The organism is Kitasatospora sp. HPM-01-4, assembly GCF_051374625.1.
Lineage (GTDB): Bacteria > Actinomycetota > Actinomycetes > Streptomycetales > Streptomycetaceae > Kitasatospora.
On record NZ_JBPQGP010000005.1, the window covers coordinates 6,799,946 to 6,912,627 of the forward strand.

Annotated in this window: 102 protein-coding genes, 1 tRNA gene and 1 pseudogene (2 of these 104 running past the window's edge); 66 read left to right on the plus strand and 38 right to left on the minus strand. The window is 72.5% G+C overall.

The genetic code is table 11. The features are described from left to right. The 6 genes from ACSMTC_RS29775 to ACSMTC_RS29800 form a co-directional block, all read right to left on the minus strand. A protein-coding gene (locus tag ACSMTC_RS29775) for an ABC transporter substrate-binding protein (RefSeq protein ID WP_436562815.1) crosses the window boundary here: on the minus strand, nt 1-725 show its 5' portion. 193 nt of this gene lie to the left of the window's left edge; 725 of the gene's 918 nt are visible here — the first part of the coding sequence; its start codon is at nt 723-725; the stop codon falls past the left edge of the window. 80 nt (nt 726-805) lie between these two features. Then, nucleotides 806-1,504, minus strand: coding sequence for an ABC transporter permease (locus ACSMTC_RS29780; protein WP_436562816.1), 699 nt, complete (start codon nt 1,502-1,504; stop codon nt 806-808). Then, a complete protein-coding gene (locus ACSMTC_RS29785) occupies nt 1,501-2,166 on the minus strand; it encodes an ABC transporter permease (RefSeq protein WP_436562817.1) in 666 nt (221 codons plus the stop codon). The genes ACSMTC_RS29780 and ACSMTC_RS29785 overlap by 4 nt, the downstream gene beginning before the upstream one ends. Continuing rightward, nucleotides 2,156-3,220 carry an ABC transporter ATP-binding protein gene (locus ACSMTC_RS29790; RefSeq protein WP_436562818.1) on the minus strand — a complete coding sequence of 355 codons (1,065 nt, stop codon included), beginning with the start codon at nt 3,218-3,220 and terminating at the stop codon, nt 2,156-2,158. The genes ACSMTC_RS29785 and ACSMTC_RS29790 overlap by 11 nt, the downstream gene beginning before the upstream one ends. Nucleotides 3,221-3,365: 145 nt before the next feature. Further along, nucleotides 3,366-3,806, minus strand: coding sequence for a rhodanese-like domain-containing protein (locus ACSMTC_RS29795; protein ID WP_436562819.1), 441 nt, complete (start codon nt 3,804-3,806; stop codon nt 3,366-3,368). After that, a complete protein-coding gene (locus ACSMTC_RS29800; RefSeq protein ID WP_436562820.1) occupies nt 3,800-4,426 on the minus strand; it encodes a cysteine dioxygenase in 627 nt (208 codons plus the stop codon). The genes ACSMTC_RS29795 and ACSMTC_RS29800 overlap by 7 nt, the downstream gene beginning before the upstream one ends. Before the next feature lie 602 nt (nt 4,427-5,028). On the opposite strand from ACSMTC_RS29800, the gene ACSMTC_RS29805 reads away from it, so the two are divergent. Then, entirely contained in the window at nt 5,029-5,295 is a 267-nt protein-coding gene (locus ACSMTC_RS29805) for a GlsB/YeaQ/YmgE family stress response membrane protein (RefSeq protein ID WP_436562821.1), read from the plus strand. A 181-nt stretch (nt 5,296-5,476) separates the two neighbouring features. Here the strand turns inward: ACSMTC_RS29805 and ACSMTC_RS29810 are convergent, their stop codons facing one another. The 3 genes from ACSMTC_RS29810 to ACSMTC_RS29820 form a co-directional block, all read right to left on the minus strand. After that, nucleotides 5,477-6,382: an ADP-ribosylglycohydrolase family protein gene (locus ACSMTC_RS29810; RefSeq protein WP_436562822.1), complete on the minus strand. Its 906-nt coding sequence runs from the start codon at nt 6,380-6,382 to the stop codon at nt 5,477-5,479. Between the two features lie 130 nt (nt 6,383-6,512). Beyond that, the gene (locus ACSMTC_RS29815; protein WP_436562823.1) at nt 6,513-7,100 is read right to left on the minus strand and encodes a TetR/AcrR family transcriptional regulator; all 588 of its coding nucleotides are present in this window, start codon (nt 7,098-7,100) and stop codon (nt 6,513-6,515) included. Nucleotides 7,101-7,180: 80 nt separating this feature from the next. Beyond that, the gene (locus ACSMTC_RS29820; RefSeq protein WP_436564846.1) at nt 7,181-8,116 is read right to left on the minus strand and encodes an aldo/keto reductase; all 936 of its coding nucleotides are present in this window, start codon (nt 8,114-8,116) and stop codon (nt 7,181-7,183) included. 1,593 nt (nt 8,117-9,709) lie between these two features. Here ACSMTC_RS29820 and ACSMTC_RS29825 point away from each other — a divergent pair. Further along, nucleotides 9,710-10,873: a M20 family metallopeptidase gene (locus tag ACSMTC_RS29825; protein ID WP_436562824.1), complete on the plus strand. Its 1,164-nt coding sequence runs from the start codon at nt 9,710-9,712 to the stop codon at nt 10,871-10,873. 364 nt (nt 10,874-11,237) lie between these two features. Here ACSMTC_RS29825 and ACSMTC_RS29830 read toward each other — a convergent pair whose 3' ends face one another. After that, entirely contained in the window at nt 11,238-11,825 is a 588-nt protein-coding gene (locus ACSMTC_RS29830) for a hypothetical protein (protein ID WP_436562825.1), read from the minus strand. Between the two features lie 317 nt (nt 11,826-12,142). On the opposite strand from ACSMTC_RS29830, the gene paaA reads away from it, so the two are divergent. From paaA to ACSMTC_RS29860, 6 genes are all read left to right on the plus strand, one after another. After that, nucleotides 12,143-13,150, plus strand: coding sequence for a 1,2-phenylacetyl-CoA epoxidase subunit PaaA (gene paaA, locus ACSMTC_RS29835; protein ID WP_436562826.1), 1,008 nt, complete (start codon nt 12,143-12,145; stop codon nt 13,148-13,150). Continuing rightward, nucleotides 13,147-13,440, plus strand: a complete 294-nt coding sequence (paaB, locus tag ACSMTC_RS29840; RefSeq protein WP_436562827.1) for a 1,2-phenylacetyl-CoA epoxidase subunit PaaB — start codon at nt 13,147-13,149, stop codon at nt 13,438-13,440. Before paaA ends, paaB begins: the two co-directional genes overlap by 4 nt. A gap of 13 nt (nt 13,441-13,453) precedes the next feature. After that, nucleotides 13,454-14,359, plus strand: a complete 906-nt coding sequence (gene paaC / locus ACSMTC_RS29845) for a 1,2-phenylacetyl-CoA epoxidase subunit PaaC (RefSeq protein ID WP_436562828.1) — start codon at nt 13,454-13,456, stop codon at nt 14,357-14,359. Then, the gene (gene paaD, locus ACSMTC_RS29850; protein ID WP_436562829.1) at nt 14,359-14,994 is read left to right on the plus strand and encodes a 1,2-phenylacetyl-CoA epoxidase subunit PaaD; all 636 of its coding nucleotides are present in this window, start codon (nt 14,359-14,361) and stop codon (nt 14,992-14,994) included. Before paaC ends, paaD begins: the two co-directional genes overlap by 1 nt. Continuing rightward, nucleotides 14,995-16,065, plus strand: coding sequence for a 1,2-phenylacetyl-CoA epoxidase subunit PaaE (paaE, locus tag ACSMTC_RS29855; protein WP_436562830.1), 1,071 nt, complete (start codon nt 14,995-14,997; stop codon nt 16,063-16,065). It abuts the gene before it with no gap. A 103-nt stretch (nt 16,066-16,168) separates the two neighbouring features. Next, nucleotides 16,169-16,972: a hypothetical protein gene (locus tag ACSMTC_RS29860; RefSeq protein ID WP_436562831.1), complete on the plus strand. Its 804-nt coding sequence runs from the start codon at nt 16,169-16,171 to the stop codon at nt 16,970-16,972. 333 nt (nt 16,973-17,305) lie between these two features. Here the strand turns inward: ACSMTC_RS29860 and ACSMTC_RS29865 are convergent, their stop codons facing one another. Continuing rightward, complete coding sequence (locus ACSMTC_RS29865) at nt 17,306-17,677, minus strand: YbjQ family protein (RefSeq protein WP_436562832.1); 372 nt, start codon at nt 17,675-17,677, stop codon at nt 17,306-17,308. Between the two features lie 113 nt (nt 17,678-17,790). Here ACSMTC_RS29865 and ACSMTC_RS29870 point away from each other — a divergent pair, with 113 nt between their 5' ends. Next, nucleotides 17,791-18,717: a hypothetical protein gene (locus ACSMTC_RS29870; RefSeq protein WP_436562833.1), complete on the plus strand. Its 927-nt coding sequence runs from the start codon at nt 17,791-17,793 to the stop codon at nt 18,715-18,717. Between the two features lie 159 nt (nt 18,718-18,876). Then, nucleotides 18,877-19,734 carry a peptidyl-tRNA hydrolase gene (locus ACSMTC_RS29875; RefSeq protein WP_436562834.1) on the plus strand — a complete coding sequence of 286 codons (858 nt, stop codon included), beginning with the start codon at nt 18,877-18,879 and terminating at the stop codon, nt 19,732-19,734. Between the two features lie 292 nt (nt 19,735-20,026). Here the strand turns inward: ACSMTC_RS29875 and ACSMTC_RS29880 are convergent, their stop codons facing one another. Next, complete coding sequence (locus tag ACSMTC_RS29880; protein WP_436562835.1) at nt 20,027-20,536, minus strand: PaaI family thioesterase; 510 nt, start codon at nt 20,534-20,536, stop codon at nt 20,027-20,029. An 87-nt stretch (nt 20,537-20,623) separates the two neighbouring features. Between ACSMTC_RS29880 and ACSMTC_RS29885 the strand changes: the two genes are divergently transcribed. Then, nucleotides 20,624-21,325, plus strand: a complete 702-nt coding sequence (locus tag ACSMTC_RS29885; RefSeq protein ID WP_436562836.1) for a winged helix-turn-helix transcriptional regulator — start codon at nt 20,624-20,626, stop codon at nt 21,323-21,325. Between the two features lie 252 nt (nt 21,326-21,577). Here ACSMTC_RS29885 and ACSMTC_RS29890 read toward each other — a convergent pair whose 3' ends face one another. Beyond that, nucleotides 21,578-22,267: a MerR family transcriptional regulator gene (locus ACSMTC_RS29890; RefSeq protein ID WP_436562837.1), complete on the minus strand. Its 690-nt coding sequence runs from the start codon at nt 22,265-22,267 to the stop codon at nt 21,578-21,580. 198 nt (nt 22,268-22,465) lie between these two features. Here ACSMTC_RS29890 and ACSMTC_RS29895 point away from each other — a divergent pair, with 198 nt between their 5' ends. The 5 genes and pseudogenes from ACSMTC_RS29895 to ACSMTC_RS29915 all read left to right on the plus strand — a co-directional run bounded on the left by ACSMTC_RS29895 (nt 22,466) and on the right by ACSMTC_RS29915 (nt 26,187). After that, nucleotides 22,466-23,815, plus strand: a complete 1,350-nt coding sequence (locus ACSMTC_RS29895; protein ID WP_436562838.1) for a DUF3533 domain-containing protein — start codon at nt 22,466-22,468, stop codon at nt 23,813-23,815. A gap of 188 nt (nt 23,816-24,003) precedes the next feature. Further along, nucleotides 24,004-24,573, plus strand: a complete 570-nt coding sequence (locus ACSMTC_RS29900; protein WP_436562839.1) for a MarR family winged helix-turn-helix transcriptional regulator — start codon at nt 24,004-24,006, stop codon at nt 24,571-24,573. 30 nt (nt 24,574-24,603) lie between these two features. Then, a pseudogene (locus tag ACSMTC_RS29905) lies at nt 24,604-24,738 on the plus strand (phosphotyrosine protein phosphatase); the annotation flags it as partial. A 43-nt stretch (nt 24,739-24,781) separates the two neighbouring features. Further along, nucleotides 24,782-25,006 carry a hypothetical protein gene (locus ACSMTC_RS29910; RefSeq protein ID WP_436564847.1) on the plus strand — a complete coding sequence of 75 codons (225 nt, stop codon included), beginning with the start codon at nt 24,782-24,784 and terminating at the stop codon, nt 25,004-25,006. 599 nt (nt 25,007-25,605) lie between these two features. Beyond that, complete coding sequence (locus tag ACSMTC_RS29915; RefSeq protein ID WP_436562840.1) at nt 25,606-26,187, plus strand: AMIN-like domain-containing (lipo)protein; 582 nt, start codon at nt 25,606-25,608, stop codon at nt 26,185-26,187. Nucleotides 26,188-26,311: 124 nt separating this feature from the next. Here ACSMTC_RS29915 and ACSMTC_RS29920 read toward each other — a convergent pair whose 3' ends face one another. Both ACSMTC_RS29920 and ACSMTC_RS29925 read right to left on the minus strand, forming a co-directional pair. Further along, complete coding sequence (locus ACSMTC_RS29920) at nt 26,312-27,097, minus strand: ABC transporter permease (protein WP_436562841.1); 786 nt, start codon at nt 27,095-27,097, stop codon at nt 26,312-26,314. Continuing rightward, nucleotides 27,094-28,002 (minus strand): ABC transporter ATP-binding protein, encoded by a 909-nt coding sequence (locus ACSMTC_RS29925; protein ID WP_436562842.1) that lies wholly within the window; start codon nt 28,000-28,002, stop codon nt 27,094-27,096. The genes ACSMTC_RS29920 and ACSMTC_RS29925 overlap by 4 nt, the downstream gene beginning before the upstream one ends. Before the next feature lie 178 nt (nt 28,003-28,180). On the opposite strand from ACSMTC_RS29925, the gene ACSMTC_RS29930 reads away from it, so the two are divergent. Together ACSMTC_RS29930 and ACSMTC_RS29935 are read left to right on the plus strand one after the other, a co-directional pair. Further along, a complete protein-coding gene (locus ACSMTC_RS29930) occupies nt 28,181-29,353 on the plus strand; it encodes a sensor histidine kinase (protein ID WP_436562843.1) in 1,173 nt (390 codons plus the stop codon). Next, nucleotides 29,353-30,012, plus strand: coding sequence for a response regulator (locus tag ACSMTC_RS29935; protein WP_436562844.1), 660 nt, complete (start codon nt 29,353-29,355; stop codon nt 30,010-30,012). The genes ACSMTC_RS29930 and ACSMTC_RS29935 overlap by 1 nt, the downstream gene beginning before the upstream one ends. Nucleotides 30,013-30,115: 103 nt before the next feature. On the opposite strand, the gene ACSMTC_RS29940 is transcribed toward ACSMTC_RS29935, so the two are convergent. The 3 genes from ACSMTC_RS29940 to modA are packed head-to-tail and all read right to left on the minus strand — an operon-like array spanning nt 30,116 to nt 32,898. Beyond that, nucleotides 30,116-31,180: an ABC transporter ATP-binding protein gene (locus ACSMTC_RS29940; RefSeq protein ID WP_436562845.1), complete on the minus strand. Its 1,065-nt coding sequence runs from the start codon at nt 31,178-31,180 to the stop codon at nt 30,116-30,118. A 51-nt stretch (nt 31,181-31,231) separates the two neighbouring features. Next, the gene (locus ACSMTC_RS29945; protein ID WP_436562846.1) at nt 31,232-32,083 is read right to left on the minus strand and encodes an ABC transporter permease; all 852 of its coding nucleotides are present in this window, start codon (nt 32,081-32,083) and stop codon (nt 31,232-31,234) included. Next, a complete protein-coding gene (gene modA, locus ACSMTC_RS29950; protein WP_436562847.1) occupies nt 32,080-32,898 on the minus strand; it encodes a molybdate ABC transporter substrate-binding protein in 819 nt (272 codons plus the stop codon). Before modA ends, ACSMTC_RS29945 begins: the two co-directional genes overlap by 4 nt. Before the next feature lie 310 nt (nt 32,899-33,208). Here modA and ACSMTC_RS29955 point away from each other — a divergent pair, with 310 nt between their 5' ends. After that, nucleotides 33,209-34,279, plus strand: coding sequence for an RNA ligase (ATP) (locus ACSMTC_RS29955; RefSeq protein WP_436562848.1), 1,071 nt, complete (start codon nt 33,209-33,211; stop codon nt 34,277-34,279). Nucleotides 34,280-34,412: 133 nt separating this feature from the next. After that, nucleotides 34,413-35,783 carry a cytochrome P450 gene (locus ACSMTC_RS29960; RefSeq protein WP_436562849.1) on the plus strand — a complete coding sequence of 457 codons (1,371 nt, stop codon included), beginning with the start codon at nt 34,413-34,415 and terminating at the stop codon, nt 35,781-35,783. A 46-nt stretch (nt 35,784-35,829) separates the two neighbouring features. Here ACSMTC_RS29960 and ACSMTC_RS29965 read toward each other — a convergent pair whose 3' ends face one another. Then, a complete protein-coding gene (locus ACSMTC_RS29965) occupies nt 35,830-36,915 on the minus strand; it encodes an ADP-ribosylglycohydrolase family protein (RefSeq protein ID WP_436562850.1) in 1,086 nt (361 codons plus the stop codon). A 264-nt stretch (nt 36,916-37,179) separates the two neighbouring features. On the opposite strand from ACSMTC_RS29965, the gene ACSMTC_RS29970 reads away from it, so the two are divergent. The 7 genes from ACSMTC_RS29970 (at nt 37,180) to ACSMTC_RS30000 (ending at nt 45,237) form a co-directional block, all read left to right on the plus strand. Beyond that, nucleotides 37,180-37,977: an MHYT domain-containing protein gene (locus ACSMTC_RS29970; protein ID WP_436562851.1), complete on the plus strand. Its 798-nt coding sequence runs from the start codon at nt 37,180-37,182 to the stop codon at nt 37,975-37,977. 95 nt (nt 37,978-38,072) lie between these two features. Next, nucleotides 38,073-40,877 (plus strand): sensor histidine kinase, encoded by a 2,805-nt coding sequence (locus ACSMTC_RS29975; protein WP_436562852.1) that lies wholly within the window; start codon nt 38,073-38,075, stop codon nt 40,875-40,877. Then, entirely contained in the window at nt 40,874-41,284 is a 411-nt protein-coding gene (locus tag ACSMTC_RS29980; RefSeq protein ID WP_436562853.1) for a roadblock/LC7 domain-containing protein, read from the plus strand. The genes ACSMTC_RS29975 and ACSMTC_RS29980 overlap by 4 nt, the downstream gene beginning before the upstream one ends. 200 nt (nt 41,285-41,484) lie before the next feature. After that, nucleotides 41,485-41,814: a DUF742 domain-containing protein gene (locus ACSMTC_RS29985; protein WP_436564848.1), complete on the plus strand. Its 330-nt coding sequence runs from the start codon at nt 41,485-41,487 to the stop codon at nt 41,812-41,814. Next, nucleotides 41,795-42,400 (plus strand): GTP-binding protein, encoded by a 606-nt coding sequence (locus tag ACSMTC_RS29990; RefSeq protein WP_436562854.1) that lies wholly within the window; start codon nt 41,795-41,797, stop codon nt 42,398-42,400. The genes ACSMTC_RS29985 and ACSMTC_RS29990 overlap by 20 nt, the downstream gene beginning before the upstream one ends. Before the next feature lie 189 nt (nt 42,401-42,589). Beyond that, complete coding sequence (locus ACSMTC_RS29995; RefSeq protein WP_436562855.1) at nt 42,590-43,918, plus strand: ABC transporter substrate-binding protein; 1,329 nt, start codon at nt 42,590-42,592, stop codon at nt 43,916-43,918. 122 nt (nt 43,919-44,040) lie between these two features. Beyond that, a complete protein-coding gene (locus ACSMTC_RS30000; RefSeq protein WP_436562856.1) occupies nt 44,041-45,237 on the plus strand; it encodes a hypothetical protein in 1,197 nt (398 codons plus the stop codon). A gap of 122 nt (nt 45,238-45,359) precedes the next feature. Here ACSMTC_RS30000 and ACSMTC_RS30005 read toward each other — a convergent pair whose 3' ends face one another. Continuing rightward, complete coding sequence (locus tag ACSMTC_RS30005) at nt 45,360-46,712, minus strand: cation:dicarboxylate symporter family transporter (protein WP_436562857.1); 1,353 nt, start codon at nt 46,710-46,712, stop codon at nt 45,360-45,362. Between the two features lie 172 nt (nt 46,713-46,884). On the opposite strand from ACSMTC_RS30005, the gene ACSMTC_RS30010 reads away from it, so the two are divergent. Further along, complete coding sequence (locus ACSMTC_RS30010) at nt 46,885-48,624, plus strand: sensor histidine kinase (RefSeq protein ID WP_436562858.1); 1,740 nt, start codon at nt 46,885-46,887, stop codon at nt 48,622-48,624. Nucleotides 48,625-48,632: 8 nt separating this feature from the next. Continuing rightward, the gene (locus ACSMTC_RS30015) at nt 48,633-49,340 is read left to right on the plus strand and encodes a response regulator (RefSeq protein WP_436564849.1); all 708 of its coding nucleotides are present in this window, start codon (nt 48,633-48,635) and stop codon (nt 49,338-49,340) included. A gap of 80 nt (nt 49,341-49,420) precedes the next feature. Here the strand turns inward: ACSMTC_RS30015 and ACSMTC_RS30020 are convergent, their stop codons facing one another. From ACSMTC_RS30020 to ACSMTC_RS30035, 4 genes are all read right to left on the minus strand, one after another. Beyond that, entirely contained in the window at nt 49,421-50,605 is a 1,185-nt protein-coding gene (locus ACSMTC_RS30020) for an alpha/beta hydrolase family protein (RefSeq protein WP_436562859.1), read from the minus strand. A gap of 255 nt (nt 50,606-50,860) precedes the next feature. Then, nucleotides 50,861-52,042, minus strand: a complete 1,182-nt coding sequence (locus ACSMTC_RS30025; protein WP_436562860.1) for an alpha/beta hydrolase family protein — start codon at nt 52,040-52,042, stop codon at nt 50,861-50,863. A gap of 249 nt (nt 52,043-52,291) precedes the next feature. Continuing rightward, nucleotides 52,292-52,516, minus strand: coding sequence for a DUF397 domain-containing protein (locus ACSMTC_RS30030; protein ID WP_436562861.1), 225 nt, complete (start codon nt 52,514-52,516; stop codon nt 52,292-52,294). Continuing rightward, nucleotides 52,498-53,379 carry a helix-turn-helix domain-containing protein gene (locus tag ACSMTC_RS30035; protein ID WP_436562862.1) on the minus strand — a complete coding sequence of 294 codons (882 nt, stop codon included), beginning with the start codon at nt 53,377-53,379 and terminating at the stop codon, nt 52,498-52,500. Before ACSMTC_RS30035 ends, ACSMTC_RS30030 begins: the two co-directional genes overlap by 19 nt. A gap of 138 nt (nt 53,380-53,517) precedes the next feature. On the opposite strand from ACSMTC_RS30035, the gene ACSMTC_RS30040 reads away from it, so the two are divergent. Then, on the plus strand, nt 53,518-54,000 hold the full coding sequence (locus ACSMTC_RS30040) for an ATP-binding protein (RefSeq protein WP_436562863.1): 483 nt from the start codon (nt 53,518-53,520) through the stop codon (nt 53,998-54,000). Beyond that, nucleotides 53,997-54,650, plus strand: a complete 654-nt coding sequence (locus ACSMTC_RS30045; RefSeq protein ID WP_436562864.1) for a hypothetical protein — start codon at nt 53,997-53,999, stop codon at nt 54,648-54,650. The genes ACSMTC_RS30040 and ACSMTC_RS30045 overlap by 4 nt, the downstream gene beginning before the upstream one ends. 439 nt (nt 54,651-55,089) lie before the next feature. Here the strand turns inward: ACSMTC_RS30045 and ACSMTC_RS30050 are convergent, their stop codons facing one another. Continuing rightward, a complete protein-coding gene (locus ACSMTC_RS30050) occupies nt 55,090-57,552 on the minus strand; it encodes a helix-turn-helix domain-containing protein (protein WP_436562865.1) in 2,463 nt (820 codons plus the stop codon). Nucleotides 57,553-57,936: 384 nt separating this feature from the next. On the opposite strand from ACSMTC_RS30050, the gene ACSMTC_RS30055 reads away from it, so the two are divergent. The 4 genes from ACSMTC_RS30055 (at nt 57,937) to ACSMTC_RS30070 (ending at nt 62,805) form a co-directional block, all read left to right on the plus strand. Then, a complete protein-coding gene (locus ACSMTC_RS30055; protein ID WP_436562866.1) occupies nt 57,937-59,379 on the plus strand; it encodes a C40 family peptidase in 1,443 nt (480 codons plus the stop codon). 97 nt (nt 59,380-59,476) lie between these two features. After that, nucleotides 59,477-60,664: an FG-GAP-like repeat-containing protein gene (locus tag ACSMTC_RS30060; RefSeq protein ID WP_436562867.1), complete on the plus strand. Its 1,188-nt coding sequence runs from the start codon at nt 59,477-59,479 to the stop codon at nt 60,662-60,664. Nucleotides 60,665-60,697: 33 nt separating this feature from the next. Continuing rightward, nucleotides 60,698-62,239, plus strand: coding sequence for an FG-GAP-like repeat-containing protein (locus ACSMTC_RS30065; protein ID WP_436562868.1), 1,542 nt, complete (start codon nt 60,698-60,700; stop codon nt 62,237-62,239). Nucleotides 62,240-62,403: 164 nt separating this feature from the next. After that, entirely contained in the window at nt 62,404-62,805 is a 402-nt protein-coding gene (locus tag ACSMTC_RS30070) for a WYL domain-containing protein (protein WP_436564850.1), read from the plus strand. On the opposite strand, the gene ACSMTC_RS30075 is transcribed toward ACSMTC_RS30070, so the two are convergent. After that, nucleotides 62,708-63,613, minus strand: a complete 906-nt coding sequence (locus ACSMTC_RS30075) for a helix-turn-helix domain-containing protein (RefSeq protein ID WP_436562869.1) — start codon at nt 63,611-63,613, stop codon at nt 62,708-62,710. The genes ACSMTC_RS30070 and ACSMTC_RS30075 overlap by 98 nt on opposite strands. Nucleotides 63,614-63,841: 228 nt before the next feature. On the opposite strand from ACSMTC_RS30075, the gene ACSMTC_RS30080 reads away from it, so the two are divergent. The 3 genes from ACSMTC_RS30080 to ACSMTC_RS30090 all read left to right on the plus strand — a co-directional run bounded on the left by ACSMTC_RS30080 (nt 63,842) and on the right by ACSMTC_RS30090 (nt 65,914). Next, nucleotides 63,842-64,600: an SDR family NAD(P)-dependent oxidoreductase gene (locus ACSMTC_RS30080; protein ID WP_436562870.1), complete on the plus strand. Its 759-nt coding sequence runs from the start codon at nt 63,842-63,844 to the stop codon at nt 64,598-64,600. A gap of 56 nt (nt 64,601-64,656) precedes the next feature. Continuing rightward, a complete protein-coding gene (locus tag ACSMTC_RS30085; protein WP_436562871.1) occupies nt 64,657-65,211 on the plus strand; it encodes an ester cyclase in 555 nt (184 codons plus the stop codon). Between the two features lie 358 nt (nt 65,212-65,569). Then, complete coding sequence (locus tag ACSMTC_RS30090) at nt 65,570-65,914, plus strand: hypothetical protein (protein ID WP_436562872.1); 345 nt, start codon at nt 65,570-65,572, stop codon at nt 65,912-65,914. A gap of 190 nt (nt 65,915-66,104) precedes the next feature. Here the strand turns inward: ACSMTC_RS30090 and ACSMTC_RS30095 are convergent, their stop codons facing one another. Then, entirely contained in the window at nt 66,105-66,482 is a 378-nt protein-coding gene (locus ACSMTC_RS30095; protein WP_436562873.1) for a VOC family protein, read from the minus strand. Nucleotides 66,483-66,820: 338 nt separating this feature from the next. Here ACSMTC_RS30095 and ACSMTC_RS30100 point away from each other — a divergent pair, with 338 nt between their 5' ends. Next, nucleotides 66,821-67,126: a chaplin gene (locus ACSMTC_RS30100; protein WP_436562874.1), complete on the plus strand. Its 306-nt coding sequence runs from the start codon at nt 66,821-66,823 to the stop codon at nt 67,124-67,126. A 325-nt stretch (nt 67,127-67,451) separates the two neighbouring features. On the opposite strand, the gene ACSMTC_RS30105 is transcribed toward ACSMTC_RS30100, so the two are convergent. Then, nucleotides 67,452-68,213, minus strand: a complete 762-nt coding sequence (locus ACSMTC_RS30105) for an alpha/beta hydrolase family protein (protein WP_436562875.1) — start codon at nt 68,211-68,213, stop codon at nt 67,452-67,454. Between the two features lie 220 nt (nt 68,214-68,433). Continuing rightward, entirely contained in the window at nt 68,434-69,342 is a 909-nt protein-coding gene (locus tag ACSMTC_RS30110) for an NAD(P)-dependent oxidoreductase (RefSeq protein ID WP_436562876.1), read from the minus strand. Nucleotides 69,343-69,426: 84 nt separating this feature from the next. On the opposite strand from ACSMTC_RS30110, the gene ACSMTC_RS30115 reads away from it, so the two are divergent. Then, nucleotides 69,427-69,798, plus strand: coding sequence for a winged helix-turn-helix transcriptional regulator (locus ACSMTC_RS30115; protein WP_436562877.1), 372 nt, complete (start codon nt 69,427-69,429; stop codon nt 69,796-69,798). Between the two features lie 226 nt (nt 69,799-70,024). Then, a complete protein-coding gene (locus ACSMTC_RS30120; protein ID WP_436562878.1) occupies nt 70,025-70,786 on the plus strand; it encodes a MerR family transcriptional regulator in 762 nt (253 codons plus the stop codon). Between the two features lie 148 nt (nt 70,787-70,934). Here ACSMTC_RS30120 and ACSMTC_RS30125 read toward each other — a convergent pair whose 3' ends face one another. Further along, complete coding sequence (locus tag ACSMTC_RS30125) at nt 70,935-71,675, minus strand: class I SAM-dependent methyltransferase (RefSeq protein ID WP_436562879.1); 741 nt, start codon at nt 71,673-71,675, stop codon at nt 70,935-70,937. A gap of 187 nt (nt 71,676-71,862) precedes the next feature. On the opposite strand from ACSMTC_RS30125, the gene ACSMTC_RS30130 reads away from it, so the two are divergent. Both ACSMTC_RS30130 and ACSMTC_RS30135 read left to right on the plus strand, forming a co-directional pair. Then, entirely contained in the window at nt 71,863-73,293 is a 1,431-nt protein-coding gene (locus ACSMTC_RS30130) for a diaminobutyrate--2-oxoglutarate transaminase family protein (RefSeq protein ID WP_436562880.1), read from the plus strand. Continuing rightward, nucleotides 73,290-74,783, plus strand: a complete 1,494-nt coding sequence (locus ACSMTC_RS30135; RefSeq protein ID WP_436562881.1) for a pyridoxal phosphate-dependent decarboxylase family protein — start codon at nt 73,290-73,292, stop codon at nt 74,781-74,783. Before ACSMTC_RS30130 ends, ACSMTC_RS30135 begins: the two co-directional genes overlap by 4 nt. A gap of 202 nt (nt 74,784-74,985) precedes the next feature. Here the strand turns inward: ACSMTC_RS30135 and ACSMTC_RS30140 are convergent, their stop codons facing one another. Both ACSMTC_RS30140 and ACSMTC_RS30145 read right to left on the minus strand, forming a co-directional pair. Next, nucleotides 74,986-75,783 carry an inositol monophosphatase family protein gene (locus ACSMTC_RS30140; protein ID WP_436564851.1) on the minus strand — a complete coding sequence of 266 codons (798 nt, stop codon included), beginning with the start codon at nt 75,781-75,783 and terminating at the stop codon, nt 74,986-74,988. A gap of 220 nt (nt 75,784-76,003) precedes the next feature. Beyond that, entirely contained in the window at nt 76,004-76,798 is a 795-nt protein-coding gene (locus ACSMTC_RS30145) for a MerR family transcriptional regulator (RefSeq protein WP_436562882.1), read from the minus strand. Between the two features lie 213 nt (nt 76,799-77,011). Between ACSMTC_RS30145 and ACSMTC_RS30150 the strand changes: the two genes are divergently transcribed. From ACSMTC_RS30150 to ACSMTC_RS30170, 5 genes are all read left to right on the plus strand, one after another. Continuing rightward, nucleotides 77,012-78,556, plus strand: a complete 1,545-nt coding sequence (locus ACSMTC_RS30150; protein WP_436562883.1) for a flavin-containing monooxygenase — start codon at nt 77,012-77,014, stop codon at nt 78,554-78,556. A 44-nt stretch (nt 78,557-78,600) separates the two neighbouring features. Then, nucleotides 78,601-79,521, plus strand: a complete 921-nt coding sequence (locus tag ACSMTC_RS30155; protein ID WP_436564852.1) for an alpha/beta fold hydrolase — start codon at nt 78,601-78,603, stop codon at nt 79,519-79,521. Then, a complete protein-coding gene (locus ACSMTC_RS30160; RefSeq protein ID WP_436562884.1) occupies nt 79,518-80,414 on the plus strand; it encodes an SDR family oxidoreductase in 897 nt (298 codons plus the stop codon). Before ACSMTC_RS30155 ends, ACSMTC_RS30160 begins: the two co-directional genes overlap by 4 nt. Before the next feature lie 84 nt (nt 80,415-80,498). Further along, nucleotides 80,499-81,272, plus strand: coding sequence for an SDR family NAD(P)-dependent oxidoreductase (locus ACSMTC_RS30165; RefSeq protein WP_436562885.1), 774 nt, complete (start codon nt 80,499-80,501; stop codon nt 81,270-81,272). A 120-nt stretch (nt 81,273-81,392) separates the two neighbouring features. After that, nucleotides 81,393-83,405 carry an ABC transporter ATP-binding protein gene (locus tag ACSMTC_RS30170; protein ID WP_436562886.1) on the plus strand — a complete coding sequence of 671 codons (2,013 nt, stop codon included), beginning with the start codon at nt 81,393-81,395 and terminating at the stop codon, nt 83,403-83,405. Here ACSMTC_RS30170 and ACSMTC_RS30175 read toward each other — a convergent pair. Then, nucleotides 83,375-84,049 (minus strand): lysophospholipid acyltransferase family protein, encoded by a 675-nt coding sequence (locus ACSMTC_RS30175; RefSeq protein WP_436562887.1) that lies wholly within the window; start codon nt 84,047-84,049, stop codon nt 83,375-83,377. The two genes, ACSMTC_RS30170 and ACSMTC_RS30175, sit on opposite strands and share 31 nt — an antisense overlap. A 274-nt stretch (nt 84,050-84,323) precedes the next feature. Between ACSMTC_RS30175 and ACSMTC_RS30180 the strand changes: the two genes are divergently transcribed. Further along, on the plus strand, nt 84,324-85,925 hold the full coding sequence (locus ACSMTC_RS30180; protein ID WP_436562888.1) for a Na+/H+ antiporter: 1,602 nt from the start codon (nt 84,324-84,326) through the stop codon (nt 85,923-85,925). 76 nt (nt 85,926-86,001) lie between these two features. Here the strand turns inward: ACSMTC_RS30180 and ACSMTC_RS30185 are convergent, their stop codons facing one another. Beyond that, nucleotides 86,002-88,314: a bifunctional glycosyltransferase/CDP-glycerol:glycerophosphate glycerophosphotransferase gene (locus ACSMTC_RS30185; protein ID WP_436562889.1), complete on the minus strand. Its 2,313-nt coding sequence runs from the start codon at nt 88,312-88,314 to the stop codon at nt 86,002-86,004. A gap of 715 nt (nt 88,315-89,029) precedes the next feature. Here ACSMTC_RS30185 and ACSMTC_RS30190 point away from each other — a divergent pair. The 4 genes from ACSMTC_RS30190 (at nt 89,030) to ACSMTC_RS30205 (ending at nt 91,686) form a co-directional block, all read left to right on the plus strand. After that, nucleotides 89,030-89,971 (plus strand): hypothetical protein, encoded by a 942-nt coding sequence (locus ACSMTC_RS30190; protein WP_436562890.1) that lies wholly within the window; start codon nt 89,030-89,032, stop codon nt 89,969-89,971. 208 nt (nt 89,972-90,179) lie between these two features. After that, nucleotides 90,180-90,446: a hypothetical protein gene (locus ACSMTC_RS30195; protein ID WP_436562891.1), complete on the plus strand. Its 267-nt coding sequence runs from the start codon at nt 90,180-90,182 to the stop codon at nt 90,444-90,446. 307 nt (nt 90,447-90,753) lie between these two features. After that, nucleotides 90,754-91,176, plus strand: a complete 423-nt coding sequence (locus ACSMTC_RS30200; RefSeq protein ID WP_436562892.1) for a YjbQ family protein — start codon at nt 90,754-90,756, stop codon at nt 91,174-91,176. Between the two features lie 306 nt (nt 91,177-91,482). Continuing rightward, nucleotides 91,483-91,686, plus strand: a complete 204-nt coding sequence (locus tag ACSMTC_RS30205) for a hypothetical protein (protein ID WP_436562893.1) — start codon at nt 91,483-91,485, stop codon at nt 91,684-91,686. 21 nt (nt 91,687-91,707) lie between these two features. Here ACSMTC_RS30205 and ACSMTC_RS30210 read toward each other — a convergent pair whose 3' ends face one another. After that, nucleotides 91,708-94,860: an AAA family ATPase gene (locus ACSMTC_RS30210; protein WP_436562894.1), complete on the minus strand. Its 3,153-nt coding sequence runs from the start codon at nt 94,858-94,860 to the stop codon at nt 91,708-91,710. Continuing rightward, the gene (locus tag ACSMTC_RS30215) at nt 94,857-96,026 is read right to left on the minus strand and encodes an exonuclease SbcCD subunit D (RefSeq protein ID WP_436562895.1); all 1,170 of its coding nucleotides are present in this window, start codon (nt 96,024-96,026) and stop codon (nt 94,857-94,859) included. Before ACSMTC_RS30215 ends, ACSMTC_RS30210 begins: the two co-directional genes overlap by 4 nt. A gap of 295 nt (nt 96,027-96,321) precedes the next feature. Between ACSMTC_RS30215 and ACSMTC_RS30220 the strand changes: the two genes are divergently transcribed. The 5 genes from ACSMTC_RS30220 (at nt 96,322) to ACSMTC_RS30240 (ending at nt 100,120) form a co-directional block, all read left to right on the plus strand. After that, a tRNA-Ile gene (locus ACSMTC_RS30220) sits at nt 96,322-96,395 on the plus strand. A gap of 496 nt (nt 96,396-96,891) precedes the next feature. Continuing rightward, on the plus strand, nt 96,892-97,770 hold the full coding sequence (locus ACSMTC_RS30225; RefSeq protein WP_436562896.1) for a hypothetical protein: 879 nt from the start codon (nt 96,892-96,894) through the stop codon (nt 97,768-97,770). A 270-nt stretch (nt 97,771-98,040) separates the two neighbouring features. Next, nucleotides 98,041-98,640 (plus strand): NUDIX domain-containing protein, encoded by a 600-nt coding sequence (locus ACSMTC_RS30230; RefSeq protein ID WP_436562897.1) that lies wholly within the window; start codon nt 98,041-98,043, stop codon nt 98,638-98,640. A gap of 190 nt (nt 98,641-98,830) precedes the next feature. Further along, nucleotides 98,831-99,172: a VOC family protein gene (locus ACSMTC_RS30235; protein ID WP_436562898.1), complete on the plus strand. Its 342-nt coding sequence runs from the start codon at nt 98,831-98,833 to the stop codon at nt 99,170-99,172. A 150-nt stretch (nt 99,173-99,322) separates the two neighbouring features. Further along, nucleotides 99,323-100,120 (plus strand): SGNH/GDSL hydrolase family protein, encoded by a 798-nt coding sequence (locus ACSMTC_RS30240; protein WP_436562899.1) that lies wholly within the window; start codon nt 99,323-99,325, stop codon nt 100,118-100,120. A gap of 167 nt (nt 100,121-100,287) precedes the next feature. Here the strand turns inward: ACSMTC_RS30240 and ACSMTC_RS30245 are convergent, their stop codons facing one another. After that, nucleotides 100,288-102,120, minus strand: coding sequence for an AMP-dependent synthetase/ligase (locus ACSMTC_RS30245; RefSeq protein WP_436562900.1), 1,833 nt, complete (start codon nt 102,118-102,120; stop codon nt 100,288-100,290). A gap of 466 nt (nt 102,121-102,586) precedes the next feature. On the opposite strand from ACSMTC_RS30245, the gene ACSMTC_RS30250 reads away from it, so the two are divergent. The 5 genes from ACSMTC_RS30250 to ACSMTC_RS30270 all read left to right on the plus strand — a co-directional run bounded on the left by ACSMTC_RS30250 (nt 102,587) and on the right by ACSMTC_RS30270 (nt 109,004). After that, nucleotides 102,587-105,898 carry a sensor histidine kinase gene (locus tag ACSMTC_RS30250; RefSeq protein ID WP_436562901.1) on the plus strand — a complete coding sequence of 1,104 codons (3,312 nt, stop codon included), beginning with the start codon at nt 102,587-102,589 and terminating at the stop codon, nt 105,896-105,898. Then, nucleotides 105,895-106,314, plus strand: a complete 420-nt coding sequence (locus ACSMTC_RS30255; protein ID WP_436562902.1) for a roadblock/LC7 domain-containing protein — start codon at nt 105,895-105,897, stop codon at nt 106,312-106,314. Before ACSMTC_RS30250 ends, ACSMTC_RS30255 begins: the two co-directional genes overlap by 4 nt. Before the next feature lie 9 nt (nt 106,315-106,323). Next, nucleotides 106,324-106,776, plus strand: coding sequence for a DUF742 domain-containing protein (locus ACSMTC_RS30260; RefSeq protein WP_436562903.1), 453 nt, complete (start codon nt 106,324-106,326; stop codon nt 106,774-106,776). Next, nucleotides 106,757-107,344 carry a GTP-binding protein gene (locus tag ACSMTC_RS30265; protein ID WP_436562904.1) on the plus strand — a complete coding sequence of 196 codons (588 nt, stop codon included), beginning with the start codon at nt 106,757-106,759 and terminating at the stop codon, nt 107,342-107,344. The genes ACSMTC_RS30260 and ACSMTC_RS30265 overlap by 20 nt, the downstream gene beginning before the upstream one ends. A 913-nt stretch (nt 107,345-108,257) precedes the next feature. After that, complete coding sequence (locus ACSMTC_RS30270) at nt 108,258-109,004, plus strand: winged helix-turn-helix domain-containing protein (RefSeq protein ID WP_436562905.1); 747 nt, start codon at nt 108,258-108,260, stop codon at nt 109,002-109,004. 97 nt (nt 109,005-109,101) lie between these two features. Here ACSMTC_RS30270 and ACSMTC_RS30275 read toward each other — a convergent pair whose 3' ends face one another. Then, nucleotides 109,102-110,094 carry an aldo/keto reductase gene (locus ACSMTC_RS30275; protein ID WP_436562906.1) on the minus strand — a complete coding sequence of 331 codons (993 nt, stop codon included), beginning with the start codon at nt 110,092-110,094 and terminating at the stop codon, nt 109,102-109,104. 382 nt (nt 110,095-110,476) lie between these two features. Here ACSMTC_RS30275 and ACSMTC_RS30280 point away from each other — a divergent pair, with 382 nt between their 5' ends. The 3 genes from ACSMTC_RS30280 to ACSMTC_RS30290 form a co-directional block, all read left to right on the plus strand. Further along, nucleotides 110,477-111,496: an LLM class flavin-dependent oxidoreductase gene (locus ACSMTC_RS30280; RefSeq protein ID WP_436562907.1), complete on the plus strand. Its 1,020-nt coding sequence runs from the start codon at nt 110,477-110,479 to the stop codon at nt 111,494-111,496. 74 nt (nt 111,497-111,570) lie between these two features. Further along, nucleotides 111,571-112,128 (plus strand): TetR/AcrR family transcriptional regulator, encoded by a 558-nt coding sequence (locus ACSMTC_RS30285; RefSeq protein ID WP_436562908.1) that lies wholly within the window; start codon nt 111,571-111,573, stop codon nt 112,126-112,128. Between the two features lie 165 nt (nt 112,129-112,293). Continuing rightward, nucleotides 112,294-112,682: the 5' portion of a DUF4865 family protein gene (locus tag ACSMTC_RS30290; protein ID WP_436562909.1), read on the plus strand. Its footprint extends 199 nt past the window's final position; 389 of the gene's 588 nt are visible here — the first part of the coding sequence; its start codon is at nt 112,294-112,296; its stop codon lies off the right edge, out of view.

The following is a 112,682-nucleotide window of genomic DNA, read 5'->3' on the forward strand; positions in this document are numbered from 1 at the left end:
AGGTTCTTCGGGTCGGTCAGCGAGACCAGCTTGAACTGGACGATCTTCGGGTCGGTGGTGAAGACGTTGCCGACCTGGATCGAGCCGTCCTTGAGGGCGTTGGCGGTGGTGTCCCCGGTGGGCTTCCACTCCTTGAAGGTGAGCCCGTAGATGTCCTTGAACTGCTGCTCACGGCGGGACTTGAACTCCGGCGGGCCGCCGATGGTGAACTCGCCGGCCTTGCCGGCCAGATCGGCGATGCTCTTCAGCTGGTACTTGTCGGCGGTCTCCTGGGTGACGCTCAGCGAGTCCTTGTCCTCGGCCGGGGCCGAGTCCAGGATTCCCAGCGAGCCGGGCAGCTCCTTCTGCAGCGCGGCGTTGACCTCCGCCGTGCCGGTGGCGGTGTTCTTGGCGTCCAGATAGCCGAGGAGCGCGCCGTTGTACTCGGGCAGTACGGTCAGGCTGCCGTTCTTCAGCTGGCCGTAGAGCACCTCGCGGCTGCCGATGTTGAACTTCTCCTCGACCTTGACGCCCTTGGCCTTGAGCGCCTGCGAGTAGATCGAGGCCAGCAGCACGTTCTCCGGGAAGTTCGCCGAGCCGACCACCACGGTCTTCCCGCCGCCACCTGATGACCCCGATGGATTGGACGAGGTGTCCAGCGGGTTGCCGCTGCCGGAGGAGGAGCAGGCCGCCGCACCGAGCAGCAGGCCAACGGCGGTGACGGTCCTGAGCAGACGGGTGGTCATGGGTTCCCTTTCGTGGTCCCGCGGCCGGGAGCGGTGCGGGAGGAGGTCCGGTGGATTCAAGCGCCGGGGAGCCGGCACCTTCACGAGCTGCGGGCGGCCTCGGCACCGGCCGCCCGCTGGGCGCGCACGCCACGCGGCAGCGCGTACCGGATGAGCCCGGCGAACAGCAGCTGGGTGGCGACGGCGAGCAGCACCACCAGCAGTGCGCCGCCCAGCGTGGCCGGGAAGTCGCGGGTGGCCAGGCCGTCGATGACGTACCGGCCGAGTCCGCCGAGGCCGACGTAGGCGGCGACGGTGGCGGTGGCGATCACCTGGACGGCCGCCGTGCGCAGTCCGGCGAGGATGGTGGTCAGTGCGTTCGGCAGGCAGACCTGCCAGAGGACTTGACGGTGCGTCAGGCCGATGCCGAGGGCGGCGTCCCGTAGTTCGGGGTCGGTGCCCCGGATGCCCTCGACCGTCGCCACCAGCAGCGGGGGCGCGGCCAGCGCGACCAGCGGCAGCAGGATGGCGGTGTCGCCGACCCCGCCGACCAGCACGGCGAGGGTGACCAGACCCAGGGTGGGCAGTGCGCGGGCGACTCCGGAGAACGCGGTCACCGCGACCGCGCCGCGCCCGGTGTAGCCGATCAGCAGACCGAGCGGGATCGCCAGCAGCGCCGAGTACAGCAGGGCCTCGCCGGAGAAGGCGAGGTGCTCCGCGACCCGGTGGGTGATCGCGTCGGGCCCGCTCTGCCGGTCGGGGGCGGTGAAGAAGGTGTGCAGCCAGCCGAGCCAGTTCATCGGGCGCCCCCGGTGCGGACGGCCCAGGGGGCGAGCAGGCGCCGGGCCAGGATCAGCAGCAGATCCGTGACCAGGGCGAGCGCGGCGATCAGCACGATGCCGGCCACGATCGGGGTCGGGAAGGTCCGCTGGAACCCGTCGATGAACAGATAGCCGAGGCCGCCCCGGCCGATCAGCGCGCCGACCGCCGCCAGCGAGATGCTGGACACCGCGGCGACCCGCAGCCCGGCCACCAGGTACGGCACCGCGGCCGGGAGTTCGACGGCCCAGAGCCGGTGCCAGGGGCCGTACCCCATCGCGGTCGCCGCCTGCCGTACGGACTCCGGCACCGAGCGCAGCCCGTCGACGGCGGTGGGCAGCAGCACGGCGAGGGCGTAGAAGGTGAGCGGCACCATCACGGTGGCGCAGGTGGCCAGCCCGGTGTACGGGATCAGCACCACGAAGACCGCGAGTGAGGGCAGCGCGTACACCACGTTGAAGACGGCGGAGAGCGGCTGGTAGAGGCGGGGGAAGCGGGCGCAGGCGAGGCTCAGCGGAATGGCGACCGCCAGGGCGATCGCCACCGGGACCAGCGCGATCACCGCATGGTCGAGGGTGAGGTCGCGCAGATAGGCGAGGTGGTCCCCGATCCAGTACCAGCGGACCAGCGGCTCACCGTCCATCGCCGCTCACCGCCCTCGGGGCGGGCTCGGCGAGTGCCGCGAGGATCGCCTCCCGGTCGGCGGTGCCGATCGCCCTGCCGTCCGCGTCGACCGCGACGACCACACCGGTGGGGGAGAGGACGGCCGCGTCCAGCGCGCTGCGCAGGGTGTCGGTCGCGGGGTGGAAGACCGGGGCGGGGTGCGGGTCCTCGCCCGGCCGGCCGGGGTCGGCCCAGCCGATCGGCCGTCCGGCGTCGTCCAGGCGGAGTTCCCGGCCGTCCCGCCCGGAGCTCTGGTCGAGGGGGCGGACGGCGACCGCGCGGGCAGGGAGGAGCCCGAGACCGCGCAGCCCGCGGTCGCGGCCCAGGAAGGCGGCCACGCCCTCGTCGGCCGGTTCGGTCAACAGGGTGTGCGGGTCGGCGAGTTGGGCGATCCGGCCCCTCTCGCGCAGTACCGCGACCTGGTCGCCGAGCCGGACGGCCTCCTCGATGTCATGGGTGACGAACAGTACTGTCTTGTTCAACTCGCCCTGCAGGCGGATCAGTTCGTCCTGCAGTCCGGTGCGGACCACCGGGTCGACCGCGCTGAACGGCTCGTCCATCAGCAGTACCGGCGGGTCGGCCGCCAGGGCCCGGGCCACCCCCACCCGCTGCTGCTGGCCGCCGGACAGCTGGAAGGGGTAGCGCTTGGCCAGTTCGGGTGCCAGGCCGACGAGTTCGAGCAGCTCGGCGGCGCGGGCGCGGGCCTTCCTGCGGTCCCAGCCCAGCAGATAGGGGACGGTGGCGATGTTGTCGATGACGCGGCGGTGCGGAAAGAGCCCGGCCTGCTGGATCACGTAGCCGATGCCCCGGCGCAGCTTGGCGGCGGGCAGCTGGGCGACGTCGGTGCCGTCCAGCAGCACCCGGCCCGCGGTCGGTTCGACCATGCGGTTGACCATCCGCAGGATCGTGGTCTTGCCGCAGCCGGACGGTCCGACCAGCACGGTGGTGCGCCCGGCAGGTATGTCCAGGTCGAGGCCCTCGACGGCGATCGTGCCGTCGGGGTGGCGCTTGGCGGCGCCGTCGAATCTGATCACGAAAAGGATCCTAGCTTCGGCGCCTCGGCGCCGTTCGGTTCTTCGGACGGATGTCGGGATGCGACGAAGCGCACATGTGACTCGAACTTACATTCGGATCAGGGTGGCCTTCCCGGTCCCGCGAAGGTGCAAACCTTCCGCCGCGTTATGAATTCCCGCTGGTCCGGCCCAGTGGAGCACTCCGGTGCTCGGGGCCCTCGGCGGTCCCGGCCACGGTCGGCAGACCCGCCGCCGCCCACGCGGCGAAGCCGCCGTCCAGATCCGTCGCCCGGTGCAGCCCCAGCTCGCGCAGGCCGGCCGCCGCCAGGCTGGAGGCGTACCCCTCCGAGCAGACCACGATCACGGTCAGCCCGTACCCGGTCGCCTCCGGAATGCGGTGACTGCCCGTCGGATCGAGCCGCCACTCCAGTACGTTGCGCTCGATCACCAGGGCGCCGGGAATGCCGCCCTCGCGCGAGCGCTGCGCCGCCGGCCGGATGTCCACCAGCAGCGCCCCCTCGGCCGCCGCCCGGTGCGCTTCCGCCGGTCCGGGCCGGTGCACCCCGGCCCGCGCGCGCTCGACCAGTTCGTCGACTGTGGTCACCACTGCTCCGGCCCCTCCTGCGCGGTGCGCACCAGGCCGTCGGCGCGCAGCTCGTAACGGGACATCGACGCCAGCGGCGGCGAGTACGCGTGGAGGGTCACCGCCGGTCCGCCGCCCGTGTTCCGGACGTCATGCAGGTACTCGGGGCCGAAGGCCCGGACGGTGCCCGAGGCCAGCCGCCGCACCAGCAGTCCCTGCCCGGGACCGCCCAGCGACAACTCCTCCAGTTCGCCCAGCGCCACCGAGAAGGCGCCGCGCGAACCGCCGTGGTCGTGGAAGCCGGTGGACTGGCCCGGCAGCCAGCTGATCAGCCAGACCTCGTGGTCCCCGGTGAGCTCCAGCCGCTCGTACCAGCGGTCCTCGGCGGCGAGCCGGACCCGGGGCAGCCAGCGGTCGGGCTGCTCGGCGAACTCGCGCACGATCCTGCGCAGGGCGTTCGGCGAGAGCGGGGCGGACGGGGCGGGTGCGGGGTCCGGTCCGGAGCGCGCGGTGGGGCCGGAGGGCGTGGTGGGTGCGGAGGTTGCGGTGGTCGCGGAGGTTGCGGTGGTCGCGGAGGTTGCGGTGGTCGCGGTGGGAGCGGCGGCGATGGCGGGTGCGGAGGCAGGGGCGAGGTCAAGGCTCACGGGGCATCCTCGGGGTAGGCCGAAGGAGGCTGCCGGACACGGGTGCACAGGTGTGGACACGCACGGCAGACGGGACGGGGAGGAGTGGTGGTACGACGACTCAGACCCTGGCGGACGTCACAGGGCGGGGTGAACCGTCAGCGGGCACACATGTCGCTCGCCTGGCGTCGCAGATCGACGTGCAGGCGGCAGACCAGGGTGGTGCCGGTGTCCATGGGTTGATCGTTGCGGAGCCGGGCCCGGCGAGTCAAGCGGGGTCCGGCAGTCGGGCACCCTGCCGACGCTCGGGACCGCCCGGGCAGCCGAGTGCCCGACCGCCCGATCGGTCGAGCCCGTTGCCGGCCCTCGGGCCTGCGGCCGGTGGCCGGGCCTGCGGCTGGCCCTCGGGCTCGCGGCCGGTGGTTGGGGCGGGAAGGGGGCCGGGTAGGGAAGGGGCGGGCCGCAGGCGGAGAGCAGCGCGGCCGTGCCGAGCGTCGGCGCGTCCAACAGGGTGGCAGCGGATCAGGGTCCGGTTACCGCTGGGAACCGATCCGGCCGCCGGACGCGTCCTCGCAGACAGTTCGGCTGCGCCTGAGCGGCGCGGCGAAGGGTTGGAGAGACGTATGGGAATCATCAGCTGGATCATCCTCGGCCTGCTGGCCGGAGCGATCGCGAAAATCCTGCTGCCCGGACGCGACCCGGGCGGCCTCATCGGCACCACCCTGATCGGTATCGCCGGTTCCTTCGTGGGCGGCTGGCTCTCGGCGACCTTCCTGCACAGGTCGGTGGCCAGGCACTTCTACGACCCGGCCACCTGGGGCGCGGCGATCGTGGGCTCGCTGGCGCTCCTGATCGCCTACCGGCTGCTCTTCGGTAACTCCCGTGACTGACCAGGGCGGTGGGCTCGCCATGAGGCGGAGGGCCCACCGCCTTCGGCAACTTCCCTGACCGGCAGGGATGGTGGGCCCGCCATGCGGTGGCGGGCCCACTGTCCTACTCAACTCCCTTGAGTGGCCGAGGCGATGGGATCGCCGGTAGGCGGATCGACCACCCCGCAGGGCGGCCGTGGGATCACGCCACCGGTACCCAGTCGGGCAGTTCTTCCTGGGCGGCCGTCCAGTTCGGCGGCACCTCGGCGCAGCCGGTGCGGGCGGCGACCACGCCGGCCGCGATGGCGCAGGTGGTGTCCATGTCGCCCCAGCCGCCGAGGGTGTCCCAGAGCGCCTCGGGCAGTGAGTCCAACTGGCCTGCCGCGCACCAGAGTGCGAACGGCACGGTGTCCGGCGCGGAGATCTGCGATCCGGATCCGAGGACGCCGGCCGCGTGCCGGATGGACGTACCCGCCGGGAACCGGGCCGCGATCCGCAGGCCCGAGCGCACATCGGAGTCCGGCAGCAACTCGGCTACTCGGCTGAGCAGTTCGACACGGTCGGGTGCCGACCCGCCCCGGCTGCGAGACGCGAACGCCGCGGCGAGCGCGACCGCCACCGCCCCCGCGACCGCCTCGGGGTGGAAGTGCGTGATGAGCGCGGAGAGCCGGGCCTGCTCGGCGACCCGGTCCAGGTCATCGGCGAACCACGCACCCAGCGGCGCGACCCGCATCGCCGCGCCGTTCCCGTGCGAACCCTGGCCGTCGAACATCCCCGAGGTGATGGACCGCCAGTCACCGCCCTCGTTGATCTGGCGCAGCACCTGGTGCATTGACGGGCCGTAACCACGCGCCGGATCGGCCGTGTAGGCCTCGGCGAACGCCAGCGCGAGCTCCGACTGCCTCACCTCGCCGTGCTGGAGCAGGTGCCGGAAGAGGACCAGGGCCATCGCGGTGTCGTCCGTCCAGTGCCAGGGGGCCTCGTGCACGGTACGGGCGGCGAGGCGGGCCTCGGCTTCGCCGTTGTCCACGCTGAACCAGCGGTCGCCGAAGGCGTCGCCGAGGGCCAGGCCCCGCAGACTGTCGAGGGCCGGCAGGGGAGCGGGCACGTCATCCTCCAAGTGAGATCAACCGAGTGGGGGATATCGTGCCCGCTTGGGGCGGCCGGACGCGACCGGATTCCGGGCGGACGCCGATCCTGGGAGGACGCCGAGCCCGGGAGGACCGTGCGCCGGGGAGTCAGCGCGAGCGGAGGCCGGTGAGGAGCAGGTTCCAGAGGGCCTCGAAGTCGGCCTCGCACTTCGGGTCGGCCCACTCGCCCGCGTGCACCGGATCGTGGAAGTGGGCGGTGGCCTGGAAGACGGCACGGGCGGCCGTGGTCACATGGGTCGGGCGGAACTCGCCCTGGTGGATGCCGTCCTGGATGATCGTGGCGATCTGGGCGGTCAGTGTCTCGATGTGCGCGTCGACGGTGGCCGAGAGCTCGTTGACCAGCGTCAGGTAGGTCGCGAACAGCTCGGGGTCGTCGAGCGCCTTCTTGCGCTTGGCGGCGAACAGCGTCGCCAGCCAGCGGTGCAGCCGGTCCACAGCGGGGCCGCGCTCCCCGGTGATCGCGGCCAGGTCGTGGTGCGCCTGGTCGAGCCATCGCTGGGTGACCGCCTCGCGGAGCGCGGCCTTGCTGGGGAAGTGGCGGTAGACGCTGCCGTGGCTGACGCCGAGCGAGCGGGCGATGTCCACCACGGTGGCCTTGGCCGGCCCGAACCGCCGCAGGACGTCCTCCGCCGCGCTCAGGATCTGCTCGGGGGTGAGTGTGCTGTCCGTGGTCACGGCGGGGTACGTCCTTCAGTGCGGTTGCGGGCCGGCGGCCGGGTCGGTGGTGGCTCCTCGTGCTGTGGGCCTGACCGGTGTCAGTGCTCGCTGTCGAGGGTGTCCATCTGTGCGGCAGCGTACCTGTCACCCGCGGCGGCGCCGGCCGGTACCGCCGCCTCGATGGCCGCGAGGTCATCCGGGGTGAGCGCGACGTCCAGCGCGCCGAGGGCCTCGTCCAGGCGGTCCCGGCGGCGGGCGCCGACCAGCGGAACGATGTCCGAGCCGCGCGAGGCGACCCAGGCGATCGCGACCTGGGCGACGGTGGCGCCCTTGGCCTCGGCGATCGCCCGCAGCGCCTCCACCAGCCGGAGGTTGTGGGCGAGGTTCTCGCCCTGGAAGCGCGGGCTGTGGGCGCGGAAGTCGGCCGTGCCCACCTCGCGGTCGCCGGTCCAGTGGCCGCTCAGCAGGCCGCGGGAGAGCACGCCGTACGCGGTGACGCCGATGTTCAGGGCGCGCGCGGTGGGCAGCACCTCGGCCTCCAGGCCGCGGGAGAGCAGCGAGTACTCGATCTGCAGGTCGCTGATGGGGTGGACCGCGGCGGCTCGGCGCAGGGTCTGCGCGCCGACCTCGGAGAGGCCGATGTGGCGGACGTAGCCGGCCTTGACCATCTCGGCGATGGCGCCGATGGTCTCCTCGATCGGGACGTCCGGGTCCAGTCGGGCCGGACGGTAGACGTCGATGTGATCGGTGCCCAGGCGGCGCAGCGTGTACGCCAGGGCGGTCTTGGTGGCGGCGGGGCTGGTGTTGTAGCCCAGCCAGTTGCCGTCCGGGCTGCGCTGGGCGCCGAACTTGACGCTGATCTCGACGTCCTCGCGGTTGCGGCCGCGCAGCGCCTCGCGGATCAGCAGCTCGTTGTGGCCCATGCCGTAGAAGTCGCCGGTGTCCAGCAGGGTGATCCCGGCATCCAGGGCGGCGTGGATGGTGGCGATGCTCTCGGCCTCGTCGGCGGGGCCGTAGAAGTCTGACATGCCCATGGTTCCCAGGCCGAGGGCAGAGGTGGTGAAAGCGCTGGCGCCGAGGGTGGCGCGGGCGGGGGTGGTGCTCACGGTCTGTGCTCCTGGAGTGCGGAGGGATGGGTGTGGGGTGGTCGGTAGGTGGGACTGTCCTTGCGGTATCGACTATGGCATGTCGGATGACAGATTTCAATATCTGTCATCCGACATCCGACATCCGACATCCGACATCTGCCATCTGCCACCCGCCATCCGCCATCCGTTGTCCGGGATCTGCGATCGGTCATCGGTCATCGGGCAGCGGTCGTCGGGCAGCGGCCATCGGCTCTCCGGGATCTGCGGTCGGCCACTGGTCATCGGCTATCGGCTATCGCTCGGCGGTTCTCGTCACCGTGGCTCTCGTCGGCGGCTCACGGCCAGGGCTTGAGGGCCAGCGGTCAGTAGTCCTCGGGTCGAGGGCGGCCATTCGTCGGCTGGCGGTCACCGTTCGTGGTCGTCGGCCATCAAGCAATGACTTTCGGTAGCCAGTTGGTCGCCTCCGCTGCCGTTCGGTCACGCCGGGCTCGAAGCCCCGAAGCGGCATGAGGCGGTGTGCGCCGGTCGTCCCTCCCCGATCGCCGATCTGGTACCAAACGCTGAGTGCTCATCACTCATCGGACGTGGATCGGCCGGGCGTTGCGGCCCCGCTGTGCAGTGATGCCGATGGAGGTCCATGGTGGAAGTGGGCGCGATCCCGCGACCGCGCTCGTGCATCGGCGCAGGCCCGGGCTCCGTGCCGACCGGGAATCGGCCCGGTGGTCCCCCGCCCCCGCCCGGTCGTCGATGCGACGTATTAATCGGGCCACCTCGCAAGGGAACGAACGAATCTTCTAGGCTCACTTCTCGGCTTTCCCCGCGCCCGGTGGCCCGAGTGCACCGATGGATCAGGGGACTGCCGTCCATGGGCCCCGGGTCCAGCGGGGCTGCCGGACCGAGCGAGGAGGACGCAGTGTTGCCCAGCCCGAGGTCGCACCAACTGGCGTTGCCCGACCGAGTCTGCGGTCGTCGGTGCCGGAGTACCGGCGTCGGCCGGGGAGGCGTCCAATGAGTTCGAGCACCGGTTCAAGTCCGAGTCCTGGCTCAGGTGCCGGCGCCGCTCCCGGCGCCGCTCTCGGGCCGGGGCAGCGCACGAGTGCCGGCGGAGGGTCCGGTCCGGGTGCGAAGCCCGGCCCCGGCGCCAGCACCGCTTCCCGGTCGGGCAGTTCCCGTCCGGTCGGCCTGCAGAACGTGAGCGGCTACGTCGCGCACGCCCGTACCGTCGGTGCCCGTAGCGGCCGTGGCGGCGGCGCCGAGGCCGGCGGTGCGCGCGCCGCGGCCCCGCAGTCCGCGAGTTCGAGCGCGATAGCGTCCCGTGCCGCTGTGGCCGCGACCTCGGCGGCGGTGGCCTCGGCGTCGTCCGCTCGCGCCGCAGCCGTGCGGTCGCCGTTGTCCGGGGCCCCAGTTGGGACCGGGGCCCCGAAGGTGACCGGGAAGGCGGCCGGGAAAGAGGCGGGGAAGGCGACCGGAAGGGGGGCGGGGGTCACGGTCGAACCGGGTGGCACCGCCGAGGCCGGTGAGCCGGCAGGCGCGGCCGCGTTGCCCGGGCTGCCGCAGGCGCTGAACGCCCGCGCCCGTACGCTGGCCGGCGCCGTCCGCCAGCGCTGCGTCGGCCTGGTCGGGATGGAGTCGCCGTCCGGGGACGCGCCCCGCCTGGACGCCCTGGCCGAGGAGTTGGCCGACGGATTCCGAGCCACCGGCGCCGAGGTCCACCGCGAGCCGGGACCTGCCGGAGACCATCTGCTGCTCAGCTGGGCCGGCCGGGACGAGAGCCTCCCGCACCTGCTGGTGGTGGGCCACCATGACACGGTCTGGCCGGTCGGGACCCTTCAGGACTGGCCGGTACGGGAGCAGGACGGGCTGCTCAGCGGCCCCGGAGTGCTGGACATGAAGGCCGGTCTGGCGCTGATCGAGGGCGCGTTCGCACTGCTCGCGGACCTCGGCGAGCGGCCGCACCGGCCGGTCCGGCTGGTGGTGGTCTCGGACGAGGAGATCGGCAGCCCGGACGGCCGGAGGCTGGTCGAGCGCCAACTGCCCGGTGCGGCAGCCGTCCTGGGCCTGGAGCCGCCGCACCCGGACGGCCGGCTCAAGACCGCGCGGCGCGGTAGCACCAGGGTGCGGCTGACCGTCACCGGCCGCGAGGCGCACGCGGGCAACCACGCAGCGCAGGGCGTTTCAGCCGTAGACGAACTGGTCGACCAGCTGGTCGCCGTACGCAGCCTGGCCCGGCTTCCCGACACCGAGCTCAACGCCGGTCGGATCACCGGTGGCACCAGGGCGAACGTGGTCGCCGGCCGGGCCGAGGCCGAACTCGGCCTGCGCTTCGCCACGGCGGAGGCCGAGCGGAGCACCCTCGACACCATTGCCCACCTCACCGCCCTGCGCCCCGGTGCTCGGGTCAGGACCGAGGTGCTCTCCAGTCGTCCCGCCTGGCCGGAGCGTTCGGGTAATCCGCTGCTGCGGCACGTGCGGTCGCTGGCCGCGGTCCTCGGCCAGAAGCTGGACGGTGCCCCGGCGGGCGGCGCGGGCGACACCAACCTGGCGGGTGCGCGCGGCCTGCCCACGCTGGACGGTCTGGGAGCGGTCGGGGTCGGCCCGCACGCCCGGGAAGAGCACATCCAGGTTGATCAACTCGCTCCGCGCATCGCCCTCCTGGCGTCTCTGCTCGCCGTTCCGCTGCCCCGGCTGCGCGAGCGGCCGTAGCCGCCACCGCTGTCGGGGCGGCAGGTCTGTTGGGGGTGGCAGGTCTGTCGGGGGTGGCAGGTCGGCTCGGCCGCGGCGGAGCTGGTCGGACACGGTCGGGTGCGCTGGGACGGATCGGCGCGGCTGTGACCGGGGCAGGCTGAGGCCGTCCGTTCGGCCGCGGCGGAGGCGGAGCGCGGTTTCGGAGTGTGGCTCTGCTCGATCGGCGGCGGTGCGCCAGCGTGGTGGTGGGCTGCCGCGCACGCCGTTGATCAGGCGGAGCCGTACTCCCGGTAGGGCGACCAGGGTCGCCGTTCGGTACGGCCCCGCCGCCTGGTACGGCCCCGCCGCCCGGTACGACCCCGCCCCCCGATCGAGGCGGGGCTCAGCCGAGAGCGGCCTGCCAGACCCAGGCGGTCCGCCGGGGGAGCCCGGGGAGGTCGGCGCGGCCGGTGCACCAGAGCAGCATCCGCGCCGGGTCGCCGGAGGGCGCCTGCGGGAACAGGCGGCCGAGTACCGCGTCACAGAGCCGGGCGGGCGGGGACCACGGCACGCCGAGCCCGACGGTGATGTCGTGGGTGTGCAGCAGCGTCTCGGCGATCCCCATCGCGGCGAAGCCGCTCGGGTCGCACGGTCCGTAGTGCCAGGCCCTGGTCTCGGGACCGGCGGTGGCGAGAGCGCTGCCGAGCAGTCCGCCGCAGACCCTGATCACCTGGAGCACCTCGGCCGGGGCGGCGGAAGGCGAGACCGTCAGGTCGAACGGCAGGTAGCGGTCGCCGGGGAGCGCGGCGACCTGGCCCGCGTAGGCCAGCAGGTCGTGGGCGATGTGGGCGGCGGTCTCCAGGCAGGTCCACTCCATCGGCCGCTCCGGTGGACCGGCCGGTGCCCGCCAGTCCCGCGCGGTGAGCGCGCCGAGGGCGTGTAGGGCCTCGGTCACCGCCTCACCGAGATCCCGTTCATCGACGTTGCGCATGATCGGACCCTGGCAGTACCGCGAGCCGTTGACAAGAGGGTCGGCCAGGTCCGGCGGCCGGTCCGGACTGCGCCCGGAACCGTGGACTGCCGCCGACCACGGCGAAGGCGACGGCCGGCGGAAGACGGCGCAGTGCGGCGGAACACGGCGCAGTGCGGCGGAACACGGCGCAGTGCGGCGGAACACGGCGGAACACGGCAGAAAGGTCGAGGGGCCGCAGCCGGTGATCGCGGTCTCTTGTCATTCCTCCTCTCGCCACACAGAATGGTACCGACCGAACGGTCAGTCGGGAGGTGGGTGCAGTGTCGGCACCGCAGATGGTCGATCAGCCCCTGGAGGGGCACTTCGAGACGGTGGTGGCCGCCGAACAGCGGATCGAGCCACGGGACTGGATGCCGGACGCCTACCGGGCGACGCTCGTCCGGCAGATCGCGCAGCACGCGCACTCCGAGATCATCGGGATGCAGCCGGAGGGCAACTGGCTGACCCGGGCCCCCTCGCTGCGCCGCAAGGCGATCCTGCTGGCCAAGGCGCAGGACGAGGCGGGCCACGGGCTCTACCTCTACGCCGCCGCGGAGACCCTGGGCGTCGACCGGGCGGAGCTCACCGAGAAGCTGATCTCCGGCCGGCAGAAGTACTCGTCCATCTTCAACTACCCGACCCTCACCTTCGCCGACGTCGGTGTGATCGGCTGGCTGGTGGACGGCGCGGCGATCTGCAACCAGGTGCCGCTCTGCCGTTGCAGCTACGGGCCGTACGCCCGCGCGATGGTGCGGATCTGCAAGGAGGAGTCCTTCCACCAGCGGCAGGGCTACGAGCTGCTGATGACGCTGATGCGCGGTACCGACGCCCAGCGCCGGATGGTGCAGGACGCGGTGGACCGCTGGTGGTGGCCGTCGCTGATGATGTTCGGCCCGCCGGACGACGACTCGCCGAACACCGCCCGGTCGATGGCCTGGCGGATCAAGCGGCACACCAACGACGAGCTGCGGCAGCGATTTGTCGACATGACCGTTCCGCAGGCGCAGCACCTCGGTGTCACCCTCCCCGACCCGGCCCTGAACTGGAACGAGGAGCGCGGCAGCTGGGACTTCGGCGAGCCCGACTGGTCCGAGCTCAAGCAGGTGATCAAGGGCAACGGCCCGTGTAACACCCAGCGCGTCGAGCGCCGCCGTGCCGCCCACGAGGACGGCGCCTGGGTGCGGGAGGCGGCCGTCGCGTACGCGGCCAAGCGCAGAGCAGAGTCCCAGGCAGCCGCTGCGGCCGGCGTGGCCGGCGAGGGCGGGGACGAGCACAAGGACGAGCACAAGGGGGCAGGACGATGACCGGGACCAAGGCCGACTGGCCGCTTTACGAGGTGTTCGTGCGCCCCAGGCGCGGCCTCAACCACGTGCACGTCGGCTCGCTGCACGCCCCCGACGACCGGATGGCGCTGCTCGCCGCCCGCGACCTCTACACCCGCCGGAACGAGGGCGTCAGCCTCTGGGTGGTCCGCTCGGACGCCATCACCGCCTCCGCCCCGGACGAGCAGGACCCGTTCTTCGCACCGAGCGGCGACAAGGTCTACCGCCACCCGACCTTCTACGACATCCCCGAGGATGTCCCGCACATCTGACGGGGAGCACACCATGACCGACCGAACCAGCACGGCAGCCGACGACGACCACGTCTACCTGACCCTCTCCGACGCGGCCCCCGGTCCGGAGGGCGAGGCCCGCTGGGCGTACGGGACGGGCTTCGCCGACCCGCTGCTCGGGGTGGACACCGCCCTGCCGTCGGGGATCGACGGCGCCGATCTGGGCGCCTACTGCCTGATGCTCGGGGACGACGCCCTGATCCTGGCCCAGCGGCTGACCGAGTGGTGCACCCGGGCGCCGGAGCTGGAGGAGGAGGTCGCGCTCGCCAACCTCGGCCTCGACCTGCTCGGCCAGGCCCGCCAGCTGCTCACCCGGGCCGGCCAGGCGGACGGCACCGGGCGCACCGAGGACGAGTACGCGTACTGGCGCGAGGAGCACGAGTTCCGCAACGTCCGCCTGGTCGAGACCCCGAACGGTGACTTCGCGCACTGCGTCGCCCGCCTGCTGCTCTTCGCCACCGCCCGCCACGAGCTCTACCGGCTGCTCGCCGACCACACCGACCCGGTGCTGGCGGCGATCGCGGCGCGAGGCGTCAAGGAGCTCGCGTACCACCGTGAGTACGCCACCGCCTGGACGCTGCGGCTCGGCGACGGCACCGAGCACTCGGCGCAGCGGATGCAGGCGGCGCTGGAGGCGGTGTGGCCCCTGCTGGATGAGCTGTTCACCCCGCACGCCGTCGAACTCCGGCTCGGCGTGGACCCGGCCCGGCTGCGTGAGCCGGTGCTGCGGGAGCTCGGCGCGGTGATCGCCGAGGCCGGGCTGGACGTACCGCAGACCGCGCCGCTCGCGTACGTCGGCGGACGGGCCGGCCGTGACGGCGTACACACCGAGGCACTCGGTCCGCTGCTCGCCGAACTGCAGGTGGTGGCCCGCGCGCACCCGGGGGCGACCTGGTGATGGCCACGACCTCGCACCCCGAGCCGGCGCGCCCCGGCGCCGCCCGCCCGCACACCGCGCCCGCAGGCCGCGCGCGCCGGTCCCCGGCGCCCACGGGCGGCACGCTCCCGCGCGCCGAGTCCGCCGGGACCGCACCCGCCGGCAGCACGTGCGCGGGTACCCCCTGGGAGATCGCGGCGGCCGTGCCCGACCCGGAGCTGCCGATGCTCACACTGGCCGACCTCGGTGTGCTGGCCGGCGTCGAGGAGGACGGCGGCACCGTCACGGCCTGGCTCACCCCGACCTACTCGGGCTGCCCGGCGGTCGCGGAGATGGCGGCCGACGTGGACGCCAGGCTGCGCGCCGCGGGGTACGCCGAGGTCCGGGTACGGCTGCGCCTCGACCCGCCGTGGTCCACCGACCTGATCACCGAGGCCGGCCGCCGCAAGCTGGCCGAGGCGGGTATCGCCCCGCCGCGGCCGGGAGGCGCCCGCCCGGGTGTGCTGGTCCTCGGGCCGACCCGGCGGGCCGTGCCCTGCCCGCAGTGCGGTTCCACCGACACCGAGGAGCTGTCCCGCTTCGGCTCCACCGCCTGCAAGGCGCTCTGGCGCTGCCGCAGCTGCCGCGAGCCCTTCGACCGGATCAAGGAGATCTGAATGTCCGTCCGCCGACCGGCCTTTCACGAGCTGTCCATCGGGGCGGTGGAGCCGCTCTGCGAGGACGCGGTCGCGGTCACCTTCGAGGTACCGCCGGAGCTGGCCGCCGAGTTCGAGTTCCGCCCGGGCCAGACGCTGACGCTCCGCCGGATCGTGGACGGCGCGGACGAGCGCCGCTCGTACTCGATCTGCTCGCCGGTCGGCGAGCCGCTGCGGATCGCCGTCCGGGAGGTGCCCGGCGGACTGTTCTCGCACTGGCTGGTGCGCGAGGCGGCGGTGGGCGACCGGGTCGAGGTGCTGCCGCCGTCCGGCCTGTTCAGCCCCGAACTGGGCGTCCCCGCACGGCATGTGCTGCTCGCCGCCGGTTCGGGCATCACCCCGATGGTGTCGATCGCGGGCTCGGTGCTGGCCGCCGACGAGGGCTCGGAGGTCACCCTGCTGTACGGGAACCGGCGCAGCGACACGGTGATGTTCGCCGACGAGCTCGCCGATCTCAAGGACCGCCACCTGGGCCGGTTCCAGCTGCTCCATGTGCTCTCCCGGGAGACCCGCGACGCCGAGCTGCTCAGCGGGCGGCTCGATCCGGAGCGGGTCAAGGCCCTGATCGAGGCCCTGGTGGACATCGAGCACACCGATCACTGGTGGCTCTGCGGCCCGTACGGCATGGTCGCGGGGGCCAAGGAGCTGCTGGCCGGACTGGGCGTGCCCGCCGCGCGGGTGCACCAGGAGCTGTTCCACGCGGAGGACGAGCCGGTCGCCGAGCGGAGCGACCAGGACGGCGCGGTGGACGGTGCGTCGAGTGAGGTCACCGTGGTCCTGGACGGCCGCTCGGGCACCCTCGCCCTCCCACGTGACCGTTCGATCCTGGACGGAGCCCAGCGGTCCAGGCCCGACCTGCCGTTCGCCTGCAAGGGCGGAGTCTGCGGCACCTGCCGGGCGCTGGTCACCGAGGGCGAGGTCGCCATGCGCCGCAACTTCGCCCTGGAGGACAAGGAGGTGGCCGCCGGCTACGTCCTGACCTGCCAGGCCCGCCCGGTCTCCGACCGCGTCACCGTCGACTACGACCGCTGAGCGGCTCCGCCCGCGAAGCAGCCGCCCGCACCGCCCGCACCCGGCCCGCGCTCTCCGTCAGGTACGGCTTTCCAACGGCCCTGACGATCATTAGGGTGCGGCCGTGACCGAACGTGAGAGCGGGGACGAACTGTGGGACGAGTTCGTCAGGGAATTCAACAAGAACAACGCGATACGGGAGCCCAGCGCGGCTGAACGGGCGGCCGCGGTTCAGGCACCCGCCGGGCAGCCGGCGGCCGGGCAGGCACGGCGCGGCCGGCGCCTGCTGAAGCCGCTGGCGGTCCTGGGCGGTCTGGCGGTCGCGGCCGGCGCGATGGCCTACCTGGTCTGGTCGGCCCACCCGCTCAAGCAGACGGCGGCGCCCGCGCCCGCGGTCACCGCGGCGTCCGGCTCGGGGGCGCCGTCCCCGTCCTCCCCGGCAGCCCTGGCCACGGCCGCGATACCGCTCACGGTCTTCCCGGACCAGGTCCAGGGCTACACGCGGGTGGCCCGGAACGCGAACCCGAAGTGCACCGGCACGGACACCGTCAGGCCCACCCTGGCGGCACTGATCGAGCAGAGCCACGGCTGCCTCGGGGCGGATCTGGCGTACTACAAGGACGCCGACGGCAATGAGTACAACCTGGTGCTGTTCACCATGAAGGACCCGGTGGACGCGGTGCACCTGACGATGGTGCTCGGTGCCGATCCCGGTGACTACCAGGTGGCGGTCCAGCTTCCCCCGGCGGGCTCGGGGCTGCGGGAGCTGCCGGCCGACAGCGGGCTGGTCCAGCAGTTCGCGGGCACCGGGAACGCGGTGATCGTCGGGCTGGCCCAGTGGTCCGACGGCCGCAGCAGCGACTTCCAGCAGCTGGAGGACCGGCTCACGCCGCTGGTCAAGGCGGTGGCCGAGCGGGTGCACAACTGACCCGGCCGACCGCGGTGCCGACCCGGTGCCGACCCGGAGCCGATCAGCCGGGCCGGGAGCGTTCGGCGCGTACGCGCACCGGGCGTACCGCCGGGAGCGCGTACCGAGCCCCGCACGCCTCGAAGTACCTCGGCACTACCTCGGCCACCGTGACCTCGGCGGCACCAGTCGCGTGGTGAACAGTCGCGGAACACCGGGTGCCGGGAGTCCCTCCGGCACCCGGCACCCGGCACCCGTCACCTGCCACCCGTCACCCGGCCCGGCGCGAGAAGACCGCCCGGGCATGGGGAAGGGGGCGCTCCATCACGGGAGCGCCCCCTTCGGAGTGCGGTCTCAGGAAGCCGGTGCGATCACCACGGCCGTGCCGTAGGCGCAGATCTCGGTGCCCAGGTCGGCCGCTTCCGTGACGTCGAACCGCATGCTCAGCACGGCGTTCCCGCCGCGCGCCCTGGTCTGCTCGATCAGCCGCTCCATCGCCTGGTTGCGGCTGTCCACCAGAGTCTTCGTCAGGCCCTTCAGCTCACCGCCCATCAGGGACTTCAACGAGGCGCCGATCTGGGTCCCGATGTGCCGGCTGCGCACGGTCAGGCCGAAGACCTCGCCGATCACCCGCTCGACCCGGTACCCAGGGACGTCGTTGGTGGTGACCACGAGGACTCCCGAGCCCTGATCCTGCCCGCCGCCGTACTCCGCGATGTTGCTCATAGCATCATTCTGTCCTACCGGACGGCTGCCACGCCGCAGACACGCCCGCACGGGTCGAAGATCCTCTCGATGCACCGGTGAACCGGCACCCGAAAAAGCCGTACGGTAGCCCCATGGGCGAGCGAAGCGATCATCCACAGGGGCCGGGCGCGGCGGAGTACTCCGAGGCGCAGGAGATCGAGGCCACCGTGGTTCTCGGTATCCGCATCACCGACTGGCCTGCCCTGCGCGCCGCCGCGCGGGCGGTCGTAGAGGACCTGGTCTTCGATGGCGTCGACCCGGAGGGCCAGCGCGCGGCACTGCTGCGCGAGGTCTCCGAGGACCCCAACGCCGCACTCGGGACGCTGCTCCATCCCGACCGGCTGGTCTCCGCCATCCCCGGAGTCGAGGCGCTGGGCGGCACGCTGGAGATCAGCGTCACCGAGGACTTCGCCCCCGACTTCGCGGAGCTCTTCCCGCTGGAGACGGAGGAGAGCGGCGGCGGTGTCGGCGACTGGACCCTCACCCCGCGCACCGCGTGCCTCCTGCACACCCAGCTGATCACCCTGGCCGACGCCGCCTACGACGACCTGGAGGAGCACGAGGGCGAGCCGGTCACCGAGGAGGAGGAGCACGAGTGGGCCGTCCTGGCCCGCCTCCCGCGCCGGACCTGGAGCATGCACCGCAGCTGGCGCCGCGCGCTGTCCCGCACCTTCGACGACCTCGCCGAGGACCTCGCCCTCGGCGAGTGGCCGCTGCCGCGCTGCCTGGCCGAGGAACTGGCGCTGCGCCTCGCCCTGGTGGACGCCCGCGAGCTGCTCGGCGCGCAGCCGCAGGCCGTCGCCGACATGATGGGCGACCTGCCGGTGGACCTGTACGACTACGACTGGGACGGCTGTGTGGACGAGCTCTTCGGCGTCTACGGCCCCGACGACGGCGACCCGGAACTGGATGCCGCCGACCGTACCGACCGACTCCTCGCCGCCACCCACCCGGAGGGCTGGTTCCTCCCGTACGAGGACGCGGAGGAGCGCGACCCGGCACGCGGCTACCGGCGCTGAAGGGCGTGTCCGACGCTTCGCGTCGCGCGCCCGGCGGGAATCGTCGGACACGCCCCGGACCGGCGGGCTGCCGCTGACGGTCCGGCAGGGTGCAGGGGGCCCCGCGGGGCGGTACGGGGCCCCGGCGGGAGAGCGGCGGCGGCCTGGCATCCTGGTCAGGTGACCTCAGTCAACGATGCCGAGACCCCGGACCCCGACCGCCCGCACGACTCCGACCACCCGCGTAACTCCGATCACCCGGACGACGCCGGCCGCGCCGCGACCGCTGAGCCTGCGGAGACCGCCGAGCCTGCGGAGACCGCCGAGCCTGCGGAGACCGCCGAGCCTGCGGAGACCGCGGCCGACCCCCGCGACGACCGCACGCAGTACGTGCTCCCGCTGGTGGTCCGGCTGGAGCGGGCCACGCCTCCGGGAAGGACCGACGCGCTGGAGACCTCGGCGCGCGCGGTGCTGACGCTGCTCGCCGACGAGCGGGTCACCGCCGCCGAGGGGGAGTGGGCCGAGCGGGTCGCGGCCTGGGAGGACGCCCGGATCCGCAAGGTGGTCCGGCGGGCCAGGGGCGGGGAGTGGCGCAAGGCGGCCGAGCTGCCGGGCATCACGGTGACCGGCGAGAGCGCGGAGGTACGGGTCTTCCCGCCGGTCCCGCTGGACGGCTGGCCGAAGGAGCTGGCCAAGCTCCAGGTCTCCGGCACCGACCTCGACGACGTCGAGCCGCCCGCCGAACCGGCCCCGGGGATACCGGTGCTGTGGCTCAACCCCGAGCTGGAGATGAGCGCGGGCAAGACCATGGCGCAGACCGGGCACGCCGCCCAGCTGGCCTGGTGGCGGCTGGACGAGGCCCAGCGCAAGGAGTGGGCCGGCGCCGGGTTCCCGCTCGCCGTCCGCACCGCCGACCCCGCCGCCTGGAGCCGGCTCACCAGCGGCGACCTGCCCGTGGTGCGGGACGCCGGCTTCACGGAGATCGCCCCCGGCAGCTGTACCGTGGTCGCCGACCACCCGGCGCTGCGGGCGGACTGACGCGACGTCAAATAAAAGGAAGCCAGGACGCGCCCGGCCCGCGTCGTGTCCGCAGCGACTGTGAATCGCACCCGTGGGTGAACGGCCCGCACTGGCGAAGCAGAGCGTGGCGACTGGCGGCAGGCCCTCTGTCTGGCAGGCCGGGCGTTCGCCCCTGACTCGTCCGCAGCTCGAACGGAGACTCGCGCCGGGCTCCGCACCTTCACCGCACGGCCAAGTGACGATCAAGAAACTGGCGACACCTCAGCTCAGTAGGTCGACACCTGGTAATTGGACTACGGCAGTCTGCCCGTCACGCTTTGAGTACGGCGCACGTGGTGGTCCCGTGTGCGTACAGCTTCCCGTCCATTGCCCCGAACACCCGGGCCTCGGCTGTCGCTACCGTCCGCCCCACGTGCAAGGCAGTACCCTCGCACCGCAGCAGCCCCGTGTCGGCGAACACCGGCCGGACTATGTGCACGTTGAGCTGGGTGGTCGTGCACCCGTTACCGGCCGGCAGCCGGCTCAGAACCGCGCTGCCCAGCGCGGAGTCCAGCAATGTGGCGAGGTAGCCGCCGTGCAGGCTGCCCAGCTGGTTGTACAGGTGCTCGCCAGCCTCGCCCTCGAACACCGCCGTGCCCGGACCGACGTCCACCAGCCGGATTCCCAGGGTGCTTCCGATCGGCGGGGCCGGGATGCGGCCCTCGACGATCGCGCGCAGCACCTCCTCGCCGGACAGGTGCGTGAGGGTGGTAGTCGGCTCCGCGGGCTGCCAGCAGTGGGTGCGGGTGCGCAGGGTCTGAGAAAGATCGTACGTGGTCATGCGCCCCACGCTGCCCGCCGCCTTGCCGCCACTCAAGTACGGAATCCGTACCTCAACCGCGCCGCGAGCCCGGTTACCCTGGCGGTCATGGACGACGACCAGCCCGGCGGGTACGGGCAGTTCTGCGCGGTCGCGCGCGCCCTCGAAGTGCTCGGCGAGCGATGGACCCTGCTCGTCGTCCGGGAGATGCTGCTCGGATCGACCCGCTTCTCGGAGATACGAGAGGGGCTGCCGAGGATCTCCCGCACGATGCTCTCCGCCCGTCTTAAGACCCTCGAACGGGCCGGTGTCGTCGATCACCTGCCAGATGGCGCCTACCGGCTTACCGAGGCCGGGCGGGCACTGCATGGCGTCATCGCCGAGCTCGGCGCTTGGGCGACCCCTTGGGACCGCCGCGGCCTGCGACCCGGGCACTTCGACCCGCAGGTCCTCACCTGTGATATTCGCCGCCGTGTCCACCGCGACCGGCTCCCGGACGGCCTCACCGTGGTCGAGTTGTACTTCCCCGGCACCCGGCCGGACCGCTTCTTCCTTCACATCACCCCCGCCGACCTCACCCTCTGCACCGAGGACTTCGGCCGCCCCGTCGACCTCCGCATCCAGGCGGACCTCCCGGCCCTCACCCACTGGTGGACGGGCGACCACACCTGGGACGACCTCCTGCGCACCGGCGCCGCCCGCCTCGAAGGCCCCACCACCCTTCGCCGTGCCTTCCCCACCTGGTTTCGCGGCTACATCTTCACCGCTCCACCGGCCACGACCAGCAGCCTCTCCGCAACCTCGTCCTGAGACGGACATCACGTCACGAACGGCCTCTCAGGAAGTGACATGCCCGGCCCTGGGACGCGGCAGACGGCTTCCGGAGGGGGTGGCTGTGCCCCGGGGCGCATTCGAGGGCGACCCTGACCGGCTCGTCACAGGGGAGCTCATCGTCGAGGGTCGGTGCCGGATGTCGGCGTTGGCTCCCGCCTGAAACCGCCTCCTCCTCGGCTCGCATGTCCCAGTGTCCCGGTGCCCCGGTATCCGAGCGAAGGGTGGATTTCAGCGGTTCTCGCCCTGATCGGCCGGGTGCGAGTCGGTCCGTGGGTCCGCGCCGTCGGTGGTGCGGGCCCACGCGCTCCGGCGGCGGGTCTCGTCCTCCTGGGCGAGGCGTCGTAGGACCGCCAGGACCGGTTCAAGGAGCAGGACCACGATCGCGGCGTGCTCGGCGAGCCGGAGGCGGTCTTCGATGTCTTCGAGCCGGTCGAGGTCGAGCCTGGCGGCGGCAGCAGCCGCTTCGGCGTAGGGCCGCAGGTCCTCGGTGCTGTACTCCATGCCGAGGCGGCTGAGGTCCATCAGGCTCGCGGCGAGTGCGCGCCGGTGCGGCGACTCCGGGGAGACCTCCCATCCCATCGCGGCCAGCAGCTCATCGACCCGCGGCGCCTGCTCGTCCACGGCGTCCGCCTCTGCGGCGTCCACGGGGGTGGGCAGCGCGTAGTGGACGACGCCGAGCGTGGCGAGCGGATCGAGCGGTTGGTCGATCGCCGCGAGGACGTCGCGGGTGGCGGCGATGGACAGGCCGCCGCGGGAGGTCAGGGCGCGGATCAGCCTCAGGCGCTGGACGTGCTCGTCGCCGTACAGGGCCAGCGTGGCCCCGAGGGAGCGGCCGGGCGGCAGCAGGCCCTCCCGCAGGTAGTACTTGATCGTCCCGACCGGTGTCCCGGACAGGCGGCTCAGGTCGGAAATCCTCATACGCTCACTCGCTCGCTCGCTCGGTCCTGTGTGTGACCAGTCTCCCAGATCCCCAGGTGGACGACACTGTTCGATAGTGCAACTATCGTCGTAGAAAGTGAAAGTTTCCAAAAGGCTGCCGACCAGCCGGAACACCGGAAACCACCGTCCTCCGCACCCCCGGCACAGCTGCGGGCGCGACACCGAAACTGGAGCACCATGTCTGAGCCGACCCACGCACGCAGGGCGAGCGCGCGCGAACTGCTGCGCCGCCGAAGCCTGTGGCTGCCCTCGGCGTTGATCCTCGGCCTGCTGTCGTTCGTCCTGTCGCTGCTCTACCTGGGCGCCAACAACGACCCGGTCGGCTCGATGAAGGACCTGCCGATCGCCCTGGTCAACGCCGACCGGGGCGCCCAGGTCGCCGGCAAGCGGATCGACCTGGGCGCGCAGATCACCGCGCAGATCACCAATGCCCCCGACCTGAAGGGCAAGGCCTCCTGGAAGCAGGTCGACCGCACCACCGCCGATGACCTCCTGGCCAAGGACAAGGTGTTCGGGGCGCTCGTCATCCCGGAGAACTTCTCCGCCTCCGTGGCAGCCCTCGCCGGCCCGTTCCAGCACGATCCCCACCCTCCGACCATGACGGTGCTGACCAACCCCGCCGCCGGAAGCTTCGGCTCCTCCATGGCCGCCGAGATCAACCGCAAGGTCGTCCAGACCACCTCCACCCAGGTGGGCCAGCAGCTCACCCAGCAGCTCACCCGGCAAGTCGCAAAGCAGGCGGCATCCGGCACCGCCGAACGGCCCGCCGCGCCGGGCGCGGCGGCGCAGCTGATGCTCGCCGACCCGGTCAAGGCCGTGGCCGAGGAGGGTCACCCGCTCGGCGACCACAGCGGCCTCGGGCTGAGCGCGTTCTTCTACACGCTCGTCCTCGTCCTCGGCGGCATGCTCGGCGCCAACGTGATCCACTCCCAGCTGGACGCGGCGCTCGGCTGGATCGCCAGCGACAAGGGCCCGTTCCGCTCCCTCAAGCCCGCCCAGCACATCAGCCGGGTACGCCACTTCGTGGTCGGCTCGGTGCTCATGGTCGTCCTGTCGATGCTGACCTCCGCGCTCGCCATGGCCGCGGCCGTGGGCGTCATCGGTATCGACGCCTCCCACCTGCCACTGCTGTGGTTCTTCGGATCGTGCGCCACGGCGGCGATGGGCATCAGCGCGCTGGCCTTGCTGGCCGCCTTCGGCACGCCGGGCCCGATCGTGTCCATGCTCGTGCTGGTCGGCCTGGCCATCCCGTCCGCCGGCGCCACCATCCCACTGCAGGCGCTGCCCGGCTTCTACCGGTTCCTGGCCGACTTCGAGCCCTTCCGCCAGGTGGTCGACGGCGTCCGGTCCATCCTCTACTTCGGCGCGCAGGCCGATGCCGGGCTCGGCCGCGCCTGGACCATGACCGGGATCGGCTTCGCCCTCTCGCTGGCCCTCGGCCTCGCCGTCACCTGCCTCTACGACCGTAAGGGCCTGCACCGGTCCGCATCCCGCACGCCGGCACCGCAGCCCGCTGCGATCGGCTGACCTCCCCGCGAACGGTCCGACGCCGGCCCCGCGCCGGCGTCGGACCGCAGCGCACCGCACAGGCGCCCATCCGGCATGCCCGGCGGCCGACGCCTCCGCGCCCCTGTCCCGACCCACCGAACAACGACGAACCCTCCGGCGCCCTCACCCAGAAGGCCCCCGTGAGACCCGAACAGGAGGGGCCTGCCATGCCCTGGAGCACATCCGAAGGAGCGCCCACCCCATTCGGCCGCGCCGCCCGTAGCACGCCGCAAGCCCCCGCTGGGACGCCCCATCCAGGGGTTCCGCACTCGGTTGTCGCGTCCCCGCGTCTGCTCGGCCGCCTCTACCGCGTCGTCGCCCTTTGGAAGGCGCAACTGGAGCCCGTCCTCAAGGACCACGGGATCACCGCCGCCAACTTCCACGTGCTCGCCACCCTGCGTCGGGCCGGACCCTCCCACCGGCTCACCACCAGCCAGATGGCCGCGATCGACCAGGTCACCTGCTCCGGCATGACCGTGCGCGCCGACAGCCTGGAGAGGAAAGGGCTGATCATCCGGGAGCGTGACGAACACGACCGCCGCATCATCCACCTCAGGCTCACCCAACGCGGCCTCGACCTCGTCGACCTGGTCCTCACCCACCACCGCGCCCTGGAAGAGCAGTTGATGGCAGACCTCGACGACAGCGAACACCACGCCATCACTGCACTGCTCGACCGGCTGGAACGCTCCCTGCGGCACTACGCCGAGGAACCTGTGCCCGGCAAGCCGAACTGACCGCCTGCCGGTATCGACTGGTGCATGCCCGTTCAGGCGTCCGACTACGTCGTCACCATGGGCTGCGGCGAAGCTTGCACCTTCTTCCCCGGCAGGAAATACCTCGACTGGAAGCTCGGTGACCTCGCCGGCCAGGGTGTTGAGGCCGTCCGCCCGATCCGCGACTGCCTGGCGGCTGCGCGGCCTCACGGGCGCGCTGGTCGGCGGGGTGTGCTTCATCGTCCCGGGGCTGGTGCTCATCCTGGCGCTGGCCGCGCTGTTCCTGTCCGCAGGGACGCCGCTGTGGGTGCGCGGCGCCGCCGCGGGCGCCGGAGCGGCGGTCGCGGCCGTGGCGGTGCACGCGGCCTGGGGCCTGGTCCCAGGGAGCTGGAAGCGCGTCGGGGCCTGTCCTTCATCTTGCGCGACCGCACCAGCGACCCCGAAGTGCGCCTGATGGCCTTCGACGTGATCAACACCCAGGTCAACCAGCGCGGCATGCTGATGGGCTGGCTCGACCGGTGGCACCTGACCCAGTCCTGCAGGTCGCCGAGATCGACAGGATGACCCGCATGCTCGGGGAACGTGGTGCCCAGCCCCGCACCTGAGCGACTTTCTGACACTCCGCCAGTTGGAGCCAATGAACTTACACGACCAGACCGTCCTGACCTGGGATGTTTCCAAGGAGCACTGGCATGGGCACGTACGATGAGCGGCTGGGCAGGAGGACCAGCTGGCCGCCTCGCCCGAGTGGGCACCCGAGCGGTACGCCGGCATCGGCTCCTCTTCAAGGCCGCCGAAATGGCCCAGGTGGTTGAATGCGATCCGCGGTGCCGCGAGGCCCTCCAGCGCCGGGCATGTGCTGGGGTTCGTGTACCTGGGCAGGCCGTAACCGATATCGCCCCCGGCGGCTGTACCGTGGTCGCCGACCACCCGGCGCTGCGGGCTGGCTGACGCGACGTCAAATATTTCGCCGATGCGTGCAACCGGCGCTCGTCCGTGCTCGTATCTCTTCTCTAGCAGATGGCTGTCCACAACCACCCAGGAGACTGAGACATGCGACGTTGGATCACGGTGCCGGCAGTGCTCGCCCTCGCGGCGGCAGGGACCGCGGTAGTGCCGGCCACGGCCTCGGCGGCCACCCGGCCGGCGGCGGCCAGCCAGTGCGCGACCGACTGGGGCAGCCTGCCGAAGAGCGACCGGACCTTCACCTCCAACCAGTTGGTGAACGTCCGGACCGGGCAGAACCCCTGCTACGACCGGATGGTCCTCGACGTGCCGGGGGTGTCCGACGCCAACCGGATCGGCTACCAGGTCCGGTACGTCGACGAGTTGCTCCAGCAGGCCTCCGGTACGCCGATACCGGTCAGCGGAGGGGCCGTCCTGGAGATCGTCGTCACGGCGTCCACCATGGACTTCGGTGCCGGTAAGCCGAGTTACCCGGGCCAGGCCGGGCAGCCCCTGCCCGGGGTCGACCTCACGGGCTACCGCACCTTCACGGACGCCCGGTTCGCCGGCAGCCACGAGGGCTACACCCAGCTGGGGCTCGGGGTGCGGGCCCGCCTCCCGTTCCGGGTCTTCCAGTTGGACAACCGGGTGGTCGTGGACGTCGCGCACGACTGGGGCACCGCCGGCTGACGGGCCGCCCGTGCGGCGCGCCCCAGCGGCGCGGTACGGCAGACGGATCGTCAGGACGCCCGTCCGTCCTGACGATCCGGTGCCGGAACACGGCGGCGCGGCAGGCGCGTTCGAACCGGCCCGGTCAGACGTCCTGGCGGCGCAGTGACCGCCAGCCGCCGTAGGCCGCGGCCGCGGACCAGGCGGCCATCAGGGCGAGGCCGGTCCAGTGGCCGTAGTGGATGTGCGGGTCGTCCAGGTTGCGCAGGGCGTACGTACCGGCGCGGTCGGGGAGGAACTGGACCAGTTCGCGGACCACGGGCACGCCGCTGAGCAGCGGGGAGCCCAGGAAGACGGCCGGTGTGAGCAAGCCCATCGCGGCGGTGAGGTTGCGCAGCACGGTGGTCAGGCCGAGGCAGAGCACCACCAGCAGCGGCGGGTAGAGCACGCCCGCCACCGCGCTGCGCGCGAGCCCCGGGGTGTCCCGGTCCAGCCCGATGGTGCTCTGGTAGGAGAGGAAGGCGCCCGCCGTGCCGAGTACCCCGACGGCCAGCCCGACCAGGGCACCCAGGCCCAGCTTGGCCCCGTACAGCAGGCCGCGCCGGGGCACGGCGGTGAGCGAGCCGCGGATCGTGCCACTGTGGTACTCCTGGCCGATCAGCAGGATGCCGAAGCAGACCAGCGCCACCTGCCCGAAGTTGAGGCCGTAGAAGACGCCCACGCTCGGGTCGCGGACGAAGTTGGGCTCGGCCCTGCCCAGGGCCGCGGTGGTGCCGTAGGTCACGCCGACGGTGAGCAGGACCGAGAGCAGCGGGGTGGCCCACTGGGAGCGCAGCGTGGTGAGCTTGCTCAACTCGGCCCGCAGCGCGAGGGATACGGGCGAGCGGTGCACGGTGGCCGGGAGAACGGTGGCCGGGAGGACGGTGCTCATGCCGCCACCGCCCGGTACTCGACGGAGTCCGACGTCATCCGCATGAAGGCCTCCTCCAACGAGTCCTGTCGTAGGGCCAGTTCGTAGAGCGCCACCCCGTGCGCGGCGGCCAGTGCGCCGAGTTGCTCGGGACCGGTGCCGGTGACCTCCCAGGCACCGTCGGCGGTGCGTTCGGCGTCCAGGCCGGAGTCGTGGATCAGGGCGTCCAGTTTCGCCGGGTCCACCGCGCGGATCCGCACCCGGGTGCGGCCGTGCCGGTCGAGGAAGGCGTCGGTGCTCTCGTCGGCGAGCAGCCGGCCGCGGCCGATCACCACCAGGTGGTCCGCCGTCAGTGCCATCTCGGCCATCAGGTGCGAGGAGACCAGCACGGCACGGCCCTCCCCGGCGAGCGAGCGGAGCAGGTCGCGGATCCAGCGGATGCCTTCGGGGTCCAGCCCGTTGACCGGCTCGTCCAGCAGCAGGATGCCCGGGTCGCCGAGCAGGGCGGCGGCCACGCCGAGCCGCTGGCGCATGCCGAGCGAGTAGCCCTTGACCCGCTTCCGGGCGGCCTCGGCGAGGCCGACCCGGGCGAGCACCTCGTCGACCCGGCGGTCGCCGATTCCGTTGCTGTGGGCGAGCCAGCGCAGGTGGCCCCGGGCGGTCCGCCCGCCGTGTACGGCCTGGGCGTCGAGCAGTGCGCCGACCTGGAACAGCGGCAGCGTCAACTCCCCGTACGGACGGCCGTTGACCAGGGCCCGGCCCGAGGTGGGACGGTCGAGGCCGAGGATCATGCGCATGGTGGTGGACTTGCCGGCGCCGTTCGGCCCGAGGAACCCCGTGACCCGGCCGGGCTCCACCCGGAAGCTGAGCTCGCTGACGGCTGCGGTTTCGCCGTAGGACTTGCTGAGCGCCTGTACGTCGATCACGGCGGCCTCCCCTGGATCTGAGTTCCCGATCTGCCCGGCGGGCCCGGTCGGTGTGCCCGGCGGGCCCGGTGATCCGAGTCAACAGGCCCGGGCGGCCCGGCACCTCCCGCGCGGGAGTGGACCGGCCTCCCTCCAGGGAGGGAGGCGGTCACCCGCGCCGGACTGGCACGATGACGGAGTGTCGAAGATCTTCTCGCCCCTGTTCCAGGCCGCGACCTACACCAGGTGGCTGCACCTGCTGCTCGGCGTGGTGTTCGCCGGGGTGATGGTGATGATCTACCCCGGAACCGTGGGAGTCTCCACGGCCCGGATGCTGACGGCCGGTTCGGTGGTGGACTCCGTGCTGCTCGGTGCCGTGGCGCTGGTACCCGCGATGCGGCACGTCGAGGGCCTGCAGGCGCGGATCCTGCTGATGCCGCAGCGGGAGGAGGACATCGGTGTGGCCTACTCCCGCAGCTGGGCGGACCGGCGGCGGACGGCGCTCTGGCTGATCGCCCGCGTCGCGCTCGGCACCGCAACCGGGGTGCTGACGGTGCGGACGCTGCTCCTGCTCGGCGGCGGACGCGGGTTCGGCTTCCGGCCTCCGGGCGGTCCGCTCTGGCGGGTGGTCCTCGCGCTGCCGGTGCTGTTCGCGCTGCTCTGGGCGGTGGTGCTGCTCGGACGGCTGCAACTCGCCCTCGCCGTGGCACTGCTCGGCCCCTCACCCGCGGAGCGGCTGGCCGAGGCGGAGCTGCGGGCGGAACAGCTGCTGGAGCGCAACCGGCTGGCCCGCGAGCTGCACGACTCGATCGGCCATGCGCTGACCGTGACGATCCTCCAGGCGGGCGCCGCCCGCGAGGTGGCCGATCCGGCCTTCCTGGACAAGGCGCTCGCGGTGATCGAGGAGACCGGGCGGCGTGCCATGGAGGACCTGGAACGGACTCTGGTCGTGCTGCGCGAGGCTCCCGAACCCGGCGCGAGCGCCGCCGAACGCCCTGGACTCGACCAGGCACCAGGCCTGTTCGACACCGCCCGGGCGGCCGGCAGCCCGGTCGAGGCGGCCATCGAGGTCCAGGCCCGGCAGCTGCCCGGCGTGCTCTCCCGGGAGGCGTACCGGATCGTCCAGGAGGGCGTCACCAACGCGCTGAAGCACGCACCCGGCGCGCCGATCACCGTCCGGGCCGAGCTGGCGGACGGCATGCTCGCGCTGCACTGTGCCAACTCCCTTGCCGCGGGCGGCCGACGCGGTGGCGGGAAGGGCCTGCGCGGGGTCCGGGAGCGGGCCGCCCTGCTGGGCGGCGAGGCGGTGGCCGGTCTCGAGGGTTCCGAGTGGGTGCTGCGGGTCCGGCTGCCCCTACGCTTGGGCCTGTGATGATCAGGATTCTGCTGGTGGACGACGAGGAACTGGTCCGGGCAGGTCTGCGCGCCGTGCTGGACGCCCAGGACGGGCTGACGGTGGTCGGCGAGGCGGAGGACGGGGCCCAGGCGCTGGCGCTGGTCCGCTCGCTGCGGCCGGACGTGGTGCTGATGGACGTCCGGATGCCCGAGGTGGACGGCCTCACCGCGACCAGGGCGATCCTCAGGTCCGCCGAGCAGTCCGGTGGTGCGGCGCCGAAGATCCTGGTCGTGACGACCTTCGAGAACGACGACTACGTCTACGAGTCGCTGCGCGCCGGCGCGGACGGCTTCCTGCTCAAGCGGACCCGCCCGGCCGAGATCGCACAGGCGGTACGGCTGGTCGCGGCGGGGGAGTCGCTGCTGTTCCCCGCCGCGATCCGGCGGCTGGCCGCCGGGCACGGCAACCGGGAGGCCCGGGAGGCCGTGGTGCGGGCGGCGCTCACCGAACGGGAGGCCGAGGTGCTGCGGCTGATGGCCCGTGGGCTCTCCAACCGGGAGATCGCCGAGCAGCTCTTCCTGGGGCTGCAGACGGTCAAGACGCATGTCAGCAGCGTGCTCGGCAAGTTGGGGGCGCGGGACCGTACCCAGGCGGTGATCGCGGCGTACGAGTCGGGGTTCGTGCCGGCGGGGTAGGGCCGTGCCGTGCGGCGGGACCGCCGGGGGCGGTACGGGTTCGGGTACCGCCGCGAAGACGCCCGGCCGGCCGCGCCGTTCCCCGTGTCCCTGGCCCGGCCCTTCAGGCCGGGTAGGCGTGGGTCTGGGCGGCCTTGACGGCGGCCCAGACCCGGGTGCCCGGGGCCAGGTCGAGTTCGGTGGCGGCGGCCGGGGTGAGGTCGGCGGTGAGCGGGAGTTCACCGGTGAGGTCGACCCGGACCTGGTCGCCGTGCAGGTCGAGGCCGGCCACCTCCAGCTGCCAGACGTTCCGGGCACTGGACTGCGGGCGGGTGCGGTGCAGGGTGACGGCCGTGGGCGGGAAGGCGACGAACGCCGGTCCGGTCAACTCCTCGGTGGTGGCCAGCTTCTCGCCGCCGGGGAGGGTGACGGTGTGCCCGTCGGCCGTGCCCTGGTAGAGGTTGAGGCCGACCAGGCGGGCGATGTAGTCGGTGCGCGGATGGCGGGCGATCTCGGACGGCGTCCCGGTCTGCACCACTCGGCCGCCCTCGATCACCACCAGCCGGTCGGCCAGCACCATCGCGTCCAGCGGATCGTGGGTGACCAGCACCGCGACCGCCTCGAACTCGGCGAGGTGGCGGCGCAGTTCGGCCCGTACCTCCAGCCGGGTGCGGGCGTCCAGTGCGGCGAGCGGTTCGTCCAGCAGCAGCAGTCGGGGCCGGACGGCCAGGGCGCGGGCGAGTGCGACCCGCTGGGCCTGGCCGCCGGAGAGTGCCCGGGGCCTGCTGTCGCCGTGCTCCGCCAGGCCCAGCCGCTCCAGCCAGGGCCTGGCCTGGGCACGGGAGGTCTTCCGGTCGGCGCCCCGGCAGCGCAGGCCGAAGGCGATGTTGTCCAGGGCGCTCAGGTGCGGGAAGAGCAGGTAGTCCTGGAAGACCACGCCGACCGGGCGGGACTCGGCCGGGGTGTGCAGGCCGGTGGCCGGGTCCTCCAGGACGGAGCCGTCGAGCCGCAGATGGCCCTCGGTGAGGGGGAGCAGCCCGGCGAGGGCGCGCAGGGCGGTGGACTTGCCCGCGCCGTTGGGTCCGAGCAGGGCGAGGACCTCGCCCGGGGCCGCGGTCAGCGGCATGTCCAGGCGGAAGGTGCCGCGGTCGATCCGAAGGTGGGCGTCGAGGGCGGGGGAGGGGGTCATGGGCTTGCTCTCTCGCGGGGGTGCGGGTTCTCGGCCAGGGGCTGCCAGAGGCTAGGGCGAGGACATCCAGCGGTCGCGGAGCCCCGCGAGGACGGTGATCGACACGGCGAGCAGGACCAGGCTGAGGGCGATGGCGGCTTCCGGGTCGGACTCCATGGCCAGGTAGACCGCGAGCGGCATGGTCTGGGTCTGGCCCGGGAAGTTGCCCGCGAAGGTGATGGTGGCGCCGAACTCACCCAGGGCCCGGGCCCAGGCGAGCACCGCGCCCGCCGCGATCCCGGGTGCGATCAGCGGCAGGGTGACCCGGCGGAAGGCGGTGAGCCGGGAGGCGCCCAGGGTGGCGGCGGCCTCCTCGTAGCGGGGGTCCGCGGCACGCAGTGCGCCCTCGACGCTGATCACCAGGAAGGGCATCGCGACGAAGGCCTCCGCCAGCACCACGCCCGAGGTGTGGAACGGCAGGGTGATCCCGAAGGCCGCGTCGAGCCAGCGGCCGACGATGCCGTTGCGTCCGAGGACCAGCAGCAGGGCGACACCGCCGACCACCGGCGGCAGTACCAGTGGCAGGGTGACCAGCGCCCGGACGAACCGCCGGCCGGGGAAGTCGGTACGGGCCAGCAGCCAGGCCAGCGGTACACCGACCAGCAGGGACAGGGCGGTCGCCGCGGTGGCGCAGATCAGCGAGAGCCGCAGCGCCTCCCAGACCTCGGTGCTGGAGAGCTGGCTCGGCAGCGAGCTCCACGGCGCGCGGACGAGCAGCCCGGCCAGCGGCAGCACCAGGAAGGCGAGCCCGAGCAGCGCGGGCAGCAGCAGGGCGTACGGGACACGTGCGGAGTGCCGCCGCGCCCGGGTCCGTGCGGCGCCGGCCGCGCCGGGCCCGGAGGCGGTGGGCGGGGTGGTGCTCACGGCGCCTGGAAGCCCGCCGCGGTGAGCACCTGCTTGGCCTCGGCGGACTGGACGTAGGCGACGAAGGCGGCCGCGCCGCCGGCGTTGGGGGCCTTGGCGAGGGCGGCGATCGGGTAGTCGTTCACGGCCTTGGCGGCCTCGGGGAAGTCCACCCCGTCGATCTTTCCGGCGTCGGCCCGGACATCGGTGCGGTAGACCAGCGAGGCGTCCACCTCGCCGAGCTCGACCTTGGTGAGCGCGGCCTTGACGTCCTGCTCGAGGGTGACCGGGGTGAGGTCGACGCCGCCCGCCTTGAGCGCGGTCAGGGCCGCCGAGCCGCACGGCACCTGCTTGGCGCACAGCGCGACCTTCATGCCGGAGCCGGCCAGGTCCTTGAGCGAGGAGATGTGCTTGGGGTTGCCCTTGGGGACGGCGATCTCCAGGGTGTTCCGGACGAAGACCGCGGGATCGCCGGCGGCGTCCTTGGCGTCGGTGACGGTCTTCATGGTCGCCGGGCTGGCGGCGGCGAAGACGTCGGCCGGGGCGCCGGAGACGATCGACTGGGCGAGGGCCGAGCTGCCGCCGAAGTTGAACTTGACCGTGGTGCCCGGGTGCGCGGCCTCGAACTTCTTGCCGAGGTCGGTGAAGGTCCCCTGCAGCGAGGCGGCGGCGAAGACCGTGACCGTCCCGGAGACCTTGGCACCCGAGGAGGGGGCGGAGGACGAGGAGTCCTTGCCGGACGTGCTGCCGGAGGTGCCGCTGCCGCAGGCGCTGAGTCCGGCGGCGAGGGCGAGGGCGGCGACGGCGGAGATCGCGGTGCGGCGCATGGTGGTCATTCGGTGGTCCCCTCTGCCATGCCGCGGCCGGCACGGAAGCTCATACGGTGAGGCGATCATAGTGCCGCAGTTGCGGCCCCAGAAAGCTCTGTTTCATGGCACAGGCCAAGCCCAACCCTCGGTAATCCCCGCAGGTGCGAAGGATCAAACCGGACAGGCGTGAAAACCCTTGGCGCCCGAGGCCGGCCGCCCGCCAGAGTGGTCCCGGTCCGATTCGCGGACATTCCGATAAGGCCGCCCTGTCGCCGGGCGGTCCAAGCCGCACGAGCTGTTTTCCGAGCCGCCACAGAACCGGGAGGACGAAACCGCCATGTCCACACTGCGGGTCACCGCCGAGCGCCTGACCATCCTGGAGCACCCGAACGCGGACGCCCTGGAGCTGGCGCAGATCGGCCTCTACCGGGCGGTGGTGCCCAAGGGGGCTTACCGGACCGGGGACTTCGCCTGCTACATCCCGGAACAGGCGGTGCTGCCGCCGGTGTTGATCGAGGAGCTCGGGCTCACCGGGCGGCTGGCCGGCGGCAAGGCCGACCGGGTCAAGGCGGTGCGGCTGCGCGGCGAACTGTCGCAGGGCATCGTCTGCCGCCCCCGTGCCCTGGCCGGGGTCGATCTGGCGCAGGCGGCCGAGCAGGGGACGGACTTCGCGGAACTGCTCGGCATCACCAAGTGGGCGCCGCCGGTGCCGACCATGATGAACGGCGAGGTCGAGTCGGCGCCCGACCTGCTGCCCTGGGTCGACATCGAGAACCTCAAGCGCTTCCCCGGGGTGTTCGAGCCGGGTGAGCCGGTGGTGGTCACCGAGAAGCTGCACGGCAGTTGCTGCCTGCTCACCTTCCACGCCGGCACCGGCGGTGTACAGGTCTCCTCCAAGGGGATCGGGGCGCAGGGGCTCGCGCTGAAGGAGGACGGGCGCAACCTGTACTGGCGCGCGGTCCGGGCCCACGGCGTGGCGGAGTCGGCCGCCCGGCTGGCCGAGCGGCTGGGGGCGAGCCGGGTCGGGATCTTCGGTGAGGTCTTCGGCGAGGGTGTGCAGGACCTCGGTTACGGGGCGTCCGGCCGCAGCGAACAGCCGCCCGGGTACGCGGTCTTCGACGTCTCGGCGGAGATCGACGGTCAGCGGCACTGGCTGGACGCGACCCGACTGCTCGCGGGAGAACTGCCGTTGGTGCCCGAGCTGTGGCGCGGTCCGTTCGACGCACAGCGGGTCCTGGAGCTGGCCGAGGGGCGGGAGACGGTCTCCGGGCGGCAACTGCACACCAGGGAGGGCGTGGTGGTCCGGCCGGTGGTCGAGCGGTACAGCCCGGTCCTGGGCGGCCGGGCGATCGTCAAGGCGGTCGGCGGCGGCTATCTGACGCGCAAGGGCGGCACCGAGTACGAGTGATCGCGGGCCGGTGGGACGGGGCGCGACTGTGATCGAAGTCGCGCCCCCGCGATCCCCCTGAGCCCCTTATCTCCTGACGCCTGCTCAGTTAGCTTGGGCGGACGCCGACACCCGCCTCGCCAGGAGAGCCCTCATGCCCGCGACACGAACACCAGGACCGGCCGGACTTCCGCTGATCGGTTCAATGCTCGACCTGAACCGTGACACCCTGCAGGTCTATCTGGACGCCCGCCGCAACCACGGCGACGTGGTGCGGATCAGCGCCGGTCCGCCCGGGCTGCGGGCGGAGTTCTACCTGGTGTCCTCGCCGGAGGGCGCCCAGCAGGTACTGGCCACCCAGGCGGCGAACTTCCGCAAGGAGAACGCCATCTACCAGGAGATCAGGGAGAGCTTCGGCAACGGCCTGCTCACCTCGCAGGACGAGGACTACCGGCGCCAGCGCCGGCTGGTGCAGCCGCTGTTCACCCCGCGCCGGGTGAACGGCTACGCGGACGCGATGGGAATCGAGTCCGAGGCCCTGGTCGAGCGCTGGACGGAGCTGGCGGGCGGACCGGCCGGCGGGGTGGTGGACGCGGCCGAGGAGATGTCGCGCTTCGCACTGCGCACCGTGGCCAGGATCCTGTTCGGCGCCGACGTGGAGGACGCGACCAAGGTGGTGCGCAGGCACTTCCCCGTGCTGGGCCACTACGTCGTCGCGCGCGGCTTCTCACCGGTCCGGCTCCCGCGCCGGTGGCCGACTCCGGGCAACCGGGCGGCGGCGGCTGCCGAGCGGGAGCTCTACCGGGTCTGCGACGAGATCATCGCGCGGCGGCAGGCCCAGGACGGCGGGCAGGAGGCGGACGACCTGCTCGGACTGCTCGCCGCCGCCCGCGACGAGGACGGCGGCCGGCTCGACCCGGCCGAACTGCGCGAACAGGTCCTGATCTTCCTGCTGGCCGGGCACGAGACCACGTCCACCTCGCTCACCTTCGCGCTGCAGCTGCTCGGACTGCACCCCGAGGAGCAGCGGCGGGCCCGGGCCGAGGTGGACGCGCTGCTCGGCGACGGGCGCCGCCCGCAGGCCGACGATCTCGCCGAACTGCCGTACCTGACCCGGGTGCTCAAGGAAGCGATGCGGCTCTACCCGGCGGCCCCCGCGTTCGGGCGCCGCTCGGTGGCCGAGTCCGTGGTGGACGGAGTGGTGATCCCGGCCGGCGCGGACGTACTGGTCTCCCCGTACGCGGCGCACCGCCACCCGCTGCACTGGGAGGATCCGGAGCGCTTCGACCCGGAGCGGTTCACCCCGGAGCGGGAGGCCGCCCGGCACCGCTACGCCTGGTTCCCGTTCGGCGGCGGGCCCCGGGCCTGCATCGGGCAGCACTTCTCGATGCTGGAGTCGGTACTCGGACTGGCGGCCTTCCTGCGGGCGTTCGAGATCGAGACGGTGGACACCGGGGTGCGGCTGGGGCAGGGGGTCACGCTGGAGGTCCGGGGACCGGTGCGGGTGCGGCTGACACCGCGGTGAGCGGCGCCGGGGGCGCGCGGTGACCGCAGCCGCCCCCGGGCCGGGTTCAGCCCTGGCGGTGGCCGGCCGGGAACTCCAGCGGGTAGCGGTCGGCCAGTTGACCGCGGTCGTTGTAGGCGAAGTTGAGCACCAGGTCGTCGGCGACCCGCAGGACGGTGTCCCGGCCCTCCACCGTGCCGGTCCACTCGGGCGGGAGGGCGGCCAGGCCGTAGGCGGCACCGAGCAGGTTGCCGCAGACGGAGCCGGTGGAGTCCGAGTCGCCGGAGTGGTTGACCGAGAGCAGCAGCGCCTGGCGGAGGTCGCCGGTCCGGGCGGCGTGCAGCGCGCAGTAGACCGCGATGGCCAGGCACTCCTCGGCGATCCAGCCGGCGCCCACCTGCTCCACCCCCTCGGGGGTGGCCGGAGCACCGTCGGCCACCGTGGTCGCGCGCCGGAGGGCGCCCGCGGTCTCGGCGCCACCGGGCTTGCCCGCGACCTGGGCGATGGTCTCCTCGACGGCCTGCGGCAGCGCGGTGCCGTGGGCCACCCGGTCGACCAGGGCCGCGAAGGCACCGGCCGCCAGGTAGCCGGTGGGGTGGCCGTGCGTCAACTGGGCGCAGGTGGCGGCCAGTTCGAAGGCGAGGTCCGGGCCGAACCGGGCCAGGCCGAACGGCGCCGAGCGCATCACGGTGCCGCAGCCCTTGGAGCCGGAGTTGACCGGACCCTCTCCGCCGAACGGCACCGGGGCCTTGAAGCCCCCGCGCTGGTCCGCGAGTCCGCTCAGACAGGCGTTGCCGGGTGCCCGGCTGGCGTACAGGAAGGGCTGGGCCAGCAGCCAGCCGTCCGGTGCGGCCTCGGGCTGCGGCAGCCGCTGGGTCAGCATCCAGCGCTGGTAGGCCTCGCACATCACCGGCGCGAGATGGGCGCCGGGCGGACAGCGCAGCAAACCCTCGGCGGTGAAAAGAGTCATCTGGGTGTCGTCGGTGACCTCGATCGGCCGGTCGGTGGGGAAGCCGGTCACACCCTGCGGTCCGAAGCGGTCCCGGATCTGCGCCAATCCGAGGAACTCGACGGGCCAGCCGAGGGCGTCACCCACCGCGCCGCCGAGCAGTGAGCCGCGTACCCGGTCGGTGAACTGTGCGAGGTCGGTCATGCCGCGATCTTCTCAGAGCCCGGCCGCGCTCCGGTAACGCGGTGTGCCCGCCGGTGCGATGGCGGCGGTGTGCCCGGGGCGGTGGGCATGGGTGGCGCACCATTCGAGCACACTCCCGTACCTCCAGGGGCAGCTTTTCACATCTTCGGGTGACCACTTGTGGACGCTGGGTAGCGTCCAGCGCATCCGAGACCGAAAGCGCTTATGCGAAAGGCATATGACTCGCCGTCCGTCAGCGGCGAATCCCGTGCCTCGGAGGCCCCGATGGGAACCCTGAACCACTTCAGCTTCGGCTGGCTCACACCGATCCTCGCGTACCTGATGGCGTGCGTGGGCGCCGCGCTCGGCCTGCGCTGCACACTGCGCGCGCTGGCCGCCACCGGCGCCTCCCGGCGCAACTGGCTGCTCACCGCGGCCGCCGCGCTCGGCTCGGGCATCTGGACCATGCACTTCATCGCGATGTTCGGCTTCAGCGTCAGTGGCACCGAACTGCGCTACGACGTCCCGATCACCGTCCTCAGCCTGCTGGTCGCCGTCCTGGTGACCGGTGCCGGGGTCTTCGTGGTCGCCTACGGACGGCACCGCAGCCGCTCCCTGGCGCTCGGCGGGCTCACCACCGGCCTGGGTGTGGCGGCCATGCACTACCTCGGCATGGCCGCCGTCCGCATCCACGGCGCCATCGCCTACGACCCCGCCACCGTGGGCCTGTCCGTACTCATCGGAGTCGGCGCCGCCACCACCGCGCTCTGGGCCGCCGTCACCATCCGCAACGTGTACGCCGCCGGGGCCGCCTCGCTGGTCATGGGCATCGCGGTGACCTGCATGCACTACACCGGCATGGCCGCCGTCCACGTCCGCATGCACCCCGTCCGCACCGACCTCGGCGGTGCCACCCCGATGCAGTTCGTCTTCCCGCTCGCGGTCGGGCTCGGCTCCTTCCTCTTCCTGACCTCGGCCTTCGTCGCGCTCTCCCCGACCGCCCGGGAACGCGCCGCCTACCGGGAGGCCGGCGAACTCACCGTGGAGGACGTCGGCACCTCCGAACTCGACCACGCCGCCTAGCGGTTCCGGGGCGCCCCCGCCGACCGCACCCCCGACAGCCCACCGGGACAGCCCACCGGGACAGCACCGGGCACCACACCGAAAGGCCCTCACCCATGCGAGTACGCCGCGGCTCCCCCCGCAGCGCAGCGGCAGCCACCACGCCGGGCACCGCGCGCGGCCCCGTCCGCCCCGGCGGCACCGGGCAGCGCCGGGGCGCCCACGCGGGCCCGCCCGCCCGCGAGTCCATACCCCTCCCGCCGCCCGTGCAGGACCCGCCGCACCATCCGCACCCGCCGGGCTCCGGTAGCACCGGCCCGGCAGCCGGCCCGCTCGGCCCGAGGCTTCGCCCCCGCACCGTACGCGCCAGGATCGTCGCCCTGCTGATGGTCCCGGTGGTCTCGGTGATGGCGCTCTGGTCGTTCGCCACCGTCACGACCGCGCAGAACGTCTGGGACCGGCTCAGTCTGCGGCAGGTCCACCGCACCCTGCTGGAGCCGGTCGACGCCACCGTCACCGCCCTGCAGGCCGAACGCTCCGCCGCCGGACAACTGCTGGCCGCCCCGGGCGGCATCGTCAGGGAGAGCGCGCTGCGCGACGCCGCCGAGGCCACCGACCGGGCCGTCGCCCCGCTCGACCTGGGCGGCCACTACAACCCGGCCGACGCCCAGGGGCTGGGCGCCGCGACGGCCGCCCGGGTGGACGCGTTCACCGCCGCCGTCGCCTCACTCGGCAGGCTCCGCAGCCGGGTGCTGGCCCAGTCGGTCGGCTGGGACGAGGCCTACGCCGACTACTGTGCCGCCATCGACCGGGCCTTCGAGGTCATCGGCGCCACCACCGGGCTCCAGGACCACCAGGCCGCCTCGGACGCCCGGGTCCTGCTGGAGTTCTCCCGCTCCCGCGAACTGCTCGCCCGCGAGGACGCCCTGCTGCGCAACGGCCAGATCACCGGTGAGCTGACGGAGTCGCGGCTGCGCGGGTTCGACGACGCCGTCTACGCCCGCCGCCTGCTCCTCCAGACCGCCGGGGCCGATCTGCGGCCCGCCGACCGCAGTGCGCTGAGTGCGGTCACGGCCGGCACCGCCACCTCCTCCGGTACCGACTACCGGGACCTCAGCCGCTACGAGGACGCCGTGCGCGCCGCCGCCGACGGCCGCACCGCCGCGGCTGCGGTCAGCCCCGACCAGTGGGCCGTGGTCTTCGACAACGTCGGCCGCGCGCTGCTCGCCGTCGACATCGCCGCGGGCGGTGCGGCCGCCGAGCGCGCGGACCCGTACGCGCTGGGCCTGTTCACCCCCTCCGGCGCCGCCGTACTGCTCGGACTGGTCGCCGTCGTCGCCTCACTGCTGATCTCGGTGCAGATCGGCAGCGGCCTGGTCGCCGAACTGATCGGCCTGCGCAACTCCGCCCTGGAGCTCGCCGGCCGCAAACTCCCCGCCACCATACGCCGGTTGCGCGCGGGGGAGGAGATCGACATCGAGACCGAGGCACCGCTGCGCCCGCACGGCGCGGACGAGATCGGCCAGGTGCACGGGGCGCTGGGCACGGTCCAGCGGGCGGCGGTGACGGCCGCGGTCGAACGGGCCGAGGTGCTGAGCGGGGTCTCCGGCGTCTTCGTCAACCTGGCCCGGCGCAGCCAGGTGCTGGTGCACCGCCAACTCACCCTGCTGGACACCATGGAGCGGCGCACCGAGGACCCGGCCGAACTGGAGGACCTGTTCCGGCTCGACCACCTGACCACCCGGATGCGGCGGCATGCGGAGGGTCTGATCATCCTCTCCGGTGCCGCCCCCGGCCGTGCCTGGCGCAGGCCCGTACCGCTGATGGACGTGGTCCGCGCGGCCGTCGCCGAGGTGGAGGAGTACGCCAGGGTCGAGGTGCACCGTCTCCCGCAGGTGGCGCTCGCCGGGCCGGCCGTCGCCGACCTCACCCATCTGGTCGCCGAACTGGTCGAGAACGCCACCGGGTTCTCGCCCCCGCACACCAAGGTGCACATACGGGGCGAGCAGGTCGGCAACGGGTACGCGCTGGAGATCGAGGACCGGGGCCTGGGCATGGGCCCGGAGGCGCTCGCCGACGCCAACCGGCGGATCGAGGCCGCCGAGCAGGTGGACCTCTTCGACAGCGACCGTCTCGGTCTCTTCGTGGTGAGCCGGCTGGCGAAGCGGCAGGGGGTCAGGGTGGCGCTGCGGCCCTCGGCGTACGGCGGGACCACGGCGGTGGTGCTGCTGCCGACCGGGCTGCTGGAGGATCCGTCCGAGCGGGAGGACCGCGAGGTCGAGTCGCTCACCGCTGAACTCGTCGGCGTTCAGCCGCAGTTGACGCCTCTGTCCGCGGTCGCGGCACCGACTCCGCCGCCACCGACTCCTGTGCCGCCGCCGCCGGGAGCGCGGCCGAGCGGTGCGGAGGGCCCCGTGCGGCCGTTCGGCGTGAACGGCAACCACCCCGGGGTGCTGCGGCCGACCCCGTTCGGCACCGACGGCGGCCGTGCGTCCGGGTTCCCCGCACCGGCCGGGCCGGACCCGCTCGCCCGTCCGGCCCCCGTCCGGCCACTCTCCGCCCCCCGGACTCCGCCAGCCGCCGCGGGCCCGGCGGAAGCGGGCCGTGCCGAGCCGGCCGGTCGGGCCCGGCGGGTGTCCGCGCAGCCCGGTGCGGTGGACGAACTCCCGCGCCGGGTCCGTCAGGCCAGCCTGGCCCCGCAGCTGCGCGAGGCGCCACCGCGTCCGCGGACCGGCGGCGGCCCCGGCAGTGGTCCCGGCGGCGGCCAGGGCCACATCGGCCGCAGCCCGGAGGAGGCGCGCGCCGCGATGTCCGCCTTCCAGCAGGGCTGGGCGCGAGGCCGAAGCCCGCTCAGGCCCGGTACCCCCGACACTCCCACAGGCCCCACGGGCCCCGGCAGCACGGAAGGACGGCCTCGATGACCGGCGCCACCCACCACACCGGAGAGCTCAACTGGCTGCTCGACGAACTGGTCTCCCGGGTCGCGCAGGTGAGATTCGCCGTGATCCTCTCCGCCGACGGTCTGGCCATGGGCACCTCCGCCGGTCTCGGCCGCGAGGACGGCGAGCACCTCGCCGCCGTCGCCTCCGGCTTCCACAGCCTGGCCAAGGGGGCCGGACGGCACTTCGGGGCGGGTGAAGTACGGCAGACCATGGTCGAGTTGGAGCACGGCTTCCTGTTCGTGGCCGCCGCGGGCGAGGGTACCTGCCTGGCAGTCTTCTCCACCGCCGAGGCCGACCTCGGCCTGATCGCCTACGAGATGGCCCGCCTGGTCCGCCGGGTCGGCGAGCACCTGTACGCTGCGCCGCGCGGCGCGGTCGCGGAGTGAGCGCGATGTCCTACCCGCCGCCCGGCCGCCTCGCGCCCGGTCACCCCTCGCCCGGCTACCTTCCGCCCGATCACCCTCCGCGGGCCCACCCGTCGTTGAAGTCACCGCGCCACCGGCTGCCCGGGACGCCGCCCGCGCCGCCCGCGCCGCCCTTGCCACCCGCGCTCCCCGAGCAGTGGTACGACGACGAGGCCGGTCCGATGGTCCGCCCGTACGCGATGACCAACGGCCGCACCCGGCCGGCCGGGCTGGAGTTCGACCTGATCGCCCTGGTGGTCAGCGACGTCCAGGACGCCACGCAGCTGCCGGTGGGCCCCGAGGCGGGCCTGATCCTGGGCCTCTGCCGGAACAACGCCCTGTCGGTCGCGGAGATCGCGGCCGAGACCGATCTGCCGCTCGGTGTGGTGCGGGTGCTGCTGGGTGACCTGCTGACCGCCGAGTACATCCGGGTCAGCCGCCCGGTGCCGCCCGCCCTGCTCCCCGACGAGCACATCCTCCAGGAGGTCGTCAATGGACTCCGCGCTCTCTGACACCGCCGGTCAGGAGACCCCCGTGCTCGCCTTGAAGATCCTGGTGGCCGGCGGCTTCGGCGTCGGCAAGACCACGCTGGTCGGGTCGGTCAGCGAGATCCGCCCGCTGCGCACCGAGGAGCAGCTGACCGCGGCGGGCAGCGGGATCGACGACCTCGGCGGGGTGGAGCGGAAGACCACCACCACGGTGGCGATGGACTTCGGGCGGATCACCATCAGGGACGGCCTGTCGGTCTATCTCTTCGGCACCCCGGGGCAGGACCGCTTCTGGTTCCTCTGGGACGAGCTGGCGCAGGGGGCGCTCGGCGCCGTGGTGCTGGCCGACACCCGCCGGCTGACCGACTGCTTCCCGGCGGTGGACTTCTTCGAGCACCGGGGCATCCCGTTCGTGGTCGCGGTCAACCGGTTCGCGGGAACCCGGGACTTCCGGCCCGAGGAGGTGTCCCGCGCCCTCGACCTGGAGGCGGACACGCCGGTGCTCATCTGCGATGCCAGGCAGCGGAGTTCGGGCAAGGACGTGCTGATCGGCCTGGTCGAGCACGCCGGCCGGGTGCACGCCGCCCGCCTGATCGCGGAGGTGGGGTGAGAGGTCCCCGCCGGACCCGCCGAACGGCCCATCAGGCCCGCTGAGGGAAAAGTTGGCCATACAACCTGGTGTTCCATTGGCGTCCTTCTGCTGTTCGCGTGGATGACCCCGGGCCTTGCGCGACTCGGGCTTGGGTGGTCACCCGGCTGCGGACTTCCACCCGGCCGGGAGAGCAGGAGGAACGAGACGATGACGAGGCGATCCGGATCGCCGGCCGGACAGTTCCCGGACGGCGGACGGCCGTCCGACCGACCGCTGCCGTCCGTCCGGGGGCACCGCCGGGCCGGGGCGGTGGCCGCCGTGCTGGCGGTGTTCCCGGGACTGCTGGCCACCTCGGCCTGCGGCGGTCCGGCGGCGGCCGGGGCCGACGGCGGTGGTGACTACACGGTGATGACCTGGTCCTCGTCCGGCAGCGGCGCGGCCGACCGGCACGGGGTGACGGACATCGCCGGTGCGATCGGGAAGACCGTCTTCAAGAACGGCCTCGGCGGCCGGAGGCTGAAGGTGCTCACCTGCAACGAGCAGAACACCGCGGACGGCGCCTCCGCCTGCGCCCGGCAGGCGGTGGACGCCCATGTGCTGGCCGTGATCGGCTCCTACAGCCAGTACGGCGACAGCTTCATGCCGGTGCTGGAGAACGCCAGGATCCCCTACCTGGGCGGATTCGGGCTCTCCGGCGCCGACTTCAGCAGTCCGGACTCCTACCCGGTGGCCGGCGGTACGCCCACCCTGGTCGCCGGGAGCGGACGCCAGCTGGCGGCGGCGGGCTGCCGCAACATCGCGCTGATCCGCCCCGACACCAGGGCCGGGGACACCCTGACCCGCTATCTGAGCGGGGCGCTCCAGCCCTCGGGGGCCAGACTCACCGACATCAAGGTGGCGGAGAAGACCACCGACCTGAGCGGCCCGGCGGCCAAGGCGATCGGGGACGACCGGACGGGCTCCTGCGTGACCAACGCGCTCGGCCCCGACCAGACGCTCACCCTGATCGAGGCGTACCGCCGGCTGGCTCCCAAGCACACCGTGCTGGCCTCGCTGCTCGGCAGCGTCCAGCAGTCCGTGATCGATGCCACGGGCGGGGAGAACAGCCCGCTCAACGACAGCCTCGCGGTCGGCTGGTACCCGCCGGAGGGCGCCAGGGTCTGGGACGATCTGCGGGCCACCGTCCAGTCGGCGGGCGACCAGCACATCGACACCTCGGACCTCGGCGTGCAGAACACCTGGGTCGCGTACCAGGTCTTCCTGCAGGCCACCCAGCGGATCAGCGCGGCCGGGCAGCCGCTCACCGCCAAGACCCTGCGGGCCGAACTGGACAGCGGCGACTCCTTCGACACCGGCGGCACCACCCCGAGACTCAACTGGGGGATGACCGACATGCTCCCCAGCGCGGAGTCACCTCGCCTGGTGAACACCTGGGTCACCTTCCAGCAGGTCAAGGGCGGCCGACTGACGGAGCAGCAGCGCGGCTTCTCCGACGTCCGCTGGGTCCTGACCGGGGGCAAGCCCCCGGCAAACTGAGAAGGCGCCGGCAGCCCGCCGCCCCAGGCGCGCGGCCGCCGGACGGCTGCCGGAGCCGCGCGACGCACCGTGACTGACGATGTGTCAGGTGGCGCCGGTCCGCCGGACGTACGCTGAAAAACGTGATCACGTTCGAGGAGCGCAGACTGCGCGCCCTGGCCGACCAGGGCCGCTGGCCGGAGCTGCTCGGCCTGTACCGGTGTGCCCGGGCGGCAGCCGTCGCCCGGTGCGACGAGCCGGTGGCGGCGGCCGAGGCGGCGCCGCTGGGGCACCTGGTCGCGTACGGGGCGCCGCCCGAGCTCGCGGCGCGGCTCTTCGACCGGGATGGCGGCCCCGGAACCGCCGCCGGGGCGGGTGACCACGACGCCGGGCCGCTGTGGGAGGTGCTGGCCACCCGGCACTCCTGGCGCCGGCTGGCCCCGCTGCTCGGCCCGCCCGCGGTCCGGCGGCTGGTCGCGCACACCCGGGTGCTGCTCGGCGAGGACCTCTCGCACGGCGCGGAGCCCGACCCGGAGGGCGTGCCGCTGGCCCTGGAGTCATGGGAGGTGCCCTGCTTGGAGGAGTGCGGCCGGGTGCGCGAGTACCTGCCGACCGGCGGCGCGCGCCGGGCGCTGGTGCCCCTGCCCGCGACCAGGGAGGGGCTCGGCCCGGTCGAGCTGCCGCCGCCGGGCCGCCCGGCCCTCGGACTGACGGCCACCCGGCTGCTGGGCGGGCTCGCGCCGTGGCTGGAGGTGGCGTGTGTGCGCGGCTCCGCACTGGACGCGGTGGCACGGCTGGCGCCCGGACCTCGGCCGACGGACCGTCCGGGACGGCCGGTGCGTCCGGCGGATCCGCCCGGGTGGGAACGGCTCGCCCCCGGCCTGTGGGACACCGGCCGCCGGGGAGCCGACCGTCCGGCCGCGGGGCGGTCCGCGGCCGGACGACCGCTCGGTGGGGACGCCCTCGGCGGGGACCGGCCGCACCTGCGGCGGGTGACCGGCGGCCACATCCCGTTCTGCGCCGCGTATCCGGCCCTGGTGCAGGCCGCCAGCGACAGTCCGGCGCTGGGAGCGGCGAACGGGCGGCTGACGCTGTGGCGGGCACTCTCCGCGATGACCGGTGGGCCCCGGCTCCCGGTGCCCGCGGCCGGCCCGCCCGGGGTCGACGTGCCCGAGGTCAACGCGCTGATCGCACGCCTGCGTTGCTTCACCTGGTGCGAGCCCGCGGACGAGGTCTGGTACGTCCACCTGGCCGTCGAGGACCCCGCGACCGGTCTGGCCTGGGCCGTCAGCGGTGCCGAACTGGACCTTCCCGTACCGGAATTCCCCGTGCAGAGCTGACCCCGGGAGCGGCTCCGAGCCGGACCGGCTCCGGTCCGGGGATGGCTTCAGGCAAGGAAAAGCCCCGGCCCGGAGCCGCGCCGGGGTGGCGGCTTCCGGGCCGGGGTGCAGGGGGTGGCGGATCAGACCGCGGCGGGCTCCGGCTCGGGCGCGGCCGGGGCGCCGGAGGTGGAGTCGGCCAGGCTGGTCTCGTCGAAGGGCAGCTCGCCGGTCAGCACCCGGTCGAGGCGGTCGCGGTCCAGCTCCTTGGTCCAGTGCCCGATCAGGACGGTGGCCACGGCGTTGCCCGCGAAGTTGGTCAGCGCGCGGGCCTCGGACATGAACCGGTCGATGCCGACGATCAGTCCGACGCCGTCGACCAGTTCCGGCCGGTGCGACTGCAGGCCGCCCGCCAGGGTGGCCAGGCCGGCGCCGGTGACCCCGGCGGCGCCCTTGCTGGCGATCACCATGAAGACGAGCAGCGAGAGCTGCTGCCCGATCGACATCGGCTTGTCCATCGCCTCGGAGATGAAGATCGAGGACATGGTCAGGTAGATCGCGGTGCCGTCCAGGTTGAAGGAGTACCCGGTGGGCACGGTGATGCCGACCACCGGGCGGCTGACGCCCAGGTGCTCCATCTTGGCGATCAGCCGGGGCAGCGCGCTCTCCGAGGAGGAGGTGGAGAGGATGAGCAGGAACTCCCGGCCGAGGTAGCGCAGCAGGGCGAAGACGTTCACCCCGGCGATCAGGCGCAGCATCAGGCCGAGCACCACGATCACGAACAGCACGCAGGTCAGATAGAACCCGATCATGATGACCGCGAGGCTCTTGAGCGCGGCGGTCCCGGTCGCGCCGACCACTGCCGCCATCGCACCGAAGGCACCGACCGGCGCCACCCACATGATCATCGACATGATCCGGAAGACCAGCTTCTGCAGGTGCTCGATCCCGCGCAGCACCGGTGCGCCGGCCGGGCCCATCGCCTGCAGGGCGAAGCCCGCGAGCAGCGCGACCAGCAGGGTCTGCAGCACCTGGCCCTGGGTGAGGGCGGAGAAGGCGGTGGTGGGGATGGTGCCGAGCAGGAAGTCGGCCGTGCTCTCCGAGCCGCCGGCCGCCTGGGCGTGGCCGGCCTTGGCCAGGGCCTTGGTGAGGTGCAGGCCGGATCCGGGGTCGAGCAGGTTGCCGACCACCAGGCCGATCGCCAGGGCGACGGTGGACATCACCAGGAAGTAGCCGAGGGCCAGGCCGCCGACCCGGCCGACCTTGGCCGCCTTGGAGACCGAGCCGATGCCCAGCACGATGGTGCAGAAGATCACCGGGCTGATCATCATCTTGATCAGATTGACGAAACCGGTGCCGATCGGTTTCAGCTCCACCGCCGTGCCCGGCGCGGCCAGCCCGACCGCTATGCCCGCGAGCACCGCGACGATCACGGCGAGGTAGAGCCGGTGGGTGCGGTCGGCGGGTCTCTTCGCTCCTGCTTCCGAGGTCGTCATGCGGGGGCTCCTTTGCCCTGTCGTCCCTCACGGCCCCCGGGGGGAAGGGCCGTATCGGCCCTGGGTGGTGGGCCGTACTGACTATGGGCGCCGGGCGTGACGGCCGTCACCTTTAAGTTCATAAAGTTCACGCATACCGTCCGCACCGCCTGGGCGGGGCACACTGTCTGGCATGCACCGGCAGTCTGGCACGCGCTCGTATCCGAACCCCTCGCCGCGCCGCCGCCTGCACAGCCTGGCGGGGCAGCTGTTCGCGTTGCAGATCGTGATCGTGGCCGCCGTGGTCGCGGGCGGTGCGGTTCTCGCCTACCTGTTCACCGCCGGGCGCGCCGAGGACACCGCCCGCCGCCAGGTCACCGCGGCCGCCTGGGCGGTCGCCGACTCGCCGACCGTGCGCGAGGCCGCCGCCGGGTCGGACCCCTCGCGGCTGGTCCAGCCCTACGCCGAGCAGGTGCGCCGGGACACCGGGGTGGACTTCGTGACCGTCATGGACACCCATGGCATCCGCTGGGCCCACCGCGACCCCGCCCAGGTCGGCAAGGTCTTCCTCGGTCACATCGACCAGGCGCTCACCGGCGGCACCGTCACCGAGACCTACACCGGCACCCTCGGCCGGTCCATCCGGGTCGTGGTCCCCGTGTTCGACGAGCGGCACCGGGTGGTCGCCCTGGTCAGCTCGGGCATCACGGTCGAGTCCATCAGCGAGCAGCTGAACGTACCGCTGCTCGCCCTGGTCGGCGTCGCGTCGGCCGCCCTCGCCCTCGGCGGCGCCGGTACCTACCTGGTGGGCGCCCGGCTGCGCCGCCACACCCACGGCATGGGTGCCACCGAGCTCAGCCACCTCTACGACTACCACCAGGCGACCCTGCACTCGGTGCGTGAAGGCCTGGTCCTGCTGGACGGCGCGCAGCGGGTGGTGCTCTGCAATGACGCCGCCCGTGAACTGCTCGGCCTGTCAGGCAAGTTGGAAGGTGTTCCGGTGTCCGGCCTCGGTCTGCCCGAGTCGCTCACCCGGGCCCTGCTCGGCCCGGCTCCGATCCGCGACGAGGTCCACCTCACGCACGAGCGGGTGGTCGTGCTCAACACCTCCGCCGTCGGCCCCGGCCTGGGCACCGTGGTGACTCTCCGAGACCACACCGAACTCCAGGCGCTCACCGGCGAGTTGGACTCGGTACGGGGCTTCGCCGATGCTCTCAGCGCCCAGGCACACGAGGCCTCCAACCGGCTGCACGCCGTGGTCTCGCTGATCGAACTCGGCCGTCATCACGAGGCCGTGGAGTTCGCGACGGCCGAACTCGCCCTCGCCCAGCAGCTCACCGACAAGGTGGTGGCCGCGGTCGGCGAACCGGTGCTGGCCGCACTGCTGTTGGGCAAGGCCGCCCAGGCAGCCGAGCGCGGAGTCGAGCTCACCCTCACCGAGGACAGCCGGATCGACGACGGCCTCCTGCCCGCCACGCTCAGCCCGCGCGATCTGGTCACCATCCTCGGCAACCTGATCGACAACGCGGTGGACGCCGCGATCGAGGGCGCCGCGACGGCCGCCGGCCCTCCCGAGGTCACCGTCACCGCCCGGGTGGACAGCGGCGAACTGCTGCTGCGCATCGCCGACACCGGCCCGGGCATCGATCCGCAGGCCGCCACCGAGGTCTTCCGCCGAGGCTGGACCACCAAGAGCGGCGGCCGGGGCCTCGGCCTCGCCCTGGTCGCCCAGACCGCCCGGCGCAACGGAGGCACCGTCGAGGTCGGGCGCGAGCAGGGGGCCGTACTCACCGTCCGGCTGCCGCTCGGGCGGGACGGAGCGGAGGTCCGGGTGCCGGGCGGCGGGGAGGTCGACGCCCTGGCAGCGGGCGGCGGTGAGGTCGACGCCCTGGCGGTGAGCCGTGGCGGCAGAGAGAGGGAGGCGCTCCGGTGAGCAGTCCGGTGATCGACGTACTCGTGGTCGAGGACGACCCGGTGGCCGCCGCCGCCCACGCCCTGTACGTGCGGCGCACCCCCGGCTTCCGGGTGGCCGCCACCGTGCACAACTGCGCCGACGCGCTGCGCCAGCTGGGCCGCGCCCGCACCGCCGGCACCCCGGTCGACCTGGTCCTGCTGGACCTCTACCTCCCGGACGGGCACGGCCTCCAGCTCTGCCACACGCTGCGCGCCGCCGGCCACTCCGGCGACGTCATCGCCGTCACCTCGGCCCGCGATCTGGCGATGGTCCGGCAGGCGGTCTCGGCCGGTGTGGTCCAGTACCTGCTGAAGCCTTTCAGCGGCGCCGCCCTGTACGACCGCCTGGAGCGCTACGCCCGCTACCGGGACACCCTCGCCCGCCACGGCGAGGCCACCGGCCAGGACGAGGTGGACCAGGCGTTCGCCGCGCTCCGTGCCACCCCCGAGCGCAGCGCCCTGCCCAAGGGCCTGAGCGCCCCGACCCTGGAGACGGTCGCCGCGGTTCTGCGCGGCACCGGGGCCGGCCTGTCGGCCGCAGCCGTGGGAGCCGAGGCCGGGGTCTCCCGGATCACCGCCCGCCGCTACCTGGAGCACCTGGTCGAGGTCGGCTTCGCGGTCCGCGAACCCCAGTACGGCCAGGTCGGCCGCCCGGAACTCTGCTACCGGATCGTCCCGCAGCGCTCCGGGCCGTAGCGCGGCCGGCTGTCCCGAGGGCTGCCGGGCGGGCCGAGGTGCCGGCCCGCCCGGCAGTGGTCACAGGGCGGTGGGCGGGATCACGGGTGCTGGAAGGTGACCTCGGGGTTGGCGGGGGAGGGGCCGTCGAGCAGCGGCTGCGGTACGCCCTTGAGCTGGAGGTCGAAGAAGGCGCCGACGTAGCTGCGGGTGATCTCCTCCGAGCGGTTCGCGGGGATTCCGTTGGGGGTGGGCATGCCCATGGCCGCGAACAGCACGTCCGCGTCGGTGAAGCTGCTGTGGTCGGCGCCGGCGACGGTCAGCCAGCGCTTCCAGCCGTCCAGGTTGGCCCAGGCCTTGTCCCAACTGGTGTCCCCGCCACCGGTGGTGTGGTCCGCCAGCTTGTCGAGCAGCAGGAAGGGGCGGCCGTGCAGACCGGTGGCCGGGTCGGGTGCCCAGAAGGTGCCGTCCATGTTCACTCCGGCCCGGATGCGGTTGTCGTCGGCCATCGCGACGGAGGTGGCGTCGCCGCCGATGGAGTGTCCGGCCATGCCGATCCGGTTCGAGTCGATCATGTGGGCGTACCGCCAGGCGGGGTGACGTCCGGTCAACTCGTCGAGCACGAAGGAGATGTCCTTGGCGCGGCTCTGGGAGATGTCTCCCGGTCCGCCCGCCGGGGGAGTGTCGCAGACCGGGCCGCAGGGGATCGTCTGTCCGTTGGGGAAGGTGATGCCCGCCGCCTCGTAGGTGTGGTCGACCAGCGCGACCACGTAGCCCCGGCTGGCCAGGTCCTCGGCGAGGCCGGTGAGGAGCGCGCGCGGCATGGTGAATCCGGGGGAGAGCACCACCAGCGGGAACCTGCCGTGCTCCGGACGGGCGTCCGTGTGCGCCCAGGTGCGGGTGCTGGCGAGCAGCTGGGGCGGGTAGTCGGAGTTCGGGAGCTTCATCTTCAGCAGGAGGCGGGCCTCCTCGGTGGTCATGTAGGGGGCCGGTCCGCCGGTGCCGGGGTGGGCGGGGTAGTACATCGAGACCATGAGTTGGCGGGGTCCGGCGGAGGGCACCCACGGGTCCGGGCGGTCCTGGTCGACGAGGTGCAGAACGTTGCGGCCGACCGCGTGCGGGCCGGTCGGGCGGGGCAGTTCGGGCGTGGTGAACGTCTTCGGGGCGGCGTGCGCGGCCGCCACGGAAGCGGCGGCGGAGGGGGCGGCTGAGGCCACCCCGGCGATCGGGAGCGGCAGGAGGAGCGCGAGCGCGGCAGCGGCGGCGGTGCGACGAATTCTGGTCATGGCAAGGACGGTAGATCGCGAGGGCACCGTCTGACGTCCACTCAGCGGCGGACATCGCTGTCACTCCCGAGACATACGAGCCATCATCAGCGAGAGGTACAAGTCCCTTTGGGAAATGGGACTTTTGGCTATTCGGTGGCATTGACGTCCGCTGTCCGGTCGACGTCTGAGGTTCGTCCTGTGTTCGCTGTTCGGGCTGCCGGGCGGGCCGTGGTGGTGGCCCGCCCGGCGGCGGTCATGAGGTCACGGGTGCGGTCAGAGGTGCTGGAAGGTGACCTCGGGGTTGGCGGGGGAGGGGCCGTCGAGCAACGGCTGCGGTATGCCCTTGAGCTGGAGGTCGAAGAAGGCGCCGACGTAGCTGCGGGTGATCTCCTCCGAGCGGGGCGCGGGGAGCCCGTCGGGGTTCGGCTTTCCAGCAGCTGCGGCGAGGACGTCGAAGTCGGTGAAGCTGCTGTGGTCGGCGCCGGCGACGGTCACCCAGCGCTTCCAGCCGTCCAGGTTGGCCCAGGCCTTGTCCCAGCTGGTGTCCCCGCCACCGGCGGGGTGGTCCGCCAGCTTGTCGAGCAGCAGGAAGGGGCGGCCGTGCAGACCGGTGGCCGGGTCGGGGGCCCAGAAGCTGCCGTCCATGTTCACTCCGGCCCGGATGCGGTTGTCGTCGGCCATCGCCACGGAGGTGGCGTCGCCGCCGATGGAGTGTCCGGCCATGCCGATCCGCTTCGCGTCGATCATGTGGGCGTACCGCCAGGCAGGGTGACGTCCGGTCAACTCGTCGAGCACGAAGGAGATGTCCTTGGCCCGGCTCTGGGACACCTCCCCCGGCCCACCAGCGGGGGGAGTGTCGCAGACCTGGCCGCAGGGGACCGTCTGCCCGTCGGGGAAGGTGATGCCCGCCGCCTCGTAGGTGTGGTCGACCAGCGCGACCACGTAGCCCCGGCTGGCCAGGTCCTCGGAGAGGCCGGTGAGGGTGGCGCGCGGCATGGTCAGTCCGGGGGAGAGCACGACCAGCGGGTACTTGCCGTGCTCCGGGCGGGCGTCGGTGTGTGCCCAGGTGCGGGTGTTGGTGAGCAGTTCGGGCGGGAAGGAACTGGCGCCCTTTTCCTTCAGGAACAGCCGGGCTTCCTCGGTGGTCATGTAGGGGGCCGGTCCGCCGGTGCCGGGGTGGGCGGGGTAGTACATCGACACCATCAGCTGACGGGGGCCGGCGGAGGGCACCCACGGGTCCGGACGGTCCTGGTCGACGAGGTGCAGGATGTCGCGGCCGACCGCGTGCGAGCCGGTCGGGCGGGGCAGTTCGGGCGTGGTGAAGGCGTTCGGGGCGGTGTGTGCGGCCGCCACGGAAGCGGTGGCGGAGGGTGCGGCGGAGGCCATCCCGGCGATCGGGAGCGGCAGGATGAGCGCGAGCGCGGCGGCTGCGGCAGTGCGACGAATTCTGGTCATGGCAAGGACGGTAGATCGCGAGGACACCGCCTGACGTCCCCTCATGAGCGGACAGCAACGTCCCCTTCCGGGCGGACGGTTCCTCCGCCCGGAGGGGGACGGGCTGCGTGGGAACACCGGGATCGCCTGTCGAGTGTCGTCAGACCCTGAACGGTTTCCGCAGATCAGCGGACCCTGTCCCGCCCCACGATGCACTACAGCCCCGGCTGGGCGGTCCCTGCCGGGGCTGTGAGTGGCGTGATCGGTCGGTCAGACGGTGGGGAAGTCCCCCGCGAAGTCCCCCGCCTTGACCCCGGCGACGAAGGCCGACCACGCCTCGGCCGGGAAGACCAGGGCAGGACCGTTGGGGTCCTTGGAGTCACGGACAGGAACAATGCCGGAGAAGCCATCAGCCACCTCGATGCACTGTCCCCCGTCGCCATTGCTGTAGGTGCTCTTGCGCCATGTGGCGGCGCTCAGGTCGGGGATGCGCATCTTGCGTAGTCCTCCATCGCGGTCTTGATCACCGCTGTTGACTCGTCCGGCGGCAAGGCCAAAGCCTTGATCAAATCGTAGGACAGCCGGAACCCTCTGACAGCTTCCGCGTCTTCCTCAAGGTGTCCCGTGTGGCTGCCCTCCATGTACGCCGCTTCTGTTCCGCTCGCGAGCGTGAGTATGGTCAGCGAGCCGCCCATCGCAGGATGCGCGCCGCTTGCGAACGGGAGTACCTGGACCACGATGTTCGGACGTTGAGCCACCGCGAGCACGTGATCAAGTTGCGCCCTCATTACCTCTGGGCCATCCACCGGACGACGCAGAGCGGCTTCATCGAGGATCAACCAGAGGTGCGGCGGGACGGGTCGTTTCAAGATGTCCTGGCGATCAAGCCGCGCCGCCAGCTTCTCGTCGATCTTCTCTGCCACATCCCGAGGGCTGCCAGAGCGCAGCACTGCGTGCGCGTAGTCCGCAGTCTGAACAAGGCCAAGGACGAGTTGTGAGCAGTAGACCTGAATAAGGCTGGCCTGCGCTTCGAGCTCCATGTAACGGCGGTACCGGTCCGGGAACTGTTCTCTCCGGATGATCTCCCACAGGCCCTCGAAGAGACCTCCAGTGCCGAACGCGGCATCGATCTTGCTGGACAACGGAGGCAAGGGCAAGCGTTCTGCCGTCTCGACTCCGTGCAGGTGTGTCTTGCTGTAGTTGACCACCTCGGACAGCCGGTCGAGAGACATTCCGGCGTTCTCTCGGTGCCGCCGCAGCTCCTTCCCATACAGGTCGCGAGCTGACCTCAACGGATTGAGTTCGCGTGTTCGAGCCACCATGCGGTTTCCCTTGTTCCCTGTCTGCTTCTGGAACATGACGCAGGGTCAAGCGTAGTGCTCGAGGCGTAACCATGGAGAGACACCGGATTGCCTCAAGGGCGCCGGTGCAGAGCAGACCCCGGCGACCGCGCGAACGGCCCCGGGGCATGGCCAACCTGACAGGAGCAGGCTGACATGCACGACCTTAGCGACCTTCCATGCTCGGAAGGGATCACGGTGCCGGAATGGCTTGATCGGGCACCCACAGTGCTGGGTGAGTACTCGGCGTGGTTGCCGCGCCATCGGAAGTCGGCGGGCACGGCCCGAGCGTTGCTGCGGGTCTTCCTGGCGGACATGGAGTCCACTGAACTATTCGCGGACGTAGGCGAGTTGGTGGTGACCGAGCTTGTCGGCAACGCCGTGCGGCACGCGCGCACCACGCCCGGACGGTTGATCTTCGTGCGGTTCGAGGTGCAGTCGGGGTTGCTGCGCATCGAGGTGCACGATGCGAGCGGTGAGCGGCCGACGGTCCGTGCGGCGGGTGTGGACGACGAGGCGGGCCGGGGGATGTGGCTGGTGGATCAGCTGTCGGTCCGGTGGGGGTGCTGTCCTCGTGCGGGCGGGGTCGGGAAGGCCGTGTGGGCCCTCGTCGGGCCGGCGGACGGGGATGCGCGGTGAGTGAGCGGTCCGGGGTGCGCAGCGTGGACAGCGGTACGGCGGCAAGGATGTTCGCGCTCGCGCGGTGCCTGATCGAGGTGACGGGGGCCGGGATGTCGGTCGAGCGGCTGGACTGCGGTGGCTACCGGGTGGAGGTGCCGGTGCCTGATGACATCGGCGAGCAGGCGGAGTTGGCGGTCCTGGACGTACTGGGCGAAGCAGACCGGTACGGCCACCGGTACAGGTCGGGTGCTCATGCCGTATGGGCCGAAGTCCATTGCGGGAGAGACGGAGTGGAGGTGGAGAGAGCCGCCGATCCGAAACGGGTGACGGTCGAGATCGAGGACGTCACCGAACCCGCAACGTTCGCCCGGTTGTCGGATGCTCTGGCAGCGGCGTGGGAGTCCATGCGAGTGCTGCCGCTGGGGGAGGTGCAGGCGGACGCCTTCCGGTACTTCCTCACCCGGCCGGATGCCGGCGAGCATGCCGCCGAGTTCATCCGGCGCGATGGACGGCTGGAGCTGACGTTCGCCATGTCGGGCCGGTCGCACGCAGTGCGGATCGGCTGGGCGGATCCCACGGACCAGGCACCCTCCGTCGGCTCCGGCTGCCATCGTCGTTACGGCGCTCACGGCCCCGGTTTCAACGGCAGGGCGGCAACCGGCCGTTGACACGGGGGCTCGCCAGCATCGATATTTCGCGGCGGTCCGCCGGTTCATCTGGCGGGCCGTTTCGGCTGTTCGGGTGTTGTGGGCACGCTGGGAAGGCGAGGCCGACTACGTCGTCACGGGTTCCAGCCGCAGCCGCCGGGTTGGCCAGGGTGGTGGCTCCGCCGGGCCGAACCAGACTCGGACGTCCTCCCCGGTGCGGACGGGCGTGAGCGGGCAGTCGTTCTCGGCATGCTCGGTGCGGTGCGGTGCGGTGCGGTGCGGTGCAGCGCATGCCAAGGCCCAGGTGCCGGCTGGCGTACGCGTCGAAGGCGGCCGCGTCGTGGCGGGGTGCTGGGCACCGGTTCTTGGAACCACGGGACGGCGGGCAGGCCACCCATGCCAATGGTCGGCCACTGGGCCGTCGTCATGCCCAGGTGACAGCCGAAGGCCGCGTGGGCGCTTAGCTCGGTGCCGTGCCCGGGGCATGGGGAGCGGAGCTGAGGTGGCTTTGGAGCCGGGCGTGGCGGAACTGGTAGACCGCTCCGACCTGGCGCAGGACTCCTCGCTGGTAGGCGTCGTCGAGGAAGGCCATGGTCGCCCAGGGGAGTCGTCCTGTCAGGGGGAGCGCGATCCGGGTGAAGAGCACCCACTGGCCCCAGGCAGTGAACGTGAGGACATAGCAGGCGGTGCCGATGAGCCCGCACTCGAACCCGACGAACAGCCATCCCCGAGTGAGTGGGAGGCCCAAAGGGACCTGGAAGTCTTCCAGTGCTCGGCAGGTACCCGCGACGGCGATGGTGATCACCGGCGCGACGAGCAGGGCCTGGCGGATGACGGTATTGCGGTTGATGGCCAGCAGACCTACCGGGGTCGCGGCGGACCCCACGTCGAGTGGTGTCTCCAGGGCAACCATGAGCCCGAGGCCCAGGCTTCCCGCCATTCCGTAAGCGACGGCTTGCAGGAGTGAGGAGAGCAGCTCGGTTTCGGGCGGTCTGCTGCCGAGCTGTGACTCGTGAAGCAGTCCCGTGGCCAGCAGCGTGTAGGACACGGCTCCGCGCGACAACGACACGGCGAGGCCGACCAGCAGCCCGGCGCCGAACACGATCGGGAGTCTTCGGGCGGGTGTACCGGCCTTCTGCCGTCCTCGGCTCGGTAGTTGCAGCCGCATGCGGGACGGGGCGAACGCTTCCTTGCCGAACGCGACGGCGATCCCGTAGACGAGTCCGAAAGCCAGGCCGACGAGCGGGCCTGCCGTGAGGTCAAGAAGGAAGTGGCTGGGGCTAGGCGTGAGTGAGTAGTCGATGCCGATCAGGTTCATGGCGATGGGCACGAGCACAATGGACACGGTCGTGATTGCGGCGCAGGCCAGGGCGATGGCGAGCATGCGAGAGGGCAGGCTCAGGGCGCTGGACAGCTTCCACCATGGCAGGTCCTGGCGATTGCGCTGCTGGGGCTGGCCGAGGTACCGGGCGAGGTGGCTCAGGTAGTGGCGGGCGCGCTGCGGGTCCCACCCGCGCTGAGGGCGCGGGTGCGGGGTGGCGGTGCTGGTGCGGGCCTGGGGTCGTTGGGCGTAGACGGTGGGGACGAAGCCGGCCAGCAGGTGCTCTTCGATGGCTTCCGGCGTCGGGAAGCGGGTGCTGTCCAGGAGCTCGGCGGGATCCTGCCCCGGGGCGTCGCTGTAGAGGGTCCGGGCGAGCAGCACCATCAACGGGGTGCTGAGCACTGCGGCGAGGTTGGCGGTGGAGCGGCTGTCCGGTCGGCTGCGCAGCTCGTCCAGGACCGGGTCCCACACGGTCGCGGCCCGACCAGCCTGCTCGCCCTGCCCAGTCGGGCGTGCGGTGCGCGGCAGGTAGTGGGCCAGGTCGTCCGTGGTCAGGTCGGTCAGTTCGATGCCGGCGGCCTTCCTGAGCACGCCGGTCGCGGCCGCCTCGGCGAACTGCTCGGTACGGCTGGTCAGCAGCAGCGGCAGGGATATCGCGTTGAGTTCGCCCAGGGCAGCCCGGTGCAGCCCCGAGGCCATCTCGTCGAACCCGTCGAGGACCGGCAGGATCCAGCCGGCGTCGACCAGGGCGGCGGCCAGGGTCGAGCGACCAGGTCCACGTGCGGCAAGGTTCGGATGGTCGCGCAGCAACCGGTCGATGAGCCAGTTGCGCAGCCCGGTCACGGTCGGGTCCCAGGATCCGACACTGAAGACGACCGGAACGGGATCGCCGCCGGAGCGCGTTCCCAGGTAGTCGAGGACGAACCGCAGTATCAGAGCGGTCTTGCCGGAGCCGGCTCGCCCGAGCACCACGAGCCGTCCGGACCGGACGCGCCGGTACACCTCCGTCACCTCGGCCAGCCCACCGTCCAGGGACAACGGGCCCGACGTGGTGCCAGGGGAAGCACCGCCGATGTTGTCCCAGTGGTCCAACAGCCCCTCAGGCGCCGACCGCCACCGCACCGGCAGCGGGAACGGGTCGTGGATCCGGCGCTGCTCCTCCTCCCGCAGCCAACGGCTGTGCACATCGTGTGCGAGCGACTGGGCGACGTCGGCCAGGGCACCTCCGGGCGCCAGAACGCCGAACGCGACCGGGCCGGGCGCCGGCTCGCTCAAGGGAGCCCGCACGTCGCAGACGTCCTCCGTGGCAGCACGGTCAACAGTGGCAGCACGGTCAGCAGTGGCAGCACGGTCAACAGTGGCAGCCGTGTCGCGGTACGCGCCCTGCAGGTCCTGCAGGACGTCGTCGCGATCGCGCCCCAAGGCGTCGGCCAGGGCGTGAGCGACCTGCTTCACCGTTCCCATCCGGGCGTCAGTGGGCTTGCCGGTCTCCAACCGGTGAACGGTCCGCACCCCCAGCCGGGCTTGCGAGGCCAACTGCTCCTGCGTCAGCTTCGCCTCGAGCCGTAACCCCCGGAGTAGGGCGCCGAACTGGCTGCTCATGTGAACGCACTCGCTCCCGTCGCGGATCTTCCCTTTACGGCAGATGATCACTCTACTGGGGCCCGATCACCGTGCCGGGCTGACCGGCCACATTTGGCTGATCCGCTGGCCTGGTGCGCTGACCGGCCAGAACACCAGCATGGTCATCCGACTCACTCAGCTCTCCGCCATGCCCGGAGCAACTGGAACACCTGGCAGGAGACCTCCGGTGGCACCGACTCCATCGGGGTCACCGCCGGCTCCACCAACTGACAGGCACTCACATCACGACCCGGGTCGTCCCTGGAACCGCCAAGCCGGTTCCTGGCGGACTGGTCGGCCGGCACCTCCTGCAGCCCTGTCAGTTTCCGGCCCCAAGTCCAACCTTCCGAGGAGCATCCCCCCTTGTCCGTTTGCCTTTCCAAGATCACCCGCGTCGCACTCGCGGTCGCAACCTTCATCGGCGGTGCGGTCGCCACCGCGGCCGTCTCCCAACCCGCCGCCTACGCCGCCCAAGCCGGCAACTCGGTGATCGGCGGTGCGGTCGCCACCGCGGCCGTCTCCCAGCCCGCCGCCTACGCCGCCCAAGCCGGCGACTCGGTGATCGGCGGTCCGATCACCCGCGCGGAAGTGATCGCCCGGGCACAGTCCTGGCTCGGCCAGAACATCCCCTACGACCAGGGCGGTTCCTACCCGGACCCACAGGGCACGAACTACCGGACCGACTGCTCGGGCTACGTCTCGATGGCCTGGCACCTCGGGAGCAGCGCCAACACCGAGGGGCTGGCGGACTCTTACACCAACCAGATCTCGCGCAGTGACCTGAAGCCCGGCGACATCCTGAACAGCTACTACAACCACGTCATCCTGTTCGAGAAGTGGGACGACGCGGCCCACACCACGTTCGACTACTACTCGTTCGGCTCCACGCCGGTCAAGCACGTCACCGGCGTCTCGATCAACGCCGCCTACTTCGAGAGCCACCCCAGCAGCGAATACGTCGCGCTCCGCTACAAGAACATCATTGACGGCAACGCCGGTACGGAGTCGGGTTCGGGTCGGGTGCGGTTCGCGGACTGGGACGGTGACGGCCGGGCGGACTACATCGTGGTGAACGATGACGGTTCGGTGCACGTGTACTTGAACCGTGGTGGGGACGGTCACGGCGGTTGGTTGGACGACGGTGTGGTGGCGACGGGTCTGACGACGGACAAGTCCCGGGTGCGGTTCGCGGACTGGGACGGTGACGGCCGGGCGGACTACATCGCGATCAACCCGGACGGCAAGATCCATGTGATGCTGAACCGTGGCGGGGCCGGCCACGGGGGGTGGCAGGATGCGGGGATCGTGGCGCAGGGGACGACGACCAATCCGGACCAGGTGCGGTTCGCCGACATCGACGGTGACGGGAAGACGGACTACGTCACCATCGCGGATGACGGCATCGTGTCCGCGTACCTGAACCGTGGTGGGGACACGGGGGGTGGCTGGGTGGTGGACGGTCAGATCGCCACCGGGGTGACGACGGACCGCTCGCGGGTGCGGCTCGCGGACATCGACGGCGACGGCCGGGCGGACTACGTGGTCCTCAACCCGGACGGCTCGGTGACCGCCTATGTGAACAACGGTGGTGTTGGACATTTTAACGGTTGGTCGTTGCGTCCGAAGATCGCCTCGGGAGTGACCACCAACCAGAACCTGGTGAACTTCGCGGACTTGAACGGTGATGGCCTGGCGGACTACCTGGTCACCAACGGGCCGACCCACGCCTTCATCAACAACGGCGGCGAAGACGTGCGCAACCCGGGCTGGATCGACTGGGGTCAGGTCGCCGCCGGAGGCGTCTGACCGATCCGCCAGCCATGTCACCGGGGCGCGATGGGCGTCACGCGGTCCGTCGCGCCCCCAGCCGTCTTCCTCATCCAGTAAGAGAAGTGAGACAGTCATGAACATCGCGCGTTTGCGCAGTGGCCTGGTGCTCGCCGCGGCCTGTCTGCTCGCCGCCTCCGGCGTCACCACCACCTCCGGAACGGCCTTCGCCGCCTCGGTCGCGACCTGGGACCAGGTGGCCCAGTGCGAGAGCACGGGCAACTGGAGCATCGTCAGCTCGGACGGCCTGTACTACGGCGGGCTGCAGATCACCCTGGCGAACTGGCAGTCCTACGGCGGTACCGCCTATGCGGCCCGGCCGGACCTCGCCTCCAAGGCCCAGCAGGTCCGGATCGCGGAGAAGATCCTGGCCGACCAGGGCCCCGGCGCCTGGCCGGTGTGCTCGCGCGGGACGGCGCTGGGCACCGACCACGCCGTCCCGTACTCCGGCGCTGCCACGGAGTCGGGTTCGGGTCGGGTGCGGTTCGCGGACTGGGACGGTGACGGCCGGGCCGACTACATCGTGGTGAACGATGACGGTTCGGTGCACGTGTACTTGAACCGTGGTGGGGACGGTCACGGCGGTTGGTTGGATGACGGTGTGGTGGCGACGGGTCTGACGACGGACAAGTCCCGGGTGCGGTTCGCGGACTGGGACGGCGACGGCCGGGCGGACTACATCGCGATCAACCCGGACGGCAAGATCCATGTGATGCTGAACCGTGGCGGGGCCGGCCACGGGGGGTGGCAGGATGCGGGGATCGTGGCGCAGGGGACGACGACCAATCCGGACCAGGTGCGGTTCGCCGACATCGACGGTGACGGGAAGACGGACTACGTCACCATCGCGGATGACGGCATCGTGTCCGCGTACCTGAACCGTGGTGGGGACACGGGGGGTGGCTGGGTGGCGGATGGTCAGATTGCCACCGGGGTGACGACGGACCGCTCGCGGGTGCGGCTCGCGGACATCGACGGCGACGGCCGGGCGGACTACGTGGTCCTCAACCCGGACGGCTCGGTGACCGCCTATGTGAACAACGGTGGTGTTGGACATTTTAACGGTTGGTCGTTGCGTCCGAAGATCGCCTCGGGAGTGACCACCAACCAGAACCTGGTGGACTTCGCGGACTTGAACGGTGATGGCCTGGCGGACTACCTGGTCACCAACGGGCCGACCCACGCCTTCATCAACAACGGCGGCGAAGACGTGCGCAACCCGGGCTGGATCGACTGGGGTCAGGTCGCCGCCGGAGGCGTCTGACCGATCCGCTTCTCACACGGAAAGGGAACATCCATGAAGCGCGTACTCACGGCCGCCGTGGCCGCATCCTTCGGTCTGCTCGGCTGGGTGGGTCTGTCGTCGGTGTCGAGCGCCACGACCGGTCCGGTCACCAGCCCGCCGCTGCTCAAGGTCATGCCGCTGGGCGATTCCATCACCGCCGGGTACCAGAGCAGTTCGGGCGCCGGCTACCGGCTGCCGCTGTGGAACGAGGCGGCGAGCCAGTCGCGGTACCGGATGGACTTCGTCGGCACGGTGCAGGGTGGCGCGGTGCAGGACCCGGACAACGAGGGCCACGGCGGCACGATGATCGACGACATCCGCGGGCAGATCGACGGCTATGTCACCAAGGACCAGCCGGACGTGGTGCTGCTGCACCTGGGCATCAACGATCTGGACCGCGGCACCGACAAAGCGCACGCCGGCGACCGGATGACCGCGCTGATCGACCAGATCTTCGCCGACCGGCCGGGCGTGGCGGTCATCGTCCAAGGGCTGCTGCCCACCACACCGAGCGTGGACAGCAGCCTGATCGCCTCCTACAACGCCCAACTCGCCCAGCTCCAGCCAACCGAGCAGGCGGCCGGCCACAAGTACCGGTACGTCGCCGGCCCGAGCCTGTCGGCCGGCCAGTTCGCCGACGGCCTGCACCCCAACGACCAGGGCTATGCGCGCATGGCCCAGACCTACTACCAGGCCCTCGACAGCGCCTTCACCGACGGCCTCGCCACCCCGATACCCGTGCACCACGCCGGTACGGAGTCGGGTTCGGGTCGGGTGCGGTTCGCGGACTGGGACGGTGACGGCCGGGCGGACTACATCGTGGTGAACGATGACGGTTCGGTGCACGTGTACTTGAACCGTGGTGGGGACGGTCACGGCGGTTGGTTGGACGACGGTGTGGTGGCGACGGGTCTGACGACGGACAAGTCCCGGGTGCGGTTCGCGGACTGGGACGGTGACGGCCGGGCGGACTACATCGCGATCAACCCGGACGGCAAGATCCATGTGATGCTGAACCGTGGCGGGGCCGGCCACGGGGGGTGGCAGGATGCGGGGATCGTGGCGCAGGGGACGACGACCAATCCGGACCAGGTGCGGTTCGCCGACATCGACGGTGACGGGAAGACGGACTACGTCACCATCGCGGATGACGGCATCGTGTCCGCGTACCTGAACCGTGGTGGGGACACGGGGGGTGGCTGGGTGGCGGATGGTCAGATTGCCACCGGGGTGACGACGGACCGCTCGCGGGTGCGGCTCGCGGACATCGACGGCGACGGCCGGGCGGACTACGTGGTCCTCAACCCGGACGGCTCGGTGACCGCGTATGCGAACAACGGTGGTGCTGGACACGGCGGTTGGACGTTGCGTCCGAAGATCGCTTCCGGTGTGACCACCGACCAGAGTCTGGTGGACTTCGCGGACTTGAACGGTGATGGCCTGGCGGACTACCTGGTCACCAACGGGCCGACCCACGCCTTCATCAACAACGGCGGCGAAGACGTGCGCAACCCGGGCTGGATCGACTGGGGCCAGATCGCCACCGGCGTCTGACGGGTCAAACACGCGTTACGTCATCTCCCCCGGCCCACAAGCCACTTCGGCAGGGTGGGGGATCACGCGTCATCGGGCTGGTCGACCACGGCCTGGCGGCGGCACGAAAGTCGGTGCCTGCCGTGGTCGGCTGGCTGTGTAGGTGAAAACGGGCTCTGGCTCGACTGCCGTGGCCGGTATCGCCGGGTCACCTAGGCACGGAGCGGTATCGGCGCTGGCGGGCGCCGGAGGAGATCGAGCGGCGGGTGGAGCCGTACGGGCTCGTACTCAAGGCCGGCCGCTGGTACCCGGTCGCTGGCGGGCCGTCCGGGATCCGCACCCACCGGGTCGACCAGGTCCTCGAAGTCCACACGTTGGAAGAGGAGTTCGCCATCCCGGACGGGTTCGACCCGGGCGCGCACTGGAACGGCTGTCTGGCCGACTTCCGCGCCCGGCTGCACTGCGCTGACCGCGCCGAGCGCGGAGCCCTCACTGCCGGACGGGGCACTCCTGCTGCCGAGCATCGACGACCGGCCGCAGCTGAGTGCGGGCGAGGTCGGCAAGCCGGCGCAGGCGGTCGGCGCTGACCGACCCCGGTTCGGCGCTCACCGCCACGAGTTGCTGTTCACCCTCGCCGGACAGCCGCAGGGTCTCGTAGTCCACCGTCAGATCGCCCACCACGGGGTGGTGGTAGTGGATCCGGCCGTGTCCGGGTTCAGCCACCTCGTAGCGAGGCCACCAGGTGCGGAACTCAGGGCTGCGGCTGGACAGATCGGCCACGAGCCGGTCGATCGCCGGGTCCTGCGGCCACCGGGCGGCGGCCGTCCGCAACTTGCCGATGAACTCGCCCGCACTCTCCTGCCAACTCCCGAAGAGCTGTCGGGCAGCGGGGTCGAGCAGGACGAACCGCAGCATGTTGCGCTCGTGCGAGGGCAGTTGGGCCCAGTCGGTGAACAGGGCGGTGGCCGCGCTGTTCCAGGCCAGCACGTCCAGACTGTGGTTGACCAGCCAGGCCGGGGTGGGCCACCCGTCCAGCAGCCGCTGCACCGACGGGCGCACCGGGGACGGGACATGGTGGGTACGGCGGGAGGCGAAGTCCGGGTTGATCAGCGTGAACAGATGCGTGCGCTCGCCGGCGTCCAGCCCGAGGGCCCTGGCGAGCGCCTCCAGGACCTGGCTGGACGGGCTCTGGGCGCGACCCTGCTCCAGTCGGGTGTAGTAGTCCGCGCTCACTCCGGCCAGCAGTGCCAGCTCCTCGCGTCGCAGGCCGGGGGTCCGGCGAAGGCCTCTGGGCAAGCCGACCGCCTCGGGGGAGCGACGGTGGCGACGGGAGCGCAGGAAGGCGCCGAGCCCGTCCGGCCCAACAGTCGGTCCTGGGTCCGGCTTCACGTCCATCGGTACCTCCGCGCCGCCGTGTCGGGAAACGCGTGATTGTACCGAACCCGCTGGTCCGTGGGGGGTTCTGCCAGGACCAGGAACGCCGATCCGCGGTACGAGGTGGCCTTCCTGACTGCCCGGCAGGCCCGCATGCTGGGGATCTCAGCGAACCGGTGGCCTCAGGCGCGGTCCGTCCCACATCCCGTCCATCTCGTGCGTGTCCGCCCGGCAAGGGAGCAACAACCCATGAACATCGATCTCCGCGGCAAAGTCATCGTGGTCACCGGCGCCGGCCGCGGTTTGGGACGGGCGCTGGCTCTGGGGCTGGCGGCGCAGGGGGCACACGTCGCCGTCCTCGCCCGCCGTCAGGAGCAGGCGGCGCAGACCGTGCAGGAGATCAGCCGCCTGCCCGGCGCCGCCGCAGCACTCGCGGTGGTGGCCGATGTGAGCGACGAGTCCGCAGTGGCGCGTGCGGTGGCCACCATCGACCGGACCTGGGGTCGTATCGACGCGCTGATCAACAATGCCGCCTGGATGCCGCCGCGCCAGTACGTCCTGGAGACGGACGTGGAGACGCTGACCCGGGCGTACTCCTCGAACGTCGTGGGCAGCTTCGTCACCACCAAGCACGCCACGCCCGTAATGATCCGCGGTGGCGGGGGCCGCATCATCTACGTGAGCAGCGCTCTCGGTGTGCAGCCCAATCCCGGACTCGCGGCGTACGGCGGCACGAAGGCCGCTCTGAACATCCTCTCCAGCGTCGTCCACCAGGAGCTCTCGGGCCAGGGCATCCGAACCGTCGCCCTCGCTCCGGGGCTCACCGACACGCCCGGCATGCGCGAGAGCGTGGGGGAGGAGTACATCGAGCGGATCGCGTCCAGTTACCCGGGCGGCCGACTCGGCGCTCCCGAGGACATCCTGCCGCTGACCGCCTTCCTGTGCAGCGACGCGGCCGATCACCTCTCCGGCACGCTGATCGCCGTTCGTCCGCCGGCCACCGGGTGACCCACCCGGACCGACGAGTCGCCACCCTGTTGGAAACCGCCAAGAAGGAGCACCAAGTGTCCGATTTCGTTGACCTGCACCAGAGTTCAGCCGACCTGATCGAGAGCCGGAAGCGACTCGTCGCCCAGTTGTTCGAGCGCATCATCACGCTCGGCGAGCTGGACCTCGCCGACGAGATATTCGCCGAGGACTTCCACTGGCCGCAGTTCGACCTGCACGGACCCGACGGCGTCCGCGCCTGGGTCGTCAATTTCCGCCGCGCATTCCCCGACGTGGACGACCGGGTCGTCGAGCAGGTCAGCGAGGGGGACGTCGTGTTCACACGGGTCCGGGTCACGGGCACCCAGCTCGGGCCGTGGCTCGGCACACCACCGAGCGGCCGCCGCGCCGACTTCACCGCGCTGGGAATCGACCGGTTCCGTGGTGACAAAGTCATCGAACGCACAGCTCTGTTCGATGTGACCGACGTGATGCGACAGCTCGGGCACGAGTCCCTCCCCATCCTTCCCTCGGCCCGGCAGTCGGTCACGGTCACCGACCTCGACACCAGACACCAGGGCCACCCGACACCAGGGCGAGCCGACCTATCGAACACGGCTTCGCGAACCTAAAGGCATGGCGCGTGCTCACGAAGCTCCGCACCGACTCCGCGCGCCACCGCCCTCCTGCGCGCTCTGCTCGTCCTGACCGACCGCGTAGTCAGCCGCTGACAGACGGCCGGCGGACGATCAAGACCCCAGACTCCCGCCCGCGACCAGCAAGAGCATCCCGACCGAGTGCCACGCCAGCCCCTCCGACCAGCACGTTCGAAGATGGCGAAGCCTCTCTGATCAGAGGACCCCGGCGACGCCTGGCAGCGCCCCGGGGCATGGCCAACCTGACAGGAGCAGGCTGACATGCACGACCTTAGCGACCTTCCATTGCGGGAGAGACGGAGTGGAGGGTGAGAGAGTCGGCGGTCCGAAACGGGTGACGGTCGAGATCGAGGACGTCACCGAACCCGCAACGTTCGCCCGGTTGTCGGATGCTCTGGCGGCGGCGTGGGAGTCCATGCGCGTGCTGCCGCTGGGGGCGGTGCAGGCGGACGCCTTCCGGTACTTCCTCACCCGGCCGGATGCCGCCGAGCATGCCGCCGAGTTCATCCGGCGCGATGGGCGGTTGGAGCTGACGTTCGCCATGTCGGGCCGGTCGCACGCGGCACGGATCGGCTGGGCGGATCCCACGGACCAGGTACCGTCCGTCGGATCCGGCTGCCATCGTCGTCGCGGCGCTCGCGACCCCGGTTTCAACGGCCAGGCTGCACCCAGCCGTTGATTCGGAGGAGCGGCCGGGCGGGCCGAGGTGGTGGCCCGCCCGGTGGCGGTCTGATCCATCCGGCCGAGAGATTGACGATCAGTCACTGGCTGGTGGCTTCAACGAGTCGCGAATCTCCCCGGCACTTCGGACTTGGCGCTGCCGGGGTGCCCGGCTCCGCACCTCATCGGTATGACCTGAAGACGGAACGTCAGCCGTTCGTCTGCTCCGCCGCACTGCGCTCGACGCAGAACTCGTTGCCCTCGGGATCATGCAGCGTTACCCAACCGGTTCCGTCAGGCCTTCGGTGGTCTCCCTGAAGCGTTGCGCCGAGCGAGAGCAGGCGCTCGACCTCCTCGTCCCGGGTGCGGTCCTGGGGTTGAAGATCCAGATGCACACGGTTTTTGACCGACTTGCGGTCATCGACCCTGATGAACAGCAAGCTGGCCGCTTCAGCCGTGACCAAGGCTTCTGGATCTCCCGGGTTGTCGTCATCGGCGAGTGAGCCGTCGAGGGCCTGGGCCCAGAAGCCCGCAAGAGTATAGGGATCGGTGCAGTCAACAGTGACATGGCGGAGCAAGGAACTCATGCCCGCAAGCTGATCATGAACGCCTCCTGCCGTCCATAGGCGGTCGCCCCGTCAGCCACCCCACCAGGCTCTGAGTTTGCGGCGGGCGCATAGGCCCGCGACGAAGCCCCGCCCGCCTCGACCAGCAGCATGCGACTCAACTTGGCCCCCGAGACGGTGTCCGAGCTGGTGCCCACAGCCGCGTAGCGGCCCCCACACCCGGCCGGCCGAGGCTCTTCGCGCCCGCAGACGGCCCCGGGCGCGTGCCTGCTGCATTGGTGTGAAGCCTGCGGGCAGTCGAGTGAGGAAGCGGCTGGCTTGTTTCATGTCGCCTGGGTTGGCCAGCTATTCCTTCGGTCATGACCAACACCAAGAAGTACCTGTCTGCCGCTGGCCTTGCTGCCGCGCTGGCTATCGTCGCCGCAGGCCCCGCTGTCGCAGGTGGCTCAGGCTGGCACGAGCACGACGGTCACGACCACTTCCCGCCCGCCGACTGCCTCAACATCGGTAACGCCTACGCCAAGGGTTTCGCCGTCGGATCGCCGGGTGTGCTGTCCGGCAACAACATCCAGATCCCCGTCAACGCCTTGATCAACATCTGCGGGAACACCATCGATGTGGTCGGCGTGGGTAACCCGGCCATCGGCGGTGGCGGCAACGGCTGATAGACGTTGCGGCGGGTGCCGCCAGTCGGGCTGATGGGGGTCCTCCGCCTCCGCAGCCACTGATGACGTGGCTCGAACCCGGCCGGGCATGGGCGGCCGGGTTCGGCCGGCGGACCACAACGGGCCCCGTACCTACCTCCCTCTGTGGGGGTCGGTGCGGGGGCTTTTTGCGTTCGTGCTGCTCAGTGTTCGGGTGAGTTACGCCTCCGGCGGCACGCTGTAGCGACTCAGCCCGTCGTCAGCTGTGGACTTGTCCAGTAGGCGCAGGTCCCAAGGTGCGGCAGCGGCGCCCGATCGGAAGACCGGACGCCGCTGCCGCTCACCTTCAGGCCGGTGAGGTGACCGTCCGGCCGAGATGCCGGGCGAAGAACCGAGCCGCGCTGTCGGCCTCGAACCTCGGCATGTCGAAGTGCTTGCCCGCGTTGGCGTGCAGCGTCTTCTCCTTCGAGGCGAAGGCGTCGAACAGTGCGAGGCTGGCCTCGCGCGGGATGCGCTCGTTGTCCCACTGCATGGCGAACTCGACCGGGACGGTGATCTGCTTCGCCTTCTCGACCAGGGCATCCGGCCAGTGCATGCCGAAGACCGCGGCCGTGATCCTGGGCTCGACCGCCACCAGCGGCAGCCCGATCGCGGTGCCCAGGCCGATGCCGACGTAGCCCACCGGCCCATCGGTGCCGATCTCCGGAAGTTCCTGAAGGGCGTCCAGAGTCGCCTGCCACTCGGGCACGGCGACCTCCGCCAGGCGGGCGTTGTAGCGGACGACGATCGGCCCTTCCGGCTCGCCCGCCGCCTGCGCCTTGCGCAGCTCGGCGATGTCCTGCTCGTCGTGCTCGGTGCGCGGCCGGTCGCCGTGACCGGGCGCGTCGATGACGGCGACATGGAAGCCGCAGCCGGTCAGAAGGCGGGCGCGGCCCGCCATCGCCGGATGCTTCTTGTGCTGGCCGCCGCCGTGGCCCATCAGGACCAGGGGCGCGCGGTCGGTGCCGGAGGCCGGCGACCAGAGAACGCCGGGGATGTCGCCCACGGTGAAGTCGCGCTCGACCATGCCGTTAGACGACGACTCGGCGGTGAACTGCAGAGAGTGCACAGGTGTTGCCTTTCGGGAGTGCCTTGTTGTCGAGGCGCTCCCGGCGACACCTACGTCAGTCGCCGGCCGTGATGGAAAGGGGGAGCACCCACGTCGATACAGCGTTCATGGGTCTCACCTCCTCGGGCGGCGTCACGGTCGACTGCAAGTTACAAGCCCGAGCGTCATCCCGTCCAATCCGCTTCCCCGCCGCGTGATCACGACTCCGGACAGGACTCGGTCAGCGCGGTCCTCGGATGCTGTCGATGATGCGGGTCCAGTTGTCGGTGCCGTGTCCGTTCTCGATCGCGCGCCGGTAGTGGGCCTGCACGGCCAGGGGGAGCGCGAGGTCGAGGCCGAGTGACGTGCTGGTCTCGACGATGTGGTCGGAGGTCGCGCCCATCATGGTGACCGTGCTGAGGTGGCCGGGATGCTCTCCGGCGTCAAGCGCGGTGCCGGGGTTCTCCTCAACTGCCCTCAGGATGTCGCCGGTCGAGTCGGCGGCGGAGAGCAGCTCCGGCAGCGCTTCCCCGGCCTTCATTCCTGCGGTACCCAGCATCGCGGTGGCGTGCATCAGTCCGGACAGGGTGGTGAGGAAGACGGCGAGTTGGGCCTGGTACATCATCTGGGCGAGGCCCGGGTCCTCGCCCAGGTACTTCGGTGTTCCGAGCGGGGTCAACGCCGACAGGTGGCTCTCCATCACTTGCTCGCGGCCGCTGTAGTAGACGTAGGCGGCCTCCGTGCCGACCATCGGCGCGGGGACCATGACGCCTCCGGTGAGGAAGGCGGCGTCGTGGCCCGCAGCCCAGGAGGCTGCCTCGCGTGAGCGGTCGGGAGTGTCAGAGCTCAGGTTGACCAGCGTCCGGCCGGCGAGCGATGCGGTGGCGCTGTCGAGGATGTCGTACATCGCCTGGTAGTCGGTGAGGCTGAGGATCACGAGGTCACTCGCTTCGACCGCTTCGCCGGGTGTCGTCGCGAGCGTCGCTCCGTCGGTGACGACGCCTTCGGCCCGACCGGCGGTGCGGTTCCAGACGGTGACCTGGTGGCCGGCGGTGAGGAGGGTGCGGGTCATCGCCTGGCCCATCGGGCCGAGCCCGATCACGGTGACAGCGCTGTTCTGCCTGGTGGTGTGGTTCTGTGGTTCGTTCACCCCTCCATGCTCGGAGAGCGTCACTATTCTCGGAAGTACCCACTATTTTCTGGGGTACTTACCTTTTCGTAAGGGGGATCAGTGATGGCCAAGGCACCGAGGCGCGGGCCTTACATCTGCGGCATCGACGCCGCGCTCGACGTGGTGAGCGGCAAGTGGAAGGGGCTGATCCTCTGGGAGCTCGATACCCACGGCGTACGCCGCTTCGCCGAGCTCCGTCGTGCTCTGCCGGGCGTGAGCGAGAAGATGCTGACGCAGCATCTGCGTGAGATGGAGGAGGACGGTCTCGTACACCGAGAGGTCTATGCGGAGGTGCCGCCGCGGGTCGAGTACTCCCTGACCGAGCACGGGCGCACGCTTGATCAAGCGCTCAGGCCGCTCGGCGCCTGGGGGACTGAGCGGGTGCGTCGCGAAGGCTTCGAAGTCGTCGACGTGGCCGAGCCCTCACGCGGGTAGGCATCCCGGCCCACCGGCCCCGTGAGTGCGCGTCACCCCTGAGGGACCCGTTCCGCCGAGCGCAGCGCCCCGGGCATGGCCAACCCGAGGGGGAGCAGGTCGACACGCAAGGGGACGGGGCCGTGCGGGAACGCCGCACTTGAAGTTGCCGCAGCGTCAACGCCTACCGTCGGGAACGTGGCCGGGACGACCGGCCGAGAGGACGGACGGTGAAAGGGGACGGGTGATGGCCTGGCCGATCGCGGAGGTCGCCCGGATGTCGGGGGTGACGGCTCGGACGCTGCGGCACTACGACCAGATCGGACTGCTGCGGCCCGCGTGGGTCGGTGACAACGGACACCGTTACTACGAGGAGGGCCAGTTGCTGCGGCTTCAGCAGATCCTGCTGCTGCGGGAGCTGGGCCTCGGGCTCAACGGGATCGCCGGGATCCTCAGCCGGCAGGTGGACGAGTTGGAGTCGCTGCGCGCGCACCACCAGCGGCTGGTCGAGGAGCGCAAGCGCCTCGACACCCTCGCCCGGACCGTCGCCCGCACCATCGCCGAACTCCAGACGACACGGAAGGACGGCACCATGCCGAGCATCAACCGCCCTGAGAACCTGTTCGAGGGCTTCGCCACCGAGCGGATCGGCTCCGAGCTGCGCGAGGACTTCCCGGAGTGGGCCGAGGAGGCCGAACGGCTGGCCGCCACCACCACCATGGCCGAGGCCGAGCGGGGCCAGCGGGAGCGGACCGCGACGATGGTCCGGATCGCCGAGTTCATGGCGGCCGGGAGGCCCGTGACCGACCCTGCGGTCCAGGCCGAGATCGACGGCCAGTACCGGACGCTCGCCGAGGTCCGACCGGTGAGCGCGGATGAGTTCCGCGCGATGGGTCGCAGCGTCGTGGACAACGACCAGTGGCGCTCCGCCTACGAGACGATCGCCACCGGCCTGGCGGAGTACCAGCGCGACGCGATCCTCGCCTACGCGGACACCCGCCTCGCCTGACCCGGATGGGCGGAGCCGGCGGACCAGGCGCCGTCCGTCGGCTCCGGCTGCCACCGTCGTCGCGGTGCTCACGGTCTTCGCGTCAATGACCTTACAGATAGCGGCTGTTGACGGAGGAGTGGTGAACCGAGCTGTCGCCGGTCCGGGCTCAGGCCGTGCGGGTGGCGAGGACGAGGTAGCGCTCGGCGGTGTCGGTGTAGGAGGTGAGGTGCCAGCCCGAAGCGGCGAGCAGCGGGCGGAGGTTGGGCTCGGCGCGCAGGTCGTCGGGGGTGATCTGGCGGCCCTGGCGGGCGGCGAGAGCGGCGCGGCCGACCGGGTGGAAGAGGGCGAGCGTGCCGCCGGGGCGGGTGACGCGGGCGAGTTCGCGCAGATCGGTGGGCGGGTCGGGCAGATGTGAGATCAGGCCGGCACCGAAGACGGCGTCCAACGCGCCGTCGCGCAGCGGGAGATGGCAGACGTCGCCGTTGACGAGTGCGGCCTCGGCGCGGTGGGCGAGGGCCTGCTGGAGCATCTCGGGGGTCAGGTCCAGTCCGAGTACGGTGCCCTGCGGGCCGACGGCGGCCCGCAGAAGGGGGAGCGCCCGGCCGGTGCCGCAGCCCGCGTCGAGTACCGAGTCGCCCGGCTTCAGGCCCAGCAGGGCGATGGCGGCGGCGTAGCGCGGACCGTCGTCGGGGAAGCGGCGGTCCCAGTCGGCGGCGCGCACGGCGAAGAACTCCCGGGCGTGTTCCCGTTCGGCCCGTTCATCGCGCGCGTTCGGCGAGGCCGGTGTGGCCGGTGTGGTCTGCACGGCCGGTGCGGCCGGTGTGGTCTGCACGGTCGGTGCGGCCGGTGTGGTCTGCACGGTCGGTGCGGCCGACGGGCGTTTCGACTGCTCGGTTCGGTGGGGCATCTGCGGTTCCTCGCACTCAGGGCTCCGGGGTCTCCCGGCCGCAGCGTACGTGACCTCGGGTGCGGCCCGGTCGTTGGGGGAGGTGAGAGGGCCTCACCCACGCGGGTGAAGTTCCGGGTGGCGGGCGGATCGGGCGGATCGAGTGAGTAAAGTTAGGCTTACCTAACCTGACCTCGGGGAGCCTCCCTTGACCCTGACCGCCCATACCGCCGGGCCGACCGCCCACGCCACCGGGCCCGTGGCCGGTGACGGGATCCTGCGCCGCCAGCGCATCCGCGAGTCGGCCGCCCGCACGTACGCGCGCTCGTTCCCCATCGTGCCGGTGCGCGCCCACGGTATGACCGTCGAGGGCGCGGACGGGCGGCGCTATCTCGACTGCCTCTCCGGAGCGGGCACTCTCGCACTGGGCCACAACCACCCGGTCGTGCTGGAGGCGATCCGCCGCACCCTGGACAGCGGCGCCCCGCTGCACCTGCTCGACCTGGCCGCCTCCGAGAAGGACGACTTCACCACCGCCCTGTTCGAGAGTCTGCCGCGCGAGTTCGCCGAGCAGGCGAGGGTGCACTTCTGCGGTCCCGCCGGGACGGACGCGGTCGAGGCCTCGCTCAAGCTGATGCAGACCGCCACCGGGCGGCGCGGTGCGCTCGCCTTCACCGGGGCGTACCACGGCATGACGGCGGGCGCGCTGGCGGTCACCGGCAACGTCGGCGTCAAGTCCCCGCTGCCCAGCGGGGGAGAGGTCACCAGGCTGCCGTACCCGTACGCCTACCGCTGCCCGTTCGGGCTCGGCGAGCGCGGCGCGCGGCTGGGGGCGACCTACATCGAGCGGCTGCTGGACGATCCCGCCGGGGGAGTGCTGCCGCCCGCCGCGATGATCCTGGAGGCGGTGCAGGGCGAGGGCGGGGTGGTGCCGGCCCCCGACGAGTGGCTGCGCGAGATGCGGCGGATCACGGCGGAACGCGGCATCCCGTTGATCGTGGACGAGGTGCAGACCGGGGTCGGCCGGACCGGGGCGATGTGGGCGGTCGAGCACAGCGGCATCGTGCCGGACGCGATGGTGCTCTCCAAGGCGATCGGCGGCAGTCTGCCGCTCGCGGTCGTCGTCTACCGTGAGCAGTACGACAGTTGGCGCCCCGGCGCGCACACCGGCACCTTCCGGGGCAACACCCTCGCGATGGCCGCCGGAGCCGCGACCCTGCGCTTCGTGGCCGCCAACGGGCTGGTCGAGCGGGCGGCGGTGGTGGGAGCCCGGATCACGGAGCGGCTGCGCGGGCTGCGCGGCCGGCTGCCGGTGATCGGGGACGTCCGGGGCCGGGGGCTGATGCTCGGCATCGAACTCGTCGACCCGAGCGGCGAGGCGGACTCCTGCGGCGCCTGTCCGGCCGACCCCCGGCTGGCCGTGCGGGTCCGCGCCGCCTGCCTCCAGCGGGGCCTGATCGTGGAACTCGGCGGGCGCCACGACGCGGTACTGCGCCTGCTGCCGCCGCTGACCATCACCGACGAACAGGTCGAGGCGGTACTCGACCGGCTCGCCGACGCGATCGAGGCCGCCGCGAGCGACCCCGCCGGCGGTGCCGGTCCGGGCAGCGAGGGGCACCGTGGCGAGGGCTCGGAATGAGGCTCTCCGATTGCCGGGTGCCGCTCTCGGGCGGGGTGCACGGGCCGGCGGCCCTGCGGGAAATGGTCGAACTGACGCTCACCGCCCTGGAGTCGGGCGCCGCACGCCGTGGCGGGCCGGTGCCGGCCGGTGGGCCGAGGGCGCTCGGGCAGCATTTCGAGGCGGTCCTGCGGTACGTCAGGGACGGTGTGGAGAAGGGCGAGGAGACCGACCGGGACGCCCTGCCCCGGCTGGCCGAACTGCTCGCGTACGGCAGCGCCGACCCGGCCGATCCGTCCTGCGCCGCGCACCTGCACGGCCCTCCGCTGGCCGTCGCGGTCGCCGCCGATCTCGCGGTCTCCGTCCTCAACCCCTCGCTGGACTCCTGGGACCAGGCGCCCGTCGGCACCACCCTGGAGACCGCGCTGCTCGCCGAACTCGCCGAGCTGGTCGGCTACCGGCCGGACCACTCCGCCGGGGTGCTCACCACCGGGGGCACCGAGTCCAACCTGATGGGCCTGATGCTGGCGCGTGACCAGGCGCTGGGCGCCGGCGTGGAGCTGGACGGTCTGCCCGCGGGCGTACGCCCCAGGATCTTCGCCTCCGAGGCGGCGCACTTCTCCGTTCAGCGCGCCGCCGCCCTGCTCGGCCTCGGGGAGCGGGCGGTGACCGCCGTCCCCGTCGACCGCGAACTGCGGATGGACCCTGACCGCCTCGCCGCCGCACTGGCCGAGGCGGTGGCCGACGGGGCGAGGCCGATCGCCGTCGTCGCCACCGCCGGGACCACCGACACCGGCGCGATCGACCCGCTGCACCCCATCGCCGACCTGGCCGCCCGGTACGGCAGCTGGCTGCACGTGGACGCGGCGTACGGCGGCGGCGCCCTGCTCTCGGACCGCCTCGCCCCCCTGCTGGAGGGCATCGCCCGGGCCGACTCCATCGCGCTGGACTGGCACAAGCTGGGCTGGCAGCCCGCCGCCGCCGGGGTCTTCCTGGTCCGCCGGGCGCAGACCTACGCCTCGCTCGCCAGGCGCGCCGTCTACCTCAACCCCGCCGACGACGAGCAGGCCGGCTACCCGAGCCTGCTCGGCCGCTCGCTGCGCACCACCCGCAGGGCCGACGCCTTCAAGATCGCCGTCACCCTGCGGACCTTCGGCCGCCACGGCCTCGGTCGACTTGTCGATACATGCCACGAACTGGCGCACTCCGCCGCCGCGATGGTCCGCGCCGAACCGGCCCTGGACCTGTACTGCGAGCCGATCCTCAGCACCGTGGTCTTCCGCTACCGCCCCGCCGCGTGGAGCCCGGACGCCGCGGACCGCGTCAACGCCGGACTGCGCCGCCTGCTGCTCCGTGAGGGCCGGGCCGTGGTGGGCCGGACCGAACTGCCCGGCACCGGCCCCGGGAGGGTGCGGCTGAAGCTGACCCTGCTCAACCCGAACACCTCGGTGGCCGACATCGCGGCGCTGCTCGACGCGGTGGTCCGGGCCGGGCGGGAGGTGGACGGCTGACACCCGGACGGGCCGGGTGCCGGCAGCGCCGGACCGGGTGTCAGCGGCGGTGCGGCGGAGCCCGATCGGCCGCTCCGGCCGGATCCGGCCGAACGTCGTTCGTGCGGGACGGCGAACCGTGGGAGCCGCCGGTGCGCGCGCGTACCCCGTGGCTCCGGCGCTCGGCGGCGCACCGTCCGTTCGGTCGCGCGCGCCCGCCGGGTCAGCGGCCCAGGAGTATGTCCCGGGTGTGCTCCCAGACCGCGGGGTCGGAGGCGACCAGCAGGCCGTCCTCGCCACCGGGCGGGTCAGGGGAGTACGGGGAGCCGTCCAGCCGGGCGGAGACGCCGCCGGACTCGGTGATCAGGAGCGAGCCGGGGGCGTGGTCCCAGGGCAGCGTGCGCCAGTACAGGATGAACTCCTGCTCGCCCTCGGCGATCAGCGGGTACTCCATGCCGGCCGAGCGCAGGCCCTCGGAAGTCCGGCCGAAGACACGGGCGTTGGCCTGCATCCGGTGGTGCTGCCCCGGGTCGAGGTAGCGGCTCTTGAGTGTGCCGCGCCACTTCTCGGGGGCGTCGTCGGCGGGGCGGCGGACCAGCCGGTGCCCGTCCCGCCAGGCACCCGAGCCGAGTTCGGCGCTGTAGGCGGTCCTGCTGATCGGCTGCCAGATCCATGCGGCGACGGTCTGCCCGGAGCGGACCAGCGAGGCCATCACGGCGAAGTCGGGGCGGCCCGCGACGAAGTTGGAGGTCCCGTCCACCGGGTCGACCAGCCAGACCGCCGGTTCCTCGACCAGGGCTTTGGCCAGCGACGGGTCGGCGGCCACCGCCTCCTCGCCGACCACCGGGACGGGGAGCAGTTCGCGCAGCCGCCTGGAGATGATCACCTCGGCCTCGCGGTCGGCGACGGTCACCAGGTCCCCGGGGGCCTTCTCCATGACCTCGCCGTCGGCCAGTGCCCGGAAACGGGGCTCGACCGCCTCGGCCGACGCCTCGGCGAGGATCTCCGCCACCTTCTCCATCAGCACTCGCGCGCTCCCTTCCACTGCTACCACTCTCGCACGTCCGTGCGATCAGGGTTCGCGTCGGGCCCGGTAGGGGAGTTCGGACGACGGCGGGAAGCGCCTCCGGGCAGTGGCCGCGGTTCGGCGGGCAGGTCGCCGTGGAGCCCCGGGCAGTGCGGGGCCGGGCCGGGGAAAGGCCGCCGACGCTCCGCCCGGGGCCGCGAGCGGCGGTGGGGCCTCAGCCGTCCCGGCGCTCGCCCCGGTCCTCGTCCCGGCAGTCGCCCCGGCTCAGCAGGGCGTCGTACTCGGCGTGCGCCCGCCGGTCCATGGCCAGGGTGAACTGGGCGTCCGCGACCGTGCGGGCCAGTGGGCGGATCCGGCGGATCTGCTCGGTCAGCCGGACGGCCTCGCCGGGCGGCAGGTCCTCGACGTGGTTGAGGGCGCCGAGCAGTTCGTCCCTGATCAGTGCGGTGAAGACCTCGGCGACGGCGTCCGCGTAGTCCTGCGCCTTGCGGCTGGCCGCGAGCACGGCGGAGAGCGGCACGCCCTCGGCGACCAGGGAGACGGTGGCGTCCATCAGGCGGCGGCTGATGTGGGTGATGCCGTCCTTCCGGACGGTGATGTACCCCTGGGCGACGGACTCGGCGGTGTTGGCCTCGGTCAGCTGGTCGCCGAAGGCATCGGCGAGGTCCGCCCAGCTGAGGTGGACCGGGGACTCGTCCGACCAGGGCTCGGTGATGGCGGCCCGCAGCCCGATCAGCTCGGCCACGTCCCGGCCGCTCTCGCCCGCGCCGATCAACTCGGTGATGCCGCCGAGGGTGTGCCCGCGCTCCAGCAGTTCGGCGATCATGCGCAGCCGGGCCAGGTGCTCCTCGCCGTACCAGGCGATCCGGCCCTGCTTGCGCGGCGGCGGCAGCAGCTTGCGCTCGCGGTAGAAGCGCAGGGTGCGCGGGGTGATACCGGCGGCCTCGGCGAGTTCCTCGACCCGGTACTCGCGCGGGGCGCCGCTGCCTGTGCTCTCGATCTCCGCCACGCGGCTCAGCATAGGGCGGCGGTGCCGGAATTCGGTGCGGCCCGTCGTCTTCCAAGAACCGCCGGTACGGACTACCCTGCCAATCGTGCCAGTGATTACTGGCGCGATGGTGCAAGCAACCGCGGTCGCGGATCCGGACGCCTCATCAGCCCGGTCGATGACTCCGCGCCCATCCAGCACTCCCGTCGCCCGACAGCACCAGGAGGCCGCCGCATGGCATCCAGTTCCCAGCGCAGCAAGCAGCCGTCCGCGCCCGACGACCCGCTCGCCGCCCCGCACGTCCGGGTCGCCGTGATCGGCTCCGGCTTCGGCGGGCTAGGCGCCGGAGTGCGCCTGCGACGGGCCGGGATCACCGACTTCGTCATCCTGGAGCGGGCCGGCTCGGTCGGCGGCACCTGGCGGGACAACAGCTACCCGGGCTGCGCCTGCGACGTCCCCTCGCACCTGTACTCCTTCTCCTTCGCGCCCAACCCCGGCTGGCCGCGCAGCTTTTCGCACCAGCCGGACATCCGCGCCTACCTGGAGAAGGTCACCGACGTCTTCGGCCTCCGCCCGCACCTGCGGTTCCACGCCGAGGTCACCGAGCTGCGCTGGGAGCGGGAGCACACCCGCTGGCGGGTCACCACCGGCGCGGGCAGCTGGACCGCCGACGCCGTGGTGTCCGCCACGGGACCGCTGGCCGACCCCACGACGCCGGACCTGCCCGGGCTCTGTGACTTCCCCGGACGGGTCTTCCACTCCTCGCGCTGGGACCACGACTACGACCTGGCGGGCAAGCGGGTCGCGGTCATCGGCACCGGAGCCTCGGCCGCCCAGATCATCCCCGAAATCCAGCCCGTGGTAGCCGAGTTGACGGTCTTCCAGCGCACGCCCGCCTGGGTCCTGCCGCGTGCCGACCGGGAGATCTCGGCGCTGGAGAAGTGGCTGCACGGCAGGGTCCCGTCCACCGGCCTGCTGCGCCGGGCCTCGGTCTTCGCGATGCGCGAACTCCAGGTCGGTGCCTTCGTCCGCCGACCCGAAATGCTCCGCCTCGTCCAGCGGATGGCCGAGCGCAACCTCCAACGAGGCGTCGCGGACCCGCGGTTGCGGGCCAGGCTGACCCCGGACTACCGGATCGGCTGCAAGCGCATCCTGCTCAGCAACACCTACTACCCGGCGCTCGCCGCCCCCAACTCCCACGTGATCGGCTCCGGTCTGGCCGAGGTGCGCGGCTCCACCCTGATCGCGGCCGACGGCACCGAGGCAGAGGTGGACGCGATCGTCTTCGGCACCGGGTTCCACGTCACCGATCTCCCCATCGCCGAGCGGGTGTTCGGGGCCGAGGGGCACAGTCTGGCCGAGGAGTGGAAGGGTGGGATGGAGGCGCTGCGCGGCTCCACCGTGCACGGGTTCCCCAATCTCTTCCTGGTGATAGGGCCCAACACCGGCCTCGGCAACAGCTCGATGATCCTGCAGATCGAGTCCCAGCTGAACTACGTCGTCGACGCGCTGCAGACCCTGGAGGCGGTCGGCGCCACCGCGATGCAGCCCACCGCGCGGGCGCAGCGGCACTGGAACCTGGAGGTCCAGCACCGGATGCGGCGCACCGTCTGGAGCACCGGCGGCTGCCGCAGCTGGTACACCGACTCCACCGGCCGCAACACCACCCTCTGGCCGGGCAGTACCAGCGAGTTCCGGCGCGCCACCCGCCGGGTCGACCTGGCCGAGTACGAGCTCCTCAAGCGCACCGCGCCCGTGGCCAAGGAGGTCGCCGCGTGAAGCCCGTCCGTACCAGCCGAAGCCGCCGGGCCGGCCGCAACCGCATGGCCGCCGCCGACTGCGCGCTGCCCGCGCCCGCCGAGGAGTACCGGATCCGCTCCGCCGACGGCCACTGGATCCATGCCGAGGCGTACGGCCCCGAGGGTGCGCCGATGGTGGTCCTGGTCCACGGCTGGACCTGCTCGACCGCCTTCTGGGCCCCGGTGATCCACCAACTCACCGGCGAGTTCCGGGTGGTGGCGTACGACCAGCGCGGCCACGGCCGCAGCGACATCCCGCCGACCGCCGCCGGCTACTCCACGGTCAAGCTCGCCGACGACCTGGAGGCGGTCCTCACCCGGCTGGTCCCGGCCGGGGAACGGGCGGTGCTGGCCGGGCACAGCATGGGCGGAATGACCGTCATGGCCGCCGCCGACCGGGCCGAGGTGGCCGTCAGGACCGCCGCCGCCGTCCTGGTCAGCACCGGTCCGAGCGACCTGCTGGCCGAGGCGAACGTCCTCCCCGCAGGCGTGCGGCCGCCCGCGCTCCGGCGCTTCCTGCACCGCGGGATCCTGAACTCCAGGCTGCCGTTGGGCCCGGTGAGCACCGTCAGCAAGGCGCTGTTCAAGTACGGCCTGATGGGCCCGGCCACCCCGCCCGGCCGGGTCGAGGCGGTAGCCCGGGTGGTGCACGCCTGCCCGACCGGTGCCCGCTACCAATGGGGCCGGGTGCTGGGCGAGTTGGACGTCCGGCCGCAGCTCGCCCGGCTGGCCGCGCCCACCGCCGTGGTCGTCGGCACCCGCGACCGGCTGACCCCGCCCGTGCACGCCCGCCGGATCGTGGCCGCACTGCCCGACCCGCAGGGGCTGCTGGAACTCCCCGGCGTCGGCCACATGGCCCCCGTGGAGCGGCCGGCCGAGGTCGCCGCGGAGATCCGGCGGGCCGTCAGCCTCCGTACCGCCGAAGCCAGGAGTGTGACCGCATGAGCACGACACCGCCGCTCGCCGCACAGGTCGTGGTGGTCACCGGGGCCGCGCGCGGGGTCGGTGCGCTACTGGCGCGCAAGCTGGCCCAGCACGGGGCCGAGGTGGCCCTGGTCGGCCTGGAGCCCGAGGAGTTGAAGGCGGTCGCCGCCCAGTGCGGCCCCGCCGCCAGCTTCTGGGAGGCGGACGTCACCGACCTGGAGGCGCTGAGCACCGCGGCCCGGCGGATCCAGGAGCGCCACGGCCGGATCGACACCGTGGTGGCCAACGCCGGTATCGCCATCGGCGGACCGCTCCGGGACAGCGACCCGCGGGCCTTCGACCGGGTCATCGAGGTCAACCTGCTCGGCAGCGTGGCCACCGCGCGCGCCTTCCTGCCCGCGCTGGCGGAGAGCGGCGGCTACCTGCTGCAGATCGCCTCGCTGGCCGCGCTCACCCCGGCGCCGCTGATGGCCGCGTACTGCGCCAGCAAGGCGGGCGTCGAGGCCTTCGCCCACTCGCTGCGCGCCGAGGTCGCCCACCAGGGCGTCAAGGTCGGTGTCGGCTACCTGAGCTGGACCGACACCGACATGGTGCGCGGTGCCGACCAGGACACCGTGCTGGCCCAGATGCGTGCCCGGCTGCCCTGGCCGGCCAACAAGACCTACCCGCTCGACCCGGCGGTGGACCGGCTGCTCGCCGGAATCGCCCGCCGCTCCCCGCATGTGTACGCCCAGGCCTGGCTGCGCGGCATGCAGGCGGTCCGCGGGGTGCTGCCCGGCCTGATCGCCACCGTCGGCGCCCGCGACATCGCCCGCCTGGCCCCGCAGTTGAAGGCGACCGCCGCCTCCCGGCTGCGCGCGGTCGGCGCGGGCGGCGCCGCCGACACGGCCACGCGCGGCGCCACCGTCGAGTAGCGGCGGAGTGCGGGGCTCCGCCGGTCGACGGAGCCCCGCGCCCCGAGCTGTCGCACGGTGCACACCAGCCAGTACGGTCTGCACATGACGACTGCCCTCATCACCGGCGCCACCGCCGGCATCGGCGCGGCCTTCGCCCGCCGCCTCGCCAAGGACGGCCGCGACCTGGTCCTGGTCGCCCGCGACACCCCACGGCTGCAGGCCGCGGCCGCCGACCTCGGCGAGCGCTACGGCGTCCAGGTGGAGACCCTGACCGCCGACCTGGCCACCGAGGAGGGGATCGCCGCCGTCGAGGAGCGGCTGCGCGACGCCGAGCGGCCGGTCGGCATCCTGGTCAACAACGCCGGGTTCGGCAACAAGGGCGCCTTCCTCGACGTGCCGCTGCAGGCCGAGCTGGACATGGTCAAGGTGCATATCGAGGCCGTGCTGCGGCTGACCATGGCCGCCGTCCCGGGCATGAAGGAGCGCGGCTTCGGCGGGATCGTCAACGTCGCCTCGGTCGCGGCCTTCGTGCCGCGCGGCACCTACGGGGCGAGCAAGGCCTGGATGGTCAACTTCACCCAGGGCATCGCCCGTGACCTCGGCGGCACTGGGGTCCGCCTGGTGGCCCTCTGCCCCGGCTTCACCAGGACCGAGTTCCACCAGCGCGCCGGCATGGGCACCGGCAACATCCCCGCCTGGGCCTGGCTCTCCGCCGACCGCGTGGTGGACGAGGCGCTGCGCGACCTGGCGCGCGGGCGGAGCCTGTCGGTCCCGAGCATGCGCTACAAGGCGGCCGTGGCACTCAGCCGGGTACTGCCCGCGGGCAGGCTCGGCGGCGTCTCCTCCAGGGCGGCCAGGACGTACGGCCCCAGGTAGCCGCCGGGGCTCCTGGGAGGACACGGGAATAGGATCAGCCTCATTATTAGCTTTGCTAACTATGAGCTTTTCTCTATACGCTGCCGCCATGTCCGTTCCCGTGTCCCCAGGAGGCCGCCCTTGAAGCCCGACAGACTCGACTGGACCCCGCCACCGCGCGCCGAGGGCGAACCCAAGCCCCCCGCCGAGGTGCGCCGGATCCTGGCCCTGTTCCGCCCCTACGCGGGCCGCCTGGCCCTGGTCGGCCTGCTGGTCGGCGCCTCCGCCGTGGTCTCGGTGGCCACCCCGTTCCTGCTCCGCGCGGTGCTGGACACCGCCATCCCCCGGGGACGCACCGGGCTGCTCAGCCTGCTGGTGCTCGGCATGATCGCCGCGGCCGTGGTCAACAGCATCTTCAACGTGCTGCAGACGCTGATCTCCACCAGGGTCGGCCAGCATGTGATGCACGACCTCCGCACCTCCGTCTACAGCCATCTGCAGCGGATGTCGCTGGCCTTCTTCACCCGGACCCGCACCGGCGAGGTGCAGTCCAGGATCGCCAACGACATCGGCGGCATGCAGTCCACCGTCACCTCCACCGCGACCTCACTGGTCTCCAACCTCACCAGCGTGGTGGCCACCGTGGTCGCGATGGTCGCGCTGGACTGGCGGCTGACCGTGGTCTCCCTGCTGCTGCTCCCGCTATTCGTCTGGATCAGCCGCCGGGTCGGCAACGAGCGCAAGCGGATCACCGGTGAGCGGCAGAAGCAGCTCGCGCTGATGAGCTCGGCCGTCCAGGAGTCGCTCTCTGTCAGCGGGGTGCTGCTCGGCCGCACCATGGGCCGCTCCGACTCGCTCTCCAGGGAGTTCACCGACCAGTCCGCCGAACTGGCCGAGCTGGAGGTGCGCTCCAGCATGGCCGGGCGCTGGCGGATGTCCACCATCGGGATCGTGATGGCCGCGATGCCGGCCGTCATCTACTGGGCCGCCGGCCTGGCCAGCGCCGCGGGCGCGCCCATCGTCTCGATCGGCACCCTGGTCGCCTTCGTCTCGCTGCAGCAGGGCCTGCTCCGGCCGACCGTGAGCCTGCTCTCCACCGGCGTGGACGTGCAGACCTCGCTGGCACTGTTCCAGCGGATCTTCGAGTACCTGGACCTGCCGGTGGAGATCCGGGAGCCCGCACACCCCGTCCGGCCGGACGAGGTGCGGGGCGACGTCGGTTTCGAGGACGTCGAGTTCCGCTACCACCCCGAGCAGGCGCGGCCCACCCTGGCCGGGATCGACCTCAAGGTGCCCGCGGGCAGCTCACTCGCGCTGGTCGGCGAGACCGGCTCGGGCAAGACCTCGCTCAGCTACCTGGTGCCCAGGCTCTACGACGTCACCGGCGGCCGGGTCACCCTCGACGGCACCGACGTCCGCGAACTCTCCTTCGCGACCCTGGCCGAGGCCATCGGCGTGGTCTCCCAGGAGACCTACCTCTTCCACGCCTCGGTCGCCGACAACCTGCGCTTCGCCAAACCGGACGCCACCGACGCCGAACTGGTCGCCGCCGCGGAGGCGGCCCAGATCCACCACATGATCGCCGCCCTCCCCGAGGGGTACGACACCGTGGTCGGTGAGCGCGGCTACCGCTTCTCCGGCGGCGAGAAGCAGCGCCTGGCCATCGCCCGCACCATCCTGCGCAACCCGCCCGTCCTGATCCTGGACGAGGCCACCAGCGCGCTGGACAACCAGACCGAACGCGCCGTCCAGCAGGCCATCGACGCCCTCGCCGTCGGCCGGACCACCATCACCATCGCGCACCGGCTCTCCACCGTCCGCCACGCCGACCAGATCGCCGTCCTCGACGGCGGCCGGATCGCCGAGCTGGGCACCCACGAGCAACTGCTCGCCCTGGGCGGCCGCTACGCGGCACTGCTGCGCCGCGAGCAGCCGGTGCCGGTCCGACACCTCGACGGTGCGCCGGCGGATGTTCTCGCGGCGGACGTCCTCGCGGCGGGCGGTCCGGCGGCCGGTCTCCCGACGGCCGGTCTCCCGGCGGCCGGCAGTCCGGTGGCCGGCATCCCGGCGGCGAACGGAGCTACGGTGAAAGGGAGTTCGGTGAACGGAAACCCGCCGGACCCTCAGGCCGCCGCTTCCGGCCGCTCGTTGTAGGTGTCGGCCAGCTCCTGGCCGGAGAGCTCGTGGATCGCCGCCATCACCTCGTCGGTGACCTGGCGGCGCGCCCTGGCGTTGCGGGCCTGGCCGTGCAGCTCGGAGAAGTCCAGCGGCTTGCCGAAACGGACCGTCACCTTGCGCAGCCGGGGGATCCGCTTGCCGACCGGCAGGATGTCCGCCGGGCCCTCCAGGGCCACCGGCACCACGGGCACACCGGCCGTCAGCGCCAGCCAGGCCACACCGGTCTTGCCCTTGTAGAGCCGACCGTCCAGCGAGCGGGTGCCCTCGGGGTAGATGCCGAACGCCTTGCCCTGCTGGAGGATGCCCAGTGCCTGCTCCAGCGAGGCGGCCGCCGAGCGGTAGGTGCCGCGCTCGACCGGCACCGCGTTGATGACGCTGGTGAAGAAGCCCCGGGAGAGCGCGCCCTTGAGGCCGGTGCCGGTGAAGTACTCGGCCTTGGCCAGGAAGTAGACCTGACGAGGTGCGGTCAGCGGGATGACCACGCTGTCGATGAAGGACAGGTGGTTGCTGGCCAGGATCACCCCACCCTTGCGCGGCACGTGCTCCAGCCCCTCGATGACGGGGCGGTAGAGCGCCTTCGCCACGGGCTTGAGCACGAGCTTGGTGATGAGGTTGAGCATGGGCCCTCCCTGGCCGACCGACATCCCCGGACTCGTGACTGGGCCGAGGTCAGACGGCAGATTACGTCATGAACCCCGTCGGCCGTCCACTATGCCGGTCCGTCGGCCACTGCGATCCGCATCACGCGCTGCGTATGGTTGTACGCAAAACCGATGATCAGGGGGGGATGACTTCGCGTCGGCACCCCGCCCGCGCCGAGCCCGGGGGGCCCGTTCAGGTGAGACCGCGAGTCGTCAGAGCAGCGTTGGGATCCAGGTACCGGGAGAGCGTCCGATGAGCGGGGTCACCACCGTCCTGCTGCTGGTCGTGCTGGCCACGGCGGTCGCCACCGGGGCCCGGCGGTGGAGCATCCCCGCGCCGTCCCTGCTGGTCGTGGCCGGAGTGGTGGTCGGGATCATGCCGTTCATCCCGAGCGTGAGGGTGCCGCCCGAGGTGATCAGCATCGCGGTGCTCCCACCGCTGCTCTACGCCTCGGCGGAGGAGATCTCCTGGCGCGAGCTGCGCGCGGTCTGGCGGCCCGTCACGGTGCTCGCACTCGGCCTGGTGCTGGCCTCCGCGTTCAGCGTCGGCCTGGTCGCCTCGGCGATCACACCGCTCTCCCCGGCCATGGCCTTCGTCCTGGGTGCTGTGCTGGCCTCCACCGACCCGGTCGCGGTCACCGCGCTGGGACGCCGGCTCGCCCTGCCGCCCCGGATCCAGACCCTGGTGCAGTCCGAGAGCCTGTTCAACGACGCCACCAGCCTGGTGCTGTTCAAGGTCGCCGTCTCGCTGGCGGTGACGGCGGGCTCGGTCTCACTGCCGTCCGCCGCCGGGCAGTTCGTGCTGCTGGCGGGTGGCGGCGCGCTCGTCGGCGGGGCGGTGGCGGCCGTGGTCGCCTACATCCGCAGCCGTACCGAGGACCCCGTACTGGAGACCGTCACCGCGCTCGTCACGCCGTACGCGGCCTATGTGATCGGCGAGGACCTGCACACCTCGGGCGTCACGGCGGTGGTGGTGGCCGGGGTCGCCCTCGGCGCGCAGAGCCACCGGCTGACCAACGCCCGGATCCGCCTCCAGGTCCACGCCGTGTACGGGACGGTCGTCTTCGTGCTGGAGAGCGCGGTGTTCGCACTGATCGGCCTCGAGCTGCCGGGAATGCTCGACCAGCTCGGGACGATGGGGCAGCTGAGCGGTGAGAAGTGGGCCTGGACCTGGCAGGCGCTGCTGATAGCACTGGTGGTGATAGTCATCCGGCTGCTCTGGATCGGCCCGACCTCCTGGTTCATGCACCGACAGCGCATCCAGCAGGGGCAGTTGGCCGGACCGCTGAACTGGCGGGTGCCCGCCGTGATGACCTGGGCCGGCACCCGGGGCGTGATGCCGCTCGCCGCCGCCCTCACCATCCCGCTGACCGCGGGCGACGGGACCCGGCTGCCCTACCGGGAGCTGGTCCTGGTGCTCACCACCTCGGTGGTCGCCTTCACCCTGGTGGTCCAGGGCTTCACGCTGGCCCCCGTGGTGAGGGCCTCCGGTATCGCGCTGGAGCCGGAGGACACCGCGCGCGAGGAGGCCCAGGCGGTGAACCGGATCCTGGTCGCCGCGCTCGACCGCCTGGAGGAGATGACCGAGACCGACGGTGTCTCGCCCGTGGTCGCCGACCGGATGCGGCGCGACCTCCAGTCCAGGATCGACCAGGCCCGGCTCGCCCTCACCGGGCAGGAGGCCGACACCGACACGGTCACCGTCACCGCCTACCGCCGCCTGCGCCGTGACCTGATCGCCGTCGAGTCCCAGACCCTCCACCGCCTGTACGCCGAACACAAGGTGAGCGACGCCATCCGGGGCAAACTCCAGCACGCGCTCGACCTCGAGGAGGCGGGGCTGGGGCCGCTCTGAGGCCTTCGAAGGGCAGAACGGCCCTTCGGAGCAGCCCGGTCGGTGGACCCCTGCTCCTGGAGCAGGGGTCCGCGACCTACCCGCCGGTGGCCAGTACCGCCCGCTGCCGTCCGTCCCGCACGGTCCTTCGCGCCCCTGAGGGTTCGCTCCCGCGCTCGGAGGCATCGCCCCTGGCCGGTTCCGCCGTGACCGGGAAGACCCGGCGGACGACGCGTTCGGAGGCCTGGCCGTCGTCCCAGGGGCAGAACCGTGCGCGGAACGCCGCCCGTGCGCCCGGCGCCGGATCACCGGCCAGCAGTGCGTCGGCGACCTGGAGCGGGTCGGTGGCGACCGCGCCCGGAGGCTCGGCGAGCAGATCGAAGTACACGCCCCGCACCCGGCGGTACTCGGCCCAGTCCGGCGCGAAGACCACCATCGGACGGTCCAGCACCGCATAGTCGAACATCAGCGAGGAGTAGTCCGTGACCAGCGCGTCGGCGGCCAGGCAGACCTCCTCCACCGAGGGGTGCGCCGAGACGTCCACCACCCGCGCCGCACCCGCGCCGAGGGCCGACTCCCCGATCCCGCCGGAGTGGAAGTAGTGGGCCCGGACCAGCAGCGTCCAGTCCGCACCCAGCCGCGAGGCCAACTCGCCGACGTCCAGCAGCGGTACGTACCCGCCCTGCCCCTCCCGGTGCGTGGGCGCGTACAGCGCCACCCGCTGCCCCTCCGCCAGCCCGAGCCGCCTGCGCACCGCCGCCACCTCGGCGGCCGTCGCGCCCGCGAGCCGGTCGTTGCGCGGGTATCCGGTCTCCAGCAGCTCGTAGCGGCCGGGGAAGGCACGGCTGAAGTGCTCGCTGGTGTGCGGGTTGGGCGAGACCAGGAAGTCCCAGCGGTCCACGGCCTCCTGCAGCCGGTCGAAGTCCATCCCGTCGGCCGCGACCGGGTACTTCCGCAGATCCATGCCCATGCTCTTGAGCGGGGTGCCGTGCTGGGTCTGGACGTGCACCGTCCCGGGCCGCTTGCCCATGGTGTGCGGGAAGTTGACGTTGTTGACGAAGTACTTGGCGGTGGCCATCGCCCGCAGATAGGCCGGGGTGTTCACCACCACGTACGGCACCCCGGCGGGGAGGGCGGCCGCCTGCGCCCTGGTCTCCACCACCCAGACCCCGCGCACCTGTGGGGCCAGCTCCCGGGCCTTCTCGTAGATCGCGGCCGGGTTGCAGGCGTAACCCCGGTGCCAGTACGCCGCGTAGACGGCCAGGTTCTCGTCCAGCGGCAGCCGCCGGAAGGTGCTGTACGCCGCGTACCTGGCACCGCTGCGCACCCCCTTGCGGACGATCGGCGCCATCTCGCCGGCCCGGCGGCGCAGGGAGCGCGGGATCCGCTTGGTGCGACGCAGTTCGCTGTACGTGCGCCGGGAGCCGGTGGCCACCAGGCGGTACTGGATGCCGCGCAGGCCGGCGGGGTAGCGGTAGCCGGGCGGGCGGTGGCGCTCGAAGTGCCGACCGATCCGGCGGAAGAAGTCGTCGCGCAGTGCGGTCGGGACCAGCCCGGGGGTGTCGTAGATGGTCAGGGCCTGCTTCACGGTGCGGTTGAAGACCAGGTTGCGCAGGGCGTCCTGGCCGGTGGTACCGATGCCCCTGCGGTCGAGGAAGGCGAAGATCGCATCGTACTGGGCGAAGGCGTCCGCGTGCTTGGGCGAGGCGGTGTTGGTGATCGCGCCGGGGCGGCCGCGGCGGTAGGTGTAGCAGGACCGGTCCAGGTAGCGCAGTCGGCGGGCGGCGACCACGGCCGGGTAGGTGACGGAGATGTCCTCGTAGTACCCGCGGCCGAAGGAGACGTCCAAGTCCTGAAGGAACCCGCGCCGGAAGACCTTGTTCCAGACCGCCATGACCGTCTGCATCACGCCCGGGTGCTCGCGGGCCGTGCAGCCCTCGGCGAGGGGGGAACCGGTCAGCAGGTGGCGCCACGGGTTGGGCTCGGTGGAGCCGTCCGGGTAGACGTGGGTGAAGTCGGTGAGCAGGACGTCCACCGGCTGCTCGGCGTCCCGCTCGCGGCGCAGCTCGGCGAGGACGGCCTCCAGGGCGCCGTCGGGCAGCCAGTCGTCGCTGTCCACGAACCAGACGTACCGGCCGCGTGCCTCGGCCAGACCCGCGGTGCGGGCGCCGCCGAGGCCCCGGTTCTCGGCCAGGTGCAGCACCCGGAGGCGGGGGTCGCGGGCCGCGTGGTCGTCCAGGATCGCACCGCAGCCGTCGGGGGAGCGGTCGTCCACCGCGATCACCTCGACCTCGGCCGGCGCGCCCTCGGCGGCGGTTCTGGTGGCACCCACTCCGAGCGAGTCGAGGCAGCGGGGGAGGAAGAGCTCCACCCCGTGGACTGGCAGCACGATGCTCAGGAGGGGATTCACGCTGGATTCACTCCGGTTTGGGTGCTGGGCGCTGGGCTGTCGAAAGGCGGCTCGGTGCCGTTCACTTCACTGTAGTGAGCCGCGATGCACGCACAGTGGGTGTTCGGTGACGCTCAGGCAACGGAGAGGTGGCGCAAAGGCGCAGAGACGGCTCGCGGACGGGGCGCTCAGGCCCGGTGGCCAGGCCCCCGGGCGCGGTCCGGACTCTCGGGCGGGATCAGGGCTTCGGACTCCGCCGAAAGGGCGACCGCCGGTGCCGCGCCGTTCGAGCGGCGGCACCGGCAGCCCGGTGGCGGCCCGACCGACCCTCAACGGTCGGCCGCCGGTCCGTACACCATCCGTAGCCAGGCCACCGCAGCGTCGGGGTGGCCGGACAGTGACTCACGGTTGGTGCCGGAAGCTCTTCAGCTGTCGAACTCACGTGGGCCGGGATGAATTCATCCGACCGGGGGACGCCGGGAGAGTGACCCGGTCGCCCGCATTGCTAGAGATATTGCTTGTAAGGAGCGAGGGCGTCAATCCCCCGGATGTGTTCATTTCCTGAAGCATCGCCCGGCCCATTGCCGGGTATGGCCCCGGCTCCTATATTGACGGGACATCTCACATATATTGACGGGACATCTCACAAAGGGCGCTCATCGGTGCGCGCCCCTCCATGCCGTTCCGCACCCGTCGGCTCCCCGCCGACCGTCCTCCGCCGTCCCGAGGAGTCAACGTGAGCGCACAGCCGAACGCGGGCCCGGCAGTCAGCCCGGCGTTACAGGGGCTGATGCTGGCACCGCTGCTCCTGGGTGCCGGGTACGCCGCCGCCGACCTCACCCTGCTCAGTGGCCACACCGCGGACCTCTTCCCCTGGCGGATGTCGCCCGTCACCGCGAGCCTCCTCGGCGCCGGATACGGCGGCATCTGCCTGATGCTCGCCATGGCGCTGTGTACCGGACAGTGGGTGAAGGTGCGGGTGGCGGTGGCCGCCAGCTCGCTCCTCATACTGCTGACGCTCGGCGCCTGTCTGCTCGGACGCGGCACGCTCCAGCTGACCGGGGACGGGGGCGCCGACCGCTCCGCCCGGGTCTGGCTCGGGGTCCATGCCGCCGCTCCACTCGTCGGGCTGATCGCGCTCGGCGCACAGTGGCGCCGTAACGCGCGCTGGCAGGCGCGGAACGGGAACTCCGCCACCCGGCCTCCCCGGCTGCCCTGGTGGGTCGCCGTGCCGATCACCGGAAACGGACTGGCCTTCGCCGCCGCCGGCCTGCTGCTGTACCTGGTGCCGGATGCCCTGGCCCGGTACTGGCCCTGGCAGGTGCGCGCCCTGGACGTGCGGGTGTTCGGCGCCTGGTGCCTCACCTTCGGGGTGTCCATGCTGCTCGGCTGGCGGGAGGCCGAGCTGCGCCGGGTGCGCAACGGCATGGTGGCCCTGATCGGCACCGGCCTCCTCGGGCTGGCCGGCCTGCTCCGCTATGCCGGCCTGGTGCACTGGGCATCGGCGGGATCCTGGCTGACCGTCCTCGCCCTGGTCGCCTTCACCGGGCTCGGCCTCTCCGGCGTCGGGGTCTCCTCGATGCTGCAACCGCCGCCCGGCGGGGAGGCCGCTCGTGCGCCCGGCGCGGAGCTGCTGAGCCGCGCGCCGGTGGCGGCCGGATTCACCCCGGAACAGTAAGGAGGACGGGTCGGCCGGCGGCCGGGGTGTTTCCCGGCCGCCGATATGTCGGGTTGATGCGCAGTCGTGACCCAGGCCACGGCCTCCTGGTGAAGCGTCAGTTGACCGCGCACGGTACGGTGGCAGAACACCAGGGCGGTTGCGCGAAGGCCGTCCCTCACGGATAGTCTTCGCCACGGCCCTGGCGCCTCGTAGGGGTGGGAAACAGATGGAACAGATGCAAGTACGGAGTCGGCCCCGGGTGCCGGCGATCCAGTGCGGCGTCGGCGCGACCGGCCGCCGGATCGACCGCCACCTGTCGGTGCTGGGAGCTCCGGCGCTCTCGACGGTCGACACGGCGGAGGCGCTGGGCCTGATAAGAGAGCTGACGCCGCGCGGTGTGGCCAGCCCGGCCTCCCGTCGCCGTGGCACGCGGGTGCTGCTGCTGGCGCCACTGCGCAGGCTGAAGCGGAGCCTGTTCGGCAGCCGGGGCTGAGACCCAGGCCCGCCCTGAGCGGGCCCGGTCGACCCGACCCGATGGACCGGAGGTCTGTCGGGTCGTCGTGCTGCCCGGAGGCAGGACCGGACCGGCTGTTTCCCGGACCACTGCCCGCGCGCTTTTCGCTGTCCGCCCGCGTGGGCCCCGCGAGGCTTGTGCCGCCCCGTGCGTCCGGTACGTCCTGCGCGTACGCCCGGACCGTGCGGCTCCGCGGCCGTTCGCCGTACGGGCCGCCCGGCGGCCCCGATCCGCGTACGGCGAGCCCTGCTGTCCACCTCCGCGCACGGTGGGCAAGGATGGCACCATGGCGGACACCTTCCACACCATGACCTTCGAGATCACCACCGGCACCGCTGAGGTCGCCCTCGACATCACCGACCGCTGCGCGGCCTTCCTGGACACGGCCGCTCCCGGACGGGACGGCCTGCTGAACGTCTTCGTCCCGCACGCCACCGCCGGGGTGGCGGTGATCGAGACCGGCGCGGGAAGCGACGAGGACCTGCTCGCGGCCCTGCGCGACCTGCTTCCCGCCGACAGCCGCTGGCGCCACCGCCACGGCAGCCCCGGGCACGGCCGCGACCATGTGCTCCCCGGGCTGGTCGCCCCGCACGCCACCCTGCCGGTGATCGGCGGCCAACTCGCCCTCGGTGTCTGGCAGTCGGTGGTCCTGGTCGACACCAACGGGGACAACCCGCGTCGCACGGTCCGGCTCTCCTTCCTCGGCTAGCGGGACCGCGCGCAGGGGCTGCGGGGCAGCCTTCGGCCCCTGCGCGCGGCTGCCGGGCACCTGCGCGGATCCCGGGTCCCGGCTCTCACACCCGTCCAGGGCGCGAGGCCGGGCGCGAGGGCCGGGTACGAGGGCCGGGCGTCGGACCGGGCTCCGCTGCGGCGGTCCGGCCGCTCCCGCAGCCGGCCAGGGAGCGCCCGTGCCCCGGAAGACGGTGCACTGCGCAGGCGCGCCGGCCAGCGGCCACCGCCGGACGGCCAGCCGGGCGGCGGCCGATCGGCGGCCCGGGTGTGGTAGGAAAACGGCATGGCGGACGAAACCCAGCAGTGTGCACTCGCCCCTGACGGCGAGGCCGTCCGGGCGCTGACGCACGACCCCGCGCTCGTCGGGCCGCGCGCCGACTGCGTCCGGTGCGGCGACCCCACCGAACTGCCCGCCGACCACCCGGGGATCACCCTGTGCCCGGTCTGCGCCTGGCAGGAGGCCCAGCGCATCGCCTGCTCCGGCTGAGCGGCCGCCGATGCGGCGGGCCTAGCCGTCCGTACGGGTGGCCAGGTGCAGGGTCGAGCCGTGCCGGCCCTTGCGGACCAGGAGCTGACCGGGGATCCGGGACCGCAGGTCGGCGACATGGCTCACGATGCCGACGGCCCGGTCCCGCTCGCGCAGGCCGTCCAGTACGTCCATCACCTCCTCCAGCGTCTGCTCGTCGAGGCTGCCGAAGCCCTCGTCGATGAAGAGCGTGTCCAGCGGCATCCCGCCCGCCTCGTCCGTCACCACGTCGGCCAGCCCGAGCGCCAGGGCGAGCGAGGCGAAGAAGCTCTCGCCACCGGAGAGGGTGGCGGTGTCCCGGGCGATGCCCGTCCAGGCGTCCACCACCCGGAGGGCCAGGCCGGAGCGCCGGTTGCCCCCGACCCGGTCGTCGCTGTGGACCAGCGTGTACCGGCCGCCGGACATCCGGACCAGGCGCTCGCTCGCCCGCTGTGCCACCTGTTCCAGACGGGCCGCCAGGACGTACGACTCCAGCCGCATCCGCAGGGTGTTCTCCGGCGAGGTGCCCGCGGCGAGGCCGGCCAGCCGGCTGATCCGCCCGTGCAGCTCCAGCAGCGGAGCGAGCTCGGCGGCCAGCGCCGCAAGCTCACGACCGAGCCGGGCCAGCGCCGCGCAGCGCTCGGCGGCCGCGCTCTCCGCTGCCGAGGCCGCCCGCAGCCGGGCCGTCGCCGACTGGAGCGCCGCCTGCGCGGCCTCCTGGTCGACCGCGGGCCGCGCCGCCGCCGCGACCAGCTCCGGGTCGGCCAACTGCCGCTCGACGGCGTCCAGCGCCGCCCGCTGCTGGTCCAGGTGCGCCTTCAGAGCCGCCCGCTCGGCGGCGGGCAGCAGCGCGGCCCGCGCCGCCTCGGGGGTGGCGAAACCCGAAGCCAGACTGGAACGGCCCAGCTCCAGCTCGGCCTCCGCCAGCCGGGATCCGGCCGCGACCGAAGCCCGGACGGCGGCCAGCGCGGCGACCACGGCCTCCGCCAGAGCGGCGAGCGCGGCCGCCCGGGCGGCGACCGACGGTGCGTCGCCCCGGGCGGTGCGCACCCGCTGCGCCAGCTCCTGCTGTTCCTCGACCAGCTTCTTCAACTGGCCGGCGAGTGCCGCACCGTCCTCCCCGGCCTGGCGCAACTGCGCCTGCCGGCTGGACTGTTCACCCGTCAGCCTGCCGATCCGCTGCTCCACCGCCCCGAGGCCCTCGGCCGCCCGTACGGCCGTGAGACGCTCCTGCTCGGCCTCGGCCAACGCCGCCCGCACCTCGGCGACCCGCTGCGCGCCGGCGGCGCCGGAGGCCTCCGCCTCCTCGACCCGCAGCGCCGTCAGGGCCGCCTCGGCCGTTGACAGCGACTGCTCCGCCCGGCTCTGCGCGGCCCGGGCCGCCTCCTCGTCCGCGGCGCCGACCTGCGCGGCGGACGGCTGCGCGGGGGAGGGATGCGCCTCGGACCCGCAGACCCGGCAGGCCTCGCCCGCCCGCAGTCGGCCCGCCAACTCGGCTGCCATACCGGCGAGTCGGCGCTCCCGCAGATCCAGGCTGTGCTCACGGGCGTCCTGCGCCCGGCCGCGCAGTACGGACAGCTCGCCCTCCGCCCCGGCGATCCTGGCGTGCAGCTCGTCCCGCCGGACGGCGGCCGCCAGGCGGTGGCCCAGGTCGGCGCAGTGGGCGTCCAGTCGCTCGACCCTGGCGCCGGCGGCCCGGGCGGCCTCGCGCTCCTCCTGGAGGGCGGCGAGCCGGTCGTCGAAGTCCCGCAGCCAGTCCGCGGCCTCCTCGGCGAGTTCGTCGGCGCGCTCCCGCTCGGCGGTGAGCTTGTGCTGCTCGCGGCTCAGCTCGCCCTGCCGCCGCTCATCGGCCCGCGCCGCCTCCAGCAGCCCGAGCTGAGCCTGCAACCTCCGCTCCGCCTCGGCCAGTTCGCGCTCTCCCGGCTCACCGGCGCCGACGGGGGAGCCGGTGCCGGACGGGACGGTGGGGAGGCGCGCATCGACCGGCGGCGCACCAGCCGGGCTGCCGTCCGGGCCGCCGTCCGGGTCGGGCGAGGAGCCGCGGAGGCGCGCCAGCGCGGCGCGGCGCTCCCGTTCGGTCTGCCGGGCGGCCTGGAGCGCGGCGGAAGCGCCGTCGCGCAGACGCAGCACCGACTCCACACCCAGCGCCGCCTGGGCGGCGGCCAGCCTCCGCTCGTCGTCGGCCAGTCGGCCGGCCGATTCCCGGAGCCGGTGTGCCTCCAACGCGGCCGCCCGGTGGCGGCGCTGGCGGTCGGCCAGCTCGCCCGCCCACTGCCGCTGTCGCTGGGCCGCCGCATGGGAGGCCTCGGCCAGGGCCGCGCCCGAACGCGCCACCGCCCACTGCTCGGCCGCCCCGCTGCGCAGGATGGCCGCCCAGCCGAGCACCCCGGCCGCCAGGCCCGCCGGACCGGCGGCGGACGCCGGGCCCGCGGTGTCCTCGTCGGGCACCCAGCCGTCCGGGGGCTCGGCGCCGGGGCCGGCCGCCTCCTGTGCGCGGCCCACGAGATCGCGCAGCCGCAGCCGCCCGCCCTGCACGGCCGCCTCGTGCGTGCGCCGCTGCTCGCCGAGCCAGCGCTCGACCAGGTCGAACCGGCCGGTGTCGAAGAGCTGCCGCAGCAGCGTCGCCCGGTCGGTGGCGTCGGCGCGCAGGAAACGCGCGAAGTCGCCCTGCGGCAGCAGGACCACCTGGCAGAACTGATCGCGGCTCATCCCGATCAGCCGGCGGATCTCCTCCCCGGCCTCCTGGTGCGATCTGCTGAGCGCGCGCCAGCCCGGTGTGCCGTCGCCGAGGTCGGCCGCCCACTCGCGCAGCAGGGTCTGCGGCTTCTCGGTGGTGGTGCCGGTGCCCCGGCGTTTGGGGCGCTTCTGCTCGGGGCTGCGGGTGATCTCCAGCCGGCGGCCGCCGAGGGTCAGCTCCAGGCGGACCTCGGTGGGCAGCAGAGGTTCGGCGTGGTCGCTGCGCAGCGGATTGCCCCGCCGGGCGCCCGGCACCTCGCCGTAGAGCGCGAAGCAGACGGCGTCCAGCACGCTGCTCTTGCCGGCGCCGGTGGCGCCGCGCAGCAGGAAGAGGCCGCCCGAGGAGAGCTGGTCGAAGTCCACCCGCTCGGTGGCGGCGAACGGGCCGAAGGCGGTGACCGTCAGCTGGTGCAGTCTCATCGGGGCAGCTCCTGCTCGCGCTCGCCGGCCAGCCGGACGGCTTCGAAGGCCTCCCGCAGCCAGCGCTGCTCCAGCTCGTCCGGTTCACCGCCGCCGCGGACGTGCCGGACGAAGCCCTCGGCGATCTCCAGGTCCGCGCGGCCGCTGACCCGGTCCGCGTACGAGACGCGCTGCTCGCCCGGGGAGGGCTCGGGTTCGAAGAGCAGCTGGAGGGTGTGCGGGAAGCGGCGGCGCAGTTCCTCCATCGGGGTGGCCGGGCGGACCGGGTCGGTGAGGGTGGCCTGGACCCAGGCGTCCTCGTGGACCGTCAGCCTCTCGTCGGCCAGCAGCTCGGCCAGGCGGCCCCTGATCCGGGCCAGCGGACGGGGCTGCGGGCAGTCGATCCGCTCGGCCTCCACCGAACCGTCGGCGGCGAGGTCGACCAGCCACATGGTCTTGCGGTGGTCCGCCTCGGAGAAGGAGAAGGCCAGCGGGGAGCCGCTGTAGCGCAGGTGCGGGGCGAGGGTCTGGCAGCCGTGCAGGTGCCCCAGCGCCGCGTAGTGCACCCCGTCGAACACCGAGGCCGGGACGCTCGCCACGCCGCCGACCGTGATGTCCCGCTCGCTGTCGCTCGGCTCGCCGCCCGTCACGAAGGCGTGCGCGAGCACCACCGTCCTGGTGCCGGCCGAGCGCTCCGCCAGGTCGGCCCTGACCCGCGCCATCGCCGCGCGCAGCACCTCGGTGTGCCCGCCGCTGTCCAGCCCGAACCGCTCCCGGGTGAGCGAGGGCTCCAGGTACGGCAGCCCGTAGACGGCCACCGGACCGTGCGCGTCCGCCAGCAGCACCGGGGTGGCGCAGCCGTCCGGATCGGTGCGCAGATGGATCCCGGCCCTCTCGATCAGACCGGCGCCCACCCCGAGCCTGCGCGCCGAGTCGTGGTTCCCGCTGATGAAGACCGTCGGCACCCCGAGGTCGGCCAGCCGGTGCAGCACGTCGTCGAAGAGGGCGACCGCTTCGAGGCCGGGCAGCGCCCGGTCGTACACGTCGCCCGCGACCAGTACCGCCTCGACCCGGTGCTCCCGGACCACCGCCACCAGGTGGTCCAGGAAGTCGCGCTGGGCCTGGTGCAGGCTCTCCCGGTGGAACGAGCGGCCCAGATGCCAGTCGGAGGTATGCAGCAGTCTCACCGCACCGCCCTCACCCGCGTGTCCGCCACTTCAGTCCCTCCGACTCGGCACACGGCCAGCACGGGTACGGCCGGCCAGCACCGAGTATCACAGGAGCCACTGACAATTCCCCCTGCCAGAGCGTTCTCCGGCCCCTCATCCGCACCGGGGGCCAGGGGGGTCTGCCGGGCACCGGCTCCCCGTGCACGGCGGTGCGGGGCGTCGGCGAGCGCCTGACCTGCCCTTACCCCCGGGGAGGGCGATCCGGCGGGTTTGGGAGATCGGCCATCGGTCCGCTAATCTTTCAGCGCGGCAAGGGCCTATAGCTCAGACGGTTAGAGCGCTTCCCTGATAAGGAAGAGGCCACAGGTTCAAGTCCTGTTAGGCCCACCGGCGCGAAGGGCCCGGAGTGGATGTCCACTCCGGGCCCTTCGGCGTTCCACGGCCCGGCCGTTCCGAAGGCGTGCCCGCCCCGCCGGTTCCGGGGTGTGGACGACGATCCGCCTCGCCGTGCTGCCGACGTCCACACGGGGCGACTTCGGAGAGTGGATTGTCAGTGACACTCTGTATGGTCGCGAGTGTCGGTAACCCGCCGTCGGTCGGCGGTCCGGCAGTCGTTCAGAGGGAGGGTCCCATGTCGTCCATGCCGCCCATGTCATCCATGTCGAGCCAGTCGAAGTCCGGCCGGTCGAGGTCCAACTCATTGAAGCCGGGTCCGTCGAAACCGAGGGGGTCCGGGGCCGGACGGCCGGAGCGGGGGAGGCCGGAGAGGAAGAGTCCCCGGTCGAGGGGGAGAGGTGCCAGCGGCGCCGCCGGTGCGGGCGGGGGATCCCGGGGAGGCCGGGGGCGCGGGCGGCGGGGGACGGGAGGGGCGCTGCGGCAGCCGGTGGCGCTCGCGGTGGCCGTCGACCCGGCCGACTTCGCCCGGCTGCGCGAGCACGGCCTGTTCGGCGGGATCGACTACGGGGCCTACCTGCGCCGGACGGAGAGTCAGCTGTGTGCCCTGCGCGGAGAGGGGGTGGACGTGCACCTGCGGGTCCTGGAGCCGGCCGACTTCGCCGACTTCTGCGAACAGCACCTGCTGGCCGTGGACGATCCGGTGGCCAGGGTCGCCTACGCGGCCGATCCGGAGCTGGCCGGCGAGCCGTTCGTCTTCCGGGGGGAGCGGCTGGCCGAACTGCTCCCGGTCCTGGTGGCGGACCACCTGGCCAGGGTTCGGATCTCCATCGCCTGCTCCGTCCTGCTGATGTCGGTCGGCCGGGAGGAGCGGCCTGAGGAGCGGCTGGCCGCCGTGCTGCGGTACGTGTCCGAGGTGTACCTGACGCTCGGGGCCGGTGCGGGGGAGGGGCGGCACCTGCTCACGCTGCACTCGGTCGGTCTGCTGGACGGGGAGCAGCTGGCGGCACAGGCCGACCTGGAGGTGCGGTCCGGAGCGTTCACCGACTCCGGCCAGGAGGGGGAGGCGTTCTGCGCCGTCCTCGCGGCGGCGGTCGCCGGGTACGGGGCCGGGGAGCTGCTGCTGTACGGCCCGGTCGGGGCGGGCGGCGAGCGGGAGGCGCTGGGCTGGGTGCTGGTGGACGGGCGGCTGCGGTCGATGACGGCGTTGGAGACGGCCGCCGCGCTGGTCGCAGCGGCGATGGAGGGTCCGCCTGAGCGGTCGGTGGCCCGGGCGGGGTTCCCGCTGCCGCTCTGGCGGGCGGAGCGGGGCGGCAGCGCCGGGGAGCAGGGCGGTACGGCGGGGGAGGCGGGTGGGGCCGGGCGCTGAGTCATCACGGACGAGGTCTCACAGTGGGCCGGGAGCGGCTCGGCTGATCCGCCGTTCAACCTCCGTCGGCCTCCGGTTCGTCCTCTGTTGTCCTGTGCCGTGAGGTGCTGCGGCATGCCCCGTGCGGCGGCCAGGACTGTTCATCGACCGCATGTTCGGGGAAGATCAACAGGTCGGAGCGCGCCGAGGCAGCCTCCTGCCCGGTCGTCCCCGACCTGAACCGACCATGCGCCACACGGCGCGCAGGCCCGACCACCGGAGGGGGGACGAGTGAGCCGTATCGAGTACAGCGCGGAGATCTCCGAGCTGCTCGGCCGGGTGCGGCGTCGTCCCAATGCGGGCTGGCCGTGGCGACCGGGCGAGGCGGTGCCCGCCGGGCTGCCGGTGAAGCAGTCCTGGGGCTGGCTCTTCGTGCCGGACGGGCGGGTGCTGACGCTGGTGAACCCGAAGGACGGCGTGGTCAGCCTGCCGGGCGGTTCGCTGGAGCCCGAGGACGACGGCGATCCCGCCGCCGCGCTGGCCCGCGAGGCGGGCGAGGAGGCACAGGCGGTGATCGGTCCGGCGCACTACCTCGGCTACCTCTACGACCGGGTCGGCTCGGCCAACGGCGGCCACGAGTGCGCACGGGTACGGATGGCCGCCGCCCTCCGCGCCGTCGGCCCGACCGCGCCCGACCCGGCCTCGGGGCGGCACTACCGGCGGCTGCTGGTCGCACCCGGTCTGGCGGTCGAACTGCTCGGCTGGGGTGAGATCGGGCTGCGCCAGGCGCATGCGGCGGTGGCGACCGCGGTGGCCGAGCTGGGCGTGCCGGCCGCCGCCAACGAGACGATCGAGGAACTCCCGCCGTCCGGTTCAACCTTCGTTCGCTGACCCCGGGGCGTGGCGCGGCCCCGGGCCCGGGAGCGGCACCGGGGTGGCGAGCGGTACCGGGGCAGACGCGGCACCCGGCGACAGAGGGCATCCGAGCGGCATTAAGCGGCATGAGTGGCATCAAATGGCATCAAATGGCATCGAGCGGCATCGAGCGGCGCGGACCGGCATCGAGCCGAAGGGGTGGGACATGGGGCTGATCCATCACGTGGAGCTCTGGGTGGACGACCTCCCCCAGGCCGAACGGCAGTGGGGGCCGGTACTGGTGGCGCTCGGCTGCGAGCCGTTCCAGCGCTGGGAGCACGGGCGCAGCTGGCGACTGGGTGACAGCTATGTGGTGCTGGAGCAGTCCCCGGCACTGCTGCCGGGAGGCCATCAGCGGCTGCGCGCCGGGCTCAACCACCTTGCGGTGCACGGCTCGCGAGCGGCGGTGGCGGTGGCGCTCGAAGTCGGTTGGCAGGTGCGGGTGGACACCGGTGAGACCGTGCATCTGGTCGATTCCCAGGGGTTCGAACTCGAGGTCGTCTGCTGAAGTCCTTTATCGCCTCGGAGAGTTGACGCCATGTTCATCCGACGACGTCACAACGGCCTCGTCCAATGAGAATCCTGACATGAGCACTGTTCGCTGAAGCTACTAAGTGGTATCAAAAGTGTGACCCCCGTCACCTTTTGGAGGTGCTCAATGCGCCCTGCCCGTGCCATGTCCGCAGCCGTGCTCGCCGGCTTCCTCGCGCTCGTTCCGCTGGTCAGTGCGACCGCCGCCAACGCGGCGTCCGTCAACTACGTCGCACTGGGGGACTCGTACTCCTCCGGTGTCGGCGCAGGCAGCTACACCAGTGAGAGCGGCAGCTGTGAGCGCAGCACCAACGCGTACCCGTACCTGTGGGCGAATGCCAACAGCCCGGACTCGTTCACATTCGCGGCCTGTTCCGGCGCGAAGACCGGCGATGTGCTGAGCAGCCAGCTCTCCGGGCTCAACTCGGCCACCACGCTGGTGAGCATCACCATAGGCGGCAATGACGCGGGCTTCGCCAGCACCATGGAGACCTGCGTGCTCAGCAGCGACAGCTCCTGCCTCTCCGCCGTCGCGACGGCGGAGAACTACGCGAGCAACACCCTGCCCGGCCAGCTGGACCAGGTCTACTCGGCGATCCGCAGCGCGGCGCCCAACGCCCAGGTGGTGGTGCTCGGCTACCCGCACCTCTACCAGATCAACGGCACCTGCATCTTCGGCATCGGTGACACCAAGCGCTCCGCCATCAACGGTGCGGCCGACGTGCTGGACGGCGTCATCGCCAAGAGAGCCGCCAACGCGGGCTTCACCTTCGAGGATGTCCGCGGGCTGTTCAGCGGTCACGAGATCTGTGGCAGCGACACCCAGTGGCTGCACAGCACCACGCTCCCGATCGACGAGAGCTACCACCCCAACGCCGACGGCCAGGCCGGCGGCTACCTGCCCGCCTTCACCGCCGGGGTCTGACGGGCGGCTCGAACAGCGGGTCTGAGCGGAGCTCGGGCGCGCCCCGCCTCGTACCGGAGGCGGGGCGCGCCCGAGTGCTTCGCGGGGATCGGCGCGGGCGGCCGGTCCGGCCCGCCGCTCGGACCGGCGGCACCGGCGGGCGGCGGGTGCCGGCAGGTCCGGCGGTCTCAGCGCGTGTACAGCTCCTCGATGTCCTCCGCGTGCAGTTGGAGGATGGCCTGCCGGCGGAGTTTGAGGGAGGGGGTCAGCAGTCCCTGTTCGACGGTGAACTGCTGGGGGAGCAGGCGGAAGGCGCGGATGGACTCCGACCGGGAGACGGTGTTGTTGGCGACGGCGACGGCGCGCTGGATCTCGGTGCGCAGCTCCTGGTCGGTCAGCACGGCCCGGACGTCGAGCCGTTCGCGGCCGTGCATCGCCATCCAGTGGCACAGGGCGGGCGGATCGAGGGTGATCAGGGCGGTGAGGTAGGGGCGGTCGTCGCCGACGACCAGGCAGTGCGCGACGAGCGGGTGGGCGCGGACGCGTTCCTCCAGGACGGCGGGGGCGATGTTCTTGCCGTTGCTGGTGACGATCAGGTCCTTCTTGCGGCCGGTGATGGTGAGGTAGCCGTCCTCGTCCAGGGAGCCGAGGTCGCCGGTCGCCAGCCAGCCGCTCTGCAGGGCCTGCCGGGTGCAGCGCGGGTGGTCGAGGTAGCCGGTGAAGACCGGAGCACCGCGCACCCAGATCTCGCCGTCCCCGGCGATCGCCACCGAGGTGCCGGGCAGCGGGAGGCCGACGGTGCCCGCCTTGGCCCGGCGCGGCGGATTGGCGGTGATCGCGGCGCTGGTCTCGGTCAGCCCGTACCCCTCGTACACCGTCATCCCGGCGCCGGTGAAGAAGAGTCCCAACTCCCGCCCCAGCGCGCAGCCTCCGCTGATCACACTGCGGACCCGGCCGCCCAGTACGGCACGCAGCCGCTGGTACACCAGCCGGTCGTACGCGTGGTGGCGCAGCCGCAGTGTGGTGCCCGGGCCGGGTCCGTGCCCGAAGGCGCGCTGCTCGCGGGCGGCGGCCCAGTGCACGGCCACCTCGCCGGCCTGGGCGAAGAGTTCGCCGCGGCCGGCCTGCTCGGCGGCCTCCCTGGCCCGCTGGTGGATCCGTTCGAAGACGTACGGCACGGCATGCAGGTAGGTGGGGCGGAAGGAGGCGAGGGCGGGCAGCAGCGCGTCGACGGCGGGGCTGCCGTGGTGGCCGAGCCGCACGCCGCCGCGGACCGCCGCGATCTGCACCATCCGGCCGTAGATGTGGGCCAGCGGCAGGAACAGCAGCGTCGAGGGCGGAAAGCCGCCGCTGTCCTGGAACACCTCGTGCCAGCCGGCCAGTTGGGCGTCCGCTTCGGCGGCGAGGTTGCCATGGGTGAGCAGGCAGCCCTTGGGGCGGCCGGTGGTGCCCGAGGTGTAGGCGATGGTGGCGACCGACTCGGGGGTGACCCCCAGTCGCCGGCGGTGTACCAGGCCCTCGGGCACGTCGCGGCCGTCCTCGACCAGCTCGGCCACGCAGTCCCGGTCCAGCTGCCAGATGTCGGTCAGCTCGGGGAGCGCGTCGCAGATCGCGCCGATGGTCATGGCGTGGTCCTCGTCCTCCACCACGCAGGCGACGGCACGGGTCTCCGCCAGGATCCAGCACACGTGCGCGGGGGCCGAAGTCGGGTACAGCGGCACCGAAACGGCGCCGATCGACCACAGCGCGTAGTCGAAGAGCGTCCACTCGTAGCGGGTGGAGGACATCAGCGCGACCCGGTCGCCGTACCGGATGCCCCTGGCCAGCAGGCCCTTGGCCAGCGCGAGGACTTCATCACGGAACTGGCGTGCCGTCACATCGAGCCAGACCTGCCCGGGTTGAGTGGAGTCCGGGCGGGAGAACCGCACCGGGTCGGGGGTGCGCTCGGCGTCCTCGTACACCGAGTCGGCCAGCCCGCCGGCGGCCGGGGTGGTGAGCGGAGGACTGGTGAACTCGCGCACGGTGCCCCCGATCCGGTCGTCCGTTGCTCTGGTCCTGCTGTGCCGGCCCCGCCGGGCGCCGGTCCGCGGCCCGGTCCGGCAGGCTCGGCGCATGGTGGGTCTGCGAAGCTACCCGATCGTCGTGGCGCTGCCCAGGGGTACGACGGACCGCGACCGGATCCGGCACATGCCAAGACCGGCAGTGCCGTGTCACGGCCCGGACAGAGCACCCGACGGCGGCGAAAACGGGCGGATCGCGGTGACCGGCCCGGGGTGGTGGATTCGACCCTTCGAACGGAGGGTCAGTGAGTAGTAAGCTCGCGCAGATCGCACATGGCCCGGCGTGCGGGCCCGTACGTGAACCGGCATGTGTCTTGACGTCCGGCATGGCGCAGTGCCATGACCCGCGCCCCCACCCGTCCCGACCCACTGCCGAAGTACCGCCGTCCCCATTCCACGTCCGAGAGCCAGCCCGACCGAGGACTCCATGCGCCTGCGCCGCAGCTCGATCCGCGCGAAGATCATCGCGCTGCTCATGCTGCCCATCCTCGCCCTCACCGGCCTGTGGGTGTACGCGACGCTGGTGACCACCGGCGACGTCCGGAGCCAGCTGAGCGTCGTCTCCGCCTACCGCTCCTTCGGCGGCGCCGCCGACCAGTACGCGCGGGACGTCCAGGCGGAACGCCGGGCCGCCGTGCTCATGCTCGCCGCCCCCGGCTCCACCACGCTGACGGCGGCCTACCGCCGGGCGCAGGGCGTCACCGACCAGGGCCTCGCGGCGCTGCGCGCCAAGGCGGACGGCCCGGAGGCGGGGAAGCTCGACGACGTCCAGCGTAAGCGGCTCCAGGGCGTCCTCACCGGTGCCGACCAACTCGGCCCGATCCGGGGTCAGGTGGCGCGCGGGGCCAACCTCTGGGCGTACGTCATCGACCAGTACAGCGCGCTGATCGACCCGGTGTTCAGCTTCCGCTCCGCCTTCGTCAGCCGGCAGAGCGGCCAGCTGCCCAGGCAGGGGACCATCCTGACCGAGCTGGTCCGGGCCCGCGAGTACCTGTCCCGCGAGGACGCGGCGATGGAGGGCCTGCGGCTCACCGACCAGCCCGACGCCTCGATGGTCCAGGAGGCGCTGGACGGCCTGCACAACCAGCGGGCGCTGTTCGACGTCTACATCGACGAGCTCGACCCGCAGGACCAGGGCGGCTACCGCAGGCTGCGCACCGGCAACAACTGGATGGCCCTGGCCAGCATGGAGGCCTTCTTCGAGGACTCGCCCGACCACGTCCAGGCAGTGAAGGGGCTGTCCGACAACTCCTGGCGCGACGCCGCCGACGGTGCCCTGAGCTCGCTCGCCGACCTCGACACCCGGCTGGACGCCACGCTGGACGAACGCGCCCGCTCCGCCGCGATCCACCAGCTGGTGCGCGGTGGGATCGCCGGTGTGGTCGGCCTGGTCGCGGTGGTGCTCTCGATCGCGATCTCGTACCGGATCGGCCGGGGTCTGGCCTATGAGCTGATCACCCTGCGCAACGCCGCCCAGGAGCTGGCCGGCACCCGGCTGCCCTCGGTGATGCTCCGGCTGCGCAAGGGCGAGACGGTGGACGTGGCGGCGGAGGCGCCCGCGATCGACCTGGGCCCGGCGGAGATCGGCCAGGTCGGACGGGCCTTCAACGCGGTCCAGCGGGCCGCCGTCGAGGCCGCGGTGGAACAGGCCGAACTGCGCCGGGGCGTGGCGGCGGTCTTCGTCAACCTGGCCCGCCGCAGCCAGGTGCTGCTGCACCGCCAGCTGACCCTGCTGGACACCATGGAACGCCGGGCGGAGAACCCGACCGAGCTGGAGGACCTGTTCCGGCTCGACCACATGACGACCAGGATGCGACGGCACGCCGAGGGCCTGATCATCCTGGCCGGCGGTTCGCCGGGCCGGGCCTGGCGCAAGCCGGTCCGGATGGTGGACGTGGTCCGGGCGGCGGTCAGTGAGGTGGAGGACTACGCGCGGGTGGTCGTCCGGCCGTTCCCCGGTACCGGGCTGCTCGGCAGCACGGTCGCGGACGTCGCCCACCTGATCGCCGAGCTGGTCGAGAACGCCACGGTGTACTCCCCGCCCAACACCCAGGTCACCGTCCAGGGCGAGGTGGTGGCCCACGGTTTCTGCCTGGAGATCGACGACCGGGGCCTCGGGCTCGGCGAGCAGGCCCTCGCGGAGATCAACCAACGGCTTTCCGAGGAGCAGGAGTTCGACCTCGCCGACACCGACCGGCTGGGGCTGTTCGTGGTCAGCCGGCTCGCACGGCGGCACGGCATCCGGGTACACCTGCGGCCCTCGCCGTACGGCGGGACCTCCGCCGTGGTGCTGATCCCGCGTGAGCTGCTGGCGGAGGCACCGGAGTCGGCGAACACCGGCGCGCGGGGCGCGGCGGCCGGTGCCGGCGGCGCCGTGAGCCGGACCGGTGCGCGACCGGTCGGCGCACGGCGGGGCCAGCGCGAGCTGGTCGCCGTGCCGGCGCTGCCCGAGGAAGGCGTACCGGCACCGGCCGGGGACGGCGGGCGGCGGCGTGGTACCAGTGCGCGTGCCGAGAGCGACGCGCCGGTGCGCGTTGTCGAGCGCCCGTCCGGAGGTCCGCGCCCCTCGGCGCCGGAGTCCACCCGTACTCCCGGCGGACTGCCGCGCCGCCGCGCCGCCACCGCGAACTCGGCCGGGCCCGCTCTGGTGCCCGCGGACGCCCCGCGCGGCGAGGGCGGTGCCGCCGTGGTCACAGCGGGCACGGATGCCGACCCCGCCGGAGACCCCGCCGCAGACACCGCCGGCGGGACCGCGCCGGAGCCGGCCGGGCGGGCGGGAAGCGCCGCGACGGCTGCCTCCTCGGCTCCGGCGGCGGACGCCGGTGCCGGATCCGACGGCGGGCCGGGTGCCGAATCCGACGGCGGGCCGGGTGCCGGACCGAACGCCGGAACCGGGCGGCACCGCAGACCGGACAGTCCGGTCGAGGAGGACCTCGCCGAGGGGGAGAGTGGTGTCCGCGCCGCGCCCCCGGCGCACGCGGCGCCGCCCCGAGCGGAGGCGGACGCCGTGCCGTCCGCCGGAGCCGACCCGGCGCCCTCAGCGCCCTCAGCGCCCTCAGCGTCCTCAGTGTCTTCAGCGCCCTCGGCGCACGATGACGCCGCTGCCCCGGCCGCCCCGGGGCGTGAGTCGACGGGCCCCGGGAGCCGGTCGTCGGCGCAGGGCGATCCGGACCTGGCGGCGGGCGGCCTACTGCCCAGGCGCGTACGGCAGGCCAGCCTCGCGCCCCAGCTGAAGGCCGCCGCAGCGGCTGCGGCAGCCGTCGTGGCCGGGGAGGAGGGGCCCGGGACACGGGAGCCCGAGTCGGTCCGGGAGCGCTCGCCGGAGGAGGCGAGATCGACCTTCGCCTCGTTCCAGCGCGGGTACCAGCGCGGTCGGGGCGACCGGCCCCAGCCCGCCTCGCTGACCGTGGTGCCGGACCCGCCGGCAGCCGTCGCGAGCCACGGGGCCGACGGTCCTGCTGACCGTCCTGCCGGGGCCGAGGGTCCCGCCGACCGTCCCGCCGGGCTCGTCGGTTCCTCGCCCGAGCCCGTCGGCTCCCCGTCCGGGTCCGCCGGTTCCCCGCCCGACCCCGTCGGCTCCCCGTCCGGGTCCGCCGGGCCCACGCAACCGTCGGCCGGTCGTTCCGCGTCATCGTTGCTGTCGCAGTCCGCACCAGCCGTACCACCTGCACCAGCCGTACAACCTGCACCATTCGCACCACAAGCACAGCCAGCACCAACGGAAGGAACCGAATCATGACCGCTACGACACAGCCGTCCAGAGAACTCAACTGGCTCCTGGACGATCTGGTGGGACGGGTCGCGGCCCTGCGGCATGCGGTCATCCTGTCCAGCGACGGGTTGGCCACGGGCACGTCCAGCGGGCTCAAGCGGGAGGACGCCGAGCACCTGGCGGCCGTCGCGGCGGGCCTCCACAGCCTGGCCAAGGGGGCCGGTCGGCACTTCGAGGTGGGCGGGGTCCGCCAGACGATGGTGGAGCTGGACGAGGCCTTCCTGTTCATCACCGCCGCGGGCGACGGGAGTTGCCTCGCCGTGCTGAGCGACGCGGAGTCCGACGTGGGCCAGATCGCCTACGAGATGGCGCTGCTGGTGAAGCGGGTCGGCGAGCATCTGTCGACCGAGGCGCGGACCGAGGCCACCCCGCCGGGGAGATGAGTCGAGCCGATGAGCATCGAGGACGCCGTGCCCGAACCCCCGGCCGTGCCGACGGCGGTTGAACCCTCCGCATCGCGCCCGCCCGAGGAGGACCGCTGGTTCGACGACGACGCGGGCCCGGTGGTGCGGCTGTTCTCGATGACCCGCGGCCGGGCCCGGCCGGCCGAGGAGGGGCTGTTCGACCTGATCTCACTGATCAGGGCGGTGGATCAGGCCGAACAGCTCGGCGCCGAGCACGCGTTGGGCCCGGAGCACCACACCCTGCTGAAGCTCTGCCGCGACGAGCCGCTGAGCGTCGCGGAGCTGGGCTCGTACACCGACCTGCCGGTCAGCGTGGTGCGGGTACTGCTCGGTGATCTGCACGAGACCGGGCTGATCAGTGTCATCCGACCCGTTCCGCTCGCCCAGCTTCCGGACGAGCGCCTGCTGCGAGACGTGATCAATGGCCTCCGCGCACTCTGACGCACCGTCACCGACCGGATCCCCCTGGGGTGCGGTCGCGTTGAAGATCCTGGTGGCCGGCGGCTTCGGCGTCGGCAAGACCACGCTGGTGGGCGCGGTCAGCCAGATCCGGCCGCTGCGCACCGAGGAGCGGCTGAGCGAGCTGGGGCGTCCGGTGGACGACACCGCGGGCGTCGAGGCGAAGCGGACCACCACGGTGGCGATGGACTTCGGCCGGATCGACCTGCGTCCCGGCCTCGCCCTCTACCTGTTCGGCACCCCGGGGCAGGACCGGTTCTGGTTCCTCTGGGACGAGCTGGCCCAAGGCGCGCTCGGCGCGCTGGTGCTGGCCGACACCCGGCGGCTGGCCGACTGCTTCCCCTCGGTGGACTTCTTCGAGCAGCGCGGCATCCCGTTCGTGATCGCGGTGAACTGCTTCGAGGGGGCCGAGACGTACGCACCCGAGGACGTCCGGGACGCGCTCGACCTGGACCCCGGGGTGCCGGTACTGCTCTGCGACGCCCGTAACCGCGAGGACGGCAAGGAGCTGCTGATCCGGCTGGTCGAGTACGCGGCGGCCCGCCGCTGACGGTGCGCCGAGGGCCTGGGCTCCGCCCTGACGGCCCGCCGGGGCTCCTGGGCGGCACTCCGGACGGCCGGCCGGCAGCCGAGCCGGCCCCGCCGGAACGCCCGTGGCCAGCGCTTACGGCATCGCCGTCCCGAATGATGGGATCACAGTCCGCATTCTGGAAGATTCGTCAGTTCCGGGTTGCCTCGGGTGGCCTGGCCGTGGAACGCTCTTTACCGACAGGCCGCCGGGCGCGATGCCCGCAACACGTCGGGCGTAGTGCCCGCACCATCCGGGGGGAGGGCAGTCCAGTGACCGCAGTACGCGGGTCCAGCGCCGCCCCTGCCGTCGCCCCTGCGCTGACGGTCCGCCGGTACATCGACTTCGCGGTCGGCCGCAGTTCCCGCTGTCGCGGCACCTGTGGTCCCCAAATGGCCTGCCGCCACGGCGCGTGCTGTCGCGGCACCTGCTGTCGCTGACCGCCGGCCGGCCCCGCACCTGCACTCCGCACTCCGCACCCCGCTTTCAGCCGCACCGGCCGTCCGCCCGCGCACCCACCCAGCCGCGCGGGCACCGGGCGTCCGGTGGTACTCGGCCACACGCACCGCACATCGACACTCTCCCGGATCGGGCGACATGAGCCGTACTCGAACACCGCACCGAACGAAGCATCAACCAGCCGCATACGACGGGCAGTTGATTCGGCGGACCGCCGCCGGCGGCCCGGACCGGGCCGTGGACCACGGCGCCGAAGGCCGCCGCGACCTGGAGCCGTTCTGGCCGTCCCGGCAGCCGCACCTCTTCGACCAGACGTGTCCGGGCTCGCCCCGCGTGTCCCGGTCCTCCGCCCGCTGAGCCAACTCAGCTGCGGCAGCACGGCCCGGTGGACGCGCAGACGAACCCCAACATCCGTCACGCGCGAAAGAGCGGCACCATGTCCTCCTCCTCCACTGCCACCCTGTCCCTCCCGGCCTCCGGCCCGGCCGCCACCCCGCACCTGCGGGCGGTCCGCTCGGTTCCCTCGACCGCCGGGCGATGGCACTCGACCGCACCCCAGTACCCCGCCCCCGCCACTCAGCCTCCCGCCGGCGCGCCGCGGCAGCCGGCCGCCGTGCCCGCGCCGCAGTCGCTGCTGGAGGCGCTCCCCGAGGGTGCGGCCGTCGTGGCGGCCCTCCCGCAGTCGGCGCTCCCGCCGGGCCTGATCGCCCAGTACGGTGCGCAGTTCGGCACGGCGGCGGCTTCCGGCCAGCCGCTGGTCGGATACCTGGTACTGGTCCCGCTGGAGTCGGCCGAACCGGCTCCGGGCCGGCCGATCGCCCACGTCCAGCCGGGCGGACCGGCCGCGCCGGCCGCGGCCCCGGTGCCGCCCCAGGCCCAGCCCGCACGGCCCGCCGCGCGCGGCATCAGCGTGGACCTCGACCGCCGCAGCGCCCATGTGGACGGCAGGCAGCTCGACCTCACCTATCTGGAGTTCGAGCTGCTGGCCCACCTCACCGAGCACCCGCAGCGGGTGCACACCCGGGACCACCTGGTCTCCGCCGTCTGGGGCTACGGTCACGTCGGCGACGGCCGGACCGTGGACGTGCACGTGGCCCGGCTGCGCCGCAAGCTCGGCGCGGCGTACCGGGACAGCATCGTGACGGTCCGCCGGGTGGGCTACAAGTACACGCCGGTGGCGTGACCCGCCCGAGCCGGCGCCTGCCCCCGGAGTGCCGCATCGTCGCGCCGGCCGGGCGCGCCGCCTGGACGGCGGTACGCCCGGCCCGGCCGCCGAGGCCTCAGCGGCTCAGCCGGTCGATCTCCGCCAGTTCCTCCGCCGACAGCGGTGCGGCGCCCAACGCGTCCAGGTTCTGGTCGAGTTGGGCGACACTGCTGGCACCGATGATCACCGAGACCACCCGCGGGTCCCGCAGCACCCAGCTCAGGGCGAGCTGCGCCAGGGTCTGCCCGCGCCGCTCGGCGACCTCGGCGAGCGCGCGCAGCTGCGCCAGCTTCGCGGCGGTCAGCGCCTCCTCGCGCAGGAAGTGGCCCACCGACATCCGCGACCCGGCCGGCACCTTCCCGCTCAGGTAGCGGTCGGTCAGCAGCCCTTGGGCGAGCGGGGAGTAGGCGATCAGCGCGGTTCGGGTGTCGCCGACCGCGTCCAGCAGGCCGCCGTCCTCCGGCTCCCGGTTGAGGATCGAGTACGAGGCCTGGTTCATCAGCACCGGGGTGCCCAGCTCCCGCAGGATCGCCACCGCCTCCCGGTGCTGCTCGGCGGGGTAGTTGGAGATGGCCGCGTACAGCGCCTTGCCGGAGCGGACCGCCGAGTCCAGCGCCCCCATGGTCTCCTCGAGCGGGGTGTCCGGGTCGTGGCGGTGCGAGTAGAACACGTCCACGTACTCCAGGCCCATCCGCGCCAGCGACTGGTCCAGGCTCGCCAGCAGGTACTTGCGCGAGCCGCCGTCCCCGTACGGGCCCGGCCACATGTCCCAGCCGGCCTTGGAGGCGATGAACAGCTCGTCCCGGTAGGGACGGAAGTCCTGGGCGAAGAGCGTGCCGAAGTTGCGCTCCGCACTGCCGTACGGCGGGCCGTAGTTGTTGGCCAGGTCGAAGTGGGTGACACCCCGGTCGAAGGCGCGGCGCAGCACGGCCCGCTGGACCTCCAGCGGCTGGGTGTCACCGAAGTTGTGCCACAGGCCGAGCGAGACGGCGGGCAGCTGCACACCGCTGCGCCCGGCGCGGCGGTAGGTCATCGAGGAGTAGCGGTCATCGGCGGCAAGGTACGTCATGTCAGCATCCTGCCAGCTCAAGGCCGGTGCGGTGGACCCGTGCCCGCGGCTCGGCGCGGGTCGTGGCGGGCCTCGGGCAGCGGGCCGCCGCCCGGATCGGCCCTTGTCCACCGCGCTGACCGGCCGTAAGCTCGCCCGAAGGATCGGCCGTGTGCGGCCGGGCCGTGCCGAGCGAAGGGGGAGTCGGAGATGCACCGCGCTGCCACCGCCCCCTGCCGCTGTTGTCGCCCTCGCGGCACCTCGCGCTGACCCGGGCCGGCAACCGAACCAGGCCCGCCGTCGCGTCGATCCCCTTCCGGTGCCGCCCCCGTGCGAGCGCCGACGACCCGCGGACGCGACGCCGGGGTGCGGCCAGTCCCGCCTCGCTCGCAAGGAGACCGCCATGCGGTTCACCGTCTCGTCCCTGGTCTCGAACGGACCCGATCCCGTCACCGGCCACCAGCGCTCCGCCCGGGAGAAACTGGCGAACGTCATCGACCAGGCCGTCACCGCCGAACGGCTCGGCTTCGACGGCTTCGGTGTGGGGGAGCGGCACGGCGAACCGTTCCTGTCGCCCGCCCCGCCCGTGCTTCTCAGCGCCATCGCCCAGCGCACCAGCACCATCCGGCTGTTCACCACCGTGACGGTGCTCTCCGTCCTGGACCCGGTGCGGGTGGCCGAGGACTACGCGATGCTCGACCAACTCTCCGGCGGCCGGGTCGAGTTGATCATCGGAAAGGGCAACGACCCGCGCCACTTCGGCCTGTTCGGCCTGGACGAGGAGCGCCAGTGGGACTACCTGGCGGAGAACTACGGTCTGCTGCACCGCCTCTGGCGCGAGGAGAAGGTCAGCTGGCAGGGCCGGTTCCGCGCACCGCTCACCGAGGTCACCAGCTACCCGCGCCCGCTCCAGGACCCGATCCCGGTCTGGCACGGCAGCGCCACCAGCGAGCAGTCCACCGACCTGGCCGCCCGCTTCGGCGACCCGCTGTTCTCCGCCAACGCCTTCCATCCGCTCGCCAGGTACCGGGCGCTCATCGACCACTACCGCGAGCGCTGGGAGCACTACGGCCGTGACCCCAAGGAGGCCAGGGTGGGCACCGGCTTCGGCGGGCTGTTCATCGCCAAGCGCTCCCAGGACGCGGTCGAGGGCTTCCGTCCGTACTGGAACGCGCTGTTCGACTCCGCGGCCGGAAAGCACAACAACTCGCCGTTCGAGTCGCTGGAGGACGCCCTGGAACGCGGCTCGGCGCTGGTCGGCAGCCCGCAGCAGGTGATCGAGAAGATCCACCGCTACCACCAGGCCTTCGGCAACGAGGTGGTCGGCATCGGGGTCGACTCGCTCACCGAGGCCGTCCAGCACGAGCAGCTGGAGCTGTTCGCCACCGAGGTCGCCCCGGTCATCCGCCGCGAACTCCCCTGACCCCCAAAGGGCCGTCCCGACCGGACGGCCCTTTTCCGTCGACTTCTGTACCTACTGGTATGTACAGTGGATGCATGGCCACCAGCGAGCGACTGATCGAGACCACCCGGGAGCTCCTCTGGGAGCGCGGGTACGCCGGCACCAGCCCCAAGGCGATCCAGCAGCGCTCCGGGGTCGGGCAGGGCAGCATGTACCACCACTTCAGCGGCAAGACCGACCTCGCCGCCGCCGCCCTGCGCCGCAGCGCCGAGGACGTCAGGGAGCTCGCCGAGCGGCAGTTCTCCGGTCCCGGCACGGCCTACCAGCGCATCGAGGCGTACCTGCTGCGCGACCGCGAGGTGCTGCGCGGCTGCCCGATCGGACGGATGGCCCAGGACCCCGAGGTGGTCGCCGAAACGCAGCTGCGCCGGCCGGTGGAGGAGACCTTCGACTGGCTGCGCGGACGGCTCGCCGACCTCATCGCCGAGGGCCAGGCGGCCGGCGAGTTCGCCGCCGGCCCCGATCCGGCCGAGGTGGCCGCCGCGATCGCCGCCGTGGCCCAGGGCGGCTACGTACTCGCCCGCGCCGCCGACTCGCCCGAGCCCTTCCAGCAGGCGGTCCGAGGCGCCCTGGCACTGCTCCGCGCCCACTGACGCGCCTGGCACCGCTCCGCGCCCACCGACGCGCCTGGCACCGCTCCGTACGCACTGGCACACCTGGTACCGCTCCGCGCCCACCGACGCGCCTGGCTCCGTACCCACTGGCACACCTGGCACCGCTCCGCGCCCACTGACACAGCCCGACCGGGGGACCCACCCATGCAAGCGATGCAGTACGAGATCACCCTGCCCGCCGACTACGACATGCGGATCATCCGCCGACGCGTCGCCACCAAGGGCCACCTGCTGGACCGGCTTCCCGGCCTCGGCCTCAAGGCGTACCTGGTCCGCGAACGCGGCCACGCCGCCTCGCCCGTGAACCAGTACGCGCCGTTCTACCTCTGGCACTCCGCCGAGGCGATGGCCGGCTTCCTGCGCGGACCCGGCTTCGCCGGCCTCAGCGCGGACTTCGGCCGCCCGCCCGTCCGCCACTGGCTCGGCACCGGCCTGCGGCTCGGTCCCGCCCGCGACCTGACCCCTCGCACGGCCACCCGCCGTACCACCCCGCTCCCCGACGGCGCGGACCCGGACCAGGCCCTCGCCGATGC

Bases quoted from the DNA above. Each gene is read 5' to 3' on its own strand.
- ACSMTC_RS30240 (WP_436562899.1), top strand. From the start codon at position 99,323: ATGCGCCCTGCCCGTGCCATGTCCGCAGCCGTGCTCGCCGGCTTCCTC.
- paaD (WP_436562829.1), top strand. From the start codon at position 14,359: ATGGCCACGACCTCGCACCCCGAGCCGGCGCGCCCCGGCGCCGCCCGC.
- ACSMTC_RS30250 (WP_436562901.1), top strand. From the start codon at position 102,587: ATGCGCCTGCGCCGCAGCTCGATCCGCGCGAAGATCATCGCGCTGCTC.
- ACSMTC_RS30285 (WP_436562908.1), top strand. From the start codon at position 111,571: ATGGCCACCAGCGAGCGACTGATCGAGACCACCCGGGAGCTCCTCTGG.
- ACSMTC_RS30195 (WP_436562891.1), top strand. From the start codon at position 90,180: ATGGAACAGATGCAAGTACGGAGTCGGCCCCGGGTGCCGGCGATCCAG.
- ACSMTC_RS30265 (WP_436562904.1), top strand. From the start codon at position 106,757: ATGGCCTCCGCGCACTCTGACGCACCGTCACCGACCGGATCCCCCTGG.
- ACSMTC_RS30180 (WP_436562888.1), top strand. From the start codon at position 84,324: ATGAGCGGGGTCACCACCGTCCTGCTGCTGGTCGTGCTGGCCACGGCG.
- ACSMTC_RS30060 (WP_436562867.1), top strand. From the start codon at position 59,477: ATGAACATCGCGCGTTTGCGCAGTGGCCTGGTGCTCGCCGCGGCCTGT.
- ACSMTC_RS29865 (WP_436562832.1), bottom strand. From the start codon at position 17,677: ATGAGCAACATCGCGGAGTACGGCGGCGGGCAGGATCAGGGCTCGGGA.
- ACSMTC_RS29985 (WP_436564848.1), top strand. From the start codon at position 41,485: ATGGTCCGCCCGTACGCGATGACCAACGGCCGCACCCGGCCGGCCGGG.
- ACSMTC_RS30010 (WP_436562858.1), top strand. From the start codon at position 46,885: ATGCACCGGCAGTCTGGCACGCGCTCGTATCCGAACCCCTCGCCGCGC.
- ACSMTC_RS30125 (WP_436562879.1), bottom strand. From the start codon at position 71,675: ATGCCCCACCGAACCGAGCAGTCGAAACGCCCGTCGGCCGCACCGACC.
- ACSMTC_RS30075 (WP_436562869.1), bottom strand. From the start codon at position 63,613: ATGGACGTGAAGCCGGACCCAGGACCGACTGTTGGGCCGGACGGGCTC.
- ACSMTC_RS29935 (WP_436562844.1), top strand. From the start codon at position 29,353: ATGATCAGGATTCTGCTGGTGGACGACGAGGAACTGGTCCGGGCAGGT.
- ACSMTC_RS30115 (WP_436562877.1), top strand. From the start codon at position 69,427: ATGGCCAAGGCACCGAGGCGCGGGCCTTACATCTGCGGCATCGACGCC.
- ACSMTC_RS30200 (WP_436562892.1), top strand. From the start codon at position 90,754: ATGGCGGACACCTTCCACACCATGACCTTCGAGATCACCACCGGCACC.
- ACSMTC_RS30175 (WP_436562887.1), bottom strand. From the start codon at position 84,049: ATGCTCAACCTCATCACCAAGCTCGTGCTCAAGCCCGTGGCGAAGGCG.
- ACSMTC_RS30210 (WP_436562894.1), bottom strand. From the start codon at position 94,860: ATGAGACTGCACCAGCTGACGGTCACCGCCTTCGGCCCGTTCGCCGCC.
- paaE (WP_436562830.1), top strand. From the start codon at position 14,995: ATGTCCGTCCGCCGACCGGCCTTTCACGAGCTGTCCATCGGGGCGGTG.
- ACSMTC_RS30260 (WP_436562903.1), top strand. From the start codon at position 106,324: ATGAGCATCGAGGACGCCGTGCCCGAACCCCCGGCCGTGCCGACGGCG.
- ACSMTC_RS30255 (WP_436562902.1), top strand. From the start codon at position 105,895: ATGACCGCTACGACACAGCCGTCCAGAGAACTCAACTGGCTCCTGGAC.
- ACSMTC_RS30095 (WP_436562873.1), bottom strand. From the start codon at position 66,482: ATGAGTTCCTTGCTCCGCCATGTCACTGTTGACTGCACCGATCCCTAT.
- ACSMTC_RS30165 (WP_436562885.1), top strand. From the start codon at position 80,499: ATGACGACTGCCCTCATCACCGGCGCCACCGCCGGCATCGGCGCGGCC.
- ACSMTC_RS30235 (WP_436562898.1), top strand. From the start codon at position 98,831: ATGGGGCTGATCCATCACGTGGAGCTCTGGGTGGACGACCTCCCCCAG.
- ACSMTC_RS29895 (WP_436562838.1), top strand. From the start codon at position 22,466: ATGTCTGAGCCGACCCACGCACGCAGGGCGAGCGCGCGCGAACTGCTG.
- ACSMTC_RS29780 (WP_436562816.1), bottom strand. From the start codon at position 1,504: ATGAACTGGCTCGGCTGGCTGCACACCTTCTTCACCGCCCCCGACCGG.
- ACSMTC_RS29980 (WP_436562853.1), top strand. From the start codon at position 40,874: ATGACCGGCGCCACCCACCACACCGGAGAGCTCAACTGGCTGCTCGAC.
- ACSMTC_RS30025 (WP_436562860.1), bottom strand. From the start codon at position 52,042: ATGACCAGAATTCGTCGCACTGCCGCAGCCGCCGCGCTCGCGCTCATC.
- ACSMTC_RS29975 (WP_436562852.1), top strand. From the start codon at position 38,073: ATGCGAGTACGCCGCGGCTCCCCCCGCAGCGCAGCGGCAGCCACCACG.
- ACSMTC_RS29805 (WP_436562821.1), top strand. From the start codon at position 5,029: ATGGGAATCATCAGCTGGATCATCCTCGGCCTGCTGGCCGGAGCGATC.
- ACSMTC_RS29970 (WP_436562851.1), top strand. From the start codon at position 37,180: ATGGGAACCCTGAACCACTTCAGCTTCGGCTGGCTCACACCGATCCTC.
- ACSMTC_RS30020 (WP_436562859.1), bottom strand. From the start codon at position 50,605: ATGACCAGAATTCGTCGCACCGCCGCCGCTGCCGCGCTCGCGCTCCTC.
- ACSMTC_RS30040 (WP_436562863.1), top strand. From the start codon at position 53,518: ATGCACGACCTTAGCGACCTTCCATGCTCGGAAGGGATCACGGTGCCG.
- ACSMTC_RS29995 (WP_436562855.1), top strand. From the start codon at position 42,590: ATGACGAGGCGATCCGGATCGCCGGCCGGACAGTTCCCGGACGGCGGA.
- ACSMTC_RS30280 (WP_436562907.1), top strand. From the start codon at position 110,477: ATGCGGTTCACCGTCTCGTCCCTGGTCTCGAACGGACCCGATCCCGTC.
- ACSMTC_RS30275 (WP_436562906.1), bottom strand. From the start codon at position 110,094: ATGACGTACCTTGCCGCCGATGACCGCTACTCCTCGATGACCTACCGC.
- ACSMTC_RS29890 (WP_436562837.1), bottom strand. From the start codon at position 22,267: ATGAGGATTTCCGACCTGAGCCGCCTGTCCGGGACACCGGTCGGGACG.
- ACSMTC_RS29940 (WP_436562845.1), bottom strand. From the start codon at position 31,180: ATGACCCCCTCCCCCGCCCTCGACGCCCACCTTCGGATCGACCGCGGC.
- ACSMTC_RS30030 (WP_436562861.1), bottom strand. From the start codon at position 52,516: ATGCGCATCCCCGACCTGAGCGCCGCCACATGGCGCAAGAGCACCTAC.
- ACSMTC_RS29820 (WP_436564846.1), bottom strand. From the start codon at position 8,116: ATGGGCATGTCAGACTTCTACGGCCCCGCCGACGAGGCCGAGAGCATC.
- ACSMTC_RS29785 (WP_436562817.1), bottom strand. From the start codon at position 2,166: ATGGACGGTGAGCCGCTGGTCCGCTGGTACTGGATCGGGGACCACCTC.
- ACSMTC_RS30035 (WP_436562862.1), bottom strand. From the start codon at position 53,379: ATGTTCCAGAAGCAGACAGGGAACAAGGGAAACCGCATGGTGGCTCGA.
- ACSMTC_RS29920 (WP_436562841.1), bottom strand. From the start codon at position 27,097: ATGAGCACCGTCCTCCCGGCCACCGTTCTCCCGGCCACCGTGCACCGC.
- ACSMTC_RS30100 (WP_436562874.1), top strand. From the start codon at position 66,821: ATGACCAACACCAAGAAGTACCTGTCTGCCGCTGGCCTTGCTGCCGCG.
- ACSMTC_RS29955 (WP_436562848.1), top strand. From the start codon at position 33,209: ATGTCCACACTGCGGGTCACCGCCGAGCGCCTGACCATCCTGGAGCAC.
- ACSMTC_RS30205 (WP_436562893.1), top strand. From the start codon at position 91,483: ATGGCGGACGAAACCCAGCAGTGTGCACTCGCCCCTGACGGCGAGGCC.
- ACSMTC_RS29870 (WP_436562833.1), top strand. From the start codon at position 17,791: ATGGGCGAGCGAAGCGATCATCCACAGGGGCCGGGCGCGGCGGAGTAC.
- ACSMTC_RS30135 (WP_436562881.1), top strand. From the start codon at position 73,290: ATGAGGCTCTCCGATTGCCGGGTGCCGCTCTCGGGCGGGGTGCACGGG.
- ACSMTC_RS29915 (WP_436562840.1), top strand. From the start codon at position 25,606: ATGCGACGTTGGATCACGGTGCCGGCAGTGCTCGCCCTCGCGGCGGCA.
- paaA (WP_436562826.1), top strand. From the start codon at position 12,143: ATGGTCGATCAGCCCCTGGAGGGGCACTTCGAGACGGTGGTGGCCGCC.
- paaC (WP_436562828.1), top strand. From the start codon at position 13,454: ATGACCGACCGAACCAGCACGGCAGCCGACGACGACCACGTCTACCTG.
- ACSMTC_RS30270 (WP_436562905.1), top strand. From the start codon at position 108,258: ATGTCCTCCTCCTCCACTGCCACCCTGTCCCTCCCGGCCTCCGGCCCG.
- paaB (WP_436562827.1), top strand. From the start codon at position 13,147: ATGACCGGGACCAAGGCCGACTGGCCGCTTTACGAGGTGTTCGTGCGC.
- ACSMTC_RS30160 (WP_436562884.1), top strand. From the start codon at position 79,518: ATGAGCACGACACCGCCGCTCGCCGCACAGGTCGTGGTGGTCACCGGG.
- ACSMTC_RS30140 (WP_436564851.1), bottom strand. From the start codon at position 75,783: ATGGAGAAGGTGGCGGAGATCCTCGCCGAGGCGTCGGCCGAGGCGGTC.
- ACSMTC_RS29960 (WP_436562849.1), top strand. From the start codon at position 34,413: ATGCCCGCGACACGAACACCAGGACCGGCCGGACTTCCGCTGATCGGT.
- ACSMTC_RS29885 (WP_436562836.1), top strand. From the start codon at position 20,624: ATGGACGACGACCAGCCCGGCGGGTACGGGCAGTTCTGCGCGGTCGCG.
- ACSMTC_RS30120 (WP_436562878.1), top strand. From the start codon at position 70,025: ATGGCCTGGCCGATCGCGGAGGTCGCCCGGATGTCGGGGGTGACGGCT.
- ACSMTC_RS29900 (WP_436562839.1), top strand. From the start codon at position 24,004: ATGCCCTGGAGCACATCCGAAGGAGCGCCCACCCCATTCGGCCGCGCC.
- ACSMTC_RS29965 (WP_436562850.1), bottom strand. From the start codon at position 36,915: ATGACCGACCTCGCACAGTTCACCGACCGGGTACGCGGCTCACTGCTC.
- modA (WP_436562847.1), bottom strand. From the start codon at position 32,898: ATGACCACCATGCGCCGCACCGCGATCTCCGCCGTCGCCGCCCTCGCC.
- ACSMTC_RS30005 (WP_436562857.1), bottom strand. From the start codon at position 46,712: ATGACGACCTCGGAAGCAGGAGCGAAGAGACCCGCCGACCGCACCCAC.
- ACSMTC_RS30080 (WP_436562870.1), top strand. From the start codon at position 63,842: ATGAACATCGATCTCCGCGGCAAAGTCATCGTGGTCACCGGCGCCGGC.
- ACSMTC_RS30050 (WP_436562865.1), bottom strand. From the start codon at position 57,552: ATGAGCAGCCAGTTCGGCGCCCTACTCCGGGGGTTACGGCTCGAGGCG.
- ACSMTC_RS30065 (WP_436562868.1), top strand. From the start codon at position 60,698: ATGAAGCGCGTACTCACGGCCGCCGTGGCCGCATCCTTCGGTCTGCTC.
- ACSMTC_RS30155 (WP_436564852.1), top strand. From the start codon at position 78,601: ATGGCCGCCGCCGACTGCGCGCTGCCCGCGCCCGCCGAGGAGTACCGG.
- ACSMTC_RS29880 (WP_436562835.1), bottom strand. From the start codon at position 20,536: ATGACCACGTACGATCTTTCTCAGACCCTGCGCACCCGCACCCACTGC.
- ACSMTC_RS30150 (WP_436562883.1), top strand. From the start codon at position 77,012: ATGGCATCCAGTTCCCAGCGCAGCAAGCAGCCGTCCGCGCCCGACGAC.
- ACSMTC_RS29990 (WP_436562854.1), top strand. From the start codon at position 41,795: ATGGACTCCGCGCTCTCTGACACCGCCGGTCAGGAGACCCCCGTGCTC.
- ACSMTC_RS29830 (WP_436562825.1), bottom strand. From the start codon at position 11,825: ATGCGCAACGTCGATGAACGGGATCTCGGTGAGGCGGTGACCGAGGCC.